At 59.7% G+C, this 112,998-nt stretch carries 109 protein-coding genes and 1 tRNA gene (2 of these 110 running past the window's edge); 70 read left to right on the top strand and 40 right to left on the bottom strand.

All coding sequences use genetic code 11. The features are described 5' to 3' along the window. The 3 genes in view from IMCC20628_RS05485 to IMCC20628_RS05495 are tightly spaced (at most 33 nt apart) and all read left to right on the top strand, a layout consistent with a single transcriptional unit that may run on beyond the window. On the top strand, positions 1–262 hold the end of the coding sequence (locus IMCC20628_RS05485) for an ABC transporter permease (protein ID WP_047029381.1). The gene continues 635 nt to the left of window position 1, outside the view; the window shows 262 of its 897 coding nt (coding positions 636–897); its start codon lies off the left edge, out of view; its stop codon occupies positions 260–262. Continuing rightward, positions 259–1,092, top strand: a complete 834-nt coding sequence (locus IMCC20628_RS05490) for an ABC transporter permease (RefSeq protein WP_047029382.1) — start codon at positions 259–261, stop codon at positions 1,090–1,092. Before IMCC20628_RS05485 ends, IMCC20628_RS05490 begins: the two co-directional genes overlap by 4 nt. A 33-nt stretch (positions 1,093–1,125) precedes the next feature. Next, positions 1,126–2,193, top strand: coding sequence for an extracellular solute-binding protein (locus IMCC20628_RS05495; RefSeq protein WP_052766306.1), 1,068 nt, complete (start codon positions 1,126–1,128; stop codon positions 2,191–2,193). Positions 2,194–2,251: 58 nt separating this feature from the next. On the opposite strand, the gene IMCC20628_RS05500 is transcribed toward IMCC20628_RS05495, so the two are convergent. Genes IMCC20628_RS05500 through IMCC20628_RS05515 form a run of 4 tightly spaced genes read right to left on the bottom strand, consistent with a single transcriptional unit; the run spans position 2,252 to position 6,815 of the window. Continuing rightward, positions 2,252–2,479, bottom strand: coding sequence for a hypothetical protein (locus tag IMCC20628_RS05500; RefSeq protein WP_047029383.1), 228 nt, complete (start codon positions 2,477–2,479; stop codon positions 2,252–2,254). A gap of 16 nt (positions 2,480–2,495) precedes the next feature. Further along, positions 2,496–3,701 (bottom strand): aminomethyltransferase family protein, encoded by a 1,206-nt coding sequence (locus tag IMCC20628_RS05505; RefSeq protein WP_047029384.1) that lies wholly within the window; start codon positions 3,699–3,701, stop codon positions 2,496–2,498. Between the two features lies 1 nt (position 3,702). After that, positions 3,703–5,214, bottom strand: a complete 1,512-nt coding sequence (locus tag IMCC20628_RS05510; RefSeq protein WP_047029385.1) for an NAD(P)/FAD-dependent oxidoreductase — start codon at positions 5,212–5,214, stop codon at positions 3,703–3,705. Continuing rightward, complete coding sequence (locus IMCC20628_RS05515) at positions 5,211–6,815, bottom strand: NAD(P)/FAD-dependent oxidoreductase (RefSeq protein WP_047029386.1); 1,605 nt, start codon at positions 6,813–6,815, stop codon at positions 5,211–5,213. The genes IMCC20628_RS05510 and IMCC20628_RS05515 overlap by 4 nt, the downstream gene beginning before the upstream one ends. Positions 6,816–6,913: 98 nt before the next feature. On the opposite strand from IMCC20628_RS05515, the gene IMCC20628_RS05520 reads away from it, so the two are divergent. The 5 genes from IMCC20628_RS05520 (at position 6,914) to IMCC20628_RS05540 (ending at position 10,982) form a co-directional block, all read left to right on the top strand. Then, positions 6,914–7,534 (top strand): TetR family transcriptional regulator C-terminal domain-containing protein, encoded by a 621-nt coding sequence (locus tag IMCC20628_RS05520; RefSeq protein WP_047029387.1) that lies wholly within the window; start codon positions 6,914–6,916, stop codon positions 7,532–7,534. 150 nt (positions 7,535–7,684) lie between these two features. Next, the gene (locus IMCC20628_RS05525) at positions 7,685–8,548 is read left to right on the top strand and encodes a class I SAM-dependent methyltransferase (RefSeq protein WP_245307883.1); all 864 of its coding nucleotides are present in this window, start codon (positions 7,685–7,687) and stop codon (positions 8,546–8,548) included. Positions 8,549–8,565: 17 nt separating this feature from the next. Next, complete coding sequence (locus IMCC20628_RS05530; protein ID WP_047029388.1) at positions 8,566–9,240, top strand: TetR family transcriptional regulator C-terminal domain-containing protein; 675 nt, start codon at positions 8,566–8,568, stop codon at positions 9,238–9,240. A 14-nt stretch (positions 9,241–9,254) separates the two neighbouring features. After that, a complete protein-coding gene (locus tag IMCC20628_RS05535) occupies positions 9,255–10,337 on the top strand; it encodes an ABC transporter substrate-binding protein (RefSeq protein ID WP_047029389.1) in 1,083 nt (360 codons plus the stop codon). 162 nt (positions 10,338–10,499) lie between these two features. After that, the gene (locus IMCC20628_RS05540; RefSeq protein WP_047029390.1) at positions 10,500–10,982 is read left to right on the top strand and encodes a bacterioferritin; all 483 of its coding nucleotides are present in this window, start codon (positions 10,500–10,502) and stop codon (positions 10,980–10,982) included. 121 nt (positions 10,983–11,103) lie between these two features. Here the strand turns inward: IMCC20628_RS05540 and IMCC20628_RS05545 are convergent, their stop codons facing one another. The 3 genes from IMCC20628_RS05545 to IMCC20628_RS05555 are packed head-to-tail and all read right to left on the bottom strand — an operon-like array spanning position 11,104 to position 13,890. Continuing rightward, on the bottom strand, positions 11,104–12,177 hold the full coding sequence (locus IMCC20628_RS05545) for an ABC transporter ATP-binding protein (RefSeq protein WP_047032286.1): 1,074 nt from the start codon (positions 12,175–12,177) through the stop codon (positions 11,104–11,106). A 55-nt stretch (positions 12,178–12,232) separates the two neighbouring features. After that, on the bottom strand, positions 12,233–13,039 hold the full coding sequence (locus IMCC20628_RS05550) for an ABC transporter permease (RefSeq protein WP_047029391.1): 807 nt from the start codon (positions 13,037–13,039) through the stop codon (positions 12,233–12,235). Next, a complete protein-coding gene (locus tag IMCC20628_RS05555) occupies positions 13,036–13,890 on the bottom strand; it encodes an ABC transporter permease (RefSeq protein WP_047032287.1) in 855 nt (284 codons plus the stop codon). Before IMCC20628_RS05555 ends, IMCC20628_RS05550 begins: the two co-directional genes overlap by 4 nt. Before the next feature lie 298 nt (positions 13,891–14,188). Between IMCC20628_RS05555 and IMCC20628_RS05560 the strand changes: the two genes are divergently transcribed. Beyond that, positions 14,189–15,583 (top strand): aminotransferase, encoded by a 1,395-nt coding sequence (locus IMCC20628_RS05560; RefSeq protein WP_047029392.1) that lies wholly within the window; start codon positions 14,189–14,191, stop codon positions 15,581–15,583. Between the two features lie 99 nt (positions 15,584–15,682). Here the strand turns inward: IMCC20628_RS05560 and IMCC20628_RS05565 are convergent, their stop codons facing one another. The 3 genes from IMCC20628_RS05565 to gcvA all read right to left on the bottom strand — a co-directional run bounded on the left by IMCC20628_RS05565 (position 15,683) and on the right by gcvA (position 19,223). Continuing rightward, positions 15,683–16,885 carry an aromatic ring-hydroxylating dioxygenase subunit alpha gene (locus IMCC20628_RS05565; protein WP_047029393.1) on the bottom strand — a complete coding sequence of 401 codons (1,203 nt, stop codon included), beginning with the start codon at positions 16,883–16,885 and terminating at the stop codon, positions 15,683–15,685. A gap of 126 nt (positions 16,886–17,011) precedes the next feature. Continuing rightward, on the bottom strand, positions 17,012–18,184 hold the full coding sequence (locus IMCC20628_RS05570) for an aminotransferase (protein WP_047029394.1): 1,173 nt from the start codon (positions 18,182–18,184) through the stop codon (positions 17,012–17,014). Between the two features lie 43 nt (positions 18,185–18,227). Then, on the bottom strand, positions 18,228–19,223 hold the full coding sequence (gene gcvA / locus IMCC20628_RS05575; RefSeq protein ID WP_047029395.1) for a transcriptional regulator GcvA: 996 nt from the start codon (positions 19,221–19,223) through the stop codon (positions 18,228–18,230). A gap of 137 nt (positions 19,224–19,360) precedes the next feature. Between gcvA and speB the strand changes: the two genes are divergently transcribed. From speB to IMCC20628_RS05620, 9 genes are all read left to right on the top strand, one after another. Further along, complete coding sequence (speB, locus tag IMCC20628_RS05580; RefSeq protein ID WP_047029396.1) at positions 19,361–20,422, top strand: agmatinase; 1,062 nt, start codon at positions 19,361–19,363, stop codon at positions 20,420–20,422. Between the two features lie 88 nt (positions 20,423–20,510). Next, the gene (locus IMCC20628_RS05585) at positions 20,511–21,314 is read left to right on the top strand and encodes a transporter substrate-binding domain-containing protein (protein WP_047029397.1); all 804 of its coding nucleotides are present in this window, start codon (positions 20,511–20,513) and stop codon (positions 21,312–21,314) included. 3 nt (positions 21,315–21,317) lie between these two features. Further along, complete coding sequence (locus IMCC20628_RS05590; protein WP_047029398.1) at positions 21,318–21,986, top strand: amino acid ABC transporter permease; 669 nt, start codon at positions 21,318–21,320, stop codon at positions 21,984–21,986. Beyond that, positions 21,983–22,630, top strand: a complete 648-nt coding sequence (locus IMCC20628_RS05595) for an amino acid ABC transporter permease (protein WP_047029399.1) — start codon at positions 21,983–21,985, stop codon at positions 22,628–22,630. The genes IMCC20628_RS05590 and IMCC20628_RS05595 overlap by 4 nt, the downstream gene beginning before the upstream one ends. A 75-nt stretch (positions 22,631–22,705) precedes the next feature. Then, positions 22,706–23,785: an ABC transporter substrate-binding protein gene (locus IMCC20628_RS05600; protein WP_156174647.1), complete on the top strand. Its 1,080-nt coding sequence runs from the start codon at positions 22,706–22,708 to the stop codon at positions 23,783–23,785. Between the two features lie 104 nt (positions 23,786–23,889). After that, positions 23,890–24,927, top strand: a complete 1,038-nt coding sequence (locus IMCC20628_RS05605; RefSeq protein WP_047032288.1) for an ABC transporter ATP-binding protein — start codon at positions 23,890–23,892, stop codon at positions 24,925–24,927. Beyond that, a complete protein-coding gene (locus IMCC20628_RS05610; RefSeq protein WP_047029401.1) occupies positions 24,924–25,781 on the top strand; it encodes an ABC transporter permease in 858 nt (285 codons plus the stop codon). Before IMCC20628_RS05605 ends, IMCC20628_RS05610 begins: the two co-directional genes overlap by 4 nt. Further along, positions 25,778–26,578 (top strand): ABC transporter permease, encoded by an 801-nt coding sequence (locus IMCC20628_RS05615; protein ID WP_047029402.1) that lies wholly within the window; start codon positions 25,778–25,780, stop codon positions 26,576–26,578. Before IMCC20628_RS05610 ends, IMCC20628_RS05615 begins: the two co-directional genes overlap by 4 nt. Then, positions 26,575–27,342 (top strand): carbon-nitrogen hydrolase family protein, encoded by a 768-nt coding sequence (locus tag IMCC20628_RS05620; RefSeq protein ID WP_047029403.1) that lies wholly within the window; start codon positions 26,575–26,577, stop codon positions 27,340–27,342. The genes IMCC20628_RS05615 and IMCC20628_RS05620 overlap by 4 nt, the downstream gene beginning before the upstream one ends. A gap of 88 nt (positions 27,343–27,430) precedes the next feature. On the opposite strand, the gene IMCC20628_RS05625 is transcribed toward IMCC20628_RS05620, so the two are convergent. From IMCC20628_RS05625 to IMCC20628_RS05640, 4 genes are all read right to left on the bottom strand, one after another. Next, positions 27,431–28,357 carry an MYG1 family protein gene (locus IMCC20628_RS05625; protein ID WP_047029404.1) on the bottom strand — a complete coding sequence of 309 codons (927 nt, stop codon included), beginning with the start codon at positions 28,355–28,357 and terminating at the stop codon, positions 27,431–27,433. Between the two features lie 385 nt (positions 28,358–28,742). Continuing rightward, positions 28,743–28,832: transfer RNA gene (locus IMCC20628_RS05630), tRNA-Ser, on the bottom strand. A gap of 59 nt (positions 28,833–28,891) precedes the next feature. Further along, positions 28,892–30,016: a site-specific integrase gene (locus IMCC20628_RS05635; protein ID WP_052766308.1), complete on the bottom strand. Its 1,125-nt coding sequence runs from the start codon at positions 30,014–30,016 to the stop codon at positions 28,892–28,894. 82 nt (positions 30,017–30,098) lie between these two features. Continuing rightward, a complete protein-coding gene (locus IMCC20628_RS05640; protein ID WP_047029405.1) occupies positions 30,099–31,244 on the bottom strand; it encodes a porin in 1,146 nt (381 codons plus the stop codon). Positions 31,245–31,982: 738 nt separating this feature from the next. On the opposite strand from IMCC20628_RS05640, the gene IMCC20628_RS05650 reads away from it, so the two are divergent. The 3 genes from IMCC20628_RS05650 to IMCC20628_RS05660 all read left to right on the top strand — a co-directional run bounded on the left by IMCC20628_RS05650 (position 31,983) and on the right by IMCC20628_RS05660 (position 36,169). Beyond that, a complete protein-coding gene (locus IMCC20628_RS05650) occupies positions 31,983–33,104 on the top strand; it encodes a porin (protein WP_047029407.1) in 1,122 nt (373 codons plus the stop codon). A 179-nt stretch (positions 33,105–33,283) separates the two neighbouring features. Continuing rightward, positions 33,284–35,053, top strand: coding sequence for an OmpA family protein (locus IMCC20628_RS05655; RefSeq protein ID WP_047029408.1), 1,770 nt, complete (start codon positions 33,284–33,286; stop codon positions 35,051–35,053). A 264-nt stretch (positions 35,054–35,317) separates the two neighbouring features. After that, complete coding sequence (locus IMCC20628_RS05660; RefSeq protein WP_052766309.1) at positions 35,318–36,169, top strand: hypothetical protein; 852 nt, start codon at positions 35,318–35,320, stop codon at positions 36,167–36,169. A 68-nt stretch (positions 36,170–36,237) separates the two neighbouring features. Here IMCC20628_RS05660 and IMCC20628_RS05665 read toward each other — a convergent pair whose 3' ends face one another. Then, positions 36,238–37,176: an alpha/beta hydrolase gene (locus tag IMCC20628_RS05665; RefSeq protein ID WP_047029409.1), complete on the bottom strand. Its 939-nt coding sequence runs from the start codon at positions 37,174–37,176 to the stop codon at positions 36,238–36,240. 141 nt (positions 37,177–37,317) lie between these two features. Further along, positions 37,318–39,366 carry a lytic transglycosylase domain-containing protein gene (locus IMCC20628_RS05670; protein WP_047029410.1) on the bottom strand — a complete coding sequence of 683 codons (2,049 nt, stop codon included), beginning with the start codon at positions 39,364–39,366 and terminating at the stop codon, positions 37,318–37,320. Positions 39,367–39,706: 340 nt separating this feature from the next. On the opposite strand from IMCC20628_RS05670, the gene dapA reads away from it, so the two are divergent. Both dapA and smpB read left to right on the top strand, forming a co-directional pair. Beyond that, complete coding sequence (gene dapA / locus IMCC20628_RS05675; RefSeq protein ID WP_047029411.1) at positions 39,707–40,588, top strand: 4-hydroxy-tetrahydrodipicolinate synthase; 882 nt, start codon at positions 39,707–39,709, stop codon at positions 40,586–40,588. Positions 40,589–40,590: 2 nt separating this feature from the next. Next, positions 40,591–41,073, top strand: coding sequence for an SsrA-binding protein SmpB (gene smpB, locus IMCC20628_RS05680; protein WP_047029412.1), 483 nt, complete (start codon positions 40,591–40,593; stop codon positions 41,071–41,073). A gap of 84 nt (positions 41,074–41,157) precedes the next feature. Here the strand turns inward: smpB and IMCC20628_RS05685 are convergent, their stop codons facing one another. Then, positions 41,158–41,745, bottom strand: coding sequence for an NYN domain-containing protein (locus IMCC20628_RS05685; protein ID WP_047029413.1), 588 nt, complete (start codon positions 41,743–41,745; stop codon positions 41,158–41,160). A 364-nt stretch (positions 41,746–42,109) separates the two neighbouring features. Here IMCC20628_RS05685 and rpoZ point away from each other — a divergent pair, with 364 nt between their 5' ends. From rpoZ to IMCC20628_RS05730, 9 genes are all read left to right on the top strand, one after another. Further along, positions 42,110–42,511 (top strand): DNA-directed RNA polymerase subunit omega, encoded by a 402-nt coding sequence (gene rpoZ, locus IMCC20628_RS05690; RefSeq protein WP_047029414.1) that lies wholly within the window; start codon positions 42,110–42,112, stop codon positions 42,509–42,511. A gap of 132 nt (positions 42,512–42,643) precedes the next feature. Then, on the top strand, positions 42,644–44,884 hold the full coding sequence (locus IMCC20628_RS05695; RefSeq protein WP_047029415.1) for a bifunctional (p)ppGpp synthetase/guanosine-3',5'-bis(diphosphate) 3'-pyrophosphohydrolase: 2,241 nt from the start codon (positions 42,644–42,646) through the stop codon (positions 44,882–44,884). A 213-nt stretch (positions 44,885–45,097) separates the two neighbouring features. Next, positions 45,098–45,709: a DUF2062 domain-containing protein gene (locus IMCC20628_RS05700; protein WP_047029416.1), complete on the top strand. Its 612-nt coding sequence runs from the start codon at positions 45,098–45,100 to the stop codon at positions 45,707–45,709. After that, a complete protein-coding gene (gene acpS, locus IMCC20628_RS05705) occupies positions 45,706–46,107 on the top strand; it encodes a holo-ACP synthase (RefSeq protein WP_047029417.1) in 402 nt (133 codons plus the stop codon). Before IMCC20628_RS05700 ends, acpS begins: the two co-directional genes overlap by 4 nt. A 198-nt stretch (positions 46,108–46,305) precedes the next feature. Beyond that, positions 46,306–47,052, top strand: coding sequence for a signal peptidase I (gene lepB, locus IMCC20628_RS05710; protein ID WP_047029418.1), 747 nt, complete (start codon positions 46,306–46,308; stop codon positions 47,050–47,052). Next, complete coding sequence (rnc, locus tag IMCC20628_RS05715; protein WP_047029419.1) at positions 47,049–47,774, top strand: ribonuclease III; 726 nt, start codon at positions 47,049–47,051, stop codon at positions 47,772–47,774. The genes lepB and rnc overlap by 4 nt, the downstream gene beginning before the upstream one ends. Continuing rightward, a complete protein-coding gene (gene era, locus IMCC20628_RS05720) occupies positions 47,767–48,714 on the top strand; it encodes a GTPase Era (protein ID WP_047029420.1) in 948 nt (315 codons plus the stop codon). The genes rnc and era overlap by 8 nt, the downstream gene beginning before the upstream one ends. An 18-nt stretch (positions 48,715–48,732) precedes the next feature. Next, positions 48,733–49,503 carry a DNA repair protein RecO gene (gene recO, locus IMCC20628_RS05725; protein ID WP_047029421.1) on the top strand — a complete coding sequence of 257 codons (771 nt, stop codon included), beginning with the start codon at positions 48,733–48,735 and terminating at the stop codon, positions 49,501–49,503. After that, entirely contained in the window at positions 49,500–50,009 is a 510-nt protein-coding gene (locus tag IMCC20628_RS05730; protein WP_047029422.1) for a PaaI family thioesterase, read from the top strand. The genes recO and IMCC20628_RS05730 overlap by 4 nt, the downstream gene beginning before the upstream one ends. Before the next feature lie 67 nt (positions 50,010–50,076). On the opposite strand, the gene IMCC20628_RS05735 is transcribed toward IMCC20628_RS05730, so the two are convergent. Then, on the bottom strand, positions 50,077–51,309 hold the full coding sequence (locus IMCC20628_RS05735) for an MFS transporter (RefSeq protein WP_047029423.1): 1,233 nt from the start codon (positions 51,307–51,309) through the stop codon (positions 50,077–50,079). A 191-nt stretch (positions 51,310–51,500) separates the two neighbouring features. On the opposite strand from IMCC20628_RS05735, the gene IMCC20628_RS05740 reads away from it, so the two are divergent. From IMCC20628_RS05740 to IMCC20628_RS05760, 5 genes are all read left to right on the top strand, one after another. After that, on the top strand, positions 51,501–52,151 hold the full coding sequence (locus tag IMCC20628_RS05740; protein ID WP_047029424.1) for a hypothetical protein: 651 nt from the start codon (positions 51,501–51,503) through the stop codon (positions 52,149–52,151). Positions 52,152–52,302: 151 nt separating this feature from the next. Continuing rightward, complete coding sequence (gene nadA / locus IMCC20628_RS05745; protein WP_047029425.1) at positions 52,303–53,382, top strand: quinolinate synthase NadA; 1,080 nt, start codon at positions 52,303–52,305, stop codon at positions 53,380–53,382. Positions 53,383–53,435: 53 nt separating this feature from the next. Beyond that, entirely contained in the window at positions 53,436–55,034 is a 1,599-nt protein-coding gene (locus IMCC20628_RS05750; RefSeq protein ID WP_047029426.1) for an L-aspartate oxidase, read from the top strand. After that, positions 55,031–55,906, top strand: a complete 876-nt coding sequence (gene nadC / locus IMCC20628_RS05755; protein WP_047029427.1) for a carboxylating nicotinate-nucleotide diphosphorylase — start codon at positions 55,031–55,033, stop codon at positions 55,904–55,906. Before IMCC20628_RS05750 ends, nadC begins: the two co-directional genes overlap by 4 nt. A 128-nt stretch (positions 55,907–56,034) precedes the next feature. Further along, positions 56,035–56,931, top strand: coding sequence for a DMT family transporter (locus tag IMCC20628_RS05760; protein ID WP_047029428.1), 897 nt, complete (start codon positions 56,035–56,037; stop codon positions 56,929–56,931). Between the two features lie 29 nt (positions 56,932–56,960). Here the strand turns inward: IMCC20628_RS05760 and IMCC20628_RS05765 are convergent, their stop codons facing one another. The 11 genes from IMCC20628_RS05765 to IMCC20628_RS05815 form a co-directional block, all read right to left on the bottom strand. Continuing rightward, on the bottom strand, positions 56,961–57,890 hold the full coding sequence (locus IMCC20628_RS05765; RefSeq protein ID WP_245307884.1) for an AEC family transporter: 930 nt from the start codon (positions 57,888–57,890) through the stop codon (positions 56,961–56,963). Positions 57,891–58,100: 210 nt separating this feature from the next. Next, on the bottom strand, positions 58,101–59,093 hold the full coding sequence (locus tag IMCC20628_RS05770; RefSeq protein ID WP_047029429.1) for an NAD regulator: 993 nt from the start codon (positions 59,091–59,093) through the stop codon (positions 58,101–58,103). A 7-nt stretch (positions 59,094–59,100) separates the two neighbouring features. Next, the gene (locus tag IMCC20628_RS05775) at positions 59,101–59,658 is read right to left on the bottom strand and encodes a tyrosine phosphatase family protein (protein ID WP_047029430.1); all 558 of its coding nucleotides are present in this window, start codon (positions 59,656–59,658) and stop codon (positions 59,101–59,103) included. 3 nt (positions 59,659–59,661) lie between these two features. Next, on the bottom strand, positions 59,662–60,276 hold the full coding sequence (locus IMCC20628_RS05780) for an HD family hydrolase (protein WP_047029431.1): 615 nt from the start codon (positions 60,274–60,276) through the stop codon (positions 59,662–59,664). Positions 60,277–60,279: 3 nt separating this feature from the next. Next, on the bottom strand, positions 60,280–61,137 hold the full coding sequence (locus tag IMCC20628_RS05785) for a folate-binding protein YgfZ (protein ID WP_047029432.1): 858 nt from the start codon (positions 61,135–61,137) through the stop codon (positions 60,280–60,282). Between the two features lie 93 nt (positions 61,138–61,230). Then, positions 61,231–61,881: a hypothetical protein gene (locus IMCC20628_RS05790; protein WP_245307885.1), complete on the bottom strand. Its 651-nt coding sequence runs from the start codon at positions 61,879–61,881 to the stop codon at positions 61,231–61,233. 125 nt (positions 61,882–62,006) lie between these two features. Further along, the gene (locus IMCC20628_RS05795; RefSeq protein ID WP_047029434.1) at positions 62,007–62,276 is read right to left on the bottom strand and encodes a hypothetical protein; all 270 of its coding nucleotides are present in this window, start codon (positions 62,274–62,276) and stop codon (positions 62,007–62,009) included. A 92-nt stretch (positions 62,277–62,368) separates the two neighbouring features. Next, positions 62,369–62,809, bottom strand: coding sequence for a TIGR02301 family protein (locus IMCC20628_RS05800; RefSeq protein ID WP_047029435.1), 441 nt, complete (start codon positions 62,807–62,809; stop codon positions 62,369–62,371). A 56-nt stretch (positions 62,810–62,865) separates the two neighbouring features. Continuing rightward, on the bottom strand, positions 62,866–63,891 hold the full coding sequence (locus tag IMCC20628_RS05805; RefSeq protein ID WP_082128022.1) for a DUF3179 domain-containing protein: 1,026 nt from the start codon (positions 63,889–63,891) through the stop codon (positions 62,866–62,868). A 108-nt stretch (positions 63,892–63,999) separates the two neighbouring features. Then, positions 64,000–64,911 carry a homocysteine S-methyltransferase family protein gene (locus IMCC20628_RS05810; RefSeq protein ID WP_047029437.1) on the bottom strand — a complete coding sequence of 304 codons (912 nt, stop codon included), beginning with the start codon at positions 64,909–64,911 and terminating at the stop codon, positions 64,000–64,002. Between the two features lie 138 nt (positions 64,912–65,049). Beyond that, a complete protein-coding gene (locus IMCC20628_RS05815; protein WP_047029438.1) occupies positions 65,050–65,496 on the bottom strand; it encodes an NUDIX hydrolase in 447 nt (148 codons plus the stop codon). A gap of 214 nt (positions 65,497–65,710) precedes the next feature. Between IMCC20628_RS05815 and IMCC20628_RS05820 the strand changes: the two genes are divergently transcribed. From IMCC20628_RS05820 to rarD, 14 genes are all read left to right on the top strand, one after another. Further along, entirely contained in the window at positions 65,711–66,943 is a 1,233-nt protein-coding gene (locus IMCC20628_RS05820; RefSeq protein ID WP_047029439.1) for an HlyD family efflux transporter periplasmic adaptor subunit, read from the top strand. Next, positions 66,940–68,112, top strand: coding sequence for an ABC transporter permease DevC (devC, locus tag IMCC20628_RS05825; protein ID WP_047029440.1), 1,173 nt, complete (start codon positions 66,940–66,942; stop codon positions 68,110–68,112). Before IMCC20628_RS05820 ends, devC begins: the two co-directional genes overlap by 4 nt. A 10-nt stretch (positions 68,113–68,122) precedes the next feature. Then, on the top strand, positions 68,123–68,818 hold the full coding sequence (locus IMCC20628_RS05830; protein WP_047029441.1) for an ATP-binding cassette domain-containing protein: 696 nt from the start codon (positions 68,123–68,125) through the stop codon (positions 68,816–68,818). Between the two features lie 51 nt (positions 68,819–68,869). After that, positions 68,870–69,655, top strand: a complete 786-nt coding sequence (locus IMCC20628_RS05835) for an SOS response-associated peptidase (protein ID WP_047029442.1) — start codon at positions 68,870–68,872, stop codon at positions 69,653–69,655. Positions 69,656–69,659: 4 nt separating this feature from the next. Next, positions 69,660–70,283, top strand: a complete 624-nt coding sequence (locus IMCC20628_RS05840; protein ID WP_047029443.1) for a LysE/ArgO family amino acid transporter — start codon at positions 69,660–69,662, stop codon at positions 70,281–70,283. Positions 70,284–70,476: 193 nt separating this feature from the next. Beyond that, positions 70,477–71,931 (top strand): cysteine--tRNA ligase, encoded by a 1,455-nt coding sequence (gene cysS / locus IMCC20628_RS05845; RefSeq protein WP_047029444.1) that lies wholly within the window; start codon positions 70,477–70,479, stop codon positions 71,929–71,931. A gap of 281 nt (positions 71,932–72,212) precedes the next feature. Continuing rightward, positions 72,213–72,581, top strand: coding sequence for an endonuclease domain-containing protein (locus IMCC20628_RS05850; protein WP_082128023.1), 369 nt, complete (start codon positions 72,213–72,215; stop codon positions 72,579–72,581). Positions 72,582–72,591: 10 nt separating this feature from the next. Beyond that, positions 72,592–72,987, top strand: coding sequence for a VOC family protein (locus IMCC20628_RS05855; protein ID WP_047032292.1), 396 nt, complete (start codon positions 72,592–72,594; stop codon positions 72,985–72,987). Next, complete coding sequence (locus IMCC20628_RS05860) at positions 72,984–73,472, top strand: GFA family protein (protein ID WP_047029446.1); 489 nt, start codon at positions 72,984–72,986, stop codon at positions 73,470–73,472. Before IMCC20628_RS05855 ends, IMCC20628_RS05860 begins: the two co-directional genes overlap by 4 nt. Continuing rightward, a complete protein-coding gene (locus IMCC20628_RS05865; RefSeq protein ID WP_047029447.1) occupies positions 73,469–73,966 on the top strand; it encodes a GFA family protein in 498 nt (165 codons plus the stop codon). The genes IMCC20628_RS05860 and IMCC20628_RS05865 overlap by 4 nt, the downstream gene beginning before the upstream one ends. Continuing rightward, complete coding sequence (locus IMCC20628_RS05870) at positions 73,963–74,442, top strand: GFA family protein (RefSeq protein ID WP_047029448.1); 480 nt, start codon at positions 73,963–73,965, stop codon at positions 74,440–74,442. Before IMCC20628_RS05865 ends, IMCC20628_RS05870 begins: the two co-directional genes overlap by 4 nt. A 120-nt stretch (positions 74,443–74,562) precedes the next feature. Beyond that, positions 74,563–75,525 carry a prolyl aminopeptidase gene (pip, locus tag IMCC20628_RS05875; protein ID WP_047029449.1) on the top strand — a complete coding sequence of 321 codons (963 nt, stop codon included), beginning with the start codon at positions 74,563–74,565 and terminating at the stop codon, positions 75,523–75,525. Positions 75,526–75,687: 162 nt separating this feature from the next. After that, complete coding sequence (gene cimA / locus IMCC20628_RS05880) at positions 75,688–77,304, top strand: citramalate synthase (RefSeq protein ID WP_047029450.1); 1,617 nt, start codon at positions 75,688–75,690, stop codon at positions 77,302–77,304. 130 nt (positions 77,305–77,434) lie between these two features. Continuing rightward, on the top strand, positions 77,435–78,373 hold the full coding sequence (gene rarD / locus IMCC20628_RS05885; protein WP_047029451.1) for an EamA family transporter RarD: 939 nt from the start codon (positions 77,435–77,437) through the stop codon (positions 78,371–78,373). Here the strand turns inward: rarD and IMCC20628_RS05890 are convergent. Continuing rightward, positions 78,360–78,977: a TIGR00730 family Rossman fold protein gene (locus IMCC20628_RS05890; RefSeq protein ID WP_047032293.1), complete on the bottom strand. Its 618-nt coding sequence runs from the start codon at positions 78,975–78,977 to the stop codon at positions 78,360–78,362. The genes rarD and IMCC20628_RS05890 overlap by 14 nt on opposite strands. A gap of 138 nt (positions 78,978–79,115) precedes the next feature. Here IMCC20628_RS05890 and IMCC20628_RS24175 point away from each other — a divergent pair, with 138 nt between their 5' ends. The 5 genes from IMCC20628_RS24175 (at position 79,116) to pssA (ending at position 85,267) form a co-directional block, all read left to right on the top strand. Then, the gene (locus IMCC20628_RS24175) at positions 79,116–81,173 is read left to right on the top strand and encodes an Ig-like domain-containing protein (RefSeq protein ID WP_197078394.1); all 2,058 of its coding nucleotides are present in this window, start codon (positions 79,116–79,118) and stop codon (positions 81,171–81,173) included. A gap of 98 nt (positions 81,174–81,271) precedes the next feature. After that, a complete protein-coding gene (locus IMCC20628_RS05900; protein WP_082128026.1) occupies positions 81,272–81,652 on the top strand; it encodes a metalloregulator ArsR/SmtB family transcription factor in 381 nt (126 codons plus the stop codon). Positions 81,653–81,673: 21 nt separating this feature from the next. Beyond that, on the top strand, positions 81,674–83,566 hold the full coding sequence (locus IMCC20628_RS05905; protein WP_047029452.1) for an ABC transporter ATP-binding protein/permease: 1,893 nt from the start codon (positions 81,674–81,676) through the stop codon (positions 83,564–83,566). A 91-nt stretch (positions 83,567–83,657) separates the two neighbouring features. Next, positions 83,658–84,359 (top strand): phosphatidylserine decarboxylase, encoded by a 702-nt coding sequence (locus IMCC20628_RS05910; protein WP_047029453.1) that lies wholly within the window; start codon positions 83,658–83,660, stop codon positions 84,357–84,359. A 32-nt stretch (positions 84,360–84,391) separates the two neighbouring features. Continuing rightward, positions 84,392–85,267: a CDP-diacylglycerol--serine O-phosphatidyltransferase gene (pssA, locus tag IMCC20628_RS05915; RefSeq protein ID WP_047029454.1), complete on the top strand. Its 876-nt coding sequence runs from the start codon at positions 84,392–84,394 to the stop codon at positions 85,265–85,267. 4 nt (positions 85,268–85,271) lie between these two features. Here pssA and IMCC20628_RS05920 read toward each other — a convergent pair whose 3' ends face one another. The 8 genes from IMCC20628_RS05920 to IMCC20628_RS05955 all read right to left on the bottom strand — a co-directional run bounded on the left by IMCC20628_RS05920 (position 85,272) and on the right by IMCC20628_RS05955 (position 95,493). Then, on the bottom strand, positions 85,272–87,509 hold the full coding sequence (locus IMCC20628_RS05920) for an AMP-binding protein (RefSeq protein WP_047029455.1): 2,238 nt from the start codon (positions 87,507–87,509) through the stop codon (positions 85,272–85,274). 134 nt (positions 87,510–87,643) lie between these two features. Then, positions 87,644–88,381: an SDR family NAD(P)-dependent oxidoreductase gene (locus IMCC20628_RS05925; protein WP_047029456.1), complete on the bottom strand. Its 738-nt coding sequence runs from the start codon at positions 88,379–88,381 to the stop codon at positions 87,644–87,646. Positions 88,382–88,389: 8 nt separating this feature from the next. Then, positions 88,390–89,856, bottom strand: a complete 1,467-nt coding sequence (purF, locus tag IMCC20628_RS05930) for an amidophosphoribosyltransferase (protein WP_047029457.1) — start codon at positions 89,854–89,856, stop codon at positions 88,390–88,392. A 52-nt stretch (positions 89,857–89,908) separates the two neighbouring features. Beyond that, the gene (locus IMCC20628_RS05935; protein WP_047029458.1) at positions 89,909–90,469 is read right to left on the bottom strand and encodes a CvpA family protein; all 561 of its coding nucleotides are present in this window, start codon (positions 90,467–90,469) and stop codon (positions 89,909–89,911) included. A gap of 63 nt (positions 90,470–90,532) precedes the next feature. Beyond that, positions 90,533–91,942 (bottom strand): DNA repair protein RadA, encoded by a 1,410-nt coding sequence (radA, locus tag IMCC20628_RS05940; protein WP_047029459.1) that lies wholly within the window; start codon positions 91,940–91,942, stop codon positions 90,533–90,535. A 107-nt stretch (positions 91,943–92,049) separates the two neighbouring features. Next, positions 92,050–93,183, bottom strand: a complete 1,134-nt coding sequence (gene alr / locus IMCC20628_RS05945; RefSeq protein ID WP_245307886.1) for an alanine racemase — start codon at positions 93,181–93,183, stop codon at positions 92,050–92,052. 9 nt (positions 93,184–93,192) lie between these two features. Continuing rightward, positions 93,193–94,725 carry a replicative DNA helicase gene (locus tag IMCC20628_RS05950; protein WP_047029460.1) on the bottom strand — a complete coding sequence of 511 codons (1,533 nt, stop codon included), beginning with the start codon at positions 94,723–94,725 and terminating at the stop codon, positions 93,193–93,195. A gap of 216 nt (positions 94,726–94,941) precedes the next feature. Then, entirely contained in the window at positions 94,942–95,493 is a 552-nt protein-coding gene (locus IMCC20628_RS05955; RefSeq protein ID WP_047029461.1) for a cysteine hydrolase family protein, read from the bottom strand. Between the two features lie 93 nt (positions 95,494–95,586). Between IMCC20628_RS05955 and IMCC20628_RS05960 the strand changes: the two genes are divergently transcribed. Continuing rightward, positions 95,587–96,525: a helix-turn-helix domain-containing protein gene (locus tag IMCC20628_RS05960; protein ID WP_052766311.1), complete on the top strand. Its 939-nt coding sequence runs from the start codon at positions 95,587–95,589 to the stop codon at positions 96,523–96,525. A gap of 8 nt (positions 96,526–96,533) precedes the next feature. On the opposite strand, the gene IMCC20628_RS05965 is transcribed toward IMCC20628_RS05960, so the two are convergent. Further along, on the bottom strand, positions 96,534–97,037 hold the full coding sequence (locus IMCC20628_RS05965) for a hemerythrin domain-containing protein (RefSeq protein WP_047029462.1): 504 nt from the start codon (positions 97,035–97,037) through the stop codon (positions 96,534–96,536). A 223-nt stretch (positions 97,038–97,260) separates the two neighbouring features. On the opposite strand from IMCC20628_RS05965, the gene ccoN reads away from it, so the two are divergent. From ccoN to IMCC20628_RS05990, 6 genes are all read left to right on the top strand, one after another. Beyond that, positions 97,261–98,880, top strand: coding sequence for a cytochrome-c oxidase, cbb3-type subunit I (ccoN, locus tag IMCC20628_RS05970; RefSeq protein ID WP_047029463.1), 1,620 nt, complete (start codon positions 97,261–97,263; stop codon positions 98,878–98,880). A 12-nt stretch (positions 98,881–98,892) separates the two neighbouring features. Then, complete coding sequence (gene ccoO / locus IMCC20628_RS05975) at positions 98,893–99,624, top strand: cytochrome-c oxidase, cbb3-type subunit II (RefSeq protein ID WP_047029464.1); 732 nt, start codon at positions 98,893–98,895, stop codon at positions 99,622–99,624. A gap of 11 nt (positions 99,625–99,635) precedes the next feature. After that, the gene (locus IMCC20628_RS24180; RefSeq protein ID WP_052766312.1) at positions 99,636–99,788 is read left to right on the top strand and encodes a cbb3-type cytochrome c oxidase subunit 3; all 153 of its coding nucleotides are present in this window, start codon (positions 99,636–99,638) and stop codon (positions 99,786–99,788) included. A gap of 3 nt (positions 99,789–99,791) precedes the next feature. Further along, complete coding sequence (ccoP, locus tag IMCC20628_RS05980) at positions 99,792–100,655, top strand: cytochrome-c oxidase, cbb3-type subunit III (RefSeq protein WP_047029465.1); 864 nt, start codon at positions 99,792–99,794, stop codon at positions 100,653–100,655. A gap of 413 nt (positions 100,656–101,068) precedes the next feature. Continuing rightward, positions 101,069–101,614, top strand: coding sequence for a YaeQ family protein (locus IMCC20628_RS05985; RefSeq protein ID WP_047032298.1), 546 nt, complete (start codon positions 101,069–101,071; stop codon positions 101,612–101,614). A 429-nt stretch (positions 101,615–102,043) separates the two neighbouring features. Beyond that, positions 102,044–103,570, top strand: a complete 1,527-nt coding sequence (locus tag IMCC20628_RS05990) for a bifunctional aminoglycoside phosphotransferase/ATP-binding protein (protein WP_047032299.1) — start codon at positions 102,044–102,046, stop codon at positions 103,568–103,570. Between the two features lie 111 nt (positions 103,571–103,681). On the opposite strand, the gene IMCC20628_RS05995 is transcribed toward IMCC20628_RS05990, so the two are convergent. After that, the gene (locus IMCC20628_RS05995) at positions 103,682–104,509 is read right to left on the bottom strand and encodes a DUF4198 domain-containing protein (RefSeq protein WP_047029466.1); all 828 of its coding nucleotides are present in this window, start codon (positions 104,507–104,509) and stop codon (positions 103,682–103,684) included. Between the two features lie 24 nt (positions 104,510–104,533). On the opposite strand from IMCC20628_RS05995, the gene IMCC20628_RS06000 reads away from it, so the two are divergent. The 7 genes from IMCC20628_RS06000 to gndA all read left to right on the top strand — a co-directional run. Beyond that, positions 104,534–105,694, top strand: coding sequence for a HupE/UreJ family protein (locus IMCC20628_RS06000; protein WP_156174421.1), 1,161 nt, complete (start codon positions 104,534–104,536; stop codon positions 105,692–105,694). Positions 105,695–105,804: 110 nt separating this feature from the next. Then, a complete protein-coding gene (locus IMCC20628_RS06005; RefSeq protein ID WP_047029467.1) occupies positions 105,805–106,911 on the top strand; it encodes a dimethylsulfoniopropionate demethylase in 1,107 nt (368 codons plus the stop codon). Between the two features lie 117 nt (positions 106,912–107,028). After that, positions 107,029–108,612 (top strand): cytochrome c oxidase accessory protein CcoG, encoded by a 1,584-nt coding sequence (ccoG, locus tag IMCC20628_RS06010; protein ID WP_047032301.1) that lies wholly within the window; start codon positions 107,029–107,031, stop codon positions 108,610–108,612. Then, a complete protein-coding gene (locus IMCC20628_RS06015; protein WP_052766314.1) occupies positions 108,612–109,121 on the top strand; it encodes a FixH family protein in 510 nt (169 codons plus the stop codon). Before ccoG ends, IMCC20628_RS06015 begins: the two co-directional genes overlap by 1 nt. Beyond that, positions 109,118–111,457: a copper-translocating P-type ATPase gene (locus IMCC20628_RS06020; protein WP_047029468.1), complete on the top strand. Its 2,340-nt coding sequence runs from the start codon at positions 109,118–109,120 to the stop codon at positions 111,455–111,457. Before IMCC20628_RS06015 ends, IMCC20628_RS06020 begins: the two co-directional genes overlap by 4 nt. Then, positions 111,454–111,612: a cbb3-type cytochrome oxidase assembly protein CcoS gene (gene ccoS / locus IMCC20628_RS06025; protein WP_047029469.1), complete on the top strand. Its 159-nt coding sequence runs from the start codon at positions 111,454–111,456 to the stop codon at positions 111,610–111,612. The genes IMCC20628_RS06020 and ccoS overlap by 4 nt, the downstream gene beginning before the upstream one ends. Before the next feature lie 303 nt (positions 111,613–111,915). Then, a protein-coding gene (gene gndA, locus IMCC20628_RS06030; RefSeq protein WP_047029470.1) for an NADP-dependent phosphogluconate dehydrogenase crosses the window boundary here: on the top strand, positions 111,916–112,998 show its 5' portion. 330 nt of this gene lie beyond the right edge of the window; only the first 1,083 of its 1,413 coding nucleotides appear in the window; it begins with the start codon at positions 111,916–111,918; the stop codon falls past the right edge of the window.

Here is a 112,998-nt window from a genome sequence, read left to right on the forward strand (position 1 = left end):
GGTCATTCTGCCGCTGGCCTTACCTGGAATCGTTGCCGGCTGCGTGCTGGTATTTGTTCCGGCGCTGGGCGCTTATATCACGCCGGAACTGCTCGGCGGCGGCAAGACATTGATGATCGGCAACCTGATCGGGTTCCAGTTTGGCGCTGCGCGCAACTGGCCGTTCGGTGCAGCCCTTGGCCTGTTCCTGCTGACGATGGTTCTTGTTTCCCTTGCGCTTTATGCCCGGCGCTATCGCGGTGAGCTGGAGGGATCGCAATGAGGCTCAATCCGTTCCGCAGTCGCGCCTTTCCGGGTGACGCCCGGCATTGGCCGGGACTGTTCACCGCCACGGCTGCATTCTTTGCCTATGTCTATCTGCCGATACTGATCCTGGTGGCACTGTCGTTCAACGAGAACCGGACCGTGACGGTCTGGACCGGGTTCTCGCTCGACTGGTACAAGATGGCATTCGCCAACAGAGACATTGTCAGTGCGGCGACCAATTCGCTGATCATCGCATCGATCGCCTCGGTGACTGCGACGACGCTTGCCACGCTGGCGGCGCTGCGGATGGCGAGCAATGACAGATTCCTGGGCAAGACCGGCATCAATGCGGTGTTTGCGCTGCCGATCACTGTTCCCGAAATCGTGCCGGCCGTGGCCACGCTGATGTTCTTTGCCAGCCTTGGCCTGACCTTCGGGCTCGGCACCGTGATCATCGGTCATATCGTGTTTTGCATTCCCTTTGCCTACCTGCCGATCCGGGCGCGGCTTGAAGGCATGGACCCGAAGATCGGCGAGGCAGCGGCGGATCTGTACGCCAATCCGATCCAGGCATTCTGGCGGGTGACGCTGCCGCAACTTGTTCCGGGGATACTCTCAGGTCTTGTGCTGGCCTTCATCATCTCTCTGGATGATTTCGTCACCACATTCTTTCTCGGCGGCGCGGGGTCGACCACGTTGCCCATCTACATCTTCGGTTTGGTGAGAACCGGCGTCACTCCGGAGGTCAATGCGATCTCCTCGCTGATGCTGCTCTTGTCGCTCTCTCTTGTCTCCCTGTCGCTCTTCCTGGGACGGGACCAAAATCGGAAATCAGGGCCCGATTGAGACGTAAAAGCCCACAAACAATTGGAGCAAATCATGATCAAGAACAACAGGGTAGGAAAGCATACCGCGAAATTGCTGATGGCATCGGCATTGGCACTGACCGCATTGAGCGGCAGTGCATTGGCGGCCGGCGAACTGCATCTTTACAACTGGTCGAACTATTTCGCACCGGACCTGCTCGAGCGCTACGAGAAGGAAACCGGCACCAAGGTGAGCGTAGACAATTATGCCTCCGAGGAAGATCTTCTGGCCAAATTGCAGGCAGGCGGCGGCGGTTACGACGTGATCTTTCCTGGCAGCACCACGCTCGGCGTAATGGTTGAAAAGGGCATGCTGGCGAAGATCGACGTCAGCAAGATGGAAAATTTCAAGAACCTGCTGCCGGCGTTTACCACCATGGCAGGCGATGAAAACCGCGATTATTCGGCACCGTATATGTGGGGCACGACGGGCTTTACCTACGATCCTGCAATGGTCCCCGGCGGCAAGATGGAAGAGAGCTGGAAGGCGATCTTCGAGCCGGTCGAAGAGCTGAAAGGCAAGATTGCCATGCTCAACGAAATGTCCGACGTGTGGAATGCAGCGGCTTATTACAAGGGCATCGACAAATGCACCGAGGACCCGGCAGAAGCCCAGGTGATCCTTGACGTTCTGATGGCGCAGAAGCCGGATGTGAAGCTCTATTCCAATGATGGCACAATCGACCGGATGATTGCCGGCGAAGTTCCGGTTCACATGCAGTGGAATGGTGCCGCGCACCGGGTGAAAGCCAAGAAGCCTGATGTTGTCTATGTCTATCCCAAGGAAGGCACTACCTTCTGGACCGACGTGATCGCCGTTCCAAAGGACGCGCCGAACCTGGAAGAGGCGAAGGCTTTCGTCAACTGGATGATGTCGCCTGAAGTCGCCGCCATGGCATCCAACTACACCGGCTATTCTAATGCGGTTGCTGGCTCCGGCGAGTTCCTGAAAGACGATCTCAAGGCGGATCCTGCGGTCAACACACCGGCGGAATTCAATGAGCGTCTGCGCGCCTTCAAGGCCTGCTCGCCAGCGTCCAAGGACCTGCGTGAGAAGGTCTGGACAAAGCTCAAGTCGTAATATGAAAACATGATTATCGAAGGGCCGGGCGCTTGGGTGCGCTCGGCCCTTTTGCTATCTATCTGTCTTCTGAGCGGCGCGATCGGGCGACCAGAACAGGGTCTTCGCTGTCGAGATTGCAGCAGATGCGATAGGCCTCGAGGGAGTCTGTATCGAGCTTGCCGTGCTGGTAGAAATACATCGCCGCGCCATAGCGGTGCCAGCCGGAATTGGGCGCGCCAAGCGGCAGCGACAGCAACTGCAGTTGCCGTGCGTCTTCAGCGGTTTCCACTTCTATCGGCAGCATGAGCGGTGCTCCGGAGCTAGTAATCAGCCGGCGGTGTTGCCGTCCGTCGTGGATGCACGAAAAACGGCTTGTCGACCAGATGGCACCTGGCCATGCGGCGCTGCCAGCGGATCTCTTTTTGCAGATAGATCTCGACCCAGAGGTCACTGGTGACCGATTGGCCATAGGGTGCGTCGAGCCAGGCATAGGCAATGTTGCGCTTGCAGGTGGGCGACCACAGGGCCGACGTCACCATGCCGACCTCGCGGGTCTTCTTGTGATAGACCAGCGCGTGGTGGGCAGGCTTGTCACGCTCGATCTCGATCGCCACAAGTTTGCGTTGCGGTGTTTGCTTTGACAGATCCACGAGAGCGCGGCGGCCGTTGAAATGGGGTTTGTCGAGCGCAACCAGCCACTCAAGGCCAAGCTCGTAAGGTGTGCTGGCCCGATCAGCTCTCAGCACCGTTTGTGCCGAGAGAAAATCGGATTTCGGTAGCAGGAAGCCTGCTTCAATACGGGCCATGTCCAGCGCCTCATAGCCGATGACCCGCAACCCGCGAAGCTTTCCGGCGCCCATCAGCGTATCCCAGACTGTGAGCGCATCGACGGGTGCGATCCAGAGCTCATAACCGAGATCACCGGTGAAGCCGGTGCGGGAAATGGTGACCGGCGCGCCGCCGATCTCAAATTCGGCGATGCCAAAGGTTTTGAGCGTTTCGATACCCGAGAGCCCCAGATCCTTGAGCAAAGCGCAACTGGTCGGGCCTTGCAGCGCCAGGCCAGCGATGTCGCGGGTAACGTCGCAGATCGACACATCAAAGCCCCAGGCGATGTCTTCGAGCCAGGAGAGTTGCGGCTCCTGGCAGCAAAGCCGGAATTCGGTTGCGGAGAGCCGGAAGACCGTGCCGTCATCGACCACCTGGCCATCTTCATCACACCATATGCAATAGGCAACGCGGCCCGGCTTGAGCTTGCGGATGTCGCGGGTAACCAGCCGGTTGATCACGGCTTCGGCGTCCGGTCCGGTGATGGCGTATTTGCACATCGGCGAAATGTCGAACAGCGTCGACTGGTTGCGGATGGCGAAATACTCGAACTCGACGCTGTCGAGCACCGACGGGGAGGCGTACCCCATCCAGTTCACCCAGGCCTGCTGGCGGTTGTGGTCTACCAGTCGGTCATGGAAAGGGCCGGGTTCAAGTCCCGAAACGACTTGTGCGACGGGTTTTGCGTTGGCTGTCATCTCAGTTTCCTCCGTCGCGCAGTGCTGCGGTCGCCGCATTGAAGCCCGGCGCTCCGGAAATGTCGCCGCCGGGATGGGCGCCTGCGCCGCACAGATAAAGGCCCTTCACCGGCATCCGGTATTGGGCGGCGCCGTCGAAGGGCCGCAGCATCAACAGTTGGTCGACCCGCAATTCGCCGTGATGCCAATGTCCGCCGGAAGCGCCGTAGCCGGTTTCGATATCGACTGGCGACATCACCCGGCTGGCGGTGACAGCGTAGGATATGCCGGGCAGGGCCTGTTCAAGAACGGCAAGCACCGAGACCGCAAGCTTGGCCTTGGCGTTTTCGGTCCAGCCACCATTCAGATCATAAGGCGTGAACTGGGCGCTGACACAGAGACGGTTGGCGCTGGAGTCGTAGATTGCTTCCAGCACTGGCCGATCGGGCAGATCGCCATATTTGGCGGCGTTGAAGGCGGTTTCGATCGCCTGCATGGTGGGAGCGATCACCAGCCTCTGGCTGTTTTTGAGGGGGCTGCCGGTGCCGAGAGTCGGCGCTTGGGCGATGTCGAAATCCAGACGGCTGACCATGCCTTTGGATGCCATGTTGCGGCAGCGCCGGACGAATTCGCCATCCAGATGCTCGACACCAAGAAGTGTCATCAGCGTGGTTTTCGGAGACACGTTGGACAGCACCAGCGGGGCCGCAATTTCCTCTCCGGATAGGAGCTTGACGCCTGCCGCCTTGTCCTGATCTACTAGGATTTTTTCCACCGGCGCGCCGGTTCGGATTTCGCCGCCGGCGGCAGTCACGCAATCGCTCAAGGCCTTGACCAGAGCGTCCGGCCCGCCTTGGGGCATCACCCGCAGACCATGGCCGTGCGTTGACTGCGAGGCCATGCGGTAGAGCAGCGTCAGAACCGTGCCGGGTGAGCGCGGCCCCATGGCGCCGCCAAGCGTTGCGTCCATCGCCAGCGCACCGGCCAGCGGTCCATCGCCGATTTCGTCATTGAGCAGATCCCAGGCATTGGACAGGATGATCCGCAACAGATCACGCATTTCGGTCTTGCCAAGCAGCCGCATTTTCAACGCCATGCGGGCGAGCGCGGTCATTTCACCAAAGCTGGCCTTGCCCAATCCCGGCGGTGGTTGAAGCATCATCACGCCAAGCGCCTTGGCCTGGCGACCGAGGCGGCCGTGAAATGTTGCGTAGGCCTGAGCCATCTCCGGCGCGACACCTGTCGCCTGACCGCCCAGAATGGAGACCGGAGAGCCCTCAGGATTGAACGATATGGTCTGGATCGGCTTTGATGTGCCCATCAGCTGCGCAGGGAGTCCCAGTGTCTTGATGATCTCGGGGCGCAGCGCATAGGGCAGGGGTGCTACGCGGAAACCGTCGTCGCCGAGCATGCCGCCGAGATGGTCGCGGGCTTCGAGCACCAGCACCTTGCGGCCCTTGCGGGCGAGCATGGCTGCAGCGACAAGACCATTGTGGCCGGCACCGATGATGATTGCGTCGTAGCGCCCGCTCATGCTGATAGCCCCATGTCGATCTTGTGGCCGAGGTCGCTCAGGACTTCACGCGCGGCGTTGGCGCCGGGCGCTCCCATGACGCCGCCGCCGGGATGGGTGGAGGAGCCGCACATATACAGCCCCTTGATCGGCGAGCGGTACTGGGCGTAGCCGGGCACCGGACGGTTGAACAGAAGCTGGTCGAAAGTCAGCTCGCCCTGGAAGATGTTGCCCTCGGTGAGACCGACCTGATCCTCGATGTCCTTCGGCGTCCGGATTTCCTTGTGCACAATCAGCTTGCGGAAATCCGGGCTGTGGCGCTCGATCTTGGAGATCACGGTTTCGGCGAAGGCCTCGCGGTTTGTGTCGTTCCATTCGCCATCCGCGAGTTCGTAAGGCGCGTATTGCACGAAGATGGTGGCGTAGTGTTTTCCGGGCGGGGCCATGGTCGGGTCGATCTGGGTCGGGATAAGGAAATCGACATAGGGGCTGGCTGACCAGCGTCCGTCCTTCCAATCATCATAGGCGCGTTCGATCTCGGCCATATCGTCGAGGAAATGCAAATCACCACGCAGGAACGCGGCGTCTTTGGGCGCGCCGGTGAATGTCGGCATGTCGTCAAGCGCGACATTGAGCTTTCCCGAGGAGCCGCGAAAGCGGTAGCGTTTGACGCCCTTGACGAAGTCCTGCGGCAGTTCCTTTTCCGCGGTGTGGTTGATGAAGGTGCGGCGCACATCCATACCGGAGACGACCGTTTCTGCCTGCAGTTCGTCGCCATTGTCGAGAACCACGCCGCGGACCTTGCCATCCTTGACGGTGAAATGGTCAAGACCGGAGCCGGTGCGGATTTCGCCGCCCGAGGCTTCAAATGAGCGGGCCATGGCCTGGGTGATCGAGCCCATGCCGCCGCGGGCAAAGCCCCAGGCGCCGATGGCTCCGTCGACTTCGCCCATGTAGTGATGCAACAGGACATAGGCCGTGCCGGGGGAGTAGGGGCCGAGGCCGGTGCCGATGATGCCGGAGCCGGCGATATACGCCTTGATCATCGGGGTTTCGAAATACTGGTCGAGATATTCGGCGATCGACATGGTCCAGAAGCGGACAGTCTCGGCCATCTCCCGGGCGCCGAGATTGTGGAAGCGCTTGAGGATATAGAGCAGCTCCGAGATATCGCGGGGTTTGAGCGACGCCGGGTCGGGTGCGGTGCGCAGCAGCAGCGGCTTGATGAATTTGCATTGGCGCATCACCGCGCGGGAATAGCGCTCATAGCCATCGGCATCGCGCGGCGAATGGCGGATCAGCTCGCGGCGCAGCGCGTCATGGTCGGACATATAGGCGAAATACTCGCCCTTGGAATTGAACACGCCGCCGCCCTCATAGGGGATCACCTGCAAGCCGTGTTTCGGCAATTCCAGTGCGCGGATGATCTCGGGGCGCAGCAGCGAGCAGACATAGGAGCAGTTGGAATAGGTCCAGCCGGGTGTCAGCGACAGGCTGACCGCAGCACCGCCGACGTGGTCCTCTTTCTCGACGATAAGGGTCTTCAATCCGGCCCGGGCCATGAAACAGGCGGCGGTGAGGCCGTTGTGGCCCGCGCCCACGATGATCGCGTCGTATTTCATGGTCCGCCCCGCATTGAAAAAACCAAGCTAGAATAAACTGAGCGTTCAGTCAAAAAAATATTCTGTCATCTTTTCGGACGGTGCGGTAGAGAAAGGGAATGGTGCAGCAGGCTGATGAACAGAAGATCTCCCCGACGAGCCTTAAAACACAGGCCCGGATGATCGACGCAGTTGTGGACGTTGTGGCGCGTCACGGCATCAGCGGCACCACGTTTGCCAATGTGTCGGCGACGGCAGGTGTATCTCAAGGCGCGCTGGTTTTTCACTTCAAGACCAAGGATGGCCTGTTGACGGAAACCCTGTCGCGGTTGCTACAGGAATACGAACAGGCCTGGAGCGCGGCATTCGCATCGCCTGATCCGCTGACACGCATTCTTGGTCTGATCCGTGCTGATTTCAGCCCGTCTATCTGCAGCCGAAAAAAGCTGGCCTTGTGGTTCTCATTCTGGGGCGAGGCTGGCGCAAAGCCGCTGTACAACAAGATCTGCGTCGAATCCGAGATCGCGCGCTATGAGGCCATGCTTGCCAGTTGCCGGGATCTTGTCGAGATGTCAGGCGGGCCTGATCCGGTGCTGCTGACCAACTCCATCGACGCTTTCACTGACGGACTTTGGCTGCAGATGCATATGCAGGGTTTTCCCATTACCCGCACCGAGGCGTTCGACTCTGCCTTGGCGCATCTGCGTCTTCTCCTGCCGCATTGCGCCGATCAGATCTGATCCAATTTCCTGTTGTAATGGCCGCTTCGAGGGGATGGAAGGGTGCTTCGTTTGCCCCGCTATTGAATGAACGTTCAACAAACTGGTTGCAAATGAGATGCTTTGCGCCAATAATTCGCGAAATCAATCAAGCGAGGAACCCAATCCATCATGGCAGATGGCGTCTCCAATTCGACAATGAAGGTGCAGGCCGGCAACGCGCCCGATCATGCTCCGGAATATGACGATAGGGCCATACGGTTTCTGGAAGCGCTATGGGGTGAAGGTTTCCTGTCGCCTGGCGGTCCTGATGAAGTTCGCAGGATTGTCGCGGATATCGATTTTGCCGGCAAGCATGTGCTCGATATCGGCTGCGGATCAGGTGGGATCACGCTGTTTCTGGCCCGCGAATACCAGCCCGCAAACATCATCGGTTTTGATGTGGAACAGCCGGTCGTCGATCTGGCGACCAGCCGCGCTGCTGAGCAGAACCTGCAGGGCAGGGCGAGTTTTGTGCGCGGCGCACCAGGGCCGTTGCCGTTTGCCGAGCAGAGCTTTGATGTGGTGTTTTCCAAGGACGCGCTCATTCACGTGGCCGACAAGGAAGCACTGTTTGCCGATATCTTCCGGGTGCTCAAGCCCGGTGGACGGTTTGTCGCCAGCGATTGGCTGACGTCGCATGATGGCGATCCATCGGAGGCGATGCGGACCTACCTCGCGGCTGAAGGGTTGAGTTTTGGCATGGCGTCAGCTGCGCGCTACGAAGCGGCGATGTCACGGGCCGGTTTTGCCGATGTCCGAACCGTCAACAGGAATGGCTGGTACCGTGAGGTTGCGCGCAATGAGTTGGAGCGGCTCAAAGGGCCGCTTTATGCCTCGGTCGCACAGGCTGTCGGGACGGAATATGTCGACAAAAACATCAAGACCTGGAGCGCCATGCAGACGGTGCTCGACAACGGCGAACACTGTCCAACTCATGTGTTCGGGACCAGACCAGATAAATCGCTGCCTTATGAAGAAGGAAAGACACTCTGAGCCAGGGACCTGAAGACGTGACAGCCAATGCGGGAAAACCGGCCACGGAATCGGCCAGACGACGCGAGCCCAAGGCGTTGCGCCGGGAGCAGTTGATCAACGCGACGATCGATTCACTGGCCAAGCGTGGCTATGCCGCAACCACACTGGCCGACGTGGCTGATGGCGCCGGGCTGTCGCGCGGGATTGTCAATTTCCATTTCACCAGCAAGGACAATTTGCTGAGCGAGACCATCAGGTACCTGCAGGACGAGTATACCGCGAACTGGCAGGCGATGGTGAGCAAGGCCAAGAGCGATACGACCTCGCAATTGCTGGCCATGGTGACGGCTGATCTGGACAAGAAGATATGTAGGCATCGCAAGCTTGCTGCCTGGTTCGCATTGCTCACCGAGGCCAAGACAAAGCCGACCTATCAGAAGCTGGCATGGGAGCGGGATGACAAGTACCGCACCACCCTGGCTTCTATTTGCCGAACAGCCAAGCAGGAAGGTGGATACGCCTTCGACGCACAGAGCACCGCCGACGCGATCTACGCCATGCAGGAGGGGCTTTGGCTCCGTATGATGCTGTTTGGCAAGGATTACAAGCGCGAGACAGCCCTCAAGGTGGTTCTCGATACGCTGTGCACGATTTTCCCCAAGCACTTCGCAGACGACGGAACTCCGTCGAACTTTCAAGCAGAAGACTAATCAAGGAGATAAGAATGCATAAGAAAACATCCAGGGGTTTGATTTCGAGCTTTGCCATCGCTTTGTCGCTCAGCGTAGCGCCGATGGCCGCATCGGCTGCCGACAGTGAACTGACCGTGTTTGACTGGGCAGGATACGAAGACCCCGCGTTTCATCCTGCCTATGTCGAGAAAAATGCTGATTCCCCGACATTCGCCTTCTTCGGTGACGAGGAAGAAGCATTCCAGAAACTCCGGACCGGCTTTAGAGCCGATATCGGGCATCCCTGTTCGCAGAGCGTGGTGAAGTGGCGCGATGCGGGCTTGCTGAAGCCGCTCGATACGTCACGCATTCCCGAATGGGACAATGTCCTGCCCGGTTTCAAGACGATGAAGGATCTGATGACCACCGAGGACGGCCAGGCGTGGATGGTGCCGTTTGACTGGGGCAACACCGCGGTTACCTACCGCACTGACAAGGTGGACGAGGCCGACATCACATCGCTGAGGGCCTTTGCTGATCCGAAATTCAAGGACCGCGTGTCCATCGGTGACAATGTCGACGATGCCTATGCGCTGGCCTCCCTTGCCATCGGCCTGACCGATTGGGCCAAGATGACCGATGCACAGTTTGAGGAAGCGTCTGCCTTCCTGCGCGAGGTTCACAAGAATGTGCGTCTCTACTGGACCGACAACACCGAACTGAGCCAGGCGATGGCCGGTGAGGAAGTCGATCTGGCCTGGGCCTGGAATGAAACCGCGACCACGCTGATTGCCGACGAAGTGCCTGTGGCGATCAAGAAGGATACCGATGAGGGCTTGTCGACCTGGGTTTGCGGCTATGTGCTGCTTGAGGGCGGCGAAGGCAATGAAGACAAGGCCTATGATTTTGTCAACGCCACGCTCGACCCTGCGGTGTCCTCCTACCTCGTGTCGGAATGGGGTTATGGCCACGGCAATGCCAAGGGCATGGGCGCGATCGATGCGGGAACGCTGGACGGCGCTGGTTACGGGGACCTTTCGGCATTTGTCGACAAGACCCTGTTCCAGTCTCCGGTTCCGATCGAGCTGAAGCAGAAGATGATTGCTGAATTCGAGAAGATCAAAGCCGGTTACTGATCTCCTACGTTGAAAAATACCGGGCGCCTTTAGTGGCGCCCGGCGTCGCGCAGCTTACGACAAATGCGCGGACACGCAGTTTTCCCAATTCGCCATGGAACTTTTTCGCTCGCAGAGCATTCGTTTTGCATTGCAGTGACGAAATTGAAAAAGGTGACCGATATGGCTGACAATGAAACAATGAAGAATTTGCAAAAAGCGCTGCACATGGAACTGACTGCGGCGCACCAGTACCAGCTGCATTCGCATGTTCTTGACGATTGGGGCCTTGATAAACTGGCGGCCCAGATGCGGAAGGAATTGCACGAAGAGCTCGGCCATTCTGACCAGTTCATTGAAAGAATTCTGTTCCTGCGCGGCGATCCGGATCTGGAGTTTTACAAGAAACCCAAGAAGGCGGATTCGCTTGTCGAGATGTTCAAGTCCGATCTGGCCGACGAAGAAGAAGCCATCGAGTTTTACACCCAGGCCTCGCAGCACGCGACCGAGGAAAGCGACATCGGCACGCGGACGCTTTTTGAGAAAATCGTACTTGACGAGGAAGGGCACAAAGCCTGGCTTGAATTGCAGCTCAGCCTGATCGACAGGCTCGGCGAAAAGGCCTACAGCGCCAAGTATGTTTCCGGTGCCGGCTCCGACGAATAAGGCTAGGCCCGGACAGGATTTCCAACTGATTTGCGGGCGTCCGGTTTTTAATTCGATGCCAAAGACACAAGACTGACAAGAGACGCCGCGTTGCCGGCGTCTTTTTTATGACTTTACCGGTTCAGCCCTGCATGATGACGAAGGCGTCGCGGTCATGGGTGATGCGGATGTCCGAGCCGATCGGAATGTCGTCGGCGCCGAAATCATTGGTTTCGACAATCGACAGATGCTCGCTCTGGCCTTCGATTCCGATCAGAAGCGACGTCACTTCGCCAAAATAGTTGCGGTCGACGACCTTGCCGCTGATCACCGGGTCTGCCGTTTCGCCTTCCCAAACGATGCGCAGCCGTTCGGGTCTTATGCCGATAATCGCGGTGGCCGGGTCGGAAATCGCCTTGCCGGACAAATGACCGCTGATGGCACCGATGCCGGGCAGGATCGCCCTGAAGTCCGTGCCGGTGACGACCAGCTCGGAGGCGGTGAGGAAGTTCATGCCACCGAGGAAATCGGCGACCTGGCGGGTTGCCGGATTTTGGTAGATTTCCTTGGGTTCAGCGATCTGGGCGATCTGGCCGGAAAACATCACCGCAATCCGGTCCGACATGCTCAGCGCCTCATACTGGTCGTGGGTGACCAGCACGAAGGTGATGCCGATCTGGCGCTGCAGATGCCTGAGTTCCACCTGCATCTGTTCGCGCAAACTCTTGTCGAGCGCGGAGAGCGGTTCATCCAGCAGCAGCACCTTTGGGCGCATTACCAATGCGCGCGCCAGTGCGACGCGCTGACGCTGCCCGCCTGAGAGCTCGTTGCCCATTCTCGGACCAAGCCCAGTCAGCTCGACCTGGGCCAAGGCCTGTTTGACCCGGTCTTCCTCTTCTGCACGGTTCAGACGCAGGCGCTTCAGGCCATAGGCGATATTTTCGAAGACATTGAGGTGAGGGAAGATGGCGTAGCTCTGAAACACCATGTTGGTGGGCCGCAGGTTTGGCGGAATACCAGCCATGGATTTGCCGCCGATCAGGATCTCGCCGGAGGTCGGATTGTCAAAGCCGCCAATCATCCGAAGCAATGTGGTCTTGCCGCAACCCGAAGGCCCGAGAAGCGAGAAGAACTCGCCTTCGTTGATGCTGGTGTTGAGCGTGTCTAGCGCCCGAAAGCTGCCAAAGTACTTGTCGACATTTTGGATTTCAATCATCGGAGAGGCAGTCATATCTTGTCCATTCTCGTGGCGCATGTGCTGATTGGCATCGTCATGGGCGGATCGCCAGTTTTCGCTCAGCCCGCCGCCGGAATAGTTCAGCAGCCGTGAGCAATACCAGTGATGCGGCAATCAGGATCGAGCCGAGCGCCAGCACGTTGGGCAGTTTGGCGGCAAACCGCAATTGGCCCCAGATATAGACCGGCAAGGTCGGTTCGGTGCCACTGAGGAAAAACGCCAGAATGAATTCATCGAGCGAAATAGTGAAGGTGACCAGAAGACTGGAGACTATCGACGGCGCCAGCATTGGCAGCGTCACCCGCCGCAAGGTTCCGATGGCGGATTCGCCGAGATCGAGAGAGGCTTCCTCCATGCTGGGATCGAAGCCTTCGAAACCGGAGACCAGTACGGTCACCGAATAGGGCATGCAGATCAGCAGATGTCCCATGATGACGGTGATCAGCGACAATTGCAGGCCGAGACCGAGCATCACCACGAGCAGCGATATGGCGATGATGATTTCCGGCAGGATCAGCGGGGCCATGATCAGGCCGCTGGCTGCGCCCTTGCCGCGAAAGCGGTGCCTTGTCATGGCGCGCGCGGCGCAAATGCCGAGGATGGTGCTCAGAAAGGCGGCGGTGATGCCGACCAGCAGCGAATTCCAGGCCGCACCGTGCATGGCTTCGTTGCCGGCAAGGCTTTCGTACCATTTGAAGGTGAATCCGACCAACGGCAGTTTTGGCGTGGCGGAATCATTGAAGGAAAAAATGGGCAGCAGCAGAACCGGAAAATACAGGATCGCCACATAGATGATCACATAGCTCGACAAGACGCGTTTGGAGGAGGGCAGAAATCTCATTTGAGAAGCCTCTTCATGCTGGTGAGCAACAGGACAATCGCGCCGGCGACCAGGGAGACAATCACCATGGTGCTGACTGCCAGCGCCGCACCCAACGGCCAGTTCGAGGCCTTGCCGAACTGCACCTGAATGGCGTTGGCGATCATGATGCCGTCCTTTCCGCCAACCAGCTTTGGCGTCACATAATCACCCACCGTCGGGATCATCACGATCATCAGAGCGGCGATGATGCCAGGCATGGTCAGTGGCAACGTAATTCGCAAGAACCGCCGAAACGGGCCATCGCCGAGATCGGCTGCGGCCTCGAGCAACGAGCGGTCGAGTTTTTCGAGCGAGACGAACAGCGGCAGGATGGCGAAGGCCGCCCAGCTGTGGGCAAGGGTGATGATGACGGCGTTGACGTTGTAGATCAGCGTACTCAAAGGCTCGGTGATGATGCCGAGATACAGAAGGCCGGTGTTGAGCACACCCTTGTAGCCAAGAATGACCTTCCACGAGAGGATCCGCAGCAGATAGCCGGACCAGAACGGCACGGTGATGACAAACAGCCAAAGGCCCTTGTAGCGTCCGCCATGAAACGACACGAACCAGGCGACCGGGTAGGCGAGGATGACGGTGACAAACGCAACTGTCACCGACACGAACAGCGAGCGCATCAAAAGATCGCGGTAGATGGGTTCGGTCAGCGCTGCCTTGTAGTTTTTCAACGTGAAGGTCTGGTCGATGGTCAGGTAATCCTGCGACCAGAAGCTGTTGGCGACAATCACGATGATCGGGCCGATCAACAACAGCATGGCGTAGAGCAGTGGCGGCGAAATGGTCAGCCAGCCCTTGCCGGTGTCCGAACGCATGAATCGCTGAAATGGCGTTTGGCTGGCGGAGCGCTCAGCAGGCAATGTGGAAGACGACGGATCCAAATGCAGTTCCTTGCCTTGGCCGGACTTGCCGGCGGGTGCCGTGCCAACGTGTGGATTGCCAGTTCCGGACCGTCGGCCCAGAAGCGGGCCTTTTGATTTGAAGCCAAAAGAGAGTTGAATGCAAGCCGTTTTTCTGTCAAATTGACTGAACAGTCATTCAATAACGGCTCAAAACTGCACTGGAAAGCTGTTGAAATCCGGTGTCGTGCCTCTCTCTCGGGAATTCCGCATCATGTCCGATAAACAAGCCAATCTCTACAAAAAGGCCACTCAGGAGGCAGTTGACCACCTGATCCAGCCGTGGCCATCGGCGGGTTCGATCGGTGCGGAAGCGCGGGGCGTGCTTGCCTCGGGTGAGGGCGTTTACGTCCATGACGAGAACGGCCGCAAGCTGATCGACGGACCGGCCGGAATGTGGTGCACCAATGTCGGACACCGCAATGAGGTTCTGGCCGAAACACTTAAAGAACAGGCGATGGAACTGTCCTACAATTCGCCTTGGTACACGACGAATGAACCGTCGGCGGAACTGGCGCGGCGTATTGCCGAGCATGCGCCAGGCGATCTCAATCACGTGTTTTTCACCACCGGTGGTTCCACTGCGGTGGAAAGCGCGCTTCGTTTCGCGCAGTTTTACAGCAATGTCCGCGGGCTTGAGGGCAAGAAGAAGGTCATCTGCCGTGATGGCGGGTATCACGGCAGCACCTATCTTTCGGCCAGCCTGAACGGCAGCCAGCGGTCGAAAAACTGGATGGATTTTGCCGATGACATGATGATCCGGCTGTCCTGCCCGGATCCGTTCCGGCGCCCCAAGGGCATGAGCCTTGAGGACTTTCGCGATCAGCTTGTCAAGGAATTCGCAGACGCAGTGCGTGAGCATGGACCCGAGAATATCGCGGCCTTTGTCGGTGAACCGATCATGGCGTCCGGCGGTGTGATCGTGCCACCGGAGGGCTATTTCAAGGCGATCCGAGATATCTGCAGCGCCAACGACATCCTGTTCATCGTCGATGAAGTGGTCACCGCATTTGGCCGGCTCGGGCATGTGTTTGCCTCGGAAGCCTGCTTTGACGTGGTTCCGGATATCATCACCTTCGCCAAGGGCGTTACCTCGGGCTATTTCCCGCTCGGCGGCATGGTGGTGTCGGATCGGCTGTTGGAGAACCTTCGTGCGTCCAACCATCCCGAAGCGATGTATGCGCATGGGTTGACCTATTCCAGCCATCCGATCGGCTGCGCGGTTGCATTGAAGAACCTCGACATCCTGGAAAACGATCTGCTCGACTATACCCGCGAGATCACACCCTATTTCCATGAAAAGATGAAAGCGCTCGAAGAACTCGAACTGGTCGGCGAGGTGCGGGGCATGGGGCTGATGGCCTGTATTGAATGCGTTGCCGATCGCGAGAGCCACAATCCGATCCGGCTTGATACCGAAGTCGGAAACCGGATCGACAAGCATTGCCAGGAACTGGGGCTGCTGGTGCGGCCGCTGGTGCATATGTGCGTGATGTCGCCGCCGCTGGTGATCACCCGCGACCAGATCGACAGCATGGCGGGCATCCTGCATGAGGGGATTTCGCGGACCATGCGGGATCTGCGCCAGGAAGGGATCTGGCAAGGCTGAGGCATTAGCCGGACGACGCGACCGAACTGGATCAAGACTAAACACCCGCTCCGGAAATCCCGGGGCGGGTGTTGTTAATTGGTGCCTGTCTGAAACGGATCAGAAGCTGATGGTCATCTCGGAGTTGAGCCGGGCCATATCATCTTCGTGCGGTCGCTGCTCCAGCGAGCTGATCGGCAGCACAGCGCGGAGATGATCGTGATGGCTGCGCACGCCATATTCGAGGTCGGAGAGATAAAAGCCCTTGAAGGCGGTGGAATTCATCGCCTCGTTCGACCATTCGGTCAGGCGCACATCCTCGCCCATGGTTTCAAAGTCGATGCGGGCGGCGAGTTTACGGGCGAGGGTCTGTTGTCTGGTCTCGTCGCGGTAGCGATAGATCGAGCCACGCAGCAAGGTCTCGCCGGTGGACAGCGGAAATTCCTGGTAAAACTGTACCAGCTCCGGTGTTGCAGCGATGACGGCATTGGGGAACATTCCATAATAGACCCATGCGCGCTTGAGATGGTCGGGCATGCCCGGGCGCGGCTGCATGGCCTTGAGATAGTTGCGAACGCTCCATCGCCGGCCATTTTCGTTGCACTCGGCATAGGATCGCGACAGGCCGTTGACGAAGGGCTCATCGAAATAGGAGCGCCCGTACAGGTCCTGAAGCGCCGGATGGGCCAGCGCCACGTGGTAGCCTTCGTTGTCGACATCGCGGACCGACTTCCAGTTGACCTTGGAAACCATGGTCCAGGTTTCCCCGCACGGCACCATGTCAGCAATGTCGAAATGGGCGATTTCATCGGCGAAGGGTTTAAAAAGCTCAGCGACAGCCGGCTGCGGACCTTTTTCGAAGCGAATGAAGACAAAGCCGTTCCAGACTTCGGCTTCGAGCGGTTGCAGTCCGAATTCGGTCTTGTCGAGATCGGGGAAGGATTTTGGCCGTGCTGCGCCGCGCAGGGTGCCGTCGAGATTGTAGACCCAGCCGTGAAACGGGCAGACCAGCGCGCCTTTGCAGGAGCCCTGTTCGTTGGCGACGACGCGGGCGCCGCGATGGCGGCACATATTGTGGAAAGCGCGGACCTCGCCATCGGCGCCGCGGAGCACCAGCGCCCGTTCGCCGCACATGTCAAAGGCGATGTAATTGCCTGGCTCCGGCAGGTCCGAGACATGGCAGGCAATCTGCCAGTGCTTGCGGAATATCTCCTGCTTCTCGAGCTCGAGAAAGGCCTGACTGTGATAGGTCCAGCCGGGCAGCCCGCTGCGATCCCAGGTTTCGGGAATCGTAATATCGCGATGGGACATCGGGCTGTTCATGGGGTACCTATTTATTGAGTGATTACTCAGAAAATAGGCTGAACCGGTCGCGAGGTCAAGTCACGCATGTGAGCAGCGCTGGTGGAGCGGCAGGCAAGGCGCCGGTTTAACGTGGCAGGTGCCGCATCAGCCTGTGGACGCAAACCGCGCGCTCAGTTGCCGGATCGTTGTCACATCGGCATTGGCGAAGGCGACGCGCAGATAGCGCTCCAGGCCATTGCCGAAAAAGGAGCCGGGAATGGTGATAACACCGGCTTCCCGCGCCAACTTGTGGGCGGCGTCATGGGCGCTGAGACTGGCAAAGGGATGCCGGACAAAGGCGAAATAGGCGCCCAGGGCGGCAATCTCCCAGCCGGGCGCGTCGGCCATGACTTCGCTCAGCGCTTCGGTCCGGGCAGTGATTTCCAGCACATTGGCGCGGCGCCAGTCGCCGAGCGCCGGAATGGCCTTAGCCAAAGCTGCCTGTGGCGGTCGCGGTGGGCAGATCTGCAAATTGTCCATCACCTTGGCGATCTGGGTGACGACTGCTTCCCCGGCAGTGACCGCGCCGACGCGATGGCCGGGAATACAGAAGGATTTGGAAAAGCTGTAGAGCCCGATCAAGTTGTCCTGCCAGCCGGGAACAGCGAAAAGCCCATGCGGCGATCCGGAATCAAGCGGCAGGAAATCACGATAGGTCTCGTCGATGATCAGCCAGAGGCCACGGGCGCGGCAGAGTTCGAACAATTCGCGCAGCAGGCCAGCCGGGTAGGTGGCGCCGGTGGGATTGTTGGGCGTGACCACCGCCAGCGCACGGACGCCGTCATTGATCATTGCCTCGACCGCCTCAGGCGTCGGCAGAAAGCCGTCCTGCGCATGGGAGTCGACATAGCCGACCTTGACGCCTGACATGGCAAGCGTGGTCTCGTGGTTGAAATAGCACGGATTGGTCAGGAGCACGGTGTCGCCCGGGCCGGCAATGGCCATCATCGTCGCCATGAAAGCCTGATTGCAGCCCGAGGTGACGTGAATGTTGGCCGGTTTGACTTCGGCCGCATAGATGTCGCTGACCCAATTTGCATAGGCGGCGCGCAGTTCCGGCTCGCCTTCGATTTCGCCGTAGCCAGCCATGGATGGAGAACTTGCGGATTCGCCGAGCCAGCGCAACATGTCAGGGTGCGGCGGGTAGCCGGGCACTGCCTGCGACAGGTCGATCAGCGGTCCGAGACGGCCGTCATAGTCATGCTTCCAGGCCTGCACCTCCGGAATCGGTGGTGCGGCAAGGGTTTTGACTAGCGGATTGAAACGGGCAGTCGGCATGGGGTTCTTTCTCGGTTCGGGGCCAAAGGCAGTCAGGCAGCAATCAGATGACGTCGTCGACCTCGATCGATTCGGTTTCACTGGATCGTGCCGTCTGAGGCTGCTGCGCCCGGCGGATGGTTCGTCGGGCGGCAATCAGCGGCTCTGCCCTGGCGTCCTCTTCCTCGATGCTGGAATAGAGCCAGTCGATGAAGGCGTCGACCACCGGGGTCGAGCGCAGATCGTTGCTGCAGGCGACATAGAAGGCATGAACGGCGGGAACGGCAAGCTTGAACGGTACAATCACCTGTCCCTTGGTCAACAGGCTCGCCGCTGTCAAGGTGTCGCCGAGCGCAATGCCGTGGCCAAGCACCGCCGCTTCGAGCGCCAACCGCACATCGGAGAAATAGTGCTGCTGACCGCCAGTGATGCCGTGAACATCGGCTGCAGTCCGCCAGATGTGCCATTCGTGGCCATTGTCGCCGTGCAAAATGGTGTGCTCGGCCAGGTCGCGGGCGGTTCTGATTGGCCGGTTGTTGATCAGCGAGGGGCTGGCGATCGGAAACAGGTCAAAATGCGACCACAGCTTGAGCCAGCAATCGGTCCAGCTGCCATCGCCATAGAGGATGGCGACATCGACATCGGGCGAGTGGATCATTGCAGGATCATTGCCTGCGGTGAAGGTCAGGCGAATTTCCGGGTAGCGCGCGGTGAAACTCGCCAGCCGCGGCATCAGCCACAGCGACAGCAGCGCCGAGACGCAGGAAATCGACAGTGATCCGGATTTTGCCGGCCGGGTCATGCGGGCGGTGGCAGCGGCGATTTCCCCAAAAGCCGATGTCACTGAAGGTAACAGGTCTGCGCCATGTTCGGTCAGGGCCAGCCGCTGGCCGCTGCGGTTGAAAAGCTTGACGTTCAGCGAAAGTTCCAGCGCCTTGATCTGGTGACTGACAGCGCCGTGGGTGACGCAAAGTTCCTTTGCCGCCTTAGTCAGCGAGCGATTGCGGGCGGTCGCCTCGAAGGCGCGCAGCGGATTCAGCGGTGGCAGGCGTTGGGTCATGATCGTGTGCTCATTATGTGAGAATAACTCACACAAACGACACTAACAATATCAATTGCTTTCGCATCGCTGCTTTGCAACATTTCGTTCAACGGCAGCGCTCCCGGCGCGCCTTGACACTTCGCGAGGACAAACTGATGGCCTGGGACAAAACAAAGCTCGACGCGCTCAAGGGAAAATACGCCGAGAGCCATGGTGGCGAATTGTTCAACCCGAAATTCCGGCGGGTTGCCGACAAGATTTTTACCGAGAGCGGCACACGGCTGGCACCCTATTCAGGCATCCCCACCTTCCTGACCGCGCCCTATGTCGAGATTGACAACGACAATCCTGACTTTGGCGATCTGCAGGTGGCCATCATCGGCATGCCAATGGATCTGGGCGTCACCAATCGCAACGGCTCACGCTTTGGCCCCCGTGCAATGCGTACGATCGAACGCATCGGTCCCTACAATCACGTGCTTGATTGCGCCCCGGTGCACGAGTTGCGCGTTGCCGACATCGGCGATGTCAGCTTCCAGAGCCGTTATCGGCTTGAGCTGAGCCACGAGGACATCGAGCGCCGCGTGGGTCAGATCGTCGACGCCGGCGTGCTGCCACTGTCGGTCGGCGGCGACCATTCGATCACCCATCCGATCCTCAAGGCCGTCGGCAAGAAGCGCCCGGTCGGCATGATCCATATCGACGCCCATTGCGACACCGGCGGCGCCTTCGACATGACCAAATTCCACCATGGCGGTCCGTTCCGCAACGCGGTGCTTGACGGTGTGCTCGATCCGACACGGACGATCCAGATCGGTATCCGCGGTGCGGCCGAATATCTGTGGGAATTCTCCTATGAATCCGGCATGACGGTCATCCACGCCGAAGAAGTCACCGGCATGGGCATGCCAGCGATCATAGAACGAGCAAAACAAATCATCGGCGACGGTCCGACCTATCTTTCCTTCGACATCGACAGTCTCGACCCGTCATTTGCGCCGGGAACAGGCACGCCGGAAATAGGCGGTCTGACGACACGCGAAGTTCTGGACCTCATTCGAGGTCTCAAGGGCATGAACATTGTCGGCGGCGATGTCGTCGAAGTAGCGCCGCAATATGATTCCACTACAAATACGGCACAGGCCGGTGCGCAGGTGCTTTTCGAGATCCTCAGCCTTATGGTCTTCAGCCCGGCCATCACCGGCAAGCAAGCCTGACGCCCAACCACGAACTCGCCATTGAACGGAATGCAATGAGCAACGGCGGCACATGCCGGACACAACCAACCATTCCAGAGGGACACCCATGTCACTGCATCGCAGCCTGAAATCTTCCATCGCAGCCCTGGCACTTCTGAGCGCCGGCTTCGCTTTCACCGCACCGGCAAACGCCGATGCCGTCGCCGACATCCAGGCAGCCGGCAAGCTCAATGTCGGCGTCTTTGCCGACTTCCCGCCATTCTCGTCCGCCAGTTCCGACATGAGCCTGAAGGGCTATGACATGGACGTGGCGCAGGCGATTGCCGACGCGCTGAAGGTCGAGCTGGTTCCTGTCGCCGTCACCGGCCAGAACCGCATTCCCTATCTCAACGACCGTCGCGTTGATCTGTTGATGAGCGTGGGTTACTCGGACGAGCGGGCGGAAGTCATCGACTACGCCGCAGCTTATGCGCCCTATTACATCGCAGTCATCGGGCCTGCTGCAACCGACGTGAGCGAAGCAGCTGACCTCGCCGGCAAGTCGATTGCCGTCAACAAGGGCACGCTGGAAGACACGTCGCTGACGGAAGCAGCGCCTGAAGGCACCGACATCAAGCGTTTCGACAACTACAATTCGGTGATCCAGGCCTTCATCTCAGGCCAGACTGACCTGATGGTTGTCGGCAATGATGTTGGCGCCGGCGTGCTGGCCAAGCAGGACGCAATGCAGCCGGAACAGAAGTTCCAGCTGTTGAGCTCGCCTTCGCACATCGCGCTCAACAAGGGCGAAGATGCGCTGAAGACCGCGATCAACGACGCCATTGCCAAGATGATCGAAGACGGCAGCCTCGACGCCTCGTCGCAGAACTGGCTGAAGGTCGAACTGAACCTGGAAAACCTCAAGGACTAGAACTTGTCCTATAGCCTCGACTTCGGTTGGCTTTACGACGCGCTGGGGGCAATAGCCCGCGGCGCGTCGATGACGATTCTGCTGATTGCGGTCACCACCGTTTTGGGAACAGTGCTCAGTGTCATTCTTGCTGCCGGGCGCCGCAGCGGCAACCGGCCGCTTCGGCAGGCAATCACTATCTATGTCGAAGTGATCCGCAACACGCCATTTCTGGTGCAGCTGTTCTTCATCTTTTTCGGATTGCCGAGCATCGGCATAAGGCTTGACCCGATTTCGGCGGCGATTCTGGCGATGACGTTGAACATGGCTGCTTTTACCACCGAGATCGTCGGTGCCGGCCTCGACGCTGTGCCCAAGGGACAGAAGGAGGCGGCCCTCGCGCTGGGCTTGCGGCCAAGGCAAGTGTTCGTCAAGATCGTGCTGCCGCAGGCTTTGCAGATCATATTTCCGGCGCTCACCAGCCAGATTGTCATCATGATGCTAGAATCCGCCGTCGTGTCCCAGATTTCCGTCGCCGAGTTGACCTATCAGGGTGACACGCTGCAGGCGCGCACCTTCCGCGCTTTCGAAACCTATTTCATCATCACGCTGGTCTATCTCGGCCTGTCGATTGCCTTGCGGCGGCTGCTGGTCGGGGCAGGGCGCGCCACCTTGCCGGCGGGTGTGTCATGATCGAGTTCACGCTCTGGGACATCGTCCGCAACCTGCTGTTTGCCACCCGCTGGACCGTGGCGCTGTCGCTGGCAGCCTTTGTTGGCGGCGCAAGCGTCGGCATCATCATTCTGATCCTGCGGATTTCCAAACATGTTTGGCTGCGGCGTTTCGGCAAGGGCTACATCGCCCTGTTTCAGGGCACGCCGCTGTTGATGCAGTTGTTCCTGATCTTTTTCGGCATGCCGATGCTCGGCTTTCGCATCGAACCGTGGTCGGCAGCCGTGCTCTGCCTGACCTTTTATGCCAGCGCCTATCTGGCCGAAATCTGGCGCAGCGGTGTAGAGGCACTGCCTTCCGGCCAGTGGGATGCTGGCCAAAGCCTCGGTCTGCACCGGGTGCAGGAACTGCGACTTATCATCCTGCCGCAGGCGTTTTCGATCACCCGCGCGCCGATCGTCGGGTTTCTGGTGCAGCTGATCAAGGCCACAGCGCTGACCTCGATCATCGGCTTTGACGAATTGCTGCGCACATCCAACGCCATCAACAACGCCACCTTCGAGCCGTTCAAGGTTTACGGTCTGGTGGCGCTGATCTTTTTCATCCTCTGCTTTCCGTTGACCCAATATTCGCGGATGCTGGAGGCCAAACAAATCGCTCAATGAGGCACAGAACCTCAGGGGCAGTACACGGGAACCCCGGTCAAGGGCCGGAAAACAAAGGAGAAGACAATGCGAAAGATTCTCAACTCATCCATCAGCCGCCGGGCAGTTCTCGGCGGAACAGCCGCGGCCATTGGCGCCTTGTCGATGCCGTCGATTCTGCGCGCCCAGGACCGCTCGCTCAAGGTCGGCGTCTATGGCGGCTATTTCAAGGATTCATTCGACAAGAACATTTTCCCCGACTTCACCGCTGCCAGCGGCATTGCGGTGGAATCGATTGCCGAGCCGACCGGCGAAGCCTGGCTGGTGCAGCTTGAACAGGCCGCCAAGGCCGGTGTCGCGCCCGCAGATGTCTCGATGATGTCGCAGGTTTCCATGCTCAAGGGCCAGTCGACCGATCTGTGGGCGCCGATCGATACCTCGAGGATCAAAAACTATGATGATCTGCTCGAGCGTTTCGTCAACAAGTATCCCGATGGCCGCGTGGCCGGCATTGGTGCGGTGGCCTGGTACATCACGCTGGTGACCAACACCGACAGCTACCCCGAAGCGCCCGACAGCTGGGCAGCGTTGTGGGATCCGGCAAATGCCGACAAACTTGGCCTGCTGGCGCTGGTGTCGAACTCGTTCTTGCTGGAAGTGACGGCCAAGACTTATCTGGGCGGCACCGATGCGCTGGACACCGAAGAGGGCATCAACAAGGCGTTTGAGAAGCTTGCCGAGGTCAAGCCGAACGTCCGGCTTTGGTACCGCGATGAAGCCCAGTTCGAACAGGCGCTGAAATCCGGCGAGATCCCGATGGGGCAGTATTACCACGACGTCACCGGCCTTGCCGCCGCCGATGGCCATCCGGTCCGCTCCACCTTCCCCAAGGAAGGCGGCATTCAGGATTCGGGTTGCTGGGCACTGTCGCGGGCTTCGGAGAAAGTCGAGGAAGCGCATGTGTTCATCGACTATATGAGCCAGCCGGAAATCCAGTCGACCCTGTCGCGCAAGGTCGGCACCGCGCCGACGCTGAAGCGCAATCTGCTCGACCTGACGGACGAGGAGTTTGCCAGCGTGTCGTCGGATATTGATCCGATCATCCCGCGCTACGACCTCTATCAGTCCAAGTCGGACTGGTTGAACCAGAAGTGGACAGAGCTGATCGTTGGCTAATACCGGACAGCGCACCCGCAAGTGACGTGATTGCATGATCAGGGGAGGGCCGGTTTGCCGGCCCTCCCGATCCCCGGCAGGGGCAAGATGACAATGGGGACATGATGTCTGGATTGACGCTCGATACCGTCCGCAAGGATTTCGGCAGTTTTACCGCCGTCAACGATGTGCAGCTCACCGTGCCGCATGGCACATTCGTCTGCATGCTCGGGCCGTCGGGCTGCGGCAAGACCACGCTGCTCAGGATGATTGCCGGGCTGGACCTGCCGACCAGCGGCTCGGTCCTGCTGGATGGCGAGGACATCACACGGGTGCCGACGCACAAGCGCAATCTCGGCATGGTGTTCCAGTCGCTGGCGCTGTTTCCGCATCTCACGGTTGGCGAGAATATTGCCTATCCGCTCAGGATTCGCGGTGCGCCGCGCGAGGAGCAGAAAAAACGCGTCGATGAACTGCTGTCGATGATCCATCTCTCCGGCTATGCCGACCGGCCGGTGGCCAAGCTCTCCGGCGGCCAGCGCCAGCGGGTGGCGATTGCCCGGGCGCTGACCCGTTCGCCAAAACTGTTCCTGCTCGACGAACCGCTGTCGGCGCTCGACGCCAAATTGCGCGAAGCCATGCAGGTGGAATTGCGGCAGTTGCAGCAGCAACTCGGCATCACCACCATCGTTGTGACCCACGACCAGCGCGAGGCCATGACCATGGCCGACACCGTGGTGGTGATGAACAAGGGCGAGATCCGCCAGGCGGCCAGCCCGATGGAGATCTATCGCGCGCCCGCCGACACATTCGTCGCCGACTTCATCGGCTCGACCAATCTCATCGACATGGACACCGACAGCGCCGGCCGCGCCGTGGCACTTGGTCAGGCGATTCCGGGGCTGACTGCGCCCGGCGGCGGCAAGGCGATCATCTCGATCCGGCCCGAGGACGTGCATCTGACCGCACCGGGCAGCGACGGCACGATCACCGGCACGGTGACCTTTGTCCGCGATCTCGGCGGCACCATCGAGACCTTCATCGATTGCGGTGGCAAACCGATCATCGCGGTGTCGACCCCGCGGGCGCGGCCGGAAGTTTCGGTCGGACAGCCCGTCGGCGTCGTGCTCGAGCCCGGCGTCTGTGTGGTGCTTTCGAAATGAGACGCGAGGCGCCGCAGAAACTCACGGATTACGGACCGCTGGCATTTCCGGCGATCATGCTGATCGTGTTCTTCGTGATTCCGTTCGGAACCATGATCGCGGTCAGCTTTTTCCAGCGGCTTCAGGGCGGTTTTTACACGCCAGCCTTCGTGTTTTCCAATTACGAGCGGTTTTTAAGCCTGTTCTTTGCCAATGTGCTCGGCTTCTCGCTGATGCTGGCGGTGCTTGTCGCCATCTGCTGCGTCGCCATCGGGGTGCCGTTCACCTATATGCTGACCAAATTGTCGCGGCGGTCGCAGATCGTCTGGATGGTGGCGTTGTTGTCGGTGCTGTCGCTGTCGGAAGTGATCATCGGCTTTGCCTGGTCAACGCTGTTTTCCCGCACTGCCGGCATCACCAATCTTTTCGTCACGCTTGGACTGATGGACAGGGCGGTGGCGCTGGCGCCGGGCTTTCCGGCGGTGCTGACCGCCATGGTCTACCAGGCGCTGCCCTACACAATCCTGGTGCTTTATCCCGCCCTTGTGCGGCTCGACCCGACGCTGACCGAAGCTGCGCGGACGCTCGGCGCTTCGCCGATTCGGGCCTTTTTCACTGTCGTGGTGCCGGCGCTCCGGACCACCATACTGGCAACGTTGATCATGGTGTTCATCTTCGCGCTCGGCTCCTATCTGCTGCCGCAGATTCTTGGCCGGCCACAGCACTGGACGCTGTCGGTTCTGATCACCGATCAGGCGATCTATCAGTCCAACATGCCCTTTGCCGCAGCCATGGCGGTGTTCCTGGTGCTGGTCACCTTGGGGCTGGTGGCGCTGACGCTGTTTGTCGGGCGCAAGCGGGAGGCTGCGACATGAGTGTTTATCTGCGCCGGCTTTATTTCACCCTCGTCGGCCTGTTTCTGTCTGCACCGCTGATCGTCGTCGCCGGCGTGTCGGTCAATGCCAAGCAGACGCTGGCCTTCCCGCCACAGGGGTTCTCGCTCTCCTGGTATGTCGATATCTTTACTGACACCGGCTGGCGCAATGCGCTGTTTGCTTCGCTGACGCTGGCGATCCTGTCGGCGGCACTTGCCGTGGCCATCGCGTTGCCGCTGAGCTGGTTCTTGTGGCGCAGAATCGCGCCCTGGGCCAATGTCTTCCAGTTGCTCGGCATCGCGCCGTTCACGCTGCCGCCGGTGATCACCGCGCTGGGACTGCTCACCTTCTGGGCCACCACCGGCTTTTACGGCCAGCCCTGGACGGCGGTGATCAGCCACGCGATCTTCTTTGTCACCTTGCCGCTGGTGACGCTGACGCTGGGATTCACAGCCATCGACCGCTCGCTGGTCGAGGCGGCCGCCACCATGGGGGCCGATGATCGCACCATCTTCCGCACCGTGGTGCTGCCGCTGATCACCCCCTATCTGGTGTCGGGCTATGCCTTTGCCTTCGTGCTGTCGCTGAATGAATATATCGTTGCCTACATGACGGTGGGCTTCACCATGGAAACGCTGCCGATCAAGATTTTCAATGCGCTGCGATATGGCTACACCCCGACCATGGCTTCCGTGACGGTGCTGTTTGTGGTGCTGGCGGCGGTGATCTATTCGCTGATCGCCCGGTACGGTGATCTTCTGAAGCTGCTGGGCGCCAATTCCGAGGAAAAAACATGATTCGCATTTCGGTATTGCAGATGCATACGGCGGGCGCCGACACTACGGCCAATCTTGAGCGCATAGAGCAGGCTGCGCTGGAGGCGGCGCAAGGCGGCGCGACTTTGCTCATCACACCGGAACTGGGCGTGACCAGCTATGGCGGAGGCAGGGCGGTCATCGATCTGGCTGAACCTGCCGACGGGCCTCTGGTTGAACGTCTGGGCGAAATCGCGCGCACCACCGGTGTCGCCATCGTCGCCGGTTTCGCCGAGAAGGCCGGAGACGCCGTCTACAACTCCGCTGTCTATACCGATGGTGCCGGCACACCGTCGGTTTACCGCAAGTCGCACCTCTATGGCGATTATGAGCGCGGGTTGTTCAAGCCGGAAAAGCCCTCAACCTGCCTGTTCAGTCATGGCGGCATGACGCTCGGCATGCTGATCTGCTACGACGTCGAGTTTCCGGAAAATGTCCGCCGCCTGGTTCAGGCCGGGGCAGAGATGATCCTTGTGCCGACGGCGACACCGATGGGATCTTCAGGCACATTCATCGCCGAAAAGATGATCGCGGTGCGTGGATTCGAGAACCAGATTTTCATCGCCTATGCCAACAATACCGGTCGCGATGGTGATTTCGTCTATGCCGGGCAATCCGTGATTACCGCACCGGATGGGTCGGTGCTGGCGTCTGCTGGCCTGTCGGAGGAGATGCTGACAGCAGACATTGATCAGACGCTTTATGCGCGTTCCCGCAGTGAAAACACCTATCTGAGAGACCTTTAGGCAAAAGCGATGTAGCTGCCGTCGAGTTTTGAGACGGATCAGCGATCACTTGTTGCATCACCGAAGCCTGATCCGTCGTTGTTTGATCCTATACGGTCGCGACGGCTTCGCTGACTGCCAGTTCGGCCATGGCGAGCGATGCTTCGCGGGTCTTTGCTGCGGCGATGAAGCGGCCATTGTGGCAGAAACTTGCGCCTTCAATGCCGCAAGCCGCCTCCAGATCACCATTTGACAAGCCAGCCCAGGCTGCAGGCAGGTCTGCGCGCAGTTCGAACCCCTCATCGGCGCGACGGATACCGGTGAGGCACCAATCCTTGTCGCGCGGGTGGACCACGAACAGCAGATGATCTGCGCCGGATTTCATCACGGCTGAACGGAACGGCATGCCCATCGGCAATTCCAGAACTTGCGACTGTCCCGCATCGGCGATCGCCTTGAGCACGATGTCCTCGGCGCGCAGCTTTGCCGCACTTCCGGCGATCCTGGCCTCCAGAAAACTCCGTGCAATAGCCAGCGCTGCGTGAAACGCACGCTCCAGCGCCTCCGGATCCGGCTCGTCGAAGACCGGCTTCAGTGTTTCAAGCAGAACAGGCAATGTCAGCACTGCCAGAGGCCCCGCAATAGAGGGGCTCATGGCGCCATTGTCCATCAGATCTATCGGCAAGACGAAGCTGGCGTCGAAAGCGCCGTGGACCGTTTCGATATGAGCATCCGGAAGCCCCGTGGCAGCAAGATAGTCACGGCCATAATGTTTCCAGATCAAGCCGAACGAGCTGAAGGGCTGCCCATCCTCGCGCAACGGTGCGCCGCGCTGGTGGTGATCAAAGATCCGCGCATCGGCATCATAGGCGCCGCCGACATCATAAATGATGCGATCTTCAGCAGGGGTGATCCACTCAGGCGCCCGGCTGCGCACCACCAGCGCCTTCGGGAAAAGCCGGGTCAGGATGACGCTGGAGAGCAATTCGTCGGCATGGAAGCCGCCGGAATGAGTGACGAGGAAATCTGGGGTCATGCAGCTATGCGCCTTGCTCTTGCGGAGGGTCCGCCTGCGGTCATCACCAGATACCCATTGTCGGTCGTCAACTCAAGCTTTCACTCGTTTAAGCTGCCATTCGGAGCTCCGCGCACCCGAATTTGGCCACTCAGGCTTGGTAATCGTGATGCTCTTTACCTGCAGATGAAGGGATTGCCGGGCAAGCCCCTTTCAACTGTCAGGAAATTTCCATTGCACCGCCGCTTCAAACCGCAAATTCAGCTTCGAAATTGGCCATACAGGAGGCAGCACTCTCTCGAGTTCACAATGATCGCAAGCGCCAGGCCATTTCAGGCGGTCCGTCGTGCGGATTCAATGCGCACCAATTCAGTTATTTCAATGAAATCATAGGTTTTTGGGGTAATGGAGGAGAGGAAGGGATTCGAACCCTCGATACCATCTCTGGTATACTCCCTTAGCAGGGGAGCGCCTTCGACCACTCGGCCACCTCTCCGTTGCCGTCTGATACCCTAGCGTGACCGGGTAATCAACCGGAATTCAGGCAGGAATTCATCATTGGCCATGCATTGCCTCGGGCGCGGATGAACCTTGGCTGGGCAAGCGTGGCGCGACCGACTTTTTCGCGCTGGGTTTGGTGCTCTTTGATGTCGGCTTTCGAGCGGGTTTGGCCGCAACCGGGGGCGGCGGGGAAGCTTTGGCAGATGCTTTCAATTTGCTGGCCGCAACAATGTTGGCTGCGTTCAGTGCGGTGGCGCACTGGTCGAGGTCATTGGTTGCGAGATGGGCGTAACGCAGGGTCATCTGAATGGTCTGGTGACCAAGGAAAGTCTGGACCCGCCTGAGATCAATCCCCGCTTGAACCAGGCGCGAGGCGCAGGTGTGGCGCAAAATATGCGGCACCATATGAGGATCATCGGTGAAGTGGTTTTCCTTGCGTGCCTGGTTCCAATTGTATTTGAAATTTTGATAGGAAATTGTGGAAAATGGTCCGCTGCCACCAAATCCGCGCGCCAGATCGAGGGCTTTGACCGCACGGTCGGTCAACGGAACAGAGCGGCTTTTGCCGGATTTGGTAATCCAGAATGTCGCGGTGTTGTTGTGGATATCGCCCCATTTGAGTGCCAGCGCCTCACCGATTCGGGCTCCTGTGTCGACAAGAAAGCGGCACAAAAGCTCATGATGAGGGCTGCGCGCGCCGAGGCTGCCAAACATTTTCGCCTCTTCTTCGGCAGTCAAAAACCGCACGCGAGAGTTGCGTTCACGTAATCGGAGATAGGTCGGAAGTCGTGTAATCTGTCCGCTCCTCTCCGCTTTCCGCAGAAGGCGATAAAGCGCGGAAAGCTTGCGGTTTATGGTTGAGTTTCTGTTGCCGATTCCCCGAAAATAATCCACGAGTCTGTCGATCAACATATCATCATAGGTTGCAATTTTTCGCAACCACATGAACTCATCAATTTCATGAATAAAGGCGTAACAATTGTCTTTGTGGCGACCATTTTCCCAAAGCGCACCAGCATGTTGGCGCCAAAGTTCGGAAGGGCGTGGCGGCTCACTCGCGCTCGCTTGGGCTGCACTCGAATAGGTGGTGTCTGATTCCAGGCTTGGTGTTTCCGGGCTCATGTGCCCGTCGTAGTTGAATTCAGTAGAAAAATCAAAATCAATCGATGTGGCTGCCATAAATACTTTCAGTGCATGCCGAAACTAAAGAACCGGCGACCGAGGTCGCCGGTTAAAATTTTCAGGTTCAAACTGTTGTTGATTAGAACGAGCGCTGTACGCGACCGTAGAAGCCGAATGCGTCGGTGACGCCATTGTCAGCCCAAACAACTTCAGGAGTGACAACCAGGCCAGGAACAACAGTGTAGTTCAGGTTACCGACAACTGTCCAAGCGTCGTCAGCAAGAGTGTTGCTGTCGACCCACTGGATCTGTGTGTTGAAAGCCAACTTGTCGGAAGCCTTGTACGTACCACCAGCGATAACCGACAGAGTTTCGTCAGTTGCTGCGCCGTTAGCCCATGTGGTGTAAGCCGAAGTGTTTTCACCGTACATGACCATTGCGAACAGGGAAGCCTGATCATTGATGGTTACGTCTGCACGGATCTTACCGGCCCAACCGCCGCGCTGGAACAGGGTCAAAGCAGGCGAAACCCAGTCTTCGCGTGTGTCGTAGCCGAGAACAGCGCTGACATCGAACATGCCTGCGTTGTAGCCAACACCTGCAACAACATGCGGCATGTAATCGTCAATGCCCCAACCGGTGTATGTGTCGGTTGCGAAGTTGTAAACGCTGGAGACGCCCTGCTCAACGCCAATAGCGGCACGGAAAGCACCGCCGTTATAGGTGTAGCTGATCAGGTTTGTGTCGAAAGGACCGTACGAACCATCGTTGATGACTGCGCCAGCATAACCGGTGAAGGTCGTGAACAGCGATTCGTCTTTACCAACGCGCAGACCACCGAGCTGGATCCAGGCAAAGTTGACCGTGAATTCATTGTCGTTGGTGTAGCCGCGCAGGGTGTTAGGCAGGTTCTGAGCAGCGTTTGATGCGTTGTTGGTGTCATACTGCCAGCGTGTTTCAACGTATGTGCGCAGGGTACCGAGTTCGGTTTCCGAAGCGGTTGAAACGCGGAACGAGAAACGAGCGCGCTTGAAATATGTGTCTTCGCCTGTTGCGCTCTGAACTGCGAAGAGATCGCCAGCGCCGATGTCGTAACGGACATAGCCGTGGATGCGCAGGCAAGTTTCTGTGCCCGGGATGTAGAAGTAGCCGGTGCCGAAAGCGTCGCAAACGCGGACGTATTCAACGGGTTCTGGCTCAGCTGCAACGATAGCGTCTGCAGCGCGTGCGCCGGATACAGCAACGAGTGCCGCTGCGGAGCCGAGGAGAAGGCTCTTAATGTTCATTTCTGACCTCCAGTCAAAAGACAAACGGTAGGCACTCCTGAACGTCTATCTAATTGTTATTGCTAGATTAATATTATTCTATCAAAGCGATCCAGGAGTAATTCAGAGTTGTCATCATGATGGAGTGACAACGGTCCTGGCCTTCAATTCGGACGAATCTGCCGATTTGAGCGGGTGCCTAAACAGAATTGCCAAGTCGGAAATGCGGCGAGGGCATCCGGTCAGCAGCACTCGCCCAACTCACATAAAGGGAGGACATTTACGCCCCTATATATAGGGAGGCTGTTTTCATCGAGGGGAGGCTGCTTGTGGGCCTCCTAAATCGCAGGCATCCGGGACCGATGGGGATTCGCGCTGCACCAGCAATGATTACCGGGCCCAGCGCCGGATGAGTCATGGATTCCTGTTGATTCCATCCCGAATCCCCGGCAGCTGCGATGAATCACGGTGTCCAGATCCAGATTTTGACGTCGCAAAGCCGCGAATTCCCTAACAAGAGATGAACAAAACCAGAGTTCGGCGCTGATTTCGTGTCATTTGTGCAACAGGGCAATGTGAAGGCGGGGCGGGAACGCCTCAGGCAGTGTGATCAGCGTTGCGCGGCCCGCGCTGGTGAGTATGTTCACTCTCGAAGCCATGACGGATAACCGATTGTCTTCTTCCATTGTGGGGATGGGACAGAAATACTGTCCTTCAGCGACAACCCAGACCGTACTAACTTTTGACTGGAGGTCAGAAATGAACATTAAGAGCCTTCTCCTCGGCTCCGCAGCAGCACTCGTTGCTGTATCCGGCGCACGCGCTGCAGACGCTATCGTTGCAGCTGAGCCAGAACCTGTTGAATACGTTCGCGTTTGCGACGCTTTCGGCACCGGCTACTTCTACATCCCAGGCACAGAAACTTGCCTGCGCATCCATGGTTATGTCCGTTATGACGTCGGCGCTGGCGATCTGTTCTCGATCAGAACAACGACTGGCGATGACACATATTTCAAGCGCGCTCGTTTCTCATTCCGCGTTTCGACCGCTTCGGAAACCGAAATGGGCACCCTGCGCACATACGTTGAAACACGCTGGCAGTATGATACCAACCAGAATTTTGTTGGTCTGGTGCCTGCAGGCTACAACAATGCAAACGAATTCTCGGTCAACTTTGCCTGGATCCAGCTCGGTGGCCTCCGCGTTGGTAAGGACGAATCCCTGTTCACGACTTTCACCGGTTATGCCGGCGCAGTCATCAACGATGGTTCGTACGGTCCTTTCGACACAAACCTGATCAGCTACACATATAACGGCGGCGCTTTCCGCGCTGCTCTTGCTGTTGAGCAGGGCGTTAGCGACGACGGCACAACCAACGGCACTTGGGGCATTGACGACTACATGCCGCATGTTGTCGGTGGTGTTGGCTACAATGCAGGCATGTTCGATGTCAGCGCTGTTGTCGGCTTCGACACACGTGATGACATCGGTCTCACCGTCCGTGGCGGTTATGCTGCCAAGCTTCGTGCAGACGTGACCATCAATGATCAGGCTTCCCTGTTCGCGATGATCATGTATGGCGAAAATTCCTCGGGGTACACCACTTGGGGCAACGGTCTTCCTGGTAGCGGTCTTGCTACTGACGATACCCTCTCGGTTATCGGTGGTGGTTCGTACAAGGCTTCCGACCGTCTGACCTTCAATATGCAGGCTCAGTGGATCGACAGCAATGTTGCTCTCGTTGACGACGCTTGGTCAGTTGTCGGTAACCTGAACTACACTGTTGTTCCGGGCCTGGTTGTCACTCCTGAAGTTGTTTGGGCTGACGATGGCGTCAACGACGCATTCGGCTTCTACGGTCGCGTACAGCGCTCGTTCTAATCAAACCTCGGTTTGATCTGATAGAACCCGGCAGCTCAGGCTGCCGGGTTTTTTTGTGTCCGGATTTCAGCTCGACCGCGTTCTATGTTCTGTGGCGGGCGGTCCGGTCCGCTTTTGACTTGGTCAGTCCGTTACAAGGGTGCTAGATTTGCGCACAGTATCATTTTGGCGGAGACTTCATGTACAATTGGAAGCTTTGGATATGGCCTGGACTGGCTGCGGTGGCCTGCCTCACAGCGCTGGCGATCTGGTTTCAAGCTGGTGTGGTCGAAGCGGATCTGAAATCCCGAGCCTTGGCAGCACTTCGACAGGACAATGCCTGGGCGCAAGTGTCGCTCAAAGGCCGCGATCTGATCCTCACCGGCCTGGCGCCCGACAAAGATAGCCAATCCCGTGCTCTCAAGACTGTCCGGACCACCTATGGCGTTCGTGTCGCCAGCGACAATTCCACCTTGTTGCCTGAAGAAAAGCCCTTTCGCCTCACCGTCGAAAAGAACGTCGATGGACTGGTCTTGAGCGGATTTGTTCCCAATGAATCTGCCCGAGCTAACATATTGGCCGGGCTGAGCAATCTGCTTCCGGGAATCGCTGTTTCAGACCAGATGAAACTGGCGCGCGGGGCGCCTGATGGCCTGGTTGATCTGGTGACCTATGGACTGTCGGCGTTTACACGGTTTTCAACCGGATCTTTTGAACTCACCGATTATTCTCTGCGGGTTTCGGGGCAGGCGCTCAACCCTGATGACCACCAAGCCGCGTTGGCGGCACTTTCCGCGCCGCTTCCCTCTGGTGGTGTTCTGGAATCTGTCAACATAATGCCTGCTGCGGTGTCAGGGGACTATAATTGGTCGGCGTCAATATCCGCGGACGGGATGGAATTGAGCGGCTATGCGCCTGATGCTGTCACACGCGACGGTATTCTGGCCACGGCAAAAGCGTCAGCTCAGGACAGGCCAGTCACCGATTTGATGCGGTTTGCATCCGGTGTTCCATCCGGAATGGATTGGAATGCTGCGACGGCTGAAGCGTTGGCAATTGTGTCTCATTTGAACGGAGGCACAGTTTCGATTCGTGGCAAAGTTCTCGATGTGTCGGGGCAGGCGGTTGACGGTCAGGCTTTCCGGCAAATTCAGGAAATGCTTGCTACGGGGTTGTCCAGCGGCCTGGTTCTCGGCACCGCCGATATCGGGGTGGCGGTCGCTTCACCATATGTCTGGACGGCAACGCGGGATGGCGAGGCGGTTTCACTGTCGGGGGTGCTGCCCAGTGAGGCGGTTCGCGCCAGGATCTTGGAAATTGCCCATTTGAAATTCGGTGCGCTGCAAATCATCGACTCCCAGAATATTGGAGCCGGTGCGCCGGATGGATTTGAAACTGCGGTGTTGACTGCTCTGCAGGCGCTTAGCCGGCTGGATGATAACGCGGAGACCCGGGTCGAGGATCAGGCCGTGATCGTGCAGGGGGCAGCTTTGAGCCAAGTTGCCCTGGATGACACTGCCCGGCTTCTGGAAGAAGGGTTGCCGCAGGGATTCGAGGGGCAGTCGAGCATGGATCTTGCTCCCACGCCGGAGGCATCCTTGCAGGTTTCCGACTGCCAGGCCGAACTTAACAGGCTTGTGGCGACAAACAACGTGCTGTTTGAAACGGCAGAGGCAGCAATTCAGGATCATTCCTACGGGTTTCTGGATCACGTGGCTTTCGTTGCGCGGCAATGTGGTCAGGCGCAACTGGAAATATCCGGTCATACCGATTCCGATGGCGCTGAGGTGGCCAATCTCGATTTGTCCGAGCGCCGGGCGAAGTCAGTTCTTGCATTCATGATTGCCGCCGGTGTTGCGGCGGATCGCATGACGGCCATTGGTTACGGCGAAAGCAAACCGGTGGAAAGCAATGAAACCGACGCGGGCAAGGCGGCCAATCGCCGAATCGAGTTCCGCGTTCTCAACTAGCGGGCCTTGTGTCCCGGGAGGTCAGCATGTGGTATATGATTTCGCATCTTTGGTTCTGGCTGTTGTGCGCGTTTGTTATCGGCTCTTTCGTGGGCTGGAAGACATGCGGCAACAAGAGGGCCTGACAGCCGGATCGACCATCACATAGTTCGGGAAGCCGATAGCGGTTGATCGCGACAGAGTGGGCGGCAAACAAAATGGCCGGGTGCGCTGAACGCGTCCAAACGGACGTGGCGCACATTCGGTGTTTCAGGGGGAATGATTATGTTTTTTGTACAAACGGTGGTTTTGGTAGCTGTTGCGTTTGGATTGGGATGCCTGTTCGGGTGCTGGCTCAAGGGTCGCAAGATCAGCGGCGCCGCGCATCACTCCGGAGCTGCGGGCGCGGTTTCCCATGAAGGCGCGGCAAGAACAGGAGCTGCTTCCGAGCTTGCTGCCCCCACCCCGCATTATGAGCCATCAAGCACACCGCAACCGGCTTCCTCTCTTGCAGCAACGCCGGCGGCAGATACCAAGACAGCGGCTCCAGCAGCACCTGCGGTAGCGGAGGCGACGCCTGCTGCGGTGAAAATGCCGGCCAAGGCCAAATCTGCTAAGCCCAAGACCACCAAAGCTGCAGCGTCCAAACCGGCAGCCAGCAAATCCTCTGCCGCGTCTACAGCCTCAAAGCCGGTTGCCGCTTCCAAGCCACGCAAGGCAAAGGCAACGGCCGCCGATGCGAAGGCAGAAACACCTGCCGCCGCGAAGTCAGCAGCTGGAAAACCAGCAACGGCTAAGCCAAAAGCCGCGGCAAAGCCCAAAGCGGCGAAAGCCAAACCAGTGGCGGCGGCAGTTCCAGATAATCTCAAGCAGATCAAGGGCGTAGGTCCGGCGCTTGAAGCCAAGCTCAATGCTGCCGGGATCAACAGTTTTGCGCAGATCGCGGTGTGGACCAAGAAAGAACAGGCTGATTTTGCCGAGCAACTGTCGTTTGCCGGCCGCATCGAGCGCGAGGATTGGGTCAGTCAGGCCAAGAAGCTGGCCAAGGGCGAGGCTACGGAATTCTCCAAGCGTGTCGCCAGGGGCGAGGTCGCCAGTTCCCCAGCCAGAAAACCCAAAAGCGGCGGTAAAGCGTAGTCCACACCATCGAGCGATAGTCTGATTGCCGCCCCAGTATCGGGGGCGGCAATATGGTCAGACGCGCCTCAGTGACGCCGCTGCTTGTCCACGGACGCGAAGAACTTGCTCAGGATTTCCGGAATGCCCGAGAGATGCAGGATCGGCGCATGTCCCTGACCGCGAATTGTGGTGGTCTGCAGAGCCGGGACACGGTTTTTCATTTCGATGAGTGTCTCGGTTGAGAGCAATGTCGAGTGCTCGCCGCGCAGCGCCATCAGAGGCATGCCGCCAAGGCCTTCGAATTGCGGCCACAATGTCGGCAGCGGCGTGTTGAGATCAACGCCCTTGAGCCCGTCAAGCAAGGCCGGATCGTAGTCGGGCACCAGCTTGCCGTTCTTCTCGACGAAAATGGCGCGGGCAAAGTCTTCCCAATCCTGCGCAGTGAGCACGGAGAAGGCCTTGGAATGGGCGCTCGCGAGATTTTCGGCAGCCTCTGCCCAGCTCTTCGGCATGGATGCCCGTGACAGATAGGCCTTGATCTGAACCAGGCCTGCACCTTCAATCACCGGGCCGATGTCATTGAGGACGCCAGCCGCCATGACGCCGGGGCGCATGGCCGCGAGCACATGCATGATCAGGCCGCCGCGGGAAGTGCCGATGAAAATGGCATGCTCCAAGCCCAGAGCGGCCATGCCGCTGAGCACATCCTCGGCTTCGATAACGATGGTGTAGTGAGCCGGATCCTTGTCCCAGGCGGACTGGCCGCGGCCGCGATAATCAAAGCTGACCACGCGTCGCGGTGCGGTTTCGTCACCCGACAGCAGCAGCGCAAGATCATGAAAGTCACGGGTATTGCGGGTCAAGCCGGGCAGGCAGACCACAGGCAGGCGATCGCGGGTGGCGGGGTTGTGGCGGCCATAGTCGCAGGCATGCAGACGCAACCCGTCGCTGGCCGAAAAGTACACGTCGTTGCAGCCACCACCGTTCGTCTTGTTTTCGGTCGTGCCGGTCTTGTCATCCGCCATAGTCAAATCCTGATCTTATTGCTGTCTCGCCAAAGGCCGCAGCGCCGTTTTGAACCCAGGAGCGCGTTCAGAACTGCAGCTCTGGTTCATTCCGGAGTGGTTCCAAGCCTATAGCGCATTTGGGGGGGCATGCGACAGGGCTCATCGACGGCCGAAGCGGAGATCGTCTTCGATGCTGGCGGTTTGTCCCAGACGCGCCTTGTAGACCTGATAGTTTTCCATCACCCGCTGCACATAATGCCGGGTCTCGGTGAACGGGATCATCTCGATCCAGTCAATCACCTCGTCGAGCGAACGGCCTCTCGGATCGCCGAGCCGCTCTATCCATTGCGATACCCGGCGCGGACCAGCGTTGTAGGCAATGAAGGTGAGAATGTAGGAGCCGCCAAATTTGCTGATCTGCTCACCAAGAAAATGCGCGCCCAGCGTCGCATTGTATCCGGCATCCGTGGTCAGGCGGTTCTGCGAAAAGGGCAGGCCATGCCTTGCTGCCACACCCTTGGCGGTGCCTGGCAGGATCTGCAGCAGCCCGCGAGCATTGGCTGGAGACACGGCTGCAGTGTTGAAAGCGCTTTCCTGGCGGGCAATCGAGTAGGCAAGCGCCTTGCCTGCTCCGGCAATATTGGCGCTGGCAGGCACTGCGCCCAGCGGATAGGCGAGAGCTGCGACATCGAGCCCACGGTTCCAGGCGATCTTGCCGACCTGCAGGGAAACCCGGTGATCGCCGCGTTTTTCGGCCAGGGCGGCGAGGATCGCCAATTCACCTGGGCTGTCGAGTTCGGCGGCGAGCCCGCGATAGAGTGTGTCGGCACGCCAGTCGTAGCCTGCGTCTTCGAGCTTGCGAATAGCTCTGACGGCCTCCCGGCTGGCAAACCGGACACGGTCCTGATCCGACGGTGACGGATAGGCGATGTTGAGGGATTTGCGGTTGAGTTTGGCGTTCGCCAGTTGCCCGTAGAATGTCGAGGGAAATTGTGCGGCGAGCGCGTAGAAATCCGAGGATTTTCCGCCGCCGCCGGCTTCGGCGGCGCGGCCCAGCCAGTAATGGGCGCGAGCCTTGGAAATCTGGCCATTGGCGACGCTTAGAATGGCAGCAAAATGTTTCGCTGCCGTCTTGGCGTCCTTGAGGCCTCTCAAGGCATACCAGCCGGCATGAAATTCAGCTTCGGCGAATTCCTCCGGGCTTTGCGCCAGATGCGCTGCGGCCAGGCGGTAGGCGGTCTTGGCATCGCCTTTTTCATAAAGACCACGGCTGACCACCCGGGCTTCGATCCACCATTCATCGGGATCCACAAGGGTGGCGCGGTCACGCGGCATTTTGGCAAGCAACGCGGCAGCCTCCTTGTCGCGCTCGAGTTCGCGCAGGTGCTTTATGCGCAGGTAAAGGTAGGACGGCTTGTCGTGCCAGGATTTGTCGACTGCGGCGATGGCGCCGGCAGCCTTGGCCGGATTTGTAATCACCGCCGCCCAGGCCCGGTACAGCGACTGGGCTTCGGCCTTTTGCGAAAGTGGTTTGGCGTCGTTGACGTGGTCGCGGTAAAGCAGCATCTCCATGCGCCGCAGATGATCGCCCTTGTCCAGCAAGCCGTCGAATTCACTGAGGAAAACCTTGGCGTCCTGATTGTCCATGATGAGCGTGCGCCAGACGGTCGAGGCAAGTGTGCCGGCGCGCTGTGTGTCGCCGGAGGACTTCAGGGCCCTGATCAGCGCGATGGCGCCCTTGGCGGTCTCGGGTAACGTATTGCCAAAGGCCGCGAGTACCTTTGCCGCAACGGGTTTTTCGTAAAACAGGGCGCGTTCTGACAACTGGCGCAGCGATGTGAGGCCGGGCCAACCCTTCAGTTCGGTTGCCGCGAGAGCGATTTCGCCTGATGGCACACCTTCCAGACCGGACACTGCTATCGCCCAAGTGAGGATATGATGATCAAGCGTGTTGCGCGTCATGGAATCCCGGATGGTCCGGGCCCTGGCGGCATCCTTGTCGCCAAGCGCCTCAAGCCCCGCCTTGAGCTCAAGGCTTGCGGACGCTGTCATGTTGGACTTCAGGATGGCCGCCGTGGTCTCGGAACTGACGACGCCGGGCTTTGGGACGGGCAGGGGGATCGCATTGGTTGGCAGCGGTGCTGCTGTGGTGAGTGTGGCAACCACTGCGGAAAGCGTGAACAGCGTGACTAGAGTGATCTTCGACATGATGACGTTCCGTTCGACCTGATGTCCCTGTGTGCTTTCGGGGAACCACTTCTCTCTTGGAAGCGTCCGCGCCGCCAAACCCCTGCCAGATTCTATCAGCGGCCGGTGAAGCAAGAGTTAACAAAAGCTTATCAGCTTTGCTTGAATGCAATATGCAGCTACAATTGCGGGTAATCTGCGGCGGTTCGCTTCGATTGAGCGATCTAGCGGCTGATTGCGCGCAAAAGCGCGTGTTGATGTCGCGCAAGGCTTTTCGGCAGCGCCGATTTCCTGTATCGGCTCAGGGACAGATGATGAACCGTGTCCTTGTGGCGTGGAGCGACAGTTTTTGGAGATCAGCATGTTCAAGGGTTCCCTTCCGGCCCTCATTACCCCTTTCACCGAAAATGGCGCGGTGGATGAGGATGGCTTTGCGAGCCATGTCGAGCGGATGATCAAAGCCGGTAGCACCGGGCTTGTGCCCGTGGGCACGACCGGGGAATCGCCGACGCTCTCCCACGCCGAACACAGGCGGGTGGTGGAACTGTGCGTTGAGGTTGCTGCAGGCCGGGTTCCGGTGATCGCCGGTGCAGGATCAAACAACACGACGGAATCCATCGAGCTTGCGGTTCACGCCGAACAGGCAGGCGCCGATGCGGTGCTGGTGGTGACGCCTTACTACAACAAGCCGACGCAGAAGGGGCTTTATCAGCACTTCAAGGCGGTGGCCGAGGCAACCAAGCTGCCAATCATCATCTACAATATTCCACCCCGGTCGGTCATCGATATGTCGGTGGAGACAATGGCGGCGCTCAACCGCGATTTTGCCAATATCATTGGCGTCAAGGATGCCACAGGCAATCTTGCCCGGGTGCCCGAACAGCGCATGGCGAGCGGCAAGGATTTCGTGCAGCTTTCCGGAGAAGACCCGACGGCGCTGGGTTTCAACGCCCATGGCGGAGTTGGCTGCATTTCAGTCACTGCCAACGTAATGCCGCAGCACTGCGCCGAGTTTCAGGAAGCGACGCTACGAGGTGATTACGCCACCGCGTTGACGATGCTCGACAGAGTGATGCCGCTGCACAAGGCAATCTTTGCCGAACCCGGCGTGGCGGGTGTTAAATACTGCCTGTCCAAGATGGGCTTTATCAAGAATGTCGTCAGATCGCCTTTGACCACGGTTGAGCCCAAGACAGCGGCGCTTCTGGACGCTGCGCTGGCTCAGGCGGGCGTGGCCGTCTGATCATGGCTCCGAAAAAAGATGACAAGTCGCAATACGGCAAGATCGTAGCTGAAAACCGCAAGGCGCGGTTCAACTTCGAAATTGTCGAAACCTTCGAAACAGGTTTGGTTCTGACCGGAACCGAAGTGAAATCACTTCGCGAAGGCAAGGCCAACATCGCAGACTCCTATGCCAATGAAGAAGGCGGGGAGATGTGGCTGATCAATTCCTATGTGCCGGAATATCTGCAGGCCCACCAGTTCAATCATGAACCGCGGCGGCGGCGCAAGATTCTGGTCAAGGCGCGGGAAATCGGGCGGCTGGGCCAGGCTGTGCAGCGTGACGGCATGACCCTGGTGCCGTTGAAGATCTACTTTAACGACAAGGGAATAGCCAAGCTGCAACTGGCTCTGGCAAAGGGCAAGAAACTGCACGACAAGCGCCAGACCCAAAAGGAACGCGACTGGAACCGCGACAAATCCCGGCTGTTACGCGATCGCGGCTAGACCGAAATTGTCACGCCCCATGATTGACCATTCAAACCGCTCGGCATCGTTTCAAACACGGTGTCGAGCGGTTCTGGTTTCCCGTCAATCGTCAAAATCGTCTTCGTCATCCTCTGCCGGTGCGGTAGTCCGCATCGGGCGTTCGGAAGGATCACGGCCAATTTCCGATTTCAGGCTGCTCAATTCAATGAAATAGTCCGCCTGGCGGCGCAGGTCGTCGGCAATCATCGGCGGCTGTGATGAGAGTGAGGAAACCACGGTCACCTTGCGTCCCTTGCGTTGAAGCGCTTCGACCAGCGAGGTGAAATCGCCGTCGCCCGAGAAGATCACCAGGTGGTCGACCACATCGGACTGTTCCATGGCGTCAATCGCCAATTCGATGTCCATGTTGCCCTTGATCTTGCGGCGTCCCATGGAGTCGGTGAATTCCTTGGCCGGCTTGGTGACGACCTTGTAGCCGTTGTAATCAAGCCAGTCGATCAGCGGACGGATCGACGAATACTCCTGATCTTCGATCAGCGCGGTGTAATAATAGGCGCGCAGGAGGTAACCGCGAGAATGGAAGGCCTTGAGAAGCTTTCTGTAGTCAATATCAAAATTCAGGCTTTTCGACGCGGCATACAGATTCGCCCCGTCAATAAACAATGCAATTTTCTCTCTTGGATCAAACACTTCAATCTCCTTCTAAATAACTGCAATGAACGTTTTTTGACCTTGGCAGGCCTAATCGGCAAGTTCGGCTCGCTAACGAACCAGCCCGTTACCACTCAATGTCACGAGCCGATTTCAAAGGGCCGCATTAAGATGATATCTGCTCTCTTGATGTGATATCAGATGCTGCGCGTCGTCTCATTTTTCAAGTGTCACATCTTGCCAATTTTTCACTGGTACAACCCCTCGATAAGACTCTAGTTCCATGACAGCTTGCGGAATTGCGTTTTTAAACGATGAGGATTGATCCAAAAGACTTGAATTAGCCACACAATGTGTTTATCGCAGGGCCAACCTCCCCATAGCAGTTTGTAAAGGACAGGCAATGGCCCGCGTCACAGTCGAAGATTGCATTGACAAAGTTGATAACCGTTTTGAACTGGTTCTCCTTGCCAGCCATCGCGCTCGCCAGATTTCGCAGGGCGGTCAGATCACGATCGACCGCGACAACGACAAGAACCCTGTCGTTGCCTTGCGCGAAATTGCGGATGAGACGCTGTCGCCCGGCGATCTCAAGGAAGACCTGATTCACTCGCTGCAAAAGCATGTTGAAGTTGATGAGCCGGAGCCCGATCCGTCTCAGTTCATCCCGTCTGGCGACGCTGTGGAAGCAACAGCGGCCGAAGACGACCAGCCGGAGTCGGTTTCGTTCGGCACGATGTCCGAAGAAGACCTGCTCGCTGGTATCGAAGGGCTTGTGCCGCCGGAAAAAAGCGACGACTATTAGGCATCAGGTCGAAAGCCCGCTGATTTGTGTTGAATTGGCGGGAACCGACCCAGGTGCCGATAGACAGCTGATGCTAAACAATGCGCCGGTCGTTCGATTCGGCGCATTTTCTTGTTTTGGAGTACCATTGCGATGATGCGTCAGTACGAGCTCGTGGAGCGCGTGCAAAAATACAAGCCGGACGCCAACGTGGCGCTGCTCAACAAGGCCTATGTCTACGCCATGCAGAAGCATGGCAAACAGATGCGCGCCAGCGGTGACCCCTACATCTCCCATCCGTTGGAGGTTGCTGCGATCCTGACCGAAATGCGGCTTGATGAAGCGACCATCGCGGTCGGGCTTTTGCATGACACCATTGAAGATACCTCCGCCACACGGGCTGAGATTGATGAATTGTTCGGCGAGGACATCGGCAGGCTGGTCGAAGGGCTGACCAAGATCAAGAAGCTCGACCTTGTCAGCAAGCGGGCCAAGCAGGCGGAGAACCTCAGAAAACTGCTGCTGGCCATATCCGATGATGTTCGGGTGCTTTTGGTCAAGCTCGCCGACCGGCTGCACAATATGCGTACGCTCGAGCATGTGCCGCCCGAAAAACGGGCCCGCATTGCCGAAGAAACCATGGATATCTATGCGCCGCTGGCCGGGCGTATGGGCATGCAGGAAATGCGTGAGGAGCTTGAAGATCTCGCCTTCAAGAACATCAACCGCGAAGCCTATGACACGGTCACTGGTAAACTGGCGGAACTCTCCGAACGCAATCGAGACCTGATTCACACGATTGAGGACGAGCTGTCGTCGCTGTTCCAGCAGCAGGGACTGGAAGCCCAGGTGAAGGGCCGGCAGAAAAAAACCTATTCGGTGTTTCGAAAAATGCAGTCCAAGTCGCTGTCTTTCGAGCAGCTCTCGGATGTATTCGGCTTTCGGATCATCGTTGACACCGAGGCTGATTGTTACCGGGCTCTGGGAATCGTGCACATGCGCTGGTCGGTGGTGCCCGGACGCTTCAAGGACTATATTTCGACGCCGAAGCAGAATGACTACCGCTCCATCCACACCACGATTGTCGGACCGTCACGTCAGCGTGTCGAGCTGCAGATCCGCACCCGGCTGATGCAGGACATTGCGGAACGCGGGGTGGCGGCGCACGCGCTTTACAAGGACTCGTCCAGCGACGCCGAAGCAGAGTTGTTGTCCAAGGACTCGCGTGCCTATTCCTGGCTTCGCCAGACGATTGAAGCCCTGTCGGTTGGTGACAATCCCGAAGATTTTCTGGAACACACCAAACTGGAGCTGTTCCAGGATCAGGTGTTCTGCTTCACACCCAAGGGTCAACTGATAGCGCTGCCGCGCGGGGCAACGCCGATTGATTTTGCCTATGCGGTGCATACCGATGTTGGCGACACCTGTGTTGGCGCCAAGATCAACGGCCGGATCATGCCGCTGGTGACGCGGCTTGCCAATGGCGACGAGGTGGAAATCCTGCGTTCGGGCGTGCAGGTGCCGCCGCCGGCCTGGGAAGAGATCGTCGTGACCGGCAAGGCGCGGGCTGCAATCCGGCGTGCCACCAAAGCTGCTGTGCGCAAGCAGTATTCGGGCCTCGGCATGCGTATTCTGGAGCGGACCTTCAACCGCGCCGGCAAACCGCTGTCCCGCGAAGGGTTGAAGCCGGTGCTTCACCGGCTGGGCCACAAGGAAGTCGATGACATGCTGGCAGCTGTCGGGCGCGGCGAGCTGATTTCCGAGGATGTGATTCGCGCAGTTTACCCCAACCATCAGGAGACGCGGGTTTCTCCGCGCAAGCCAGCCGACGAGGGCTGGTTCAATCTGCGCAGCGCGGCAGGGCTTATTTTCAAGCTGCCGGGGCTCAACAAAGCCCAAAAACCCGCCAAGGCATCGCGCCGGCACGGCGGTGATCCGGACATGGATGCCATGCCGATCAGGGGAATGGACGACAATGCTGTGGTGCGTTTCGGCCCAGGCGGCGCAGTTCCGGGCGACCGGATCGTCGGCATTCTGGAGCCGGGCGCCGGAATCACCATCTATCCGATCCAATCTCCGGGGCTGACCAAGTTCGATGATGAACCGCAACGGTGGGTCGATATTCGTTGGGACATTGACGAGAACAACAAGAATCGGTTTCCTGCGCGCATTCAGGTGACTGCGATCAATGCGCCTGGAACATTGGCCGACGTGGCGCAAATGATTGCGACCAGCGAGACCAATATTCAAAACCTGTCGATGGTGCGCGTCGCAGCGGACTTCACCGAAATGCTTATCGATCTGCAGGTTTGGGACCTCAAGCACCTCAATCAGCTGATTACGCAACTCAAGGGGCTGGGATCAGTCTCCACGATCGAGCGAATCTACGAGTAGGCGGAGTTGCTTTCCCGCAGACCCAAGGAAGGGAAGCCTGCAGGGTCACCTCCTGACGCTGCCGGGTATGAGAATGCGAGGAGGGTCTTTACCAGTTCTTCGCTGTTGTCTGGCATGGTTGTACCCAGAGACCGAGCATGAATGTCTGCCACAGCAATTTTTTGCTGAAATGACTTAGGGTTGACACAAACCGAGCTATATACGGACACCCAGATGTTGTTTCGCCGCCGAAAACCAGAGGGATTTTTTGACCGGATGCGCACCGCGCTCTGGCCAAGGAGATCTTTTGGCCGGTCGTTTCAATATTTCATCAAGCGCGTGTTGCGATTGACCGCAACGCCCCATGCCATTGCCGCCGGTGTGGCTGCCGGTGTTTTCGCGTCCTGGACGCCCTTGCTGGGGTTTCATTTCGTTCTGGCTTTCGCGCTTTCCTACGCCTTGGCCGGCAATATGATGGCCGCCGCGATCGGCACCGGTTTCGGCAATCCGATCTCGTTCCCGTTCATCTGGGCTCTGACACTCAAAATCGGCAATCTGCTGATTGGCATCGAGACGGGTGTTCACCAAAAGCATGTTGATCTGCAAGCATTGCTGCGGCATCTCGATGTCAGCCAGTTGTGGGATCCGGTTCTCAAGCCGATGCTGATCGGCGCAATTCCGCCAGGTATCATCACCGCCGTCGGATTTTACATTCTGACCTATTGGGGGGTCCGGGTGTTTCAGACACGCAGAAAATCCCGACTGGCTGCGCGCGCCAAGGCCCGGATCCGGGAAATCGCGGCAGCGCGCGCCGATAGAAAATCGGACGGAGCGAAGCGCGCGTGATCATCGGAATTGGCAGCGATCTTATTGATATCAGACGGATTGAAAAGACACTTGAGCGCCATGGCGAGCGCTTTACCAACCGCTGTTTTACCGAGGTGGAGCGATCCAAATCGGATCGCAGGGCGCTGCGGGCGGCCTCTTACGCCAAGCGGTTCGCCGCCAAAGAAGCCTGTTCCAAGGCGCTGGGTACAGGCTTGTCGCAGGGCGTGTTCTGGCGGGACATGGGAGTGGTCAATCTTCCCGGCGGCAAGCCTACGATGCGATTGAGCGGTGGTGCCGCCGAACGGTTGGAGAAAATGACGCCCGCCGGTATGGTGTGTGCCATCCATTTGACAATAACAGATGATTTTCCATTGGCGCAGGCCTTCGTGATCATCGAAGCATTGCCGCAGTCCTGACGGCTTGTTGTCACAGGTCAAACCGGGGCCCAACGGGGCGTCAAAATTTGTGCTATGGCAGCATGGTTCCTGTAATTGACTCGCAATCAACCTGATGCGCCAGCCGGTAGATCGCCGGACATCGGCGAGCGGTGTTGCCGCGAACGATGCAAACAGCTAGAGAAAGCGCTTCTGCGCCACACCTGAGGAAATCAACGCGTGTCTGAGACAAGAAAAGACCAATCCGGCGGACTTTGGGAAAACGTGAAGGTGCTTGTCCAGGCACTGTTGCTCGCGGTGATCATCCGCACCCTGTTTTTCCAGCCATTCAGCATTCCGTCCGGATCAATGATGGAGACGCTGCTGGTCGGCGACTATCTGTTCGTGTCGAAATATTCCTACGGCTATTCCAAATACTCGATCCCGTTTTCGCCGGACCTGTTTTCCGGGCGGATCTGGAGCGACGAGCCCGAGCGTGGCGATGTTGCCGTTTTCCGGCTGCCAAGCAACACCAAGATTGATTACATCAAGCGGGTGATCGGACTTCCGGGCGACCGTATTCAGGTCACCGATGGCGTGCTTTTCATCAATGGCGAAGCGGTTGAGCGTGAGCTTGAGGGCAGTTATGAGCCCGAGGGGCGTTACAATCAGGGCACTGCTGTTCCGGTTTACCGCGAGACCCTGCCCAACGGGGTGACCTACACCACGCTCGACCTCAGCCCCAGTTCCCCGGGCGACAACACCCGTGAATTCGTGGTGCCTGAAGGTCATTATTTCATGATGGGTGACAACCGCGACAACTCGCAGGACAGCCGCTTTGAAGTTGGCTACGTTCCGCTTGAAAACTTCATCGGTCGCGCGACGGTCATCTTCTTCTCGATCGCCAATGATTCGTCGCCGCTCGAAATCTGGAAATGGCCGACCGATCTGCGTTTCGACCGGTTCTTCAAATCCGCCCAGCGATGAAGCGCGCGACAAAAAAACAGGCGGAGATCGTTGTCCGGGTTCAAGACCGGATCGGCCATGTCTTCGCCAATCCGGTGCGACTGGAACGGGCGCTGACCCATGCCAGCATTCGCAATCCGGCGGGCGGGAATTACGAACGGCTTGAGTTCCTGGGAGACCGGGTGCTTGGTCTGTGCGTGGCGGAACTCTTGTTCAGTCAGTTCAGCGAAGCCAGCGAGGGCGAGATGTCGGTGCGTCTCAATCAGCTCGTCAGTGCCCAGACCTGCGGCGAAGTCGCCGATGAACTGGGATTGCACGAATTCATTCGCACCGGCGCCGATGTGAAGAAGATGACTGACAAGCGGATGGCCAATGTGCGCGCCGATGTGGTGGAATCGCTGATTGCGGCGATCTATCTCGATGCCGGTCTGGAGGCGGCGCGCGCCTTCATCCACAAGAATTGGAAAACCCGCGCCTTGGCCGACGATGCAGCGCGGCGCGATGCCAAGACAGAATTGCAGGAGTGGGCGCATGCCCGCTTCGGCGTGACGCCAGTCTACAAGGTGACAGACCGGTCCGGTCCCGATCACGATCCGGTCTTTAAAGTTGATGTGCAGGTTGACGGAACCGAGCCTGCCAGCGGCGAAAGCCGTTCCAAGCGTGCCGCAGAACAGGTTGCGGCGACCGCTCTCCTCGAACGTGAAGGCGTCTGGCAATCCGGCGCAGGAAAAGATGATGACTGATACACCTGAAACACCAGATACGGACGCAGCTCCATCTGAACCGCTTGGCCCGACCCGCTCGGGTTTCGTGGCCTTGATCGGCGCGCCAAATGCCGGCAAGTCGACATTGATGAACCAGCTTGTCGGCGCAAAAGTCTCGATCGTGTCGCACAAGGTGCAAACCACCCGGGCGATTGTCCGCGGCATTGCCATTCATGATCGGACCCAGATCGTTTTCATCGATACGCCTGGCATTTTCACGCCGAAGCGGCGGCTTGACCGGGCGATGGTGACATCGGCCTGGGGTGGCGCCAAGGATGGCGATCTGGTGCTGGTAATGATCGACGCCGAGCGCGGCATCAAGGGTGACGCAGAAGCGTTGCTCGATTCTCTTGCCGATGTTCGCCACAACAAGATCCTGGTGATCAACAAGATCGACCAGGTCAAGCGCGACACGCTGCTGGCGCTGACGGCGGCCTGTCACGAGAAGGCCAAATTCGATCAGACCTTCATGATTTCGGCGCTCAACGGCTCCGGTTGTAAGGATCTGATGGACTATCTGGCAAAGACCCTGCCGGAAGGCCCATGGTACTACCCCGAAGACCAGATCTCCGATCTGCCGATGCGCCAGCTGGCAGCCGAGATCACCCGTGAAAAGCTCTATCTGCGGCTGCACCAGGAATTGCCCTACGCCTCGCATGTCGAGACCGAGCGCTGGGAAGAGAAAAAGGATGGCTCTGTTCGCATCGAGCAGGTGATCTATGTCGAGCGCGACAGCCAGAAGAAGATCGTGCTTGGCCACAAGGGCGAAACCATCAAGGCCATCGGCCAGGCTGCGCGCAAGGAGATCGCCGAGATCCTCGAGCAAAAGACGCACCTGTTCCTGTTCGTCAAGGTGCGCAGCAACTGGGGCAATGACCCCGAGCGCTACCGCGAGATCGGACTTGAATTTCCGCACTGAGCGGGCAAAGTCAGCCCCATGGAATGGCGCGACGAAGGAATCATCCTCGGACTCAGAAAGCATGGCGAGACCTCGGTCATCGCCGAGGTGATGACGCATGCCCACGGCCGGCATATGGGCATTGTGCGCGGTGGTCGTTCGAAGCGGCTGCAACCGGTGCTGCAGCCCGGCAATTCGGTGGATCTGGTCTGGCGCGCCCGGCTGGATGAGCATCTGGGGCAATACCAGGTCGAACTGCTCAATGGCCGCGCCGGCCGGCTGATGGAAACTGCCATTGGCGTGCACGGCGTCCAGGCGATGGCGGCGTTGTTGCGGCTGCTGCCGGAACGCGATTCCCACGCCCGGCTGCATGATGCCTTCGCCATCATTCTCGACAGTCTCGATACGCCGGCGCAAGCCGGTGCGCTCTATGTCCGGTTCGAGCTTGCCATTCTGGAAGACCTCGGCTTTGGCCTGGACCTGAGCGCCTGTGCGGCAACCGGTGTTCGTTCGGAGCTTATCTATGTGTCGCCGAAAACCGGACGCGCGGTGTCAGCCGATGCCGGGGCGCCCTGGGCCGACCGGCTTTTGGATCTGCCAGCGTTTCTGGTCGACCGCAATCAGGCCTGCACCGATGCCGAAAGGCTGGGGCAGGCGTTCCGGCTGACCGGCTATTTTTTGGGCCGGCATGTGTTTGACCCCCGCGGTGTCGAACCACCGATCAGCCGCGAGAGTTTTTGCAACGCCGCTCTGAAGGCGATGCCGCAGCCAGCGCCGGCGCTTTCCCCTGTTCAGGACCCGATTTCATGACCGATGATGCCTCCGCTCACGTCAACGGCCAGTTCGTCGGCGTCGTGCCGCTTGATCTTGTGGCCAAAGAGGGCGGTCTGTCGGTAATGCAGGGCATTCTTGACGGACGGCTGCCGGGTGCGGCGATGGCCAGAACGCTGAATTTCTGGCTCAGCAAGGTCGAAGAGGGCGTCATCGCTTTCACCGGGACGCCCAACCAAGACCATCTCAATCCGCTGGGCACGATCCATGGCGGCTGGGCCGCGACGATCATGGACTCAGCCCTTGCCTGTGCAGTGATGACCACGCTTGAGCCGGGCGAGGGCTACACCACCGTGGAATTCAAGCTCAATCTGACCCGGCCGATCCTGCCTGGCATGGGCGAACTGGTCTGCGAAGGGCGGCTGGTTCATCGTGGCCGAACCATCGCCACCTCGGAGGCCTATCTTCGTGACAGTTCCGGCAAGCTGCTGGCGCATGGCACGGAGACCTGCGCGATTTTTCCGATCGCGAAACTGATGCGCTGAGGCACGCCGCGACCCTGCTCGGTCCGGACGGCAGGCGGGAACAGGCCGCCGGAGGCTTGCCTTGAGCCTATTCCGCCGCCATCGGCGCTGGCCGTTCAACCGCTTTCTCCTGGATCGGCCAGTGCAGAAATGCTGCAGCGATGCCCAATGCCACGCTCAGCCACCAGACTGGATTGTAGCTGCCAAAGATATCGTAGAGATAACCGCCAAGCCAGACGCCGAGGAACGAGCCGACCTGATGCGACAGGAACACGATGCCGCCGAGCATGCCAAGGTGACGAGTGCCGAACATGATGGCGACCAGCGCATTGGTGGGCGGCACGGTGGACAGCCACAACAGGCCCATGAGAATAGCGAAGATGATCACTGAAGTGCCGGTTTGTGGCAACAACAGGAACGCACTGACGACAACCGAACGACCGAGATAGATCCAGACCAGTGACATGGTCTTGGAATAGAGCTGGCCGATATAGCCCGAGGCGAGAGAGCCGATGATGTTGAAAAAGCCGATCAGGGCCAGGGACAGCACCGCGTAAGAGCTGTCGATGCCGATGTCACGCAGATAGGCGGGAAAATGCGCGGTGATGAAGGCCACCTGGAAGCCGCAGACGAAAAACCCCGACACCAGCAGCACGTAGCTCTTGTGACCAAGCGCCTCGCGCAGGGCATCGCCCATCGATTGCTTATACTGGATGGCCGATTGCGTACCTGAGTTGGCGTTGCCTCGCAGCGGAATCGCCAGGAAGGGAATGATGAACATCATCGCCGCCATCCAGACCAGTGCTTCCTGCCAGCCATAGGTGTCGATCAGGCCCTGGCTCAGCGGTGCGAAGACGAGCATGCCGGCCGAGCCGGCTGCCGTACCTATGCCAAAGGCCATCGAGCGGCGTTCGGGCGCGACATTGCGGGCGAATGCCGCCAGCACGATGCCGAAGGAGGCCGATGCAATGCCGAGACCGATGAGCACGCCGCCGCTGATGTAAAACCAGCCGGGACTCGGAGCCACCGACATGATGAAAAGTCCGCTGGAATACAGCAGTGACGACAGCGCCAGAACCTTCCAGGTGCCGAATTTGTCGGCGATGGCGCCGAAGACCGGTTGTCCCAGTCCCCAGAACAGGTTCTGGATTGCCAAGGCCAGACCGAAGGTGGTGCGGTCCCAGCCGGTGTCGGCGAGCATGGGCAGCTGGAAAAAACCCATGGCCGAACGCGGACCGAAGGACAAAAGCGCAATCGCACAGCCGGAGGCTATGATCAGCCAGGGCAGGGGTGCGCGGGCGGCGGAACGGGTGTCGGACATGGAAGCTCCAGAATTGTTCCGCGACTTTAGGCTTTGCGGGCCACGGGACAAGTTCTTTTGTCTGAATGCTGCGATCACCATAATTGATGCTTCAAACCTGTTCAGCGGCTGGCTTGGCTGCCGTTGTTGACAGCCGGGTGAGGTCCGGGGATGCTTAAGCCTTCTGGTTGGGGAAGCAGGAGGGAACCCGGATGGCTTTTGGATTTTTGCGGATGGTCGCCGCGGCGGTCTTTTCTGCCAGCATGCTGACGGCTGGCTTCGCCGATGGATTCGACCCCGATCGCGCCACGTTCGATCCTGAGAGCAAATTTATCATCACGCCGTTTGGCGCGATTATGGGAGACCCGGCGCAACTGACGGATCTTTCCACCGGTCGCACCGGTTTTACCTATTGCTCGACTGTGCCCGACAAGGATCGCGGTTTGTTGTTGATGGCGTCGGTCATCATTCCGGCGCAGGATGGCGCAGTGGGCGGCGGCCACGCGATGATGATGACGGTTGATCAGGCGCGCACGTTCATTGCCAATCTGCGCAAGGGGCGGGAGTGGGCCACGGTCGCGGCAGAGAACAAGGTTGGACTGTTTTCCAAGCCGATTGGCGATGTCATCGGGGCGGAAGGCGAGGCGGAGCATCTGTCGATCAAGTTCGTCTCCGATGCGGAAAACAATGGATCTGTGCGGATCGAGCATGTGCTCGGTGGCGTCACCAAAGCGTTTGGTCTTGGCGTCAACCCGGCGCAAAAATATGCCGCGCAAGCCGAGTACGCGCTGGAAACCGCGCTTGCCCTGACACCGGATGCCGCGCCTGCGGAGGATGCGGAAAAGAGCAAGCTGTTCGAGTGAACCGTGGGTGATGCGGTCACGATCTTCAGATTCGGCTCGCTTGCAATCAGGCTGGCAACGGCTTATGTGAATGGTTCTCCGGCATTGCCGGTTTCTTTTTGACCATGATTATGCTCAAAATGAGCATAATAGGATGACAGGAGGGTTTGCCATGACCCGGTTGCAAACAGAAGCTGCCACCCAGGCTGCGATCAAGCCCCAGAGTGCGGCGGAGCGGTTCGGCGTGCTGGATCGTCCGGAGCTGAAATACACCCCGGCCGTAGCGCGCGAAACGGCTCATCTTTATGAGCGTGTGCGCAATCATATCCCGGAGATCGAATGGCCGGTCTACGCGCCTTATGTCCACGCCATCAACCGGATCAAGAAGGAACGTGGCGCTGCGATTCTGGCGCATAATTACCAGACGCCGGACATTTTTCACTGCGTTGCCGATATTGCAGGCGACTCGCTGCAGCTGGCGCGTGAAGCCTCGCTGGTCGATGAGCAGATCATCATCCAGTGCGGCGTGCATTTCATGGCCGAGACCTCGAAGCTGCTCAACATGGAAAAAACCGTGCTGATTCCCGATGCGAAGGCCGGGTGTTCGCTGTCAGATTCAATCACCGGTGCTGATGTGCGGCTGCTCAAGGAGCGTTATCCCGGCGTGCCTGTTGTCACTTATGTCAACACCTCGGCTGATGTGAAGGCCGAGACTGATGTGTGCTGCACTTCGTCCAATGCCGTGGCCATTTGCGAAAGCTTTGAGTCCGATACGGTTCTGTGCATTCCGGACGAATATCTGGCTATGAACGTCGCCAAGCAGACGAACAAAAAGATCCTGACCTGGAAGGGCCACTGCGAAGTGCACGAGCGCTTCACGGCGGAGGAATTGCTCGCCTACAAGGAAGCCGATCCGACCATCGAGATCATCGGTCATCCCGAATGCCACCCGGATGTGATTGCGGTGTGCGATTACTCCGGATCGACCGCCGGCATGATCAATTACGTCAAGGACACGCGGCCACCACGGGTGCTGCTGGTGACCGAATGCTCGATGGCATCCAACATCGAGAGTGAAGTCGAAGGCGTCGAGTTCATCAAGCCGTGCAATCTGTGCCCGCACATGAAGCGCATCACGCTGCCGAAGATCCTCGACAGTCTGCTCTACATGACCGACGAAGTTCTGGTCGACCCGGCCATCGCCGATCGTGCCCGGATGGCGGTCGAGCGGATGGTCAACATGAAGAACTGAGGGTTTCCCCCTCGATCATTACTCCTCGAATGCCTCTCAGGCCGGAGCATGCCATGACATCCCTGGCGCTTTATTCACCGCCGGTTGCCCCCAAGGGCCCGGTCTCGGTTGTCATCATCGGTGGCGGGCTTGCAGGGCTGTTTTGCGCGCTCAAGCTGGCGCCGAAAGCCGTCACTGTGCTGGCCGCAGCCCCGATTGGCCGCGGCGCGTCCTCGGCCTGGGCGCAAGCCGGTATTGCCGCGGCTGTCGGCCCGGGCGACACCATCGAAAGTCACGTTCACGACACGATTGTCGCCGGTGACGGCATTGTCGATGAAACAATCATCCGCACCATGGCTTCTGAAGCCTCTGACCGGATTCATGATCTGCTTGGCTACGGCGTGCCGTTCGACCGTGATCTGGAGGGCCATCTGGCGGTCAGCCGTGAGGCTGCGCATTCAGAAAGCCGCATCGTCCGGGTCAAGGGAGATATGGCAGGCCGGGCGATCATGGAGGCGCTGGTTGCTGCGGTACGCAAGACGCCGTCGATCCGGGTGCTGGAAGGCTATGTGGTCGAGGACCTGATCGTCGAAGACGGCAAGGTGGCTGGCGTCGTCGCCCGCGACAATGCCGGCAGCGGCGAAGAGCTGCACCGGGTGACTGGCTCCAATGTGGTGATGGCGACCGGCGGCATTGGTCATCTTTACGAGGTGACGACAAACCCGACCGAGGCGCGTGGTGGCGGTATCGGCATGGCAGCGCGCGCCGGTGCACGGCTGGCTGACATGGAGTTCGTGCAGTTTCATCCGACCGCGATTGATCTTGGCAAGGACCCGGCGCCGCTGGCCACCGAAGCGCTGCGCGGTCACGGCGCCACACTGCACAATTCCGCAGGCGAGCGCTTCATGCTGCCGCTGCACGCCGATGCCGAACTGGCGCCGCGCGATGTGGTGGCACGCGGCATCTTTGCCGAAGTCAAGGCGGGCAGGGGTGCGTTTCTGGATTGCCGTACAGCGGTGCCTGACTTTGCAAAAGAATTCCCAACGGTTTTTGGCTATTGCCAGGAGGCGGGTATCGACCCGGCCAAGGAAATGATCCCGGTCATTCCGGCGGCGCATTATTTCATGGGCGGCATCTGGACCGACATCAACGGCCGTTCATCGCTGCCGGGTTTTTGGGCCTGCGGCGAATGCACCTCTACCGGCGCACATGGAGCCAACCGGCTGGCGTCGAACTCGCTCTTGGAAGCGGTGGTGTTTTCCGCCCGCATTGCCGAGACATTGAAGAGCGAGATCAAGGTTGACGCGCCCGCGAAGTGGCAGGACGGATCGGTGACGACGACCGAGTACATCACCGAAAATGACCATCCCAACATGGTGGCCCTGCGCAAGACCATGAGCGCCAATCTGGGTGTGCTGCGTGATGGCGCGGGCATGCGCAGGGCGCTGGGCACCATCCTGCATCTGGCCCGCGAGAGCCATTCGGTCCGGTTTGACAATGTCATCACCACCGCCAAGCTGATCGCTGTCTGCGCGCTCAACCGGACCGAAAGCCGAGGCGGGCATTTCCGTACCGATTTTCCGGAAGAACAGGCGGCGTGGAAGCGGCGGACGCTGCTGACGCTGGAGCAGGCTCACGCCATCATCCCCGATCTTTTGGGAGCTGAACAATGACTACCGCATTCCTTCCCGAACTGCCGCAATTGATGGTCGAGGATCAGGTGCGCGCAGCCCTTCTCGAAGACCTCGGCCGCGCCGGCGACATCACCTCCAATGCCACAATCGGTCCTGAGCGACAGGCAACAGCCGAGATGAACAGCCGCGAGGCCGGGATCATCTCCGGGCTGCCGCTGGCCGAAGCCGCGTTCCGGCTGATCAATCCGGCGATTCATTTCGAGCCGCTGGTTGCCGACGGCACGCGGGTGCAGCCGGGGGCGGTGATCGCCAGCATCTCCGGCCCGGCGCGCGGGCTGTTGTCAGCTGAACGGGTGGCGCTGAACTACCTCATGCATCTGTCGGGCATCGCCACACACACGGCGCGGTTTGCCGATGCCATCGCCCACACCTCCGCCAGGGTCACCTGTACCCGCAAGACCATTCCGGGTCTGCGCGGCGTCGAGAAATACGCCGTGCGTTGCGGTGGTGGTTCGTCGCACCGCTACGGGCTCGATGACGCGATCATGATCAAGGACAACCACATCGTTGTTGCGGGTGGGATCGTCGAAGCGCTGAGAGCCGCCAAGGCCTTTGCCGGGCATCTGGTCAAGATCGAGATCGAGGTCGATACGCTGGAGCAGTTCGAAATCGTGCTGAACGAAGGCGCCGATATCTGCCTGCTCGACAATATGGGGCCGGATATGCTGCGCCAAGCCGTGGCTATAAACAACGCCAGGGACGGGGGCCGGATCACGCTTGAGGCTTCCGGCAACGTCAATCTCGACACCATCAAGTCCATTGCCGAAACCGGCGTCGACTACATCTCGACCTCGAAGATCACCATGGCCGCGCCGACGCTCGATATCGGGCTGGATATGTCGATCGGGTAAGAGTAGTGGTGGGCTGCCTCGAGAGTTTTTGACCAAAACCAATTCAAGAATTTGGGTTTCAGAACAATACGGCGAACAGGCCCTGCGCTTGCGACCTTTTTGGAGCGTTAGCCAGCATTGGAATTCGTGTGACACATCACATTGCAACTGATCGCAAGGCCAATCTGGTGGGCAGCGTCTGGATGATCGCAGCGATGGCGATTTTTGCCATCGAGGATTCATTTATCAAGGCAGCGTCCGAAATGCTGCCGGTTGGTCAGGTCCTCGTCATTTTCGGTCTGGGCGGGGTCTTTGTCTTTGCCTCTCTGGCGCTCATCAACAAAGAGCCCCTGTTCAATCCCGACGTCGTTTCGCGGCCGATGTGCATACGCGTGGTCTTCGAAATCACAGGTCGCCTGTTTTACGTACTGGCGCTTTCGCTGATCCCGTTGTCGGCGGCAACCGTGATCTTGCAGGCAACCCCGCTTGTGGTGGTGGCAGGTGCCGCGCTGGTGTTTGGTGAAAAAGTGGGATGGCGCAGGTGGACGGCCATTTTCGTTGGATTGACCGGGGTTGTGGTGATTATTCAGCCGGGGACGGATAGTTTTTCGATGCTCTCGCTCTTGGCGATCATCGGAATGATCGGGTTTGCCGGCCGCGATTTGGCCAGCCGCGCCGCACCTGCCGCGCTCAGCACCACGATCCTCGGCCTGTACGGATTTTTGTCCATCGTCGTTGCGGGTGGAGTTTTCGCGGTCTGGCAAGCCAAGCCATTTTTGATGCCCGATGGCGAGATTTCCCTCTATGTGCTCGGCGCTGTTCTGGCCGGCGTCACGGCCTATTCGTGCTTGATGAAAGCTATGCGGACCGGAGAGGTGTCAGCGGTAACCCCGTTCAGATATTCACGGCTGCTGTTTGGAATTGCACTCGGGATTGGCTGGTTTGGCGAGCAGTTGAGTTTTGCGATGATAGCCGGGTCGGGTCTGATTGTTGTTTCAGGCCTGTTTATTGTCTGGCGAGGCAGACAGGTCAGCGCAGCGAAATAGCCGGACATCAATTCCGGGCACGCGGACAACTATGTCAGCAGATAAATCCAGAGAGGCAGCGTCAGCGCCGAGAGCAGGGTAGATTGGGCAATCAGCGTTGCCGGAAGCTTTCTCTCGGCTCCATAGACGGATGCCAGCACATGCGCAGCCGATGCCGTGGGCAGCGCCGCAAATACCACAAGAACATTTGCTTGCGCGGGCGGTAGTCCGGCCAGGGTCACACACAGCCATGTGACTGCTGGCAGGATCAACAATTTGATCGTGGTGATGCCGCCGGTAAAGCGGTTGAGGCGGAACATGGCACCCCAATCCATCGTCGCGCCGACCGCCATCAGAGCAATGGGAATGGCTGCGCCGGCCAGATAGTCGACGCCCTGTTTCAGCACGCCGGGCAAGGTGATGCCGGCGGCGCCAACACACATGCCGGACACCGAGGCGATGAAAAACGGGTTGCGGGCAATCTGTGCAAGAACGCTGAGCGGACCCAAACCGTTGCCGCGGGAAAGTGCGGTGATGGCGAAGACATTTGCCAGCGGCACTGCAAAGCCGATGGCGACCGACATCAGCGGCGCGGCATTTCCAACCGCACCGACGGCTACAAATGCAATTGCTGTGTTGAACCGCCACGCCGTCTGCCATGCGCCGGCAAAGTCGAGAAATTTCGCCGGTCCAAACGGCCTCAGCAACCAGCCCAGCGACAGGCCGAGGGACAGGATAATCCAGACGCCGGCGCCAATCACCGCGGCATCATCGAATGCGATCGGACGTGATGCTGCTGCCGAAAAAATCAGGCATGGAAACAACAGTTCGAAATTCAGCCGGTCGATGCCGCGCCATGCATCAACGCTCAGCCGCTCACGGAACACCCTGCCGAGAATGATGATGCCCATGGTGGGGATGAGGACTGACAGAATTGGAATCATGGTCTGGTTCGCTGAAGTGCGTGGTAGTTTGCGCATCTGACATGATCAGTCTGGATGCGCTCCATAAAATGTGATCGGGTGATAAAAGTGTCGGTGCCGCAGGGACTCTTGTTGTCGCAGATATGCTGGTTTTGACAAGGGTGCATCGGTTGCCATTTTCAATGGCGATGTCGCGGCAATCGCCAAACGCGATCTGGCCGCCGGCGAGGTCCCTTGATGGGGAAGGGCTGCGGTGAGCCTGTGGCTCTATCCTCGCCCTCCCAGCCGCAAGCCCGGCGCCGGACGTTCTTCGAGGATCTTGGCACGGAATTTGTAAAGCGCTGCGGGGCGGCCACCGGTGGCGGAACTGGCTGCACCGGTGGGTTCGACCAGTTCGGCGCCCTCGACCAGCCTGCGGAAATTCTGCTTGTGCAGGTGGCGGCCCGAAATTGCTTCCACCGTCGTCTGCAACTGGGTCAGGGTGAAGTCGGGCGGCATCAGCTCGAAAATCACCGGGCGGTATTTGATCTTGGCGCGAAGCCTCTGCACAGCCGTGGCGGCGATGCGGCGATGGTCAAACCGCATGGCGCGGCCGAGTGGAACAGTCAGCCCGGTGCTGCTCACTCGCTGGTCGGCTACCGCCTCGGTGAGCAACCCTGCCTCATAGAGCAGTTCATAGCGTTCGAGCACGCGTTCCTCGTCCCAGGGAAAATCATTGAGCCCGAAGGCCAGCCGGATGCGGGCCATGCGGCTGGGAGTTTGCGGCTGATCGGCTTTTTCAACGGCCCATGGCAACAGTCTTGGCAGGATGGCGGCATCGAGCATGCCGGGCCGTCCGTCTCGCCAGTCTTCCCAGGGAAACAATTCGTACCAGTCGCGCCAGCGGGCACCGGTGGCGTGCAGCGCTTCGGGGTTTTCCGCATCAGCGCGAGTCAAGGCCAGATATCCGACTGAGACCATGTGAGCCCCTTGCTCATCACTGCGCATCTGCCGGCCGCGATCGCCGAAGGTGTAGAGCTGTTCGACATAGCCCAGATTGAGTGCGGTCTGGCTTTCCACACTTGCCCGCAGGCTGGCTTCGAAGGTCCGCTGCCGCGCCGGATCGAAAGGGCCGAAGGGAAGACCGTCTGCAGCCCCCTGACCCGGTGACGCCGGAACAGCAAGAATATTTGGCGTGTGGTTGGTCACCGCAACAATGGCGGCGTTGAGGCCGATGCGGAGGGGAGGGATGTCGCCTGGCTCTGTAGCGGTGGGCTCCATCGCGTAATCAGCCCTTGTGCCGCTGCGGCGTGGCGGCAGGAACCTCATCATCGGGCCGGATGCCGAAGCAGAAGCGACCGCCTTCGAAGGCGTCGGCGCCCCGGCCGATGCTCATCATGGCGCGTCTGAGCCGCCCGCCGCGGCCGAGCATCGCGTCGCCGATTTCAATCAGCCGTGCATTGGGCGTGACGAAGGCCGAGGCGGCGCGCAATCGCTCGGCCAGCGCCATATCGTCCTGGTCGGGCTCAATGGTCAAAGCGGCGATAGCAGCGGCGGCGGGCGAACGGGAAATCCCCAGCCAGCAATGCACCACCAGTGGTGCGCTCTGGTCCCAGCTTTTGACAAATTCGATCAGTTGGTCGACATGGGCCTCTCCGGGAGCGGTCAGGCCGGGGCGGACAACAGAAATGTCGTTGAGCCCGAGCTTGAGGTGGCGGCTTTCATCAATCACCGCCGGGCGATGAAAATTCTGATTTTCCGCCAGCAGGCTGACCATTTCGCGGGCGCCGTGGATCACGGCGGTTTCGGCGATCTGGTTGAGACGGCAGACGATCAGATAGGACATGGGTCAGCTTCCCCTGGTGCGGCGCAGGGCCTCGATGGCCTCGAAGCGTTCGAGAAACACTGTCTCTATTTCGGCGGCCGGACGGGGTGGCAGATCCAGCATGTCGCGGCTGATGCCGCGTGGCGAGCCGAAAAAGGCGCGCGCCTCGGCATCGTCAAAGCCTGCCAGTTCTGTTGCCTCGAAATAGGCGGCGATCCGGTCTGCCCGCTTGATCAGCGCCTTGATGGTCTTGGGCGTGACCGGGGGGAGCCCGAAGCGGATATGGATGGCTGCCTCCAGCCTGGCTTCAACGGTCTTGTAGCCGCCACCGACCACAGCCTTGAACGGCGAGATCATGTCGCCGATGACATATTCGGGTGCGTCATGCAGCAGCGCCAGTTGCAAGGTCGCAGGCGAGGCATCGGTCAGTCTCCCGACGATTGTCTCAACCATCAATGAATGCTGGGCCACGGAATAGGCATGGTCGCCGCGGGTCTGTCCGTTCCAGCGTGCAACACGCGCCAACCCCTGCGCAATGTCGGAAATCTCCACATCCAGCGGCGAGGGATCGAGCAGGTCGAGCCGGCGGCCCGAGAGCATGCGCTGCCAGGCGCGGGGTGCTTTTTCAAGTGGCGCCATGGTTCAGGTGTCCGGAGCAGCGCTGGCGAATGACAGGCCGCTCCACTTTGGCAGTGTGAGCGTCACCGCCATGCCACCGGCAGTCAGCGGGATATTGTCAGCCAGAGCATCGGCAACCCGGTCGGTTCGCACCATGGCAAGGCCCATATTGCCGGTTGTCGACCCCAGGCTGCCGACAGTTTTCTCGCCCGCCACAATGCTGATGTCGGTTTCGTCCGGGCCGGCTTGCGGCAGGTCGGTCTCGGCGGCAACAATCGCCACCCTTTTCCGCGCGGTGCCGCGATGCTGCATGCGGGAAACGACTTCCTGGCCGACATAGCAGCCCTTGCGGAAATCGACACCGTCGTTCTTGTCCATCATGGCGTCGTGCGGAAAAATGTCGGAGAGGGCAAAATCGGTGCCGGATTCGGCTACGCCATGGGTGATTCGAGTTTTCTCCCAGGCTGACCGGTCCGCATCGAGGACCGCGCCGCTGCCATGCAGCCGCCAGACGCCGGCATCGTCGGGGAATCGCTTGTCGGCCAGCGCGCCCACCGGCGCAGCCCCGCCCCACCCGGCAATCACCGGCATATCATCAAGCTTTTCGACGCTTACCGCCGCCCGGAGCTTGTACAAGGTCAGCCTGCGGATGAAATCGTCGGCGATATCGGCGCGTATGTCGCAGTCGTAACCGGTCTCAACGGCTTTCGAGATAAGAAAGTCGAACAGGATCTTGCCTTGCGGCGTCAGCAACGCCGTGGGCCGGGCCTGTCCAGCCTCAATCGCGTCAACGTTCGCGGTAATCAGGTTTTGCAGAAAATGCTCCGCATCGGCGCCATCAACGCGTACAATCTTCCGGTCGGCAAGGACTAGGGCTGGCACAGCGCGGTACTCCGGTTTGGTCGGTAACTTGGACTGATGAACAGGTAGGCGGTCGCAGGGCCTCGGGCAAGGGCGGAAGCGCAGCTTGTCGGGTTAGTCGCCGGCCACAAAAAACCGCCACTCGCCATCCGGCGAGATACCGACACGGTAAAAATTGTAGCCGCCATAGGCTTTCATGTCTTCAACATCGCCGGCGGTGACGATCCTGAGCAGCTCGACCTTTTGCGGAGGCGTCAGCCCATCCAGCGACAGGGCTGCAAAATAGGGCCAGATATAGGTTTCATTCGGTTCATCGGCGTCAATCCGGACAAAGCCGGTGTTGAGCAGATCGATGAGGATCGCCAGGATTTCCTGCCCCTCGCCATCGCCTGAAATCGAGCGCAGATAGGCGATCGGATCGGCTTCAATTTCACCGAAGGACAATTGTGTCGCAGTTGGCCCGGAGCCGAGCAGGGGGCGGAGATTTTCGATGTCGCCCGTGGTCGCGGCTTCCAGCATCAGCTGGCGCATGCGCTGGGCCGGTTCGGGCAATAGTGTGAAATCGGTGAGGATGTCGACGGGAGCAAGGTCTTCGACCACCGCCGGTTCCGAAATTGGCTCGTCGGTCTGGGGCGTACCGCGGATAACCGGGCCTGGTTCCGGCAAGCCGCCATCCAGTCCGGTCTGAGGTTCGTCAAGCGGCGGCAGAGGCGGGCCCTGCTCGACCTCTTTCGAGGATGGCTGGGACGGCGCGAGCTCACTCAATGACAGCGCCGGAATCGTGGAAAAAACCACAAATAACACACCAGAGAGGGCTGATAAGCCCCTCAATCTGCTGGTTCGAAACTCGCCTTTACGCTTGTCGAGCACCTGTCTCCCCGCCGGTAATCCTATTGAAGCACCCGACCGGGAGAAAACTCACCGGCGAGAATGCGTTCGCGGAGTGAGTCCACCAGAGCTTCCGCCTGATCTTCGCCCAATGCCCGGACGGTTTCCCGAATCGCGGTGATCATGGCCGCGTCGGCGATGATTTCCGGCTCAATGCCGTCTGCCGCGCTTTCAGCCCAGGCGTCATGCTGCAGTTCCATCGCCACCTGGAGCTTTTCCTGGATGATCAGATCATCGAGTTCATCGGGCGTATGCTGTGTCTGGTGTGTCATGCGGACCAACTCTTACTTACTATCTCATTAACACCGTAACACGCCTTGAACCGTTTCGGCACGGGGCTGCGACGATATCGGTTAACAAATCCTCAATTTCCGTACCGTGCCACAATTTCGGTGACAAGTGTTGCTCCTTCGCGACGGTATCGCTCCTCCGCAACAAGGGCGGCGTCGGTGCAGGCGGTGTAAACCGAGGCAAAAGCGCGAAAGCCGCGGTTATAACCGGCGGTGAGTTGCTTGCGGCGGCTGTCTTCTCCAACCGTCTCGCTGTCGAGCAGTTTCTGCATGCTTTCCCGCCAAGCGGTTTCGCCTTCGGAATTGCAAAGGTCACGAAGATACTGAACCGATCCGAGAATTTCAGCCAGTCGCAACAATCTTGTTTCATAGGGCGGCGGCGGCAGATCGGTTTGCAACTCGACGGGGTCTTCAGTCGCTGATTCGGAGGTCGTTTGCGCCCATGCGGCGTGTGGGCCGGAGGCAAGCGCCAACGGCAACAGGACGGTCAGGATCAGGTGCAATCGAAGCGACATGCATGCTGGCTTACACCAAGACATCACGCGATGAAATCCCGGATCACCATGCGTGGTTACTGCTCAATCACGGTCTGAGGCAGGAAAGCGCTCACGACAAAGGCGAAGGTGAGTTCATGCACCACATCTTGACCATCACGGGTGACAGTAACGCTGCCGATCTCGCGGCCCTCTGCAATGTTTGAGGTATCAAGCACGGAGCGAACACCCGGAACCCAGGTGAACTCGAAGCCATCCAGTTTCACAGCGCCTTTGCGCCGCAGCTTGTCGAGCGACAATGCCAGGGGCTTGGATGCCTCGCGAACCACGACAACATAGGACAGCGGCGCAATGCCCTCTGGCATGGCACCGCGGTACAGGAACGGAACGCTGGAGCTGTCGTAACCCGCATAGGGATTACGGCCATAATCGCGCAATCCCGGATTGTTCGGCGCCAGGACCTCACCGCCCGGATGACGCGTGCTGAAAACCTGCCAGGATTCGAGTCGGGAGGGGATGACTTCAAGTCTGGACCCGGTGCGGGATCCGGTTATGGCTTCGCCGGTGAATTGCTGCCACCAGCTTTCGGTTTCGCGGTCATACATGACCAGATCGGAGTTGCGCAGTTTGCCCGTGGTCCCGAACGTGGTGACGGTGCCCTCGACCGTGCGGTCAAAAACGATGGCCGCATTGCAAAGCGGACAATAGGTCACCGAAATCGGCCGACCGGCAAGGCTGTCATTGACGATCTCGTGCCAGATCATGATTCGCAGCGGATAAGCCCGCGCCGCGCCATCGATGACAACCGACATCACTGGCTCCTTGTCATCAAGGCCGGTGGCCTCTGCGACGGGAAGGAACACCGGATCGTCAATCGGCGGAATGCCGTCCTTGGGCGGTCCGCCGGACATGATTTCGGCAAAATCAATCGTAGTTTGGGAGAAATCAGTGGTCCAGCCCTGACGCTCCCAGAGCTCCGGGTTGGCTGCTGCGGTGATGGTCGAAACCGCAAGGCCGAGACCTGCAAGCAGCACCATGACGATGACGCCCGAGAGATACGCATGTCCGGCCCTTGCCGGTCGGTGGGATGCGAAGTTCTGCATGGCGCAAAACTGCCCTGAAAAACGCCCCGGCGCCAATCAACCCCGGTCACATTGCGGTGAAGCCGGACGGATACCGGTCCCGCGGTCGCTGATTCTCTTGCTTTGGACTCAGGCCTTCAGGTCTGCCGCCAGTCTCGAGATCTGGTCCGCGCCGATGCCGCAACAGCCGCCGACCAGTGTTGCGCCGGCCTCAACCCAGCCCCGGGCATAGGTGAGATAGCCGTCGCCAGCAAGTTCTTCGCGCATGCCGCTCAGACCTTCATTGGCCTTCTCGCCGGCGGTCTCTTCTTCAAATGCGTTGGCGTAGACGCCGATGGCAATCTTGACACCCAATCGCGCGAAAACCGCGGCCGCGGTTCGTATTGCTGGTTCCATGACTTCCGGCTTGCTGCAATTGAACAAAAGGGTTTCGATGCCCGAGCGCGCTGCCCATTCCGCAGCCGCGGTAACTGTTTCGCCTGATCTGAGCGCCGGTTCGCCACCTGACGCCGCTGCCGTGCCATCGGCAAGCGTGAACGACACCCAGAGCGGCTTGCCGGTGGCCTCTGTGGCCACGCGCACCGCCTCGGCCTCTGCGATCAGGCTCAGCGTCTCGGCCTGCCAGATATCGACATGCGGGGCGAGGTTTTCGACCAGTACGGAGAGATAGTCCTGCACCCGGGCCGGGTCGAAATTGTCCGGCTCGTAGGAGCCGAAGATCGGCGGCAGGCCTCCGCCGACCAGCACCTTGCGACCGGTTTCGGCGTCAGCCGCCTCGCGCGCCAGTTGGCCCGACAATGCAATCAGTGAGGCACCGTCCGCGCGGAACCGCGCGTCGCCGATGTGGAAGGGCACCAGCGCGTAGCTGTTGGTGGTGATGACGTCGGCGCCGGCATCGATGAACTCGGCGTGGACCTGGCGTACGATCTCCGGGGTTTCCATCAAAGCGAGAGCCGACCATTCCGGCTGTACCAACCGGGCGCCAAGCCGTATCAGTTCGCGGCTCATGCCGCCATCGAGGATACGTACAGTGCTGGTCATGGGCCAATCTCCATTGCTGCCGCTGCCTGATGTGCAGGCCTGTCACGTTGTTTCCGGGCCGAGGTAATCGCAACCGGACAGCAAGGCAACCATCTTTGACGCGGAAGCAAGCCTTCGCCCAGTTCGCGGCTTCAGGGGCTAATCCCGACCCGCAGCCAGGGCGGCCAGCATGTCGATGCAATCCACCATGCTTTGCGGCGCATGCAGGGTGCGGATTTCCTCCGGGCTGAACCAGCCGACTTCTCGCGCGTCGTCGAGTGCTTGCGGCTCGCCGCCGGGATCGTCGGCGAGAAACACCGTCAGCAGGAAGTGCGACGACAGGCTGCCATCGGGGGCCCGGGAGGGCAGGTCGAATGTCGCAAAAGGTCGGGGGTTGGTGGCCTTCAGTCCGGTTTCTTCCTCGAGTTCGCGCAGGGCTGCGGTTTCGAGCTTTTCGCCGGTATCGACCCGGCCGCCGGGGAAGGCGTACATGTTCTGGGCTGGCGGGTTGGCGCGCAGCACCAGCAAATATCTGCCAGCGCGCTCGATCGCCACCGAGACTGCCAGTGCCGGTTCATGTCCATCGGTGCCATGCCGGTTGCTCATTGTCAGATGCCTGTAATGCTGTGTGTCATGGCAACGTAATGCGCGGAGTTTCTATTCAACGGCAAGCCCGAAAATCTGGGAATCTGCACGAACCCACACTAACCCCGGTTTCTGCTTGATGGAGATCATTCCATCAGTTGGCGTTTTTGTAATATGCAGAAAGAGCCATGCATATGAATCACATCCTGCCGGGACATGAGAATCGGAACTCGCCATGACCACTGCACCTGAAACCGATCTGCCGCTGAACGTCATTCGGGCCGATAGCGACAGCCAGCCGGTCGCCCGGCGACGGTGGCGGTTTCACAAGCGCTATCTGCTGGTGTTGCTGATCCCGCTGATCATGTTCTCGGGCGGAGTGATCGGCATGTATTACCAGCCCACCGCCTTGCAGAAATTCTATGCACTGACCGGATTGCAGCCCGGTGCCGGCTCGGCCACGCCGATTGCGCTTCCGCCCGACATGGAAATGCCCAAGGAGATGGTGGCAACCATGCAGGCCACCGACGTGGTCGGGCTGGCCCGGCTGATGCCGCGTGGCGATGTGTCGATCGTGGCCCCGCCCTATGGAGCAGGGGACGCGCGCATTGCCGAGGTTCTTGTGAGTATCGGAGACCGGGTTGAAAAGGGCGCGGTGGTGGCGCGACTGGACAATCAGGGCCAGTTGCAAAGTGCTGTGCTGTCGGCGGAGGCCAATGTCGCGGTGCGCGAGGCGGCACTGGTTCAAACCACGGCTTCGGTACAGAACTCGCAAGCCGAAGCCCGTGCCGCCATGGAGCAGGCCCGAAGTGCCAGCACCGAGGCATCGGCTGAATATGAGCGGAGCAAAGCCTTGTTCGAGCGCGGCGTGATCACCCAGGCCTCGCTCGATTCGCTTGCTGCAGCCGAGCATCAGGCGGTTCTCGCGGTGCAGAAAGCCGAAGCGACATTGTCGCGGTTTACCGGTGAAGTTGTTGAGCTGCAGCCTGATGTGATCGTCGCGGCGCGCAATCTCGACGCCGCCAAGGCGGATCTGACCCGTGCAGAGCAGGATCTGGTCCGGTCCGCGGTTCTGGCGCCGATCAGCGGCGTGGTGCTCGATTCGATGGCCAATCCGGGGGAGAAACCGCCGAGCGATGGCATCATGCTGATTGGCGACACCGACCAGATGATGGCCGAGGTGGAGGTCTATCAGGACCGGATCGCCAACGTGACTTTGGGGCAACCGGTGGAACTGGCGGCTGTCGCCATCGGCCAGACGCTGCAGGGGCGAGTCAAGTCGATCGGACTGACTGTCGGACGCCAGGGCCTGCTGTCGGATGACACGGCGGCCAACACCGATGCGCGGGTGATCAAGGTGATGGTTGAGCTGGATGAGGCATCGTCAGATGTTGCTGCGCGCTACACCAACCTTGAAGTGATCGCCCGCATCGATACGCGGACTGTCGCCCCCAAGAGCAATCCATGAGCCGTTTGCTACAATGGCTGTTCGGGCGGTTGCCGATCGGCTGGCTGCAGCTGACCCACAGCAGGACGCGCTTTGCTGCGGCGATTGCCGGTGTCGCCTTCGCCAATGTGCTGGTGTTCGTGCAACTGGGCATCATGAACTCGATGGCGACAGCAACGCTGAAACCCTATGATTTTTTCAATGCCGACATCATGATTTCGGCCTCGGACGCCAATTCGATGACCGAGGGCGGCAATGTCGCGCGGCAATGGCTGTTTCAGGCCCAGGCCGATCCGGAAGTGACTCTGGGGACCGGGATATTTGTCGGCAACACCAACTGGCCGCGCCCGACCAAGACGCTGGGGCTGACCAGCTTTGGCATCGACCCGACGTTGCCGGATTTTTTAAGCCCGGTGCTCAAACCCAAACTGGCCACACTGCAACTCAAGGATTCAGGCATTCTCGACATGGCCACCCGCGGTCTGCCGCCCGAGGAAGCTGCGGCAATCCGTCCGCAGACACCGGCGTCTTTCGAGGTGACCGGCAAGACACTGACGCTTTACGACACCTTTCAGGGCGGTGGCGGATTTGGCGGAGACGGATATCTGATCATGTCGGACCAGACCTTCCTGTCGCTGTTTCCGGCGCGCAGTTCGGCCGCACCTGATCACATCCTGCTGCAGGTGACGCCGGGGGCGGATCCCGAGACCGTGGCGGTCCGATTGCGCGACCTGATATCGGACAAGTCGCTGCGCATCCGCTCCTATGATCAGGCCAAGGCCGACGATCTCAAATATCAGCAGACCAAGCGGCCGACCGGCATCATCTTCGGCTTTGGCGTGATCATCGGTGTGCTGGTCGGCATCGTCATCGTCTACCAGGTGCTCTCGACTGATGTGGCCGATCATCTGTCCGAATATGCGACCTTCAAGGCAATGGGCTATCCGCAGACATTCTTCCTCGGCATCGTCTTTGAGGAAGCGCTGATTCTGGCGGTGTTCGGCTTTGTGCCCGGGGTGATTGTGGGGACCGGGTTGCTGGTCGGCATGAAGAAGGCCACCAATCTGCCCTTGGCGATGACCTGGGACATGGCGTTGATCGTGCTGATTGGAACGCTGGTTGCCTGTTCGCTGTCGGGCGCCATCGCCACCCGCCGATTGGCCGCAGCCGATCCGGCTGATTTGTTTTGAGGGGGCGGAGATGAGCGACGACTATCCGATCATCGTGCGCGGCCTGAACCATTGGTTTGGCAGCGGTGAAGCCCGCAAACAGGCGATTTTCGACGTCGATCTCAAAGTGGTGCGCGGAAGCCTGACCGTGCTGATGGGGCCATCGGGATCTGGCAAGACAACGGTGCTGACGCTGATGGGCTGCCTGCGCGATCTGCAGGAAGGCTCGATCACTCTGCTCGGGCATGAACTGATGGGCGCGGGCAACGCGCTCAACGAAGCGCTCAGGCGGCGGCTTGGGTTTATCTTTCAGGCGCACAATCTGCATGGCAGCCTGACCGCGATGCAGAACGTGCAAATGGGACTGCAGGTTCATAATCTGAACGATCCAAAACTGGAGCGGGAAGCCGCCCGGCATGCCTTGTCGCTGGTCGGGCTTGCCGACCGGATGGATTATCTGCCGGGCAGTCTGTCGGGTGGCCAGAAACAGCGCGTGGCAGTGGCCCGGGCGCTGGTCGGCAATCCCGATATCGTCTTTGCCGACGAGCCGACCGCAGCCCTCGACAAGGAGAGCGGGCTCAATGTCGTGGCCATGCTCAAGCGGCTGGGCGAGCAGCGCGGTACAACAACGGTGATGGTGACCCACGACAACCGCATTCTCGAACTGGCCGACCGCATCATCACGCTGGAAGACGGGCGGATCGTATCCGACACCAAGCCGACATAGTCCGATCCGTCATTGCTTGACCCTGCCTTTGTCCTGCGGCATGGATTGGCAATGTGTGGACGTTTTTCGCTGACAGCAACGCCGGAAGAGGTGCAGGAACTGTTCGGTCTTGAGGAGATCGAGGATTTCCCGCCGCGCTACAATATTGCGCCGACGCAGCCGATCCTGATCATTGCCGGCGACCGTCGCCGCGCCGAGGGCGACAACCGCACCGATCGCCGGGCGCTGCTGGCGCGCTGGGGATTCTTGCCCGGATGGGTCAAGGATCCGGCGGATTTTCCGCTGCTGATCAATGCCCGGTCTGAAACTGCCGCCGAGAAAGTCTCGTTTCGCGCCGCCATGCGGCACCGCCGGGTGTTGATAGCGGCATCGGGATTTTACGAATGGCACCGCCCGCCAAAGGGCTCGAACGAGAAATCCACGCCCTACTGGATCAAGCCGAAACAGGGCGGGATTGTCGCTTTTGGTGGACTTCTGGAAACCTATATGAGCGCCGATGGGGCAGAGATGGACACCGCCGCTGTCCTTACAACCGGGCCCAACCAGATGATCGCGCCGATCCACAACCGGATGCCGGTGGTGATCAGGCCGGAGGATTTTACGCGCTGGCTTGATTGCCTCAACCAGGAGCCGCGCCATGTGAACGACCTGATGGCGCCGGCGCCGAATGATTATTTCGAGGCTATCCGCGTCTCCGATCTGGTCAACAAGGTTGCCAATAGCGGGCCCGAGGTGCAAATGCCCGCCACCGACAAATTCGAGCAGCCCGAACCAGCCCAACCGGTTCGCAAAGCCAAAGCGCCGCCTCCTGCCTCTGACCAGTTGAAGTTGTTCTGACCCGATGACACCTCTCTTCGCTCCCGCTTTCTCCGGCCTGCTGCTTGGCGGCTCGCTGATCATCGCCATCGGTGCGCAAAACGCCTTCATCCTGCGGCAGGGGTTGCTGCGTCAGCACGTGTTCATTCTGTGCCTTATCTGCGCGCTGTCGGATGCCGTGCTGATCGGGCTTGGCGTTGCCGGGCTTGGCGCGATCATTTCGGGCTCGAAAATCCTGATCGCTGTGGTCACGCTTGGCGGCGCGGCATTCCTCGCGGTCTATGCGTTTCTGGCGCTCAAACGGGCGATCTCGCCTTCAGGGCTTGAAGCGGCGAAATCCGGGCCGGGATCACTCAAGGCGGCTGTGCTGACCTGTCTCGCCTTCACCTTCCTCAATCCGCATGTCTATCTCGACACGGTGCTGCTGGTGGGCGGGTTGAGCGGGCGCTATGAGGGCACTGCGCGGCTGGCGTTTGCCATCGGCGCGATGTCGTCGTCGTTCATCTGGTTCTTCGGGCTTGGTTATGGCGCGCGGGTGCTGGAGCCGCTGTTTTTGAAACCCTCTGCCTGGCGGGTGCTCGACGGGTTGATCGCGGCTGTGATGGCGGCGCTGTCCCTGTCGCTGCTGGTGCGGTTTTTCGCCGCCTGAAAGCCGCGCTCCGGCATCTTGACCGGGCGGGTTCAATCGGGGATAAGAACAGCATGAAAACGGCACACGGCGCACGCGCCACCTGCATTTGCGGCATCATTATTCGCTAGCGCTTCGCTGGCTCGGCCGTTTTCGTCTTCTCACCATACAGGACAAACGACCCGGGCCAGGGTGCTGGCATCGGGGAGTTACCATGACCGAACTCAAATTCTGGAACACGCTGACGCGGGTCAAGGAAGAGTTTACGCCGATCGATCCGGACAATGTGCGGATGTATGTCTGCGGCCCGACGGTCTATGATTACGCCCATATCGGCAATGCCCGGCCGGCAATCGTCTTCGACGTTCTGTTCCGGCTGCTCCGCCATGTCTACGGCGAAGACCATGTCACATATGTCCGCAACCTCACCGACGTTGACGACAAGATCAACGCCCGTGCGCTCAGGGATTATCCCGACCTGCCGCTGAACGAGGCGATTGCCAAGGTCACCGAGAAAACCGCTGACCGCTACCACAAGGATGTGGCCGCACTCGGCTGCCTGCCGCCGACATTCGAACCGCGCGCCACCGCCCATATCGATGGCATGGCGAAAATGATCCAGCGGCTCATCGACAAGGGCAACGCCTATGTGACCTCGGGCCGGGAAGGCCGAGAAGTGCTGTTCTCGGTCAGTTCAATGCCGGATTACGGCAAGCTGTCGAACCGCAAGCTCGAGGACCAGCAGGCCGGCGCGCGGATCGCGGTGGAAGACCACAAACGCAACCCGGGGGATTTCGTGCTGTGGAAAGAGTCCGCGAGCGACGAGCCGGGCTGGGATGCCACATTCACCGATGGCGGCGAGACCACGACCATTCACGGCCGCCCCGGCTGGCACATCGAATGCTCGGTGATGAGCGAGTATCATCTCGGCGAAACCTTCGACATCCACGGCGGCGGGCTGGACCTGATCTTCCCGCACCATGAAAACGAGATCGCCCAGTCCTGCTGCGCCCACGGCAACGACCGGATGGCCAATCTCTGGATGCACAACGGTTTTTTGCAGGTCGAAGGCAAGAAGATGTCAAAATCCGACGGCAACTTCGTCACCATCGCCGAACTGCTGGAAACCGACAAATTCGGCGGCCGCAAATGGCCCGGCGAGGTGCTGCGACTGGCGATGTTGATGACGCATTACCGCGAGCCGATCGATTTTTCGGTGAAGCGGCTGGAAGAGGCGGAGGCCGCGCTTTGGAAGTGGGCGGAAGCTTCAGAAGGGGCGTCACTACAATCCAGAATGGATGAGCACGCAGTTGAGATTTTGTCTGAAGACCTCAACTTCTCAGCGCTTAAGGCTTATTTGGACCAGTTGAGCAAAGCGGCTTCAAGTGGGGATGAAAAGGCGCGAGATTGGCTTCGAAGCACTCTTTATCACCTCGGGTTTGTGGAGCTTAAGAGGCAGTCAGACGGCGAAACTGCAAAAATTGTTTTTGAGAAGGCAGATTCAACTATCGGTCCGCGCATTAAGCAACGGCTCGCCCTCATCGCTGCCAAAAATTGGGCCGAAGCCGACAAGATCCGTGACGAACTGCTTGAGCAGGGCATCCAGCTCAAGGACGGCAAAGATCCGGAGACCGGTGAGCGGGTGACGACTTGGGAAGTGAAACGGTGAGTTTACGGCTTTACCCCCCTCTGTCGGCTACGCCGACATCTCCCCCGCAAGGGGGGAGATTGGGGGCTCGGGGCGCGCGCCGGAGTGTAAAACCGGGATCGGGATATGTTGAGAGCTTTGTTACTCCAAACAATCGCCGGCCTGCATCCGGGCTATCGGATTTTTCCCTTTCAGGTTGTTTTCTGAATACGGATGGAGTTTTGTTGTTTGGGCGTGATCTCGCGACACGCCGATCTCCCTCCTTGCGGGGGAGATGTCACGCAGTGACAGAGGGGGGTGACTTGCCGCACGGGAAAGTGCCGCCGCATCTCAGACGCAATGCGCGCCGTATGCGCCGTGCCATGACCGAGGCCGAGCTCAAGCTGTGGAATGAACTGCGGGCCCATCGGCTGATGGGCCTGGGTTTTCGGCGGCAATTGCCGATCGGCCGCTATATCGTCGATTTTGCCTGCCCGGAGCACAAGCTCATCGTCGAAGTCGATGGCAGCCAGCACGCTGAAAATCAATCCCATGATCAGGCGCGAACTGTCTATCTCGAAAAACAGGGATGGAAGGTTGTTCGCTTCTGGAACGGTGATGTGCTCACCGATATCGACAATGTCTGCACGCATATCCTGCGTTTGATCGGGAGCACAGACGATGACCACTGAACTCAAAATGATGCTGGATCATGTCAGCCTCAGCGTTGCCGACATAGAGAGGGCCAAGCGGTTCTACGCGGCCATTCTTGCCGAGCTTGGCATGGAGCTGGTCGGCGAGGTGACGGCGGAGCAATCCGGGTCGGTGGCCCATGCCGGGTTTGGCATTGGCCGCAAGGGGCAGCTCTGGCTGGCCGAGGACGGTCCGCAGACACCGTCGGCGCATATCTGTTTCCGCGCAGACTCGCGCAAGGCGGTTCGCGCCTTTCATGCGACCGGTCTTGCCAATGGCGGGAGCGACAATGGTGCGCCGGGCATTCGCGAGATCTATCATCCGGAATACTACGCGGCTTTTGTCACCGACCCGGAAGGCCATAACATCGAGGCCGTCTGCTTTGAGCCGGAGGACGAGGAATGACGAGAGTTCACTCCGGCGGCTGCCAGTGCGGTGCGGTGCGTTACAGCATTGAGGGCGAACTCGAGTATCCGCATCTGTGCCATTGCCGCATGTGCCAGAAGGCGGCGGGGAACTATTTCATGCCGCTCGGGTTTGCACCGGAGGAAACTCTGACCATCACCCGTGGCCAGCCGGGCTTGTTTCAGTCTTCCGATCCGGTGCGGCGCGGGTTTTGCCGAGATTGCGGCACACCGCTGTTTTTCGACACACTGCAATCGGATGGTATGGCGGTGACGCTTGGCAGCTTGGATGATCCGGCGGTGTTCCCCCCGGTGTCGCAGGACGGGATTGAAACACGCATGCCGTTTCATGCGGCGCTCGGCAGCCTGCCGGGGAAAAATGTCGACCGTGACGATCTGCCGGGCGGCATCGAGAGCATTGCCTCGACCAACCATCAGCATCCTGATTACGACAGTGGCACTTGGCCGATCGAGGACAAGTCGTGAGTACTCAAACCTTGAGCGGCGGCTGCCAGTGCGGCGCGGTGCGTTACCGGATTACGGGCACGACCTTCCTGCCACACACCTGCCATTGCCGGATGTGCCAGAAGGCGGGCGGCAATTACTTCATGGCTTTGGCCAGCGTCGCGAAGGCGGGTTTCATCGTCACGCGCGGCGAGATTTCCTGGTTCCGCTCATCTGAGCCTTCGCGGCGCGGGTTTTGCTCCAGGTGCGGAACGCCGCTGATCTATGAAGCCGTGGCTCGTGACAACACCAATGTGACGCTCGGATCGCTCGATGACCCGCTCGCCATCCGTCCGGAGCACCAGTTCGGTGCGGAAAGCCGGGTACCATTCCTGTGCGAAGTCCTGTCCATTCCGACAGCGGTATCCATGGACGATCCCGAAGAGGACGGCGTCAAGCTTGCCGAGGTCGCCTCGAGCAATCACCAGCACCCCGATCACGACACCGGCGTCTGGCCGATGGAGAGCAAGCCATGAGCACTGAAACACATTCCGGCGGTTGCCAGTGTGGCGCGGTGCGGTTCCGATTGAGCGGAGCGCCCGGCACATCATCTGTGTGCTATTGCCGGATGTGCCAGAAGGCCTCGGCCAGCCAGGCGCTGGCGCTGGTGTCAGTCGGCGACGCTTCTATCGAATGGACACGCGGCGAGCCAACGTGGTTTCAGAGTTCCAACGCGGCGCGGCGCGGATTTTGCAGCGCCTGCGGAACGCCGCTGGCCTATGATGCGCCGGACGGGCTGGCGCTGTCGGTGCTGGCTTTTGACGATCCCGACAGGGTGGCACCAACGATTGCCTATGGTGTCGAGGCCAAGCGAATCTGGTGCGACGCGATCCCGGCTCTGCCCGAGCGGCATACGCTTGAAGATCCGGACGCGGTGGCGTTTCTAAAATCGCTGGTCAGTTTTCAGCATCCCGACCATGACACGAAAACCTGGCCGGAGCGGAAGCCGTGAGTGAGCGCAAGCCGGGAACCGAAATGCCGAAATGGCTGCTTTACGGCCTGATCGGCAAGGGCGTACTGGTGGTCGCAGTGACGGTCGCCGTGGTCGTGTGGGTAAATTGGAGTTGAGAGAATGAGTGCATTGCGTGGATTTTATCCGGAGATCGAACCATTCGAGACCGGCTTTCTCGATACTGGCGACGGCCATCAGGTCTATTGGGAGCGGGTCGGCACCAGGGGCGGCAAGCCCGCCGTGTTTCTCCATGGCGGCCCGGGCGGTGGCTTTGGCGCGGTGCATCGGCGGCTGTTTGATCCGGCACTTTACGATGTGATCCTGTTTGACCAGCGTGGCTGCGGCCGCTCGACGCCATTTGCGGCGCTGGAGAACAACACCACCTGGGATCTGGTCGCCGATATCGAACGGCTGCGAGACATGGCAGGTTTTGATCAATGGCTGGTGTTCGGCGGCTCTTGGGGCTCGACGCTGGCGCTGGCCTATGCGGAAACCCATCCAGCCCATGTCAGTGAGCTTGTGCTGCGCGGCATCTACACGCTGACCAAGGCGGAGCTCGACTGGTATTATCAGGTCGGCGTCTCGGAGATGTTTCCCGACAAGTGGGAGCGCTTCCTGGCACCGATCCCGGAAGCCGAGCGCGGCAGTCTGATGACGGCCTATCGCAAGCGGCTGATTGGCGATGATCGGGATCAGCAGATGAAAGCTGCCAAAGCCTGGAGCGCCTGGGAAGGCGAGACCATCACGCTGCTGCCGGAACCATCAACCAGCGACAAGTTTCACGAGGACCAGTTCGCTTTGGCGTTTGCGCGGATCGAGAATCATTTCTTCGTTCATGGCGGCTGGCTGGAGGAGGGGCAATTGCTGCGCGATGCCCACAAGCTGGCCGACATCGACGGCGTCATCGTCCATGGCCGCTACGACATGCCGTGCCCGGCGCGGATTGCCTGGCAGTTGCACAAGGCTTGGCCGCGCGCCGGTTTCCACCTCATTGAGGGAGCCGGCCACGCATTTTCCGAGCCAGGAATTCTCGATCAACTGATCCGCGCTACTGACAGATTTGCGGGGAAAGCCGATGCTTAAGGGCTTGGGTCGCACCCCCCTCTGTCACTTCGTGACATCTCCCCCGCAAGGGGGGAGATCGGATGCCGAGAGTTCGAGGGTTCCATTCTCCCCCCTTGCGGGGGAGATGTCGGCGTCGCCGACAGAGGGGGGTGTTTCTCCCGATAGTTTCTGGAGAATGCAGTGACCAAGCAACGCATCTACCTGTTCGACACCACGCTGCGCGACGGTCAGCAGACGCCGGGGATCGATTTTTCCGTCGACGACAAGATCGCCATCGCCAATATGCTGGACCAGTTCGGCATCGATTACGTCGAGGGCGGCTATCCCGGCGCCAACCCGACCGACACGGCATTCTTTGCCAAGAACCGCACTGAAAAGGCCACGTTCGTGGCGTTCGGAATGACCAAGCGGGCAGGCGTTTCGGCATCCAACGATCCCGGGCTGGCCGGTTTGATCCAGGCGTCCGGCGATGCAGTCTGCCTGGTGGCCAAAAGCTGGGATTATCACGTGAAAGTGGCGCTCGGCTGCACCAACGAGGAAAACCTGCAATCGATCTCGGAGTCAGTGCAGGCCGTCATCAGTGCGGGCAAGGAGGCGCTGGTTGACTGCGAGCACTTTTTTGACGGCTACAAGGCCAATCGCGCCTATGCGGTGGCCTGCGCCAAGGCGGCGCATGATGCCGGCGCGCGCTGGATTGTGCTTTGCGACACCAATGGCGGTACCCAGCCGTCCGAGATCACCCGGATCATCGCGGAGATGATCAACGAAGGCATACCGGGTGACCGGCTCGGCATTCACGCCCACAATGACACCGGCCAGGCAGTGGCCAATACGCTTGCCGCCGTGGAAGCCGGCGTGCGCCAGATCCAGGGTACGCTCAACGGCATCGGCGAGCGCTGCGGCAATGCCAATCTGATCACGCTGATCCCGACCCTGATGCTCAAGCCTGCCTTCGCAGACCGTTTTGAAACCGGTGTTCCTGCGGCAAACCTTGAAGGGTTGACCGGGCTCAGCCACGCATTCGATGAACTGCTCAACCGGTCGCCGCCGACCCAGTCGCCCTATGTCGGGGCTTCGGCATTCGCCACCAAGGCCGGCATTCATGCCTCGGCACTGCTGAAAGACCCGCGCACCTACGAGCATGTGCCGCCGGAAAGTGTCGGCAATTTCCGCAAGGTGATGGTCTCCGATCAGGGTGGCAAATCGAACTTCATCAATGTGCTCAAGCGGCGCGGCATTGCAGTCGCCAAGGATGATCCGAAGCTCGATCACCTGATCAGCATCGTCAAGGAGCGCGAGGCCACCGGCTATGCCTATGAAGGCGCCGATGCGAGCTTCGAGCTGTTGGCGCACCGCACGCTGGGCAGGGTGCCGGAGTTCTTCTCGGTCACTAGTTTCCGGGTGATGGTGGAGCGCCGGTTCAACGCGATGGGGCAGATCACGACGGTCTCGGAAGCCGTGGTCAAACTGGTGGTCGACGGCATCGAGATGATGTCGGTGGCCGAAGGCCATGGTCCGGTCAATGCGCTCGATATCGCGCTTCGCAAGGACCTCGGTGTCTATCAGTCGGAGATCGCTGATCTCGAACTGGTCGATTACAAGGTGCGCATCCTCAATGGCGGCACCGAGGCGGTTACCCGGGTGCTGGTCGAATCCGCCGATGGCGATGGCGCCCGCTGGTGGACCGTCGGCGTGTCCGACAACATCATAGACGCCTCGTTCCAGGCGCTGATGGATTCGATCGTCTTCAAGCTGATGAAGAACCGCGACATGGCGGGCAAGGTGGCGGCGGAGTAGGCGCGCTAATTGGATAGACATCGGTTGGTTCGATGGTTGTTCGCCGATAGTTCAGCGGAATGAATTTGCTCATTCGTACCGGTTGCCATAAGCGTCGACACGCGCAACCAGCAAGAGAACGGGACAGATGATGGCAACCAAAACCGCACCGGCGCCTTATGATGAAGACACGCCGCGTGGATTTGCTTTCGCGCTGGTGGCTTATCTGCTGTGGGGATTTCTGCCGTTCTACATGAAGGCGGTTGCGCATATTCCGGCCTTCGAGGTGGTGGCGCACCGGGTGGTCTGGTCGGTGCCGATCGCTGCGATTGTGCTGATTTTGCTGGGCCGGACCCAGGATATCCGTGCTGCATTCAAGTCGCCTCGCACGATGGGCATGGCGCTGATCACAGCGGCGCTGATCACGGTCAACTGGAGCATCTATGTCTGGTCGATTGGTGCGGGCAGGGCGATCGAGACCGCACTCGGCTATTACATCAACCCGCTGTTTTCGATCTTCCTCGGTGCAATTTTGCTGAAGGAAAGTCTCGACGGGCGTCAGAAAATTGCCATCGCGCTTGCAGTCGTCGCCGTCGCATTGCTGGCCTGGGAATCAGGCGGTTTGCCCTGGGTGTCTGTCGGTCTGGCGATAAGCTGGGGGTTTTATGCGTTTTTCAAGAAGTCGCTTCCGGTCGGCCCCAATCAGGGCTTCTTTCTGGAAGTGCTGGTGCTGACTATCCCCGCACTGGGCTACATTACCTATACCGAGTTCAACGGCACCGGTCATTTCGGAGATACCGGAATGACGGATATGCTGCTTCTGATGGGCTGTGGCGTGGTCACGGCGGTGCCGCTGATGATTTACGCCAATGGCGCCAAGCTGCTGCGGCTTTCGACCATCGGGATCATGCAATACATTGCCCCGACGATTATCTTCATCATCGCGGTGTTCATCTTCAAGGAGCCGTTCGGTCCCTACAAGCTGGCGGCGTTCCTGCTGATCTGGATTGCGCTGGCAATCTACACGTCGTCACTGTTGCGCAGCCGCAAGGCGCGCCTGGCTGCGGCGGCGGCCGTCACATCCGTTTGATCAACTCCGGTTCGCCTTCATCCGTGCCGCTCAGGGCCTTGGCCAGAATGGCGGGCACGATGGCTTCGGCCGTGTTGATCACCATCGGCTGAACCAGATGCGCGGTGTGGATGAAGCCTTCACCGGTCATGTGACCGATCAGGGAATTCAACGGGTCCCAAAAGCCGTTGATGTTGGCAAATACCATCGGCTTGGTATGCCGGCCAAGCTGCGCCCAGGTCATGATCTCGATGATTTCCTCGAGTGTTCCGATGCCGCCCGGCAATGTGACGAAAGCATCGGAACGTTCAAACATCATGTGCTTGCGTTCGTGCATGTCCTTTGTGACATGCAATTCGCTCAACCGGCCGAGGTCTTCTTCCGAAGCCTCCTTGTCCATCAGGAATTCCGGAATGATGCCGATGGCCTTGCCGCCGTTGGACATCACCGCATCGGCAACCGCGCCCATGATGCCCTTGGTTCCGCCACCATAGATCAGGTCTATGCCGTTTTCGGCCATGGACCGGCCCAGAATTTGAGCCGCTTCCCGATAGGCGGGGTCGCGACCCGGCTGTGAGCCGCAGTAGACGCAGATGGATTTGATGCCGGCAGGATGTGTGTTCATCAGGCGAATGAACATGCACCCGGCGATATGGTCAAGCCCGATGCTGCGCTGCAGCTTGCTTTTTCTTGTGCGGAAGATTCAAACCAGATAGGTTTTGAAGTCATAACGGCGGTTTTCGCCGTGGATGCGGAGTGGACTATGATCAATTTTGGTGCCGGTTTGGCGAAGATCGCCGGTGCGGTGAAAATGGGCGCAGCTTTGCCGGCGATTGCGGGTGTAATCGTTGCAGCGGCTGTCGGCACCTATTACGTCGCGCCCCAGTTCCTCAACTCAGACAAAGAGACCGCATCTCAGCCTGCGCAAGTGTCCAGTCTGATGGGCGGCGATTCAGCGGCCACCGATGCGCCTCTCGCCGAAGCGCCGGCAGAGACGTCCGATACGACTACGGATGGTTCGACTGATGCGGCAGCAACTGCCGACAGTGTGGAGTCGCCGAGCTTTGATCTGCTCAGGGTCGAGCAGGACGGCTCCACGGTGATTGCCGGAAAGGCAGAACCCGGGACAAAGCTTGATATCATGAGCGACGGAACTGTTGTTGCTTCGACCTCGGTCGGGGTTAGCGGAGATTTCGCAGCTGTTCTCGACACGCCTTTGGCTGCAGGTGACCACCTGTTGACGCTTCGCAACGTCAGCGAAGACGGTGCAGTGCGCCAATCCGAGGAAATTGCCACGGTTTCGGTCCCGCATGCTGCCGGCGGCGAATTGCTGGCGATGGTCAGCAAGCCGGGTGAGGCGAGCCGGATCATGGCCCAGCCGGTCGCACCGGCTGATGAAATATCCGAAGAAGTGGCTGCGCCCGAACCGGTGGCAGATGTCGCCGAGGCTGCTACTGACGACGCAACGGGTGAACCCGCGGAAACCGCGACGAACGAAACCGCCGCTGCGGACCAGCAGGCAGAGGCCGCGCCTGAGCAAATCGTGGCCGGTACGGCCAGTGACGAGCAGTCTGCAATCGAAACGCCCGCGCTGCCTGACGCCGCAGGGCTTTTGACGACCTCGGCGCCCGAGGTTGCGGTAAACAACGAAGCCACAGCCGAAATCGCCAACACAGAGAACCCCGCACCGGCTGAGCAGGACGCGGATGTGGAGGTTGCCATGGTGGCGCCCGATCCCGTTGCAGAGCCCAAGGCGGCTGAAATTCCGTCAGATTCCACTGTCCGCGTCGATGCCGTCGAGATCGAGGGCGATCGCATTTTCATCGCCGGTTCGGCGACGCCGGGATATCCGGTGAGGGTCCTGGCCGATGGTGTCGTGATCGGCACTGAAAAGGCTGACGAGTCCGGACGCTTCATTGTCGAATCCACTGGCGAACTGGCCGTTGGTGACCACATCATCAGCGCCGAGCTGCTGGACCGTGATGAGCAAACCGTGCTGTTGCGCGCCACTGTGCCGTTCAACCGTCCGGCGGGTGAGGCCTTGGCAGCCGTGGCGCCTCCGGAACCGGCAATGGCAAAGACGTCTGACAATGAAGTGGCGACGTCCGCAGATTCGACATCAGGTGCTTCTTCCGGCGTGGACATGCCAGACACGCTAATTCGGCCGGATATCGTCAGCATTTCCAAAATGCGCGAAGCTTCCTTCGAAGCGTTGACGGTGCTGGAGCAGATGGTTTCCGCCTCCGACGCGGATGCCGCCGCCGTGTCGACAGCACTTGCTGACACGGTCACCAAGCTCAAGGCTGCGGCGATGGCTGAACTGCCCGCCGACAGCAGCGACGAGGCTTCGGCGATGGCCGAATCGATGCGGGCTCAAGCCAATGCGGCGCTTTCGGTGCTCATGCCGCTTGCGGATGGCGAGCGTGATCTGCTTGCCGATCCGGCGAAGACGAGCGAGATGCTCAAGCAAGCCGGCTCCGGGCTTTCCGAACCCTCCCGGAGTGACATTGCCGCCGCAAATGCACCGGATCCGGCGACCGACGCCAACGGTCAATCCGGCGAGCCGCGCACCATTGTTCAGGCGCCTCTGGCCTCGACACCTGGTGCGGTTATCATCCGGCGTGGCGACACGCTGTGGCAGATTTCCCGCCGGACCTATGGTCAGGGCGTCCGCTACACCACGATTTATGTCGCCAATAAGTCGCAGATCCAGGATCCGGACCGGATCAAGCCAGGACAGGTGTTTTCGGTTCCCGACAGTCCGCTGGAAAATGCCGAAGAACTGCACAAGCAATTGCTGGATGGCGGCAACAAGTCCTGAAACAGGCTGCGGGCTGCGATCTGGTGGTCGCATTTCGCCATGGCGGACGGCCGTGTCTGGTTGACTGATTGGCATTCATCGTATATCGCCGATGAACGATGAATGTATCTGAACCCCAATTCGACGTCCGCGATGATGCGGTGGCGCGCAAGCTGGCAGCACTGGCGCATCCGGCGCGGCTGCGTTTGCTCAGGCATCTGGGCGCCACCGACAGCTGTTGCGTCAAGGATCTGACTGGACAGGCCGGCCTGGCGCAATCGACGGTCTCGCAGCATCTCAAGGTGCTTGTCGAGGCCGATCTGGTCAGCTTCCGGGCCGAGCGGCAATGCTCCCGCTACACCGTCAACGCCGAAGCCCTGCGCGAACTTGCGAGCATCATCGGGCAAACACTAGATCATTGTTGCGGCGGCGGCTGTTGCGCGGCCCAGGATGACGAAAATTCGAATATCGAACGGCAGGCAGACGCACCGGCGGCCTGACCGGACACAAGGACATGTGATTTGAACACCAAGACTGTATCCGCCGAAAAGGGAAACCCCTTCGGCACTCTCAAAAACCTGTGGCCCTATATGTGGCCGGCAGACCGGCCAGATCTGAAAATGCGGGTGTTGTGGGCAACGCTGTTCCTGCTGCTGTCCAAACTCGTGCTGATCTCGGTGCCCTATTTCTTCAAATGGGCCACCGATGCGCTCAATGGCGACCCGACGGTGGCGAGCTGGATGCCGGCGCTGATCGCCACACCGGTGATGCTGGTGGTCGCCTATAATGTGGTGCGGATCGTGCAATGGGGCTTCAACCAGTTGCGCGATGCGCTGTTTGCCCGGGTCGGCCAGCACGCCGTGCGGCAACTGGCCTACAAGACATTTGTCCACATGCACGAATTGTCGCTCAGGTTTCATCTGGAGCGGCGCACCGGCGGCCTGTCGCGGGTCATCGAGCGCGGCACCAAGGGCATCGAGACCATTGTCCGCTTCACCATCCTCAACACCGCACCGACGCTGATCGAATTCGCCCTGACGGCCGTCATTTTCGGTGTGGCCTATGGCTGGGGCTATGTCGCGGTCACAGCCGTCACGGTCTGGTTCTATATCTGGTTCACCGTGCGGGCCTCGGACTGGCGGATTGCGATCCGGCGCTCGATGAACGCGTCGGACACGGATGCCAACACCAAGTCGGTCGATTCGCTGCTCAATTACGAAACGGTCAAATATTTCGGCAATGAGGACATGGAGGCGCGCCGCTTCGACGTGTCGATGGCGTCCTATGAGAAATCGGCGACACAGGTCTGGACCTCGCTTGGCTGGCTCAACATGGGGCAGGGCGTCATTTTCGGGGTCGGCATGACCGTTATGATGGTGATGTCGGCGCTTGCGGTGCAGGCGGGCACCCAGACCATCGGTGACTTCGTCTTCATCAACGCCATGCTGATGCAGCTCTCCGTGCCGCTGAATTTCATCGGCTTCGTCTACCGGGAAATCCGCCAGGGGCTCACCGATATCGAGCAGATGTTCGAGCTTCTCGATGTCGAGCCTGAAGTGCGCGACGCGCCCGATGCAAAGCCGCTGGCAGTCGGCCAGGGCGCGATCCGCTTTGACAATGTCAATTTCAGCTATGACCCGTCGCGTCCTATCCTCAAGGGCGTCTCGTTCGAGGTTCCGGCCGGCAAGACCATTGCCATTGTCGGGCCGTCGGGGGCAGGTAAATCGACGATTTCGCGGCTGTTGTACCGGTTTTACGACATCCAGTCGGGCAGCATTTCCATTGACGGGCAGAATGTGCGCGATGTGACGCAAAAAAGCCTGCGTGCCGCCATCGGCATGGTGCCGCAGGACACGGTTCTGTTTAATGACACGATCGCCTACAATATCCGCTATGGCCGCATCGACGCCAGTGAAGAGGAAGTCAATCAGGCGGCTGACCTTGCCCAGATCGGCGGCTTCATTCGCAGCCTGCCGGAAGGCTTCAAGGCCATGGTTGGTGAGCGCGGGCTTAAACTCTCCGGTGGCGAGAAGCAGCGTGTGGCAATTGCCCGGACCATCCTCAAGGCGCCGCCGATCCTGATCCTGGATGAGGCAACGTCGGCGCTCGACACCGCTACCGAGCAGGAAATCCAGACGGCGCTCGACTTCGTCTCCAAGGACCGCACCACGGTGGTAATCGCTCACCGGCTGTCGACAGTGGTCAGCGCCGACGAGATCATCGTGCTCAAGGATGGCCAGATTGCCGAACGTGGACGCCATGCCGACCTGCTGGAGCAAAAGGGCCTCTACGCCTCGATGTGGGATCGCCAGCGCGAAGCCACAGAAGCCGAAGAACAGCTCAAGCGGATGCGTGAAGACGACGAGTTCGGCATCGTGACGCGGCGGCGCACGCCGGAAGTCGGCGAAACCTGATCAGCCCGCGTGCAATTGCCGCCGGAAAGTGGTTTCCCCTTTGGGGGGAATTGCTGTAGGCACGGCCAATGGACAAATCAGGGAAGACGTCATGAGCATTATCGACAGCGTTCGCAACGCGCTGGTTCCGGTTCACCGGGAAGGCTACAAATTTGTCGCCGCATTCTTTGGCGCATCGGTTCTGCTGGGCTGGATCGCCGATCCGCTGTTCTGGATCGGCATGGTGCTGACCGCATGGTGCGCCTATTTCTTCCGCGACCCGGAACGGGTGACGCCGCTGGATGATGATCTGGTGATCAGTCCCGCCGATGGCCGCGTCTCCTCGGTGGTGCGGATGATGCCGCCGGTCGAGCTTGGTCTGGGGACCGACGAAATGCTGCGTATCTCGGTGTTCATGAATGTGTTCGACTGTCATGTGAACCGTGCACCGGTCAAAGGCCGCGTTGTCCGCAAGATCCATTCACAGGGCTCGTTCCTCAATGCAGAGCTCGACAAGGCCAGCACCGAAAACGAGCGCAGCGGCCTGGTGATTGAAACGACCCGCCATGGCGAGATTGGTGTGGTGCAGATCGCCGGACTGGTGGCGCGCCGCATCCTGTGCTGGGCCGACGAGAACGAGCAGCTTGATGCAGGCGAACGCTTTGGCCTGATCCGGTTTGGCTCACGACTCGACGTGTTCCTGCCGACGTCTGCCCGATCGCTGGTCAGCGTTGGCCAGACAGCAATTGCAGGCGAAACCATGCTTGCCGAATTTGGATCAGACAAGGGACCCGTAGTCAGCCGCCGCGATTGAGGCTGGCTGCTCAGGTGACAAGGGAGAAATGCATGCCGACGCCGTTCCCACCCTATGAACCGCATGGTCCGGAAGACGAAGAACTGGATGAGGGCCGTGGCCCGCGTTTACGTGAAATCCCGTTCCGGATGCTCGTTCCCAATCTGATCACCGTACTGGCGATCTGTGCCGGCATGACCGGTATCCGGCTGGCATTCGAAAACCGCTTCGAAATGGCGGTCGCCATGGTGCTCATCGCTGCGTTCCTCGACGGCATTGACGGACGGGTGGCGCGGCTGTTGAAAGCGCAATCGAAATTTGGCGCGCAGATGGATTCGCTGGCCGATATCGTCAATTTTGGCGTGGCGCCGGCGCTGGTGCTCTATGTCTTCATTCTTGATCAGGCACGGTCATTCGGATGGATCGCGGCGATTGTCTTTGCTGTCGCTGCAGGCCTGCGCCTGGCTCGGTTCAACGTCATTTCCGAGACCACCGCCAAATCGGCCTGGCAGAGCTATTATTTTGTCGGTGTGCCGGCACCTGCCGGGGCAATGCTGGTGTTGTTGCCGATCTATCTCGGCTTTCTCGGTATGCCGATCGACAAAAGCACCGGTTTCATTGCGGCTGCCTACACCATGTTCATCGGCTTTCTGCTGGTCAGCCGGGTGCCGGTGTTTTCCGGCAAGGGTTCCAGTGGTGGCGTCCGCCGCGACCTGGTGATGCCGTTCATCTTGGCGGCGGTGGTCTATGTCTCGCTGCTGATGAGCTTCACCTGGGAGACACTGACGCTGACGGCACTCGGCTACCTGGTGTCGCTGCCATTCGGCGCGCGGGCCTGGTCGCGCAAATATGGGCCAATGTCACGTCTGAAGACGCAACAGGACGCGGCGGACAGCGGCTCGGATGCCGGAGAAGACCCGAAAGACTGAAGCGCTACTTTGTCTGTTGGCCGGCGCGGTGTGAACTTATCCATTCGTCGGCGATCTTCTGCGCCGTGACATAGTCTGTCTTGCCCGAGCCCAGAACCGGAATTTCCGGCACATTGACGATCTCGCCCGGAACCATAAGGTCGGTGGCGCCGAACCTGCGGGAGTAATCGCGCAACTCGTCGCGCAAGGCAGGCATCTTGGTTGTCACCAGCACGATGCGTTCGCCCTTGCGGGCGTCCTCCACCGCGACGGCGGCGTGGAAGTATTCCGGCCAGAGTTTTTGCACCATTATCTCAATGGCGCCCAGAGAGATCATCTCTCCGGCGATCTTGGCGAAGCGTTTGGCGCGCCCGCGAATGGAGATGAAGCCGTCATCATCAACGGCAACGATATCGCCGGAATCGTGCCACCCATCGGCAAGCGGGTGCAGCGCGCCGGGATCGGAGGCCAACATGTAGCCGATCATGACATTGGGGCCCGAGACAAATAACCTGCCGCCATCGTTGATGCCTTCTACCGGCTCCAATCTCAGCGCCATCCCCGGCAGCAATCGGCCGACGGTTCCGTCCTTTGAGTGGCTGCCGGAATTGACTGCCGCAACCGGTGCCGCTTCGGTCATGCCGAAGCCTTCAACGATGACTGCGCCAAAGCGCTCCAGGTAGATTCTTCGGGTTTCGGCGCGTACCGCTTCCGCACCGGCCACGATCAGCCGCAAGCTCTGGAAATCGGTGTCCTTGGCGGTGCGGGCGTAGCCTGCCAGAAATGTGTCGGTGCCGAACATGATCGAGGGTTTGACCTCGCGGGCCACTGCCGGAATGATCCGGTAATGCAGCGGTGACGGGTAGAGAAACAATCTGATGCCATAGAGCAGCGGCAGGATGGCGCCGCCGGTCAGCCCGAAGGAATGAAACACCGGCAGCACATTGAACAATTTGTCGCGCACCGAAATGTCGATGCGGGCTTCTGCCTGGGCGGCGTTGGCGTGCAGGTTCTTGTGGGACAGGACCACGCCCTTGGGCGTGCCCTCGGAGCCGGAGGTAAACAGGATCACCGCCGCATCACTCGCCTCGACCGGACGCAAGGGGCTGCGCCACATCAGGAACGCGCTGGCTTTTTCTTGACGTGAGATGGTCTCGCGCAGTTCCTCGAGCCAGACGATTTTCACGCCTGCCGCTTCAATGGCAGCAATTTGAGGCTCGAGACCTGCCTTGTCGACAAAGGCGCGGCTGGAAAGCACTGTGCGGATCCTGGCCGTCGACAGCGCCGAGACGAGTGCAGCCGATCCCGCAGTGTAGTTCAGCATCGCCGCGACCCGACCTGCCGATTGCAGCGCCAGAAAGGTGACGATCACGGCGTTGGCATTGGGCAACATGATTCCCAGCGCTTCGCCCGGCTCGCTCATCCGCTCGAAGCGGGCGCCGAGCGCGCGCGCGCCGATCATCATCCGCTTGTAGGTGAGCTTGCCGCCAAGCGCGTCCTCAAGCACCGGTCCGGCCTTGCCATAGCGGTCGGCAGCGTCTCGGAACGCCAGGAACAGACCGCGCTCGAGGTCGTTGCTGGCAAACCGTGCCAGCGCCAAAGCATCATGCACCCGGTCTTCATCACGTGACGCAGTCGAACCGTTGCCCGCCGGGGCGATGTCGTCGAAATCAACCAGCCCTGATTGCGCCAGCCTGAAGCTCGGTAACAACTGGCGCGGGGCTTCTTCTCGCGGATGGGCTGACCAGAGCGACAAGCTCGATCCGCGGACATGCATGGCGCGGAGTGGCGCCTTGTGCTTGCGTGCGAGCGTTGCAATTGCTGCGTAGCGGGCGAGGGTTTCAGGCGCAGGCTCGATCGGGTATGGGAGCGCAATCGTCACAGAAGAGCCGGCAGCCAGCGCAGTCTGGATAGCTGCCGTGTCGCCGGCCGGAGCGGTGCGGGCGAACAGCCGCAGGCCGAACAGGATCAGCGAGCGCTGGTCGCCCTCGTGCAGCACATGCAGGCAGTTGCGGTCGAGTACGGACCATAAGACCGCCACGTCAAGGCCTGACTGGCGCGCGTAGACATGGATGACCGGGCTGGCGGTTTTGGAACCGGTTGGCTCAATGGTTTCAGGCAAGTGCAGCCGGAACAGGGTCTTGAACTTGGTCAGCGCAATGGCTTGCGGCAGGCTGATGCCGTGCTTTGCCGAGGTCCGGAAAGCTGCCACCAGAACGGCACCCAGCACAATAATGATCAGTGTTGCGACCCAACCCGCCATGAACGGTCTCCTCCACCTGTGACCGATTGCAAACGCATGACGCGCTCGAATAGGTCAACTGCTCCTGTCGGGGAGCCTAGAGCCGATTTCAGAGAAAGGGAACCGGTCAGATGGTCGTGGAAACGGCGGGCAGCCTATTCGGGCAGCCGGTAGTCGAAGAAGCGGTTTTCTTTGACGCGGAACAGTTTGCCTGATTCAGTGCAGGACGGACTGCAGAGCGGGACCAGCTTTTCTGCAACTTCGGACGGATGGGGCAGGGTGTCGGGGTTTTCGCCCGGTACCGCCTGGGCTCGCATCGCTGTGCGGGTGGCGCCCGGATCAATCGAATTGACAGTCAGCGCCGTCTTTTCAGTCTCCGCGGCCCAGACCCGCGCCAGCGTCTCAACCGCTGCCTTGGACGCAGCATAGGGGCCCCAGAAGGCACGGGCCGAATGGGCAACACCTGAGGACAGGATCAGTGCCCGGCCGGCGTCGGAGTTGATCAGCAGCGGCTCGACCGAACGGATCACCCGCCAGGTAGCGGTGACGTTGACCGCCATCACCTTGTCGAAAACCTTGGCCTCGACATGACCGACAGGCGAGATGGTGCCCAGCACGCCGGCATTGGCCACGAGTATGTCGAGCTTGCCCCAGCGGTCGTTGATAGCCGAGCCGAGCCGGTCGATGGCGGGCATGTCGGTCAGGTCCATCGGCACCAGTGTGGTGCTGCCGCCCTCGGCCTGAATGGCGTCATCGAGATCTTCGAGGCCGCCGGTGGTGCGGGCCACCGCAATCACATGCGCGCCCTGTTTGGCCAGCGCCAATGCGGTCCAGTAGCCAATGCCGCGTGAAGCGCCGGTGACAAGCGCGATACGTCCGTCAAGAGAAGTCATGCTTTGGATTATCCGTTGTTGGCCAGCAGCGACAGGCTGCGCACATTGACGTGGTCTTCCTGATCGGTGAGCACGGTCGGGTAGTCGCCAGTGAAGCAGGCGTCACAGAATTGCGGGCATTCCGCATTGCGGCCAGGCTCGCGCACGGCGCGATAGAGCCCGTCGATGGAGACAAAACCGAGACTGTCGACGCGGATGAAGTCAGCCATGGCGGCCACAGACATGCGCGAGGCGAGCAGTTTGGACTTTTCCGGCGTATCGACGCCATAGAAACACGACGACATGGTCGGCGGAGAGGCGATGCGCATATGCACTTCCCGCGCCCCGGCCTCGCGCACCAGCTTGACGATCTTCTGGCTGGTGGTGCCGCGGACGATCGAATCATCGACCAGCACGACGCGCTTGCCTTCGATCATGTTGCGGTTGGGATTGAGCTTGAGCTTGACGCCCATGTGGCGGATCGCCGAGGAGGGCGCAATAAAGGTGCGGCCGACATAGTGGTTGCGGATGATGCCGAGTTCAAACGGCAGATTGGATTGCTGGGCAAACCCGATGGCCGCCGGCGTGCCCGAGTCGGGAACCGGGATGATGACGTCAGCCTCGACCGGGCTTTCCTTGGCCAGTTCTTCGCCGATTCTCTTGCGCGCCTCGTAGACGTTGCGGCCCTCGATGTTGGAATCGGGCCGTGCGAAATAGACATATTCGAAGATGCAAAGCCGGGGCGGCTGTTTTTCGAAAGGAAAATGGCTTTCGATGCCTGTGGTGGTGATCACCACGACTTCGCCGGGGGCGACGTCGCGGACAAATCGGGCGCCGATGATGTCGAGCGCGCAGGTCTCCGACGCCAGGATATAGGCGCCGTCGAGATCGCCGATGCACAGCGGCCGGATGCCGAGCGGATCGCGGGCGCCGATCATCTTTTTCTCCGACAGTCCGACCAGGGAATAGGCACCCTCGAGTCTGGACAGCGCATCGATGAATTTTGGGACAATCCGGCTTTTCTCGCTGGTGGCGATCAGGTGCAGGATAACCTCGGTGTCCGATGTCGAGGAGAAGATCGAACCGCGCTTTTGCAATTCGCTCTGCAAGGTGAGTGCATTGGTGATGTTGCCATTGTGCGAGATGGCGAAGCCGCCACCGGCAAATTCGGCAAAGAACGGCTGGATGTTGCGCAGGCCTTCGCCGCCAGTCGTGGAATAGCGGTTATGGCCAATGGCGCGGTCGCCGGGCAAGCGGTCCATCACCGAACGTTTGGTGAAGGTGTCCCCGATCAGGCCGACATGGCGCTCGACCGAGAATTGTTGGCCATCGAAAGAGACGATGCCGGCGGCCTCCTGGCCGCGATGCTGAAGTGCATGCAATCCGAGTGTCACAACGGCAGCGGCCTCGGGCTTGCCGAAAATTCCGAACACTCCGCATTCGTCATGGAAACAGTCGGCTTCGTTATCGACAGGTATCACGCCAGTGTCTGTCATCGGTGTCGGACCTTTTTATAGACCGGCCGGATTGATCCCCGACCGGAATCACTCATCCGCTGGTAGCGGGTGCCTCGTCGGTGGCGGGGTCTTCCGCATCGCTGCCGCGCAGGCGTTCAAGGATTGTTGCGTCCGCATCATCGGGCAGCATGTTGATCAGCTTGGTTCCAAGTGAATCAAGCATCGGCTTCGATTTTGCTGTCGCCACCCATTCGGGCTGCTTCGGCGCGGCAACGAGCCAATTGAAAAACAACATTGCGACGACCACCAGCAAAACGCCGCGGGCGGCGCCAAAGACAAAACCGAGGGTCCGGTCAAGCGCACCGATTCGGCTGTCGATAATGAAATCTGCAATCCGCATGGTGATGTAGGACACGATGATCAGCGCGACCAGAAACACAACCGCCGCAGACCCGATCATGGCGATCTTGTCGGACGAGGTGTAATTCAGCGCAAATGGGGTCAGGATCGGATAGAGGAAAAATGCAGCCGCAGCCGCAGCGATCCAGGAAGCGACGGCCAGAACCTCGCGTGAAAATCCACGAACCATCGCAAGCACCGCCGAAAACAGCGTGATAACAAGCAGGATGGCGTCAAGAAGGGTAATAGGCATGAAATCGCGTTCCGTTCAGTCGCTGCCCGCCATCGCCGATTCGGGCGTAAGGATGGGCTGAATTCAGTTTTCGTCCTCGTCACCTTCGGTCAGCTGTGCCGCTTTCGAACCGGCAATGCGCGCCACCAAATCCGCCAGTGTTTCCATCAGTGCCAGACCTGCGCCCGATTTGGAAGGCAGATCGGCTGATCCCGATGGCAACACTGCGTTGGCGAAGCCCAGTTTTTCGGCTTCCTTCAGCCGTAAACCTGTTTGCGCCACTGGCCGGATGGCTCCCGACAGGCTGACTTCGCCGAAATAGACGCAATCGGCGGGAAGGGCAAGCCCGGCAAGCGAGGAAACCAAGGCTGCGGCCACAGCCAGATCGGCCGCCGGTTCGGTGATCCGGTAACCACCGGCGATATTGAGGTAGACATCATGGCTGCCTAGCCGCACGCCGCAATGGGCTTCAAGCACGGCGAGGATCATCGCCAGGCGGGAGGAATCCCAGCCGATGACGGCGCGCCGCGGCGTCCCCAGGCTTGACGGTGCGACCAGCGCCTGGACTTCGACCAGCACCGGGCGTGTGCCCTCGATGCCGGCGAAAACCGCAGCACCCGGTGATTTGGCGTTGCGCTCGCCAAGGAAAAGTTCCGACGGGTTGGCGACCTCGCGCAATCCCTTGTCGGACATTTCGAACACGCCGATCTCATCGGTGGCGCCGAAGCGATTCTTGACCGTGCGCAGAATCCGGTAGTGATGGCCGCGGTCGCCTTCGAAATAAAGCACCGCATCGACCATGTGTTCAACAACGCGCGGGCCGGCGATCTGACCGTCCTTGGTGACGTGTCCGACCAGAACCATGGCAGCGCCGGTCTGCTTGGCGTAGCGCACCATGGCGTGCACGCCGGTGCGCACCTGGGTCACGGTGCCAGGCGCCGATCCGGCGAGATCGCTCCACAGGGTCTGGATCGAATCGATAATGACAAAATCCGGGCGCTTGCCGTCGGCCAATGTGGCGAGGATGTCTTCGACATTGGTTTCGGCGGCCAGAAGCACGCCAGAATCGGCAGCACCCAGCCGCTGCGCCCGAAGCCGCACCTGGGCTACGGCTTCCTCGCCCGAGACATAGATCACCCGGTGGCCCTGACGGGCCAGGGCAGAGGCCGCTTGCATCAGCAGCGTCGACTTGCCGATGCCGGGATCGCCGCCGACCAGCACCGCCGATCCGCGGACAAAGCCGCCGCCGGTGGCCCGGTCGAGCTCATTGATCAGGGTAGAGATGCGCGGCGCTTCCTCGATTTCGCCAGCCAGACTCGCCAGCGCCACCGGGCGGCCCTTGCGCGCTGCAGTCCCCGGACCACCACCAATGCCGGCTGTCGGACTGTCCTCGACAATGGTATTCCATTCGCCGCAGCCGTCGCATTTGCCGGCCCAGCGGGCATGCACGGTTCCGCAACTCTGACAGACGAATTGAACGCGGGCTTTGGCCAAGAGTTGCTACCTTCCAAGTTGCTGTATCGGTGCCGGTTTGTCAGGAAGAGAAAGGTTTGTCCACCCTTTGTTCCGTTTTGTCGGCGAGCATCGCTGTTCGAAAAGGTTCAACCCAGATAGCTGCGCGCGTAACGTCTGCCCAGCGAGGTCAGCAATTCGTAGCTGATGGTTCCTGCTGCATCGGCGGCTTCTTCCAGCGGAATGGTCGGGCCGAGCAGTTCAATCCAGTCGCCCGGGTTGATCGCGCCATCAGGCAGATCGGTGACGTCGAACATGGTCAGGTCCATGGTGATCTTTCCAATCACCGGGATGCGGACGCCGTTGATTGCGCCGCAGGCGCCCTGTGGCACGGCCGATCGCAGCGGAACGCCCGAGCCGGATGCCGAGCGGTGAAAGCCGTCGGCGTATCCTATGCCGCAGACTGCGATCCGGCTGTCGCGGGTGCAGCTGTGTGCGCCGCCGTAACTCACCGTCTCGCCAGCCTTGGCCTCGCGGATGACAAGCACACGGGTCTCGGCGGTGACAACGGTACGGAGACGGTTGGCCACGCCTGACACCGGCTCGCCGCCATAAAGCGCAATGCCCGGCCGTGTCAGATCGTGGTGGACGGCTGCGCCAAGGAAAATGCCGCCAGAATTGGCGAGGCTTGCCTCGATCCCGGGAAAACAGGATCTGATGCCATCAAACAGTTTGATCTGCCGTGCGTTGAGCGGATGGGCCGGGTCATCGGCACAGGCAAAATGGCTCATCACCAGACAGGGGGATGGAGCGCTGCCTTGCGAATGGGCCGCGGCCTGTTCGGGCGTCAGTCCAAGCCGGTTCATGCCGGTGTCGATGTGCAGCGCATAATCCCGGGTGCCGGCGTTCTCAAGCCAAAAGGCGGCCTGTTCCGGCGAGTTGATGATCGGAATGAGATCATGCGCCAGTGTCTGCGCAAACGAACCTTCAAAAACGCCGTTCAGAACATAAATGCGGGCGTCGGGCAGCAATGGCCGCAAGCCCGCACCTTCATTGGCATCGGCGACGAAGAAGTCCCTGCACCCCTCGCGTGCCAGTCTCGGCGCAACCCGGTCTGCGCCGGTTCCATAGCCATTGGCCTTTACCGCCGCGCCGCAACGGGCGCTGCCGGAGAGGTCACGCATTTTCCGCCAGTTTTCAGCAAGTGCTGTCAGATCAACGCTCAGGCGCGTTGTCGCTGCGGACAGGGAAGCGTGGTCAATGGCGCTCGCGGATGTCGTCAAACCGTGGACCTATTCGTCGTGGGTGAACTGGTTGTAGGAATTGTCTGCCAGATCGGCAAAGCGGGTGAATTCCGCCTGGAAGCCCAACTGCACGGTGCCGGTCGGTCCGTGGCGCTGCTTGGCGATGATGACGTCGGCGGTGCCTTTGACCTTCAGCATCTTTTCTTCCCAGGCCAGGTATTCCGGGGTCTTGATGTCGGCGGCAATCTCGTCCTGCGCCCGGCGTGGCTCGCCGTTCTTGACATAATATTCTTCGCGGAACACGAACAGCACCACGTCGGCGTCCTGCTCGATCGAACCCGATTCACGCAAGTCGGAGAGCTGCGGGCGCTTGTCCTCGCGGCTTTCCACCTGACGCGACAGCTGCGACAGGGCGATGATGGGAACATTGAGTTCCTTGCCGAGCGCCTTCAGGCCGGTGGTGATCTGGGTGATTTCCTGCACCCGGTTGTCGCTCGACTTGCCCGAACCGGTCATCAGCTGGATGTAGTCGATGACCAGCACGTCAAGGCCGCGCTGGCGCTTGAGGCGGCGGGCGCGGGCCGACAATTGCGCAATCGAGATACCACCGGTCTGGTCGATGAATAGCGGGATCTTCTGCATCATCTGCGAGCAGCCGACGAGCTTTTCGAAATCGGCCTCGGAAATTTCACCACGGCGAATTTTCGACGACGAGATTTCGGTCTGCTCGGAAATGATACGGGTGGCGAGCTGTTCTGCCGACATTTCCAGCGAATAGAAGCCGACAACGCCGCCATTCTTGGCCTTCATCGAACCATCGGCCTGCACCTCGCCCTCATAGGCCTGGGCGATGTTGAAGGCGATGTTGGTGGCAAGCGAGGTCTTGCCCATGCCCGGGCGTCCGGCCAGCACGATCAAGTCGGACGACTGCAGGCCGCCCATGCGCTCATCGAGCGACGAGATGCCGGTTGACACGCCAGACAGTCCGCCATCGCGCTGAAAGGCGGCGCCGGCCATGTCGATGGCCATTGAAACGGCGTCATTGAAGGACTGGAAGCCTCCATCATAACGGCCGGTTTCGGCGAGCTCGAACAGGCGGCGTTCGGCATCTTCGATCTGGGTGCCCGGCGGCATGTCGAGCGGCGCGTCATAGGCAATGTTGACCATGTCCTCGCCGATCGAAATCAGCGCCCGGCGCTGCGCCAGGTCATAGATGGCGCGGCCATAGTCTTCGGCATTGATGATGGTGACGGCTTCAGTCGCCAGACGGGCGAGATATTGTGCCACGGTCATGTCGCCGACTTTCGAGTCGGCGGGCAGGAAGGTCTTGATCGTCACCGGGTTGGCGGTCTTGCCCATGCGGATGATGTCGCCGCCGACCTCGTAAATCTTGCTGTGCAGCGGTTCCTGGAAATGGGTCGGCTTGAGGAAATCCGAAACGCGGTAAAACGCGTCATTGTTGACCAGCATGGCTCCGAGCAACGCCTGTTCGGCCTCGATGTTGGACGGAGCCTCGCGAAACAACGGGCTTTTCTCGGCTCTGGCCGGAATAGGCTCTATTTTTCGCGCAGCATCATTCATTGTGTCTTCAATCCTCGTCGGGGTGCGGGCAATCATCTGACATAACCGGATGGGACGGCCATGTCTGCGTTAAACGGACGCGATTCGACCAAGCTCCATTTTTGTTCCCATTGTCCTCGTTGTCCACAGGCCAGTTCAACCATGAGCGGACCAAGACATGAAAATCCAAAAAAGTGCTTGGCTGTGACAATTGCCGAATCGAATCAGACGCCCGGTTCAGGGAGCACTCACAAGGCTGTTGCTGTCGACAAGCCTGGCATAGGTGCCTGAGAGCCCGGCCATGAACGCCGCATGGACCTGGACCGCCGGAACCGCGACGCCGTCAAACTCACTGTCGCGCGCTGCGCAGGCGTCGTGAACCACAGTAACGTCATAGCCCAGATCCTTGGCGGCGCGGGCGGTGGCGTCGATGCACATCTGGCTCATGGCGCCGATGATGATGACGCGCGATATGCCCCGCGACGAAAGCGTGTCCTGAAGCCTTGTGTCGACAAAACTGTTGGGCCGGTGCTTGAGGATCTTTTCCTCACCCGCAACCGGGGCGACGGAGGGGTGTATTTCGGCGCCCTTGCTGCCGGGCCTGAAGAACGGCGCTTCGTCGGAGGGAATCTCATGATGGATGTGAACCACCATTTGCCCCTGCTTGCGGGCGTGTTCGAGAACCCTGGCCGCATTCGTGCTGGCTTCGTCCATCTTGTGGAGTGGCCAGCGGCCGCTCTCGAAGTAGTCATTCTGGATATCGACGAGGATAAGAGCTGTGTCGGTCATGAGGATCTCCTTTGATTGGTGATGCAGATTTACAGAAGGTATCGATCCGAATAAATTGGCGGGTATGACAAATACTATGCTGATATCGCCAAGATGATGGCGCCCGATCGATTGCTTGCCATCATGGCCTATTCAGGCGCTCAGGAATCAGCGGTTCTCGGATTGGCCGACCTGCTGGATGCCGCCAATCTCATCAGCACCGGCCAGAACGGCGTGGTGATCAAGGTCAGTACCATCCGGCCAGAGGACCTGGCTCAAAGCCGAACATCGTTTGATGCGCTGATTCTGCCGCCAAACCGGAGCGGTGCGCGTGGCGCGGAGGATCAAGCGGTGCACAGCTGGATCCGGCAGCAGCACGGGGCAGGGACGTTGACGGCATCGGTCTGCGCCGGAGTGTTCTGGCTTGGCCACGCCGGATTGCTCAGCTCGCGGCCGGTGACAACCCATTGGGCACTTGAAGATGAATTTCGCCAGACCTTTCCGGATGCGGATTTGCAGCCAGAGCATCTGCTGATTGACGACAACGACATTGTCACCGCGGGCGGCATGATGGCCTGGGTGGACCTTGGCCTGTTCTTCGTCGAGCGCTGGCAAGGCATCGATGTGTTGACCAGCACAGCGCGACATCTGCTGATTGATCCCGGCAAACGCGAGCAGCGCAATTACCGCAGCTTTCGCCCCAATCTCCACCATGGCGACGAAACCATCCTGGCGCTGCAGTTGTGGATGGAAGGCCATGTCGAGGATGATTTGAGCGCGGAGGCGCTCGAGCTCAGGACCAGGCTGTCCGGGCGCACCTTCCTGCGCCGCTTCAAGGCCGCGACTGGGGTGAGCCCCAATGCCTATGTACAGGCGTTGCGGATCGAAAAGGCGCGCGGATTGCTCGAGCGGACCCGGGAGCCGGTCAGTGCCGTGGGCTGGTCGGTGGGCTATCAGGATATCTCGGCCTTTGGTCGGGTGTTCCGGTCGATCACCGGGCTCAGCGCCGTAGAATACAGACGCCGTTTCAGCGTTCTCGATGTCAGGCGCTGACTCTGGCTTTACGGCTGATGATGATCATCATCTTTTGGACGATCGGCCGCTGTCAATTCTTCCTGGGCGAGCAAGTGTTCGCTTTCAAAGGCAATGTGGCGGCGCATGGCTTCAAAAAATCCGCGCAGCATGTAGCCGGTGGCCTCGACATTGATATCGGCGTTGCCTGCTCCCATTGCGTGCAGGGCTTCGATCAATTCCTCGGCGAAACATTCATCCTCGCAATGCTCGAATCGCAACCGGTTGAGCGTCGCCTCGATTTTGCTGTCGCCTTTGAGCCGTTCGGCGATCATCGGAAACACCACGTCTTCCTCGAACCGGTGAACGCCGCGGATCATCGGGCCGAGAGCGCGGGCAGCATAAATGCACTTCTGCCGATTGATGCCGCCCGGAAGAGAATCAGCAATTTCTTCGAGCCGGTCGCACAGCAGCAGTTGCTCCTTGTGTGCCTTGCGCAGGGCGGCAATCGGGTCTTCGCCGTGCGCCAGCCTGATTGTGGCATCGTCTGTCATGAAGCGGTATCCCAATGTAAAGAGCGGATATTATTGGTTCTTATGTCCCTCTTCGCAGCAAGACTAAGATCGGGATCATTGGGCGTCCTTGACTTGGATCAAGGCGGCAGGCGGTTGCTTCTGCGATTTGTTCCACAGCTCGGCAAAGTCCGCGGTTTGTCCAAGGGGGCGGCGTAGCGGATTTGGCCGGTTACAGATTTGATATCCCTGGGGAATACCAACCATGAAATACGCTTTCGAAACAATCGCCGTGGGCATAGGTGCCTTTTTGGCGTTGCTCGGCGTGGCTTTCGCCAAGGACGACCAGTTCGAGGCCCATATGTGGGTCTTGTTCGTCGTGCTTCTGGCGGGAACCGTGCTGCTGCTGCGGCGCGTCAATTTTTCACCCGTCACCGGCCAATCCGCTGACGATGGATCCGGCTATTTCGACGAGGTGGTGCGATACGGCATCATTGCCACGACCATCTGGGGCATCGTCGGATTTCTGGTCGGCGTCATTGTCGCCTTCCAGCTGGCCTTTCCGGATCTCAACATTGAGCCGTGGTTCAATTTCGGTCGTACAAGGCCATTGCACACCTCGGCGGTGGTTTTTGCCTTTGGCGGTAACGCGCTGATCGCAACATCGCTTTATGTTGTCCAGCGTACGTCTCGGGCACGGCTGTTCGGCGGCAATCTCGCCTGGTTCGTGTTCTGGGGCTATCAGCTGTTCATCGTCATGGCTGCGACCGGCTATCTGCTTGGTATCACCCAGGCACGCGAATATGCCGAGCCTGAATGGTATGTCGACCTGTGGCTGACCCTTGTCTGGGTGGCCTATCTGGTGGTCTTCATGGGGACGCTGTTCAAGCGCAAGGAACCCCACATCTATGTGGCGAACTGGTTCTACTTGGCCTTCATTATCACTATCGCCATGCTGCACATCGTCAACAATCTGGCGATGCCGGTGTCGTTTCTCGGTGTGAAGAGCTATTCGCTGTTTGCGGGGGTGCAGGATGCCCTGACGCAATGGTGGTATGGCCATAACGCGGTCGGGTTCTTCCTCACTGCCGGCTTTCTGGGCATGATGTATTACTTCATCCCCAAACAGGCCAACCGGCCGGTCTATTCCTACCGGCTGTCGATCATCCATTTCTGGTCGCTGATCTTCCTCTATATCTGGGCCGGTCCGCACCATCTGCACTACACGGCTCTGCCGGACTGGGCGCAGACGCTGGGCATGGTGTTCTCGATCATGCTGTGGATGCCCTCATGGGGCGGCATGATCAACGGTCTGATGACGCTGTCGGGCGCCTGGGACAAGATCCGCACCGATCCGATCATCCGGATGATGGTGATTGCGGTGGCGTTTTACGGCATGTCGACCTTTGAGGGTCCGATGATGTCGATCAAGGCGGTCAATTCGCTCAGCCACTACACCGACTGGACCATTGGTCACGTGCATTCCGGTGCGCTCGGCTGGGTCGGCATGATCACCTTTGGCGCCATCTACTATCTGGTGCCGAAACTGTGGAACCGCCCGCGGCTCTACTCCATGCGGCTGGTCAACTGGCACTTCTGGCTGGCCACACTCGGCATCGTTGTCTACGCAGCGGTTCTGTGGGTTGCCGGTATCCAGCAGGGCCTGATGTGGCGTGAATACAATGATCAGGGCTTCCTGGTGTATTCCTTCGCTGAATCCGTGGCGGCGATGTTCCCTTACTATCTGCTGCGCGCCATTGGCGGGCTGATGTACCTCGCTGGCGGCATCATCATGGGCTGGAACGTGTTGATGACCATCCTTGGCCATGAACGGGACGAGGTCCCGATTCCGGGCAGCGAACCCGTCATGCAGCCGGCAGAGTAGGAGACAAGAACGATGTCACTTTTAGATAAACACGGTATCATTGAGCGGAACGCAACCCTGCTTATGGTCGGCTCGCTGGTGGTGGTCAGTATCGGCGGTATCGTCGAAATCACACCGCTCTTCTATCTCGAGAACACCATCGAGAAAGTCGATGGAATGCGGCCCTACTCGCCGCTGGAACTGGCCGGGCGCAACATCTATATCCGCGAAGGCTGCTATACCTGCCACAGCCAGATGATCCGCCCCTTCCGGGACGAGGTCGAACGCTATGGCCATTACAGCCTTGCGGCGGAATCGATGTATGACCATCCGTTCCAGTGGGGATCGAAGCGGACGGGGCCAGACCTCGCCCGCGTCGGCAATCGCTACTCGAATGAATGGCATGTCGAGCACCTGACCGAGCCCCGCTCGGTGGTGCCCGAATCGATCATGCCGAGTTACTCGTTCCTGAAGACGACGCCGCTCAAGGTGGCCAATGTCACCGCCGATCTGCAGGCAAACCTTGCAGTCGGTGTGCCTTACACCGAGGACATGATCGCCAATGCCAAGGCAGACCTGATGGGGCAATCCGACCCCAATGCGGATACCTCGGGCATCGAGGAGCGTTATCCGAAGGCCAAGCTGGGTGATTTCGATGGCGACCCGGCTGTGGTCACCGAGATGGACGCGCTTGTGTCCTATTTGCAGATGCTTGGTACGTTGGTCGATTTCTCGACCTACGACGAAGCGGCCGGTTACCGGTAGGGGGCTAAGCAATGGAAACCTATACAGCAATGCGCCACTTCGCCGACAGCTGGGGACTCGTCTTCCTGTTTGTCGTGTTCGTTGGCATGGTGCTCTTTCTGCTCAGGCCCGGCGCCAAGAAAGCCGCCGATGATGCAGCGCAAATCCCGTTGAAGGAGGACTGAGAGATGTCCGAGAAACACATTGATGAGGTTACCGGTGTCGAGACCACCGGCCACGAGTGGGATGGTATCCGGGAATTGAACAACCCGATGCCGCGCTGGTGGCTGTGGACGTTCTATCTCTGCATAATCTGGGCCATCGGTTATGCCATCGCCTATCCGGCGATACCGCTGATCAATGGGGCCACACCCGGACTGCTGGGCTATTCCAGCCGTGCCGATGTGGTTGCCGAACTGGCCGACGCGAAGGTCGCTCAGGGGGCTCTGCTCGAAAAGATCGCCGCCACTCCGGTGGCAGATATCGCCGGTGATCAGGAATTGCTGCAATTCGCCATTGCCGGCGGCTCGTCCGCCTTCAAGGTCAATTGTGCCCAGTGCCACGGCTCGGGCGCTTCCGGGTCAGCCGGTTATCCCAATCTCAATGATGACGACTGGATGTGGGGCGGAACGATCGACCAGATCTACCACACCATTGCCCACGGCATTCGCTATGATGCCGATGAAGACACCCACTTTTCCGAAATGCCGGCCTTTGCCGACATGCTCGAGCCCGAACAGATCAACCAGGTTGCCGCCTATGTGGTGAGCCTGAGCGATACGCCATCCGACGCGGCTCTGGTCGCGCCCGGCCAGGAGGTGTTTGCTGAAAACTGCGCCGCCTGCCATGGCGACAATGCCGAAGGTATCGTTGATTTCGGTGCGCCACGGCTGTCAGACGGCATCTGGCTCAAGGGCTCTACCGAAGCGCAGATCGTGGCGCAGGTGCGGGCTCCCAAGCATGGTGTCATGCCAGCCTGGGTCGGTCGCCTCGGCGAACCAACAGTCAAGCAGCTGGCGGTCTATGTCCACACGCTGGGCGGCGGGCTGTAAAGGCTGAGCTATCCGGGGTCTTGGAAATAGGGCCTGTCAGAGATCAGGCAATGAACCCCGCCGGATGCAAGTCCGGCGGGGTTTTGTTTGGGCCGCAGGGCGGAAAACCGGCGGTAGAACGGTGGTGCGGATTGTTCATTCTGCATGGGCGAGTGGCCGCTATGCCGGAATTTGCAGCCCTTCGCTTGATCCGGGTTCTTGGTCGTTTCGGGCGGTGATCTGGCTTTTGTCGCGATGCCCACCAAGGTCCGCAATGGGGGCTTTTCTGCCGCCTGAATCTCTTCGTGCTCGATCTGAAATTCATGACATCCGATTGTGCGGTTAGCCCGCCGTTGTTCGTGGCATTTTTAACTGCTTTCACAATGTCACCAGACGCAGTAAGCATCCTGATCTTTGAACTTTTGGAACATGTCATGGCGCAAAATGCCACTATCTACAAAGTCGAACTTTCAGTCTCCGACATGGATCGTCACTATTATGACACCCATAAACTGACCGTTGCCAAACACCCCTCGGAGACGGATGAACGGCTGATGCTGCGTATTTTGGCTTTTGCGCTGAACGCCCATGAGCATCTGGAAATGACAAAGGGGCTTTCAACGGATGACGAGCCGGACATTTGGCAGAAAAGCCTGAGCGGCGAACTTGATGTGTCGGTGGCGCTTGGGCTTCCCAGCGAAAAAGTGGTGCGCCAATCCTGTGGCAAGGCCGGCAAGGTGATCATCTATCCCTACGGCGGCAGGACGGCCGAGATGTGGTGGGACAAGATCAAAAGCACTACCGCCCGGTTCGACAATCTTCAGGTGACAAGTTTTTCCGAGAAAGACACCGGTGAACTGGCAAAACTGGCAAGCCGCGCAATGAGCCTGCAGGTCAATATTCAGGACGGCGAGGTGATGGTGAGTGCTGGTGACAGCATCGTTTACGTTACCCCGCTAAAATGGAAGAGTGCTGCTTAACATCTGCGCAAAAACGGGTTCAAGTTGCCCGGTGGTGCCCATCATGATCAGATGTGGCTCATCAATGTCAGCACTTAAGAAGCTGCGCTGCAGCGTCGAGAGCTTACGTGAACGGCAGTTTCGGGCCAAAATTTCCATTTCACCCAATGCCAGAAAAGTCTGCTTTCCGACCGTCGAGTAGGTGCCTTATCTGTCTTCCGGAATCACGCGGGATGAATTTATGGACGCTTACCGGGTCGATTTGTTCCTTCTCCTTTTGGCTGTTGCGGGAGTCGATTTGATCGCTTTCAAGTTCGGGTAAATTCAAGCGACCTCACCAGCTGTGCGGGGAACCTGGCTTGACCAGCGCGTCTATCAGACTCAAACTGAAAAGAGGAAACGCAAATGGGGACGGCCTGTTTGTGCAAGAGGTGACGAATGCCGGAAGCGATGAATCCAGACCCGACCGATCAGACGGAAGTTGTGGAATTTCTAAGCGATCCGGAAACCTACGGGGTCGAAAAGCCTGTTGAAATGATCACAACGCATTCGGCTTACGTGTTTCTCGCTGGTGATCTGGCTTTCAAAATCAAGCGGGCGGTCAAATACAACTATCTAGACTTCAGCACGCTCGATGCCCGCCGCAATGTCATTGCGCATGAACTCGCCCTGAATGCCCCGGCGGCTCCTGCGATCTATGATCGCGTGGTCACAATTACCCGCGAGGGGCCGGGCCGGCTCGCTCTGGACGGCAAGGGGATACCGGTGGAGTATGCGCTGCGGATGCACAGGTTTCGCCGCGAGGATGAGCTGACCTGTATCGCCGATGCGGGAAAGCTGACCGACGATCTTGCCGAAAAGCTGGGCCACGTTATCGCCGGCCTCCACGCCGCAGCCGAGAAACGCCCCTCCGATGGCGCAGTTCTGATTGGCGAGATCATCGACGAATTGCGCGAGGCGTTTGCCCGCATGGAACCGGTTCTGGGCCATGACAGGCTGGGGGAATATTTCAGGCGAACGGATCGAACCTTCGGCGACGTCGCTTCACTTCTGTCGCAACGATCCGCTGAAGGGTACGTGCGCCGGTGTCACAGCGATCTGCATCTGAAAAACCTTGTCATGATCGACGGGCAGCCGGTGGCCTTTGACGCGCTCGAGTTCGACGAACGGCTCGGGACCTGCGATATTTTTTACGACTTCGCCTTCCTGGTGATGGACCTGCTGCACCGGGGACTGGCCTTGCAAGCGAACGTCCTGCAGAACAGCTATCTTTGGAAATCGCGAGATTATCCCGGGCTCGCCACTTTGCCGCTATTCTTGAGCATTCGCGCCGCGATCCGCTCCATGGTTGCGGTGCAAACCATGTCCAGTGCTGTCACCGGCGATATCGCCCGAGACGCACAGACTTACCTTGAGCAGGCCATAGATTTCCTTACTCCTATAGCGCCACGGCTGGTGGCTGTCGGAGGGCTCTCCGGCTCGGGCAAGACCACGATTGCCGCTCGTATCGCTCCGAACCTGGGGTCTTCTCCGGGAGCTGTCCACCTGCGCAGCGATCTGGAGCGCAAGGCGATGTTTGGTGTCGATCCGTTGGACCGGCTGCCCGCAAATGCGTATCGGTCCGAAGCCAACAGGGATGTCTACGCCCGGTTACTGGACGAGGCAGAGCAGGTCTTGTGTGCCGGGCACAGCGTCATCCTCGACGCAACCTTTCTCGCCGAGGCTGATCGCGGGGCCTTCGGTGAGCTTTCCGTTCGTTTGGGTGTCCCGTTCGACGGCATCTGGTTGAATTCCGATCCTGCCACGCTGGAACGCCGTATTTCCACCCGCACTGCTGATGCCTCCGATGCGGATGCCGATGTGCTGCATGCGCAACTCAAGCGTGGGACCGGACCTGTGACCTGGACCGAAATCGACGCCAGCGGCGGGCTGCAGCAGGTCGTTGGATTGGTCGAAGCAGCCTTGTTCAGGGTGTGACCGCAAACGTCGCGAATGACTCCACAGCCCCAGCAACTGCCATCAGGACGAAAGCCGACCTTTGCCGAGCCTTGAAACATCGACATGTTGGGCTCGACCTGCCGTTCTGCCTTATTCCACCGCAAATGTCAGCGAAGCCCAATAGCTTTCCCAGTCGGCGTTGCGCTCAGCGGGCGCCTCGATCATGTGCACACCCGCAGCCAGATAGGTTCCTGAAGCAGGGAGGGTAAAGCTGGCCTGGCCGTTCTCATTGGTGCGGGCTAGGGTTCGTGCCGCCAGGGTGCCGTCGTTGCCACGCTGGAACAGGGCCACTTGCGTGTCGTCGAGCGGCTGACCTTCCCACAACAAGGTGAAGCTCATCTTCGCACCCGCCGAAAGCGCTTGCGGGTTTTGGCCTGCGACAAGTTCCAGCCGCATGCCGGTGGCGCGGTCCTGATCACGTGTTGCATCACCGACGTTGACGAGCGTCTTGGCGCAGCGTGTGTAGAGTTCACGGACATCGTCGCGCGACAGCCCGCGGGCGTCATGACGGGCGGGTATGGAATTCAATCCTTCAAGTTCGAGATAGGCGGCAAATTTTTCCCACTCCTTGAAGCGGATACGTTCCCCGACTGACACATAGGTGAAAATGTTGAGCCCCTCGGACTGCGGCATCAATGTCAGGGCGGGAAGATCTCCGGTTGTGCCGGTGATGTCGGTTTCGCCAAGGCTGTCGTAATGCTTGAAGGCCGTAAACCGCGACGGGATATAGGGAAAGGCATCGCCCTTGAAATCCTGCCCGACACGGAGGTCGGCTCGGATTTCGGTTTGCGGCTTGATTGAAAAAACGTGTGGTTCAATCCAGAATTCATGGGCAGAGACTGGACTAACCGCCAGCATCGCTCCAACTAGTGCCCAAGCAATGTTGCGGGCAGTTTTGCGGCGTGCCGGTTGTCCCATGGTGTTTTCTCCAAAGTGGTTCTGATGATGAATCTGTTCTTCCGTTCGATAAATCAAGTGTTTGCTGCCCTGATTTTTGCCGCGCTGCTTTTGGCAGCATCCTCTGCAAGCTTGCGCGCCCACGAAATCCGTCCGGCGATTGTCGATCTGCTTTTCCCCTGCGATGGCACGGTGCGGCTTGAGATGTCGCTGATCCTCGAAGCCGCGCTGGCCGAAATCGGCGCGGAGCATGGCGATACCGACGACAGCCCCAACGCGCAGCGCTACGACGCCTTGCGGCTGCTGGACGAGACCGCATTGGCGTCAGAGTTCGAGCGCTTCAAGGCCCGGTTTCTCGACGGTGTCAGGCTGACATCGGATGGAACCAACATTCCCCTTGATGTCACCACTGTGGATCTCGATCCGGTCGGCGATACCGATTTCGCCCGGCTGAGCCGGTTGACATTGTCGGGGCCCTTGCCGCCAAGTGCCAGCGACGTGGTGTTCTCGTTCGATCCGGCCTTTGGCCCGAGCGTCATCCGCGTTCCCGACGCTGATGGCGAATACAGCTATTCGGCCTATCTCGCAGATGGCGGACCCAGCGAAGCAATCCCGGTGGAGGGCGGCCTGGTTCTCAGCGCCGGAGAAGTCTTTGTCGATTATGTCGGCATCGGCTTCACCCACATCGTGCCCAAGGGGCTGGATCACATTCTCTTCGTGGTCGGGCTGTTTTTGCTGTCGCCGCGGCTCAAGCCGCTGCTGGTGCAGATCACCGCCTTTACCATTGCGCATTCGGTGACATTGGCGATGGCGATGCTGGGGGTGATTTCGCTGCCTGCCAGCATTGTCGAGCCGCTGATTGCCGCCTCGATCGTCTTCATCGCGGTTGAGAACCTGGCGACCAACCGGCTCAGCCCCTGGCGGCCTTTCGTGGTGTTCGGCTTCGGGTTGCTGCATGGCCTCGGCTTTGCCGGCGTGCTGACCGAAATCGGCCTGTCGCCGGCGCATTTTGCCAGCGGGTTGATTGCCTTCAATGTCGGTGTAGAGGCTGGTCAACTGGCTGTCGTCGCTGGATGCTACGCGTTGTTCGGCGCCTGGTTTTCCGACAAGCCCTGGTACCGGACGCGGGTCACCATGCCGATGTCGCTGGCCATCGCGGCCATTGCTGCGTGGTGGTTTGTCGAGCGTCTCGGATGGGTCGGTTGAGGCGTAAAAATAGTTCTCTGATGACGCGATTTGGCGCGCGTCTGCGGAAATGTCGCAACTAGTCTGCCGGTGCACAGCGCGTGACGCGCCTCTTGTTCCGGAGACAGCCAATGCCGCCATTTCTGTCGATTTCCCGCCGCACCCGGCGCACCCCTTTTACGGACCGTGTCACTGCGGCGGGCGTGTCGGCCTATACGGTCTACAACCGCATGCTGCTGCCGACCGTGTTCAAGTCGGTTGTCGAGGACTATCACCATCTCAAGACCGCCGTTCAGGTCTGGGATGTGGCCTGCGAACGGCAGGTGGAAATCCGCGGGCCGCAGGCAGCCGAACTGGTGCAGATGCTGACCCCGCGGGATCTCTCGGAGATGGTGGTCGGGCAATGCCTCTACACGCCGATGGTTGACGAGACCGGCGGCATGCTCAACGATCCGGTCACCGTCAAGCTCGAAGAGGATCGCTACTGGGTGTCAATCGCTGACAGCGATCTTCTCTTGTGGGTCAAGGCGCTGGCGGTGGGCTTCCGGCTGGCTGTCGACGTGATCGAACCCGACGTGTCGCCGCTGGCGATCCAGGGCCCGCGCGCCGATGATCTGGCCGCCCGGGTGTTTGGCGACGAAGTCCGTTCGATCCGGTTCTTCCGCTACAAGCGCCTGGCCTTCAATGGCGTCGATCTGGTCGTCGCCCGCTCGGGCTATTCCAAACAGGGCGGGTTCGAGATCTATGTCGAGGGTGGACAGAACGGCGAGCCGCTGTGGGACGCGCTGTTCGAAGCCGGCCGGGATCTCGATGTGCGTGCCGGATGCCCCAACCTGATCGAACGCATCGAGGCGGGGATGCTGTCTTATGGCAATGACATGACCCGCGCCAACACGCCGCATGAATGCGGGCTCGGCCGCTTCTGCGATACCAGATCAGCCATCGGCTGCGTCGGACGGGACGCGCTTTTGCGGGTCGCCAGGGAAGGTCCGCTCAAGCAGATCCGCTATCTGGAAATCGAAGGTGACGCGGTGCCTCCGTGCCCGGAGCCGTGGATGGTGAGTGCCGGTGGAGAGTTGGTTGGCCAGATCACCTCGGCGTCCTGGTCGCCTGACTTCAATACCAATGTGGCGATCTCCATGATCGGCCGCGATTGCTGGGACGAGGGAACCGTGGTTGACGTCGCCACCCCTGACGGCAACCGCTCGGCGCGGGTGCGTGACAAAAGCTGGTTGTAATACCGGGTTGCGTGGAAGGGCTCACTATCAGTGCCGCTTGGTATAACCGCTTGATCTTGATCAAGGCATCTGCGGTGTGTCTCGCGCATGGTGCAGCCCAAATCAATGGTGCCCATGATGAACACGCAAACGACCACCGCCGCTTCAGAAGATGCGGATGAAATCGAACGGCTTGATGCCGAATCGGTCAATGCCGCCTGGAAGCGCAAGCCGCTCTACGAGGCGCGCAAGAAGATATTTCCGAAACGCGCCGAAGGTACTTACCGGCGGTTCAAGTGGCTGGTCATGCTGGTCACCCTCGGTATCTATTATGTTACGCCCTGGCTGAGATGGGATCGCGGGCCATTTGCGCCTGATCAGGCGGTGCTGCTCGATGTTGCCAACCGGAGGTTCTATTTCTTTTTCATCGAGATCTGGCCGCAGGAGTTCTTCTTCGTCGCCGGGTTGTTGGTGATGGCCGGGTTCGGGCTGTTCCTGATCACCTCGGCCGTCGGCCGGGCCTGGTGCGGCTACACCTGTCCGCAGACCGTGTGGGTTGATCTGTTTCTGGTGGTCGAGCGCTGGATCGAGGGCGAGCGCAATCAGCGGATGAAGCTCGAGGCCGCGCCATGGAGCGCGTCGAAACTGGCCAAGCGGGTGCTCAAGCACGCTGTCTGGATCTTTATCGGAATCGCCACAGGCGGCGCCTGGATTTTCTATTTTGCCGATGCACCGACGCTGCTGATGGACTTCCTCACCGGCAATGCCGCGCCGATCGCCTATATCACCGTGGCCGTGCTGACCGCGACGACCTACACTTTTGGCGGTCTGATGCGTGAGCAGGTCTGCATCTATATGTGCCCATGGCCACGCATTCAGGCAGCGATGTTGGATGAGAATTCGCTGGTGGTGACCTATAATGACTGGCGCGGCGAACCGCGCGGACGTCACGCCAAGAAGGCTGCGGCTCAGGGGCTGGTGCAGGGGGATTGCGTCGATTGCAATGCCTGTGTCGCGGTCTGCCCGATGGGTATCGACATCCGCGACGGCCAGCAGCTCGAATGCATCACCTGCGCGCTGTGCATTGATGCCTGCGACACGGTCATGGACAAGCTCGACCGGCCGCGCGGGCTGATTTCCTACGCCACCCTGGCTGATTATGCCGACAACATGGCGCTTGCCCAGGATCCTGTCACGGGCACGCTGGATCCACGGCGCAGCCGCACCGAAGATGGCGGCTTTGTCGATGCGGTCAAGCATTTCAACTGGCGCATCGTTTTCCGGCCGCGGTCATTGATGTATATGGGCGTATGGTCGCTGGTCGGCATTGCCCTGGTGGTCGGGCTGTTGTCGCGCGACCGGCTTGAGGTCAATGTGCTGCATGACCGCAATCCGCAATATGTGCTTGAATCCAATGGCGATATTCGCAATGGTTATTCGGTGAAGATTCTCAACATGATCCCAGAGCCGCGGGTGATCTTCCTGTCGATCGAGGGACTGCCGGGCGCGACGATGCGGATACCGGGCATCGATCAACCCGCCGGGGTGTCTTTTGCAATTCCGGTCGAGCCCGACCGTTTGCGTGAATTGCGGGTTAATGTGCTTCAGCCCAAGGAGTATGTTACCTCCGATACCGCGAAGTTCCGCTTCATCACCGAAGACAGAGCCAGCACTGAACGCGACAGCTATACCGCCAACTTCCATGGGCCGGAGACAAAGTGATGCAGATGATCCGGGCGATTTTCCAGCCCAAGGAATTTACCGGCAAGCACATGCTTTTCAGCATGGTGGCGTTTTTCGGGGTGATCATCACGGTCAATCTGATCATGGCGCGGTTCGCGATCACCAGCTGGAGCGGGCTGGTTGTGCCCAATACCTATGTGGCGAGCCAGCAATTCAATGCCAAGGCAGCGGAGTCACGCGCGATTGCTGCTCTGGGCTACCAGATGAAACTGATCCCGAATGTCGATGGCCTTGAGATAGACTTTATCGATTCAGCCGGAAATCTGGCGCTGGCTGACACCATGGTTGCGGAACTGCGCCGCCCGGTGGGCGAGCATCATGACCGTCACATGGTTTTGACCCGCGATGCTGACGGGATCTATCGGGGTGCCGGCGAGCTTGCGGAAGGCGAATGGATCGCCACGGTGACCGCCACGCGCGATGGCCAGACGATCTACAAGCGGGGGCGGCGGTTTCACGTCAAGGCGGATGGAAGCCTGCGGCCATGAGCTGTTGCGCTGCAGGCACGGAAAGCGCTGCAGAGCTTGAGGCGCTGAAATCCGAAGCGCCATCGGCGGAGGAAATGTGGCTGTCGAGCCGGCCTCTGAGCGACGGTATGCGGCAGGTGGATCTGATTGTGCCGGGGGTGCATTGCGGCGCCTGCATCGCGCTTCTGGAACGCGAACTTCCCAAAACAGCTGGCGTCGATCATGCCCGGGTCAATCTGTCGACCCGGCGGGTGTCGGTGGTGTTTGGCGACACGTCCAGCACAAAGACAGCTGGTGACCATGCCGAGGCCGTGCTGACGGCGCTGGGTGAAAAACTAAAGGCTCTGGGCTATCCGGCGCATTTGCCCGGCGGCGGCGAAGAGGGCGTAGACCCTGCCTTCCGCGAGTTGCTCAAGGCGCTGGCGGTGGCGGGCTTTGCCTCGATGAATGTGATGCTGTTGTCGGTGTCGGTCTGGTCGGGCGCCGATGATGCAACGCGCGACCTCTTTCACTGGATCTCGGCGCTGATTGCCGCCCCGGCACTGGCCTATTCGGGCCGGATCTTTTTCCGCTCTGCCTGGGATGCGCTCAGCCATGGCCACGCCAATATGGATGTGCCGATCTCGCTCGGCGTAATTCTGGCCTATGCGATGTCGCTGTATGAGACCATCACCCATGGCGAACATGCCTATTTTGACGCTTCGGTGACCTTGCTGTTCTTTCTGCTGGCTGGCCGGACGCTCGATCATATGATGCGCGAAAAGGCTCGCTCCGCGGTGCGCAATCTGGTTCGGCTGTCGCCGCGCGGCGCGATGGTGATCAGGGACGACGGCAGTCGCGAATATCTGGCGCTCGACGAGATCGAGCCGGGCATGCGACTGGCGATAGCACCGGGCGACCGGATCCCGGTGGACGGACGGGTGGTTTCGGGCCGCTCGGACATGGATTTCGCCGTCGTCAATGGCGAGAGTGCGCCACTTCTGGTCGAAGCCGGATCACTGACCCCGGCGGGCACGCTCAACCTGACCGGATCGCTGGTGCTGGAGGCGACGAAGAGCGCCCGCAACTCGTTCCTGGCCGAAATGGTGTCGATGATGGAGGCTGCGGAGAGCGGCAGGGCGGGTTACAGGCGCATTGCCGACCGGGCGTCGTCCATCTATGCGCCCGCAGTGCATTTGCTGGCGCTGGGCACCTTTATCGGCTGGATGCTGGTGTCTGGCGACTGGCGCATGGCGATGATGACGGCGGTCGCAGTTCTGATCATAACCTGTCCCTGCGCGCTGGGGCTGGCTGTACCTGTGGTCCAGGTCGTGGCTGCGGGACGATTGTTCGAGAACGGAATCATGGTCAAGGACGGCTCGGCGATGGAACGGCTGGCCCAGACCGATCATGTTGTCTTCGACAAGACCGGAACCCTGACGCGGGGGCGGCCGCAGCTGATCAATTCTGCATCAGTATCGCCGGATCATCTGGCGATGGCGGCGCGGATCGCGCGGGCCTCGCGGCATCCGCTGAGCCAGGCGCTCGCGGTTCATGACCTTGCCGGTGATGCGGTGCCGGACTTTGATATCACAGAAACGCCCGGCGACGGGGTGGAGGCGATCTCGCCCGAAGGCGACGTCTACCGGCTGGGCCGGGCTGTGTTTGCGCTTGATGGCCACGATCAGGGGATCGATGGGGCGGCCGACGGCAGCCAGGTCGTCCTGTCGAAGAATGGCGTGTTCATGGATGTATTCCTGTTTTCGGACCAGTTGCGACGCGGTGCGGTGCAGGCCGTGGCCAGATTGTCGGCGTTGGGCATTGATGCCGAAATCCTGTCAGGCGACCGGGAAGCACCGGTAAAGGCATTGGCAAGCGAGTTGGGCATGAAAAACTATGTCGCCGGTGTGCGGCCGCGCGGCAAGGTCGACCGGGTCAAGGCGCTTGCGGCGGCTGGCGGCAAGCCGCTTATGGTGGGAGACGGTCTGAATGACGCGCCGGCCTTGTCGGCTGCGCATGTGTCGATGGCGCCGGCCAGTGCTGCCGATGTCGGCCGGATGGCGGCGGACTTCGTGTTCCTGCATGATTCACTCGAGGCGGTGCCGTTGGCAATCTCCGTGTCACGCAAGGCCGGCAGCCTGATCAGGCAGAACTTTGCGCTGGCTGTGCTCTACAACTGTGTGGCGGTCCCGGTGGCCGTGATGGGCTATGCCACTCCTTTGATCGCGGCGCTCGCCATGTCGTCGTCTTCGGTAATCGTGGTGCTGAATTCGCTGAGATTGCGCCGCAAGACCGCAGTCGAAAACTTCGCCAGATCAGCTTCCGATCAGCGCGCGCCGGTGGGTGTTTCCGATGCAGGTCTTGGGGCATCTGCATGAGCAATCTGATCTTCCTGATTCCGATTGCGCTTTTTCTGGGTGCCCTGGGTCTTGCCGCATTTCTCTGGACGATGAAAAGCGGTCAGTATGATGATCTGGAAGGCGCAGCATGGCGCATTCTGGACGAAGGGGATGACAAGCCGAAACCGGATTGAGGTTTTCCGCGTTGGTCCCCGTGAGCCAGCCGGAGGTGCTGCTGCGGTCCGGGGGCGCTGCAGCGCCGCGCATCCAATTGGATGGGAAAAGTCACCGTTTTGCTTGGCAAGGTTTTGAACACGGTCCTGCCCGTCAGGGGAAGCTGCCTGGGCAGACTGCATCTTGTTAATCCTGCGTTGCTTTTCGTCTGAAAACTGGTGATCACCTCTTCGGTTATGTGGGGGTGAGTGGTTCTGAGGCTTGCCGCCCGCATCTGCATGGGTCACAACTTGACGTGACAAATGCCGAAGGGGAGACCGGACATGGCTGAAGCGGAAATAGGCGTCATCGGGCTTGGCGTCATGGGCGCCAATCTTGCGCTCAATATTGCAGACAACGGCTATCACGTCGCTGTCTACAACCGCACCACGGCGCGGACGGATGAGTTCGCCGCCTCGGCGGGCGCGTTGTCCGACAAGGTCACGGCCTGCGCCACGCTCGAAGACTTTGTTGCCGCGATCCGGCCACCGCGTCCGGTGATCATCATGGTCAAGGCCGGTGAACCGGTCGACCAGCAGATCGCGGCGCTGAAGCCATTGCTTGCAGCCAATGACATCATCATTGATGCCGGTAATGCCAATTTCCGCGACACTATGCGCCGGTTTACCGATCTGGAAGGCTCGGGCCTCACCTTCATAGGCATGGGCGTGTCCGGCGGTGAGGAAGGTGCTCGGCACGGGCCATCGATCATGGTCGGCGGCGCCGAAGACGCCTGGAAGCGGGTCGAGCCGGTGCTGACAGCGATTTCCGCGAAGTTCAAAGGCGAAGCCTGTGCGGCCTGGCTTGGCGAGAACGGTGCCGGTCATTTCGTCAAGACCATCCACAACGGCATCGAATATGCCGACATGCAGATGATTGCCGAGGTTTACGGTGTCATGCGCGATCATCTGGGCATGGATGCGCCGACAATTGCCGCAGTGTTTTCGGCCTGGTCAACCGGACCGCTTGATTCCTATCTGATCGACATCACCGCTGAAGTGCTGATGGTGCAGGATGCCGCCACTGGCCGGCCGATTGCCGACATCATCGTTGATGCTGCCGGTCAGAAGGGCACCGGCCGCTGGTCGGTGATCGAGAGCCAGATGATGGGCGTTCCGGCGACAGCGATCGAAGCGGCGGTGGCCGCGCGCAGCCTGTCGGCGATGCGGGAGCAGCGCGCCTTGGCGCAGGAGCTATTTGGACTTCCACTACAACAGGGCCGGCGCAAGGGGCAGGAGGTCGTCAATGATCTCGAAAAAGCCCTGCTGGCAGGCAAGGTTGCCGCCTATGCTCAGGGTTTTGCGGTCATGGCAGCAGCGTCTGCCGAATTCAACTGGAACCTGCCGATGGCGACCATCGCCCGGATC

Source organism: Hoeflea sp. IMCC20628 (assembly GCF_001011155.1).
Lineage (GTDB): Bacteria > Pseudomonadota > Alphaproteobacteria > Rhizobiales > Rhizobiaceae > Hoeflea.

Excerpts from the sequence above, each read along its gene's own strand:
- IMCC20628_RS05605 (WP_047032288.1), top strand. The coding sequence starts at position 23,890 with ATGTCTGGATTGACGCTCGATACCGTCCGCAAGGATTTCGGCAGTTTT.
- IMCC20628_RS05550 (WP_047029391.1), bottom strand. The coding sequence starts at position 13,039 with ATGAGATTTCTGCCCTCCTCCAAACGCGTCTTGTCGAGCTATGTGATC.
- IMCC20628_RS05870 (WP_047029448.1), top strand. The coding sequence starts at position 73,963 with ATGAGCACTGAAACACATTCCGGCGGTTGCCAGTGTGGCGCGGTGCGG.
- speB (WP_047029396.1), top strand. The coding sequence starts at position 19,361 with ATGGCCTGGGACAAAACAAAGCTCGACGCGCTCAAGGGAAAATACGCC.
- IMCC20628_RS05615 (WP_047029402.1), top strand. The coding sequence starts at position 25,778 with ATGAGTGTTTATCTGCGCCGGCTTTATTTCACCCTCGTCGGCCTGTTT.
- IMCC20628_RS05650 (WP_047029407.1), top strand. The coding sequence starts at position 31,983 with ATGAACATTAAGAGCCTTCTCCTCGGCTCCGCAGCAGCACTCGTTGCT.
- ccoS (WP_047029469.1), top strand. The coding sequence starts at position 111,454 with ATGAGCAATCTGATCTTCCTGATTCCGATTGCGCTTTTTCTGGGTGCC.
- IMCC20628_RS05830 (WP_047029441.1), top strand. The coding sequence starts at position 68,123 with ATGAGCGACGACTATCCGATCATCGTGCGCGGCCTGAACCATTGGTTT.
- IMCC20628_RS05730 (WP_047029422.1), top strand. The coding sequence starts at position 49,500 with ATGACCGATGATGCCTCCGCTCACGTCAACGGCCAGTTCGTCGGCGTC.
- IMCC20628_RS05840 (WP_047029443.1), top strand. The coding sequence starts at position 69,660 with ATGACACCTCTCTTCGCTCCCGCTTTCTCCGGCCTGCTGCTTGGCGGC.
- IMCC20628_RS05795 (WP_047029434.1), bottom strand. The coding sequence starts at position 62,276 with ATGACACACCAGACACAGCATACGCCCGATGAACTCGATGATCTGATC.
- recO (WP_047029421.1), top strand. The coding sequence starts at position 48,733 with ATGGAATGGCGCGACGAAGGAATCATCCTCGGACTCAGAAAGCATGGC.
- IMCC20628_RS05740 (WP_047029424.1), top strand. The coding sequence starts at position 51,501 with ATGGCTTTTGGATTTTTGCGGATGGTCGCCGCGGCGGTCTTTTCTGCC.
- IMCC20628_RS05820 (WP_047029439.1), top strand. The coding sequence starts at position 65,711 with ATGACCACTGCACCTGAAACCGATCTGCCGCTGAACGTCATTCGGGCC.
- IMCC20628_RS05545 (WP_047032286.1), bottom strand. The coding sequence starts at position 12,177 with ATGATTGAAATCCAAAATGTCGACAAGTACTTTGGCAGCTTTCGGGCG.
- IMCC20628_RS05810 (WP_047029437.1), bottom strand. The coding sequence starts at position 64,911 with ATGACCAGCACTGTACGTATCCTCGATGGCGGCATGAGCCGCGAACTG.
- devC (WP_047029440.1), top strand. The coding sequence starts at position 66,940 with ATGAGCCGTTTGCTACAATGGCTGTTCGGGCGGTTGCCGATCGGCTGG.
- pip (WP_047029449.1), top strand. The coding sequence starts at position 74,563 with ATGAGTGCATTGCGTGGATTTTATCCGGAGATCGAACCATTCGAGACC.
- IMCC20628_RS06000 (WP_156174421.1), top strand. The coding sequence starts at position 104,534 with ATGATGAATCTGTTCTTCCGTTCGATAAATCAAGTGTTTGCTGCCCTG.
- IMCC20628_RS05765 (WP_245307884.1), bottom strand. The coding sequence starts at position 57,890 with ATGCGCAAACTACCACGCACTTCAGCGAACCAGACCATGATTCCAATT.
- IMCC20628_RS05515 (WP_047029386.1), bottom strand. The coding sequence starts at position 6,815 with ATGAAATACGACGCGATCATCGTGGGCGCGGGCCACAACGGCCTCACC.
- ccoO (WP_047029464.1), top strand. The coding sequence starts at position 98,893 with ATGTCACTTTTAGATAAACACGGTATCATTGAGCGGAACGCAACCCTG.
- IMCC20628_RS05935 (WP_047029458.1), bottom strand. The coding sequence starts at position 90,469 with ATGCCTATTACCCTTCTTGACGCCATCCTGCTTGTTATCACGCTGTTT.
- IMCC20628_RS05990 (WP_047032299.1), top strand. The coding sequence starts at position 102,044 with ATGAATCCAGACCCGACCGATCAGACGGAAGTTGTGGAATTTCTAAGC.
- IMCC20628_RS05770 (WP_047029429.1), bottom strand. The coding sequence starts at position 59,093 with ATGGAGCCCACCGCTACAGAGCCAGGCGACATCCCTCCCCTCCGCATC.
- IMCC20628_RS05995 (WP_047029466.1), bottom strand. The coding sequence starts at position 104,509 with ATGGGACAACCGGCACGCCGCAAAACTGCCCGCAACATTGCTTGGGCA.
- IMCC20628_RS05565 (WP_047029393.1), bottom strand. The coding sequence starts at position 16,885 with ATGAACAGCCCGATGTCCCATCGCGATATTACGATTCCCGAAACCTGG.
- IMCC20628_RS05625 (WP_047029404.1), bottom strand. The coding sequence starts at position 28,357 with ATGACCCCAGATTTCCTCGTCACTCATTCCGGCGGCTTCCATGCCGAC.
- IMCC20628_RS05505 (WP_047029384.1), bottom strand. The coding sequence starts at position 3,701 with ATGACAGCCAACGCAAAACCCGTCGCACAAGTCGTTTCGGGACTTGAA.
- IMCC20628_RS05500 (WP_047029383.1), bottom strand. The coding sequence starts at position 2,479 with ATGCTGCCGATAGAAGTGGAAACCGCTGAAGACGCACGGCAACTGCAG.
- IMCC20628_RS05960 (WP_052766311.1), top strand. The coding sequence starts at position 95,587 with ATGATGGCGCCCGATCGATTGCTTGCCATCATGGCCTATTCAGGCGCT.
- pssA (WP_047029454.1), top strand. The coding sequence starts at position 84,392 with ATGCCGACGCCGTTCCCACCCTATGAACCGCATGGTCCGGAAGACGAA.
- IMCC20628_RS05555 (WP_047032287.1), bottom strand. The coding sequence starts at position 13,890 with ATGCGTTCGGACACCGGCAAGGGCTGGCTGACCATTTCGCCGCCACTG.
- rnc (WP_047029419.1), top strand. The coding sequence starts at position 47,049 with ATGAAGCGCGCGACAAAAAAACAGGCGGAGATCGTTGTCCGGGTTCAA.
- gcvA (WP_047029395.1), bottom strand. The coding sequence starts at position 19,223 with ATGACCCAACGCCTGCCACCGCTGAATCCGCTGCGCGCCTTCGAGGCG.
- IMCC20628_RS05985 (WP_047032298.1), top strand. The coding sequence starts at position 101,069 with ATGGCGCAAAATGCCACTATCTACAAAGTCGAACTTTCAGTCTCCGAC.
- IMCC20628_RS05535 (WP_047029389.1), top strand. The coding sequence starts at position 9,255 with ATGCATAAGAAAACATCCAGGGGTTTGATTTCGAGCTTTGCCATCGCT.
- IMCC20628_RS05510 (WP_047029385.1), bottom strand. The coding sequence starts at position 5,214 with ATGAGCGGGCGCTACGACGCAATCATCATCGGTGCCGGCCACAATGGT.
- IMCC20628_RS24175 (WP_197078394.1), top strand. The coding sequence starts at position 79,116 with ATGATCAATTTTGGTGCCGGTTTGGCGAAGATCGCCGGTGCGGTGAAA.
- IMCC20628_RS05700 (WP_047029416.1), top strand. The coding sequence starts at position 45,098 with ATGTTGTTTCGCCGCCGAAAACCAGAGGGATTTTTTGACCGGATGCGC.
- IMCC20628_RS05560 (WP_047029392.1), top strand. The coding sequence starts at position 14,189 with ATGTCCGATAAACAAGCCAATCTCTACAAAAAGGCCACTCAGGAGGCA.
- ccoG (WP_047032301.1), top strand. The coding sequence starts at position 107,029 with ATGAACACGCAAACGACCACCGCCGCTTCAGAAGATGCGGATGAAATC.
- IMCC20628_RS05835 (WP_047029442.1), top strand. The coding sequence starts at position 68,870 with ATGTGTGGACGTTTTTCGCTGACAGCAACGCCGGAAGAGGTGCAGGAA.
- IMCC20628_RS05925 (WP_047029456.1), bottom strand. The coding sequence starts at position 88,381 with ATGACTTCTCTTGACGGACGTATCGCGCTTGTCACCGGCGCTTCACGC.
- IMCC20628_RS05920 (WP_047029455.1), bottom strand. The coding sequence starts at position 87,509 with ATGGCGGGTTGGGTCGCAACACTGATCATTATTGTGCTGGGTGCCGTT.
- IMCC20628_RS05665 (WP_047029409.1), bottom strand. The coding sequence starts at position 37,176 with ATGGCGGATGACAAGACCGGCACGACCGAAAACAAGACGAACGGTGGT.
- IMCC20628_RS05910 (WP_047029453.1), top strand. The coding sequence starts at position 83,658 with ATGAGCATTATCGACAGCGTTCGCAACGCGCTGGTTCCGGTTCACCGG.
- IMCC20628_RS05520 (WP_047029387.1), top strand. The coding sequence starts at position 6,914 with ATGGTGCAGCAGGCTGATGAACAGAAGATCTCCCCGACGAGCCTTAAA.
- IMCC20628_RS05495 (WP_052766306.1), top strand. The coding sequence starts at position 1,126 with ATGATCAAGAACAACAGGGTAGGAAAGCATACCGCGAAATTGCTGATG.
- IMCC20628_RS05670 (WP_047029410.1), bottom strand. The coding sequence starts at position 39,366 with ATGTCGAAGATCACTCTAGTCACGCTGTTCACGCTTTCCGCAGTGGTT.
- IMCC20628_RS05860 (WP_047029446.1), top strand. The coding sequence starts at position 72,984 with ATGACGAGAGTTCACTCCGGCGGCTGCCAGTGCGGTGCGGTGCGTTAC.
- dapA (WP_047029411.1), top strand. The coding sequence starts at position 39,707 with ATGTTCAAGGGTTCCCTTCCGGCCCTCATTACCCCTTTCACCGAAAAT.
- purF (WP_047029457.1), bottom strand. The coding sequence starts at position 89,856 with ATGACAGACACTGGCGTGATACCTGTCGATAACGAAGCCGACTGTTTC.
- IMCC20628_RS05900 (WP_082128026.1), top strand. The coding sequence starts at position 81,272 with ATGAATGTATCTGAACCCCAATTCGACGTCCGCGATGATGCGGTGGCG.
- era (WP_047029420.1), top strand. The coding sequence starts at position 47,767 with ATGACTGATACACCTGAAACACCAGATACGGACGCAGCTCCATCTGAA.
- IMCC20628_RS05955 (WP_047029461.1), bottom strand. The coding sequence starts at position 95,493 with ATGACCGACACAGCTCTTATCCTCGTCGATATCCAGAATGACTACTTC.
- IMCC20628_RS05800 (WP_047029435.1), bottom strand. The coding sequence starts at position 62,809 with ATGTCGCTTCGATTGCACCTGATCCTGACCGTCCTGTTGCCGTTGGCG.
- IMCC20628_RS06020 (WP_047029468.1), top strand. The coding sequence starts at position 109,118 with ATGAGCTGTTGCGCTGCAGGCACGGAAAGCGCTGCAGAGCTTGAGGCG.
- IMCC20628_RS05695 (WP_047029415.1), top strand. The coding sequence starts at position 42,644 with ATGATGCGTCAGTACGAGCTCGTGGAGCGCGTGCAAAAATACAAGCCG.
- IMCC20628_RS05815 (WP_047029438.1), bottom strand. The coding sequence starts at position 65,496 with ATGAGCAACCGGCATGGCACCGATGGACATGAACCGGCACTGGCAGTC.
- IMCC20628_RS05525 (WP_245307883.1), top strand. The coding sequence starts at position 7,685 with ATGGCAGATGGCGTCTCCAATTCGACAATGAAGGTGCAGGCCGGCAAC.
- smpB (WP_047029412.1), top strand. The coding sequence starts at position 40,591 with ATGGCTCCGAAAAAAGATGACAAGTCGCAATACGGCAAGATCGTAGCT.
- IMCC20628_RS24180 (WP_052766312.1), top strand. The coding sequence starts at position 99,636 with ATGGAAACCTATACAGCAATGCGCCACTTCGCCGACAGCTGGGGACTC.
- IMCC20628_RS05805 (WP_082128022.1), bottom strand. The coding sequence starts at position 63,891 with ATGCAGAACTTCGCATCCCACCGACCGGCAAGGGCCGGACATGCGTAT.
- IMCC20628_RS05750 (WP_047029426.1), top strand. The coding sequence starts at position 53,436 with ATGACATCCCTGGCGCTTTATTCACCGCCGGTTGCCCCCAAGGGCCCG.
- IMCC20628_RS05595 (WP_047029399.1), top strand. The coding sequence starts at position 21,983 with ATGATCGAGTTCACGCTCTGGGACATCGTCCGCAACCTGCTGTTTGCC.
- IMCC20628_RS05570 (WP_047029394.1), bottom strand. The coding sequence starts at position 18,184 with ATGCCGACTGCCCGTTTCAATCCGCTAGTCAAAACCCTTGCCGCACCA.
- IMCC20628_RS05540 (WP_047029390.1), top strand. The coding sequence starts at position 10,500 with ATGGCTGACAATGAAACAATGAAGAATTTGCAAAAAGCGCTGCACATG.
- nadA (WP_047029425.1), top strand. The coding sequence starts at position 52,303 with ATGACCCGGTTGCAAACAGAAGCTGCCACCCAGGCTGCGATCAAGCCC.
- IMCC20628_RS05585 (WP_047029397.1), top strand. The coding sequence starts at position 20,511 with ATGTCACTGCATCGCAGCCTGAAATCTTCCATCGCAGCCCTGGCACTT.
- IMCC20628_RS05620 (WP_047029403.1), top strand. The coding sequence starts at position 26,575 with ATGATTCGCATTTCGGTATTGCAGATGCATACGGCGGGCGCCGACACT.
- IMCC20628_RS05855 (WP_047032292.1), top strand. The coding sequence starts at position 72,592 with ATGCTGGATCATGTCAGCCTCAGCGTTGCCGACATAGAGAGGGCCAAG.
- IMCC20628_RS05635 (WP_052766308.1), bottom strand. The coding sequence starts at position 30,016 with ATGGCAGCCACATCGATTGATTTTGATTTTTCTACTGAATTCAACTAC.
- IMCC20628_RS05735 (WP_047029423.1), bottom strand. The coding sequence starts at position 51,309 with ATGTCCGACACCCGTTCCGCCGCCCGCGCACCCCTGCCCTGGCTGATC.
- IMCC20628_RS05780 (WP_047029431.1), bottom strand. The coding sequence starts at position 60,276 with ATGGCGCCACTTGAAAAAGCACCCCGCGCCTGGCAGCGCATGCTCTCG.
- IMCC20628_RS05490 (WP_047029382.1), top strand. The coding sequence starts at position 259 with ATGAGGCTCAATCCGTTCCGCAGTCGCGCCTTTCCGGGTGACGCCCGG.
- IMCC20628_RS05610 (WP_047029401.1), top strand. The coding sequence starts at position 24,924 with ATGAGACGCGAGGCGCCGCAGAAACTCACGGATTACGGACCGCTGGCA.
- IMCC20628_RS05640 (WP_047029405.1), bottom strand. The coding sequence starts at position 31,244 with ATGAACATTAAGAGCCTTCTCCTCGGCTCCGCAGCGGCACTCGTTGCT.
- IMCC20628_RS05890 (WP_047032293.1), bottom strand. The coding sequence starts at position 78,977 with ATGAACACACATCCTGCCGGCATCAAATCCATCTGCGTCTACTGCGGC.
- IMCC20628_RS05655 (WP_047029408.1), top strand. The coding sequence starts at position 33,284 with ATGTACAATTGGAAGCTTTGGATATGGCCTGGACTGGCTGCGGTGGCC.
- IMCC20628_RS05950 (WP_047029460.1), bottom strand. The coding sequence starts at position 94,725 with ATGAATGATGCTGCGCGAAAAATAGAGCCTATTCCGGCCAGAGCCGAG.
- IMCC20628_RS05775 (WP_047029430.1), bottom strand. The coding sequence starts at position 59,658 with ATGTCCTATCTGATCGTCTGCCGTCTCAACCAGATCGCCGAAACCGCC.
- ccoN (WP_047029463.1), top strand. The coding sequence starts at position 97,261 with ATGAAATACGCTTTCGAAACAATCGCCGTGGGCATAGGTGCCTTTTTG.
- IMCC20628_RS05660 (WP_052766309.1), top strand. The coding sequence starts at position 35,318 with ATGTTTTTTGTACAAACGGTGGTTTTGGTAGCTGTTGCGTTTGGATTG.
- IMCC20628_RS05965 (WP_047029462.1), bottom strand. The coding sequence starts at position 97,037 with ATGACAGACGATGCCACAATCAGGCTGGCGCACGGCGAAGACCCGATT.
- rpoZ (WP_047029414.1), top strand. The coding sequence starts at position 42,110 with ATGGCCCGCGTCACAGTCGAAGATTGCATTGACAAAGTTGATAACCGT.
- cysS (WP_047029444.1), top strand. The coding sequence starts at position 70,477 with ATGACCGAACTCAAATTCTGGAACACGCTGACGCGGGTCAAGGAAGAG.
- rarD (WP_047029451.1), top strand. The coding sequence starts at position 77,435 with ATGGCAACCAAAACCGCACCGGCGCCTTATGATGAAGACACGCCGCGT.
- IMCC20628_RS06015 (WP_052766314.1), top strand. The coding sequence starts at position 108,612 with ATGCAGATGATCCGGGCGATTTTCCAGCCCAAGGAATTTACCGGCAAG.
- nadC (WP_047029427.1), top strand. The coding sequence starts at position 55,031 with ATGACTACCGCATTCCTTCCCGAACTGCCGCAATTGATGGTCGAGGAT.
- IMCC20628_RS06005 (WP_047029467.1), top strand. The coding sequence starts at position 105,805 with ATGCCGCCATTTCTGTCGATTTCCCGCCGCACCCGGCGCACCCCTTTT.
- ccoP (WP_047029465.1), top strand. The coding sequence starts at position 99,792 with ATGTCCGAGAAACACATTGATGAGGTTACCGGTGTCGAGACCACCGGC.